At 61.3% G+C, this 113,849-nt stretch carries 103 protein-coding genes, 1 other RNA gene and 1 pseudogene (1 of these 105 running past the window's edge); 63 read left to right on the top strand and 42 right to left on the bottom strand.

Going from position 1 to position 113,849, the window contains the following annotated elements; genetic code table 11:
- Positions 1-86: 86 nt before the first annotated feature.
- Positions 87-719 carry a homoserine/homoserine lactone efflux protein gene (gene rhtB / locus M0808_RS01830; RefSeq protein ID WP_194936443.1) on the top strand — a complete coding sequence of 211 codons (633 nt, stop codon included), beginning with the start codon at positions 87-89 and terminating at the stop codon, positions 717-719.
- A 199-nt stretch (positions 720-918) separates the two neighbouring features.
- Here the strand turns inward: rhtB and M0808_RS01835 are convergent, their stop codons facing one another.
- The 5 genes from M0808_RS01835 to M0808_RS01855 all read right to left on the bottom strand — a co-directional run bounded on the left by M0808_RS01835 (position 919) and on the right by M0808_RS01855 (position 5,695).
- A complete protein-coding gene (locus tag M0808_RS01835; protein ID WP_027610462.1) occupies positions 919-1,662 on the bottom strand; it encodes a hypothetical protein in 744 nt (247 codons plus the stop codon).
- 3 nt (positions 1,663-1,665) lie between these two features.
- The gene (gene lpoB, locus M0808_RS01840; RefSeq protein WP_003229365.1) at positions 1,666-2,253 is read right to left on the bottom strand and encodes a penicillin-binding protein activator LpoB; all 588 of its coding nucleotides are present in this window, start codon (positions 2,251-2,253) and stop codon (positions 1,666-1,668) included.
- Between the two features lie 36 nt (positions 2,254-2,289).
- Positions 2,290-2,664: a YcfL family protein gene (locus M0808_RS01845; protein WP_247839677.1), complete on the bottom strand. Its 375-nt coding sequence runs from the start codon at positions 2,662-2,664 to the stop codon at positions 2,290-2,292.
- A gap of 15 nt (positions 2,665-2,679) precedes the next feature.
- Positions 2,680-4,074 carry a hypothetical protein gene (locus M0808_RS01850; protein WP_247839678.1) on the bottom strand — a complete coding sequence of 465 codons (1,395 nt, stop codon included), beginning with the start codon at positions 4,072-4,074 and terminating at the stop codon, positions 2,680-2,682.
- 241 nt (positions 4,075-4,315) lie between these two features.
- On the bottom strand, positions 4,316-5,695 hold the full coding sequence (locus M0808_RS01855) for a hypothetical protein (RefSeq protein ID WP_134784938.1): 1,380 nt from the start codon (positions 5,693-5,695) through the stop codon (positions 4,316-4,318).
- 128 nt (positions 5,696-5,823) lie between these two features.
- Here M0808_RS01855 and M0808_RS01860 point away from each other — a divergent pair, with 128 nt between their 5' ends.
- The 3 genes from M0808_RS01860 to M0808_RS01870 all read left to right on the top strand — a co-directional run bounded on the left by M0808_RS01860 (position 5,824) and on the right by M0808_RS01870 (position 9,270).
- On the top strand, positions 5,824-6,723 hold the full coding sequence (locus M0808_RS01860) for a LysR family transcriptional regulator (RefSeq protein WP_247839679.1): 900 nt from the start codon (positions 5,824-5,826) through the stop codon (positions 6,721-6,723).
- Between the two features lie 86 nt (positions 6,724-6,809).
- A complete protein-coding gene (locus M0808_RS01865) occupies positions 6,810-8,705 on the top strand; it encodes an FTR1 family protein (RefSeq protein ID WP_247839680.1) in 1,896 nt (631 codons plus the stop codon).
- A 109-nt stretch (positions 8,706-8,814) separates the two neighbouring features.
- The gene (locus tag M0808_RS01870) at positions 8,815-9,270 is read left to right on the top strand and encodes a YaiI/YqxD family protein (RefSeq protein WP_098966204.1); all 456 of its coding nucleotides are present in this window, start codon (positions 8,815-8,817) and stop codon (positions 9,268-9,270) included.
- 130 nt (positions 9,271-9,400) lie between these two features.
- Here the strand turns inward: M0808_RS01870 and elbB are convergent, their stop codons facing one another.
- The gene (elbB, locus tag M0808_RS01875; protein ID WP_247839681.1) at positions 9,401-10,069 is read right to left on the bottom strand and encodes an isoprenoid biosynthesis glyoxalase ElbB; all 669 of its coding nucleotides are present in this window, start codon (positions 10,067-10,069) and stop codon (positions 9,401-9,403) included.
- Between the two features lie 279 nt (positions 10,070-10,348).
- A complete protein-coding gene (locus M0808_RS01880) occupies positions 10,349-10,999 on the bottom strand; it encodes a DedA family protein (RefSeq protein ID WP_027610469.1) in 651 nt (216 codons plus the stop codon).
- Positions 11,000-11,206: 207 nt separating this feature from the next.
- On the opposite strand from M0808_RS01880, the gene hemB reads away from it, so the two are divergent.
- A complete protein-coding gene (gene hemB, locus M0808_RS01885; RefSeq protein WP_247839682.1) occupies positions 11,207-12,220 on the top strand; it encodes a porphobilinogen synthase in 1,014 nt (337 codons plus the stop codon).
- An 18-nt stretch (positions 12,221-12,238) separates the two neighbouring features.
- Positions 12,239-14,464 (top strand): polyphosphate kinase 1, encoded by a 2,226-nt coding sequence (gene ppk1 / locus M0808_RS01890; protein WP_204894057.1) that lies wholly within the window; start codon positions 12,239-12,241, stop codon positions 14,462-14,464.
- Positions 14,465-14,712: 248 nt separating this feature from the next.
- On the opposite strand, the gene ppx is transcribed toward ppk1, so the two are convergent.
- From ppx to M0808_RS01915, 5 genes are all read right to left on the bottom strand, one after another.
- Positions 14,713-16,215 (bottom strand): exopolyphosphatase, encoded by a 1,503-nt coding sequence (gene ppx, locus M0808_RS01895; RefSeq protein WP_027610472.1) that lies wholly within the window; start codon positions 16,213-16,215, stop codon positions 14,713-14,715.
- Positions 16,216-16,423: 208 nt separating this feature from the next.
- Entirely contained in the window at positions 16,424-17,161 is a 738-nt protein-coding gene (locus M0808_RS01900) for an amino acid ABC transporter ATP-binding protein (RefSeq protein ID WP_247839683.1), read from the bottom strand.
- The gene (locus M0808_RS01905) at positions 17,148-17,798 is read right to left on the bottom strand and encodes an amino acid ABC transporter permease (protein ID WP_095137639.1); all 651 of its coding nucleotides are present in this window, start codon (positions 17,796-17,798) and stop codon (positions 17,148-17,150) included. The genes M0808_RS01900 and M0808_RS01905 overlap by 14 nt, the downstream gene beginning before the upstream one ends.
- Positions 17,795-18,463 (bottom strand): amino acid ABC transporter permease, encoded by a 669-nt coding sequence (locus M0808_RS01910; protein ID WP_202369147.1) that lies wholly within the window; start codon positions 18,461-18,463, stop codon positions 17,795-17,797. The genes M0808_RS01905 and M0808_RS01910 overlap by 4 nt, the downstream gene beginning before the upstream one ends.
- Positions 18,464-18,485: 22 nt before the next feature.
- Positions 18,486-19,271, bottom strand: a complete 786-nt coding sequence (locus M0808_RS01915; protein ID WP_096796124.1) for a transporter substrate-binding domain-containing protein — start codon at positions 19,269-19,271, stop codon at positions 18,486-18,488.
- A gap of 256 nt (positions 19,272-19,527) precedes the next feature.
- Here M0808_RS01915 and M0808_RS01920 point away from each other — a divergent pair, with 256 nt between their 5' ends.
- From M0808_RS01920 to M0808_RS01945, 6 genes are all read left to right on the top strand, one after another.
- A complete protein-coding gene (locus M0808_RS01920) occupies positions 19,528-20,235 on the top strand; it encodes an FCD domain-containing protein (RefSeq protein WP_247839684.1) in 708 nt (235 codons plus the stop codon).
- Between the two features lie 120 nt (positions 20,236-20,355).
- Positions 20,356-20,685, top strand: a complete 330-nt coding sequence (gene trxA, locus M0808_RS01925; protein WP_003177349.1) for a thioredoxin TrxA — start codon at positions 20,356-20,358, stop codon at positions 20,683-20,685.
- Positions 20,686-20,932: 247 nt separating this feature from the next.
- Positions 20,933-22,192, top strand: coding sequence for a transcription termination factor Rho (gene rho / locus M0808_RS01930; protein WP_003229334.1), 1,260 nt, complete (start codon positions 20,933-20,935; stop codon positions 22,190-22,192).
- A gap of 195 nt (positions 22,193-22,387) precedes the next feature.
- Positions 22,388-24,388: an acyltransferase family protein gene (locus tag M0808_RS01935; RefSeq protein WP_247839686.1), complete on the top strand. Its 2,001-nt coding sequence runs from the start codon at positions 22,388-22,390 to the stop codon at positions 24,386-24,388.
- Between the two features lie 69 nt (positions 24,389-24,457).
- Positions 24,458-25,924, top strand: a complete 1,467-nt coding sequence (gene ubiD, locus M0808_RS01940) for a 4-hydroxy-3-polyprenylbenzoate decarboxylase (protein WP_003229330.1) — start codon at positions 24,458-24,460, stop codon at positions 25,922-25,924.
- Positions 25,924-26,892 carry a CDP-6-deoxy-delta-3,4-glucoseen reductase gene (locus tag M0808_RS01945; RefSeq protein WP_047596694.1) on the top strand — a complete coding sequence of 323 codons (969 nt, stop codon included), beginning with the start codon at positions 25,924-25,926 and terminating at the stop codon, positions 26,890-26,892. The genes ubiD and M0808_RS01945 overlap by 1 nt, the downstream gene beginning before the upstream one ends.
- A gap of 49 nt (positions 26,893-26,941) precedes the next feature.
- Here the strand turns inward: M0808_RS01945 and M0808_RS01950 are convergent, their stop codons facing one another.
- Entirely contained in the window at positions 26,942-27,415 is a 474-nt protein-coding gene (locus tag M0808_RS01950; protein ID WP_282188190.1) for a sn-glycerol-3-phosphate transporter, read from the bottom strand.
- 354 nt (positions 27,416-27,769) lie between these two features.
- Between M0808_RS01950 and M0808_RS01955 the strand changes: the two genes are divergently transcribed.
- Complete coding sequence (locus tag M0808_RS01955) at positions 27,770-28,438, top strand: gamma-glutamylcyclotransferase (RefSeq protein WP_047596692.1); 669 nt, start codon at positions 27,770-27,772, stop codon at positions 28,436-28,438.
- On the opposite strand, the gene glpT is transcribed toward M0808_RS01955, so the two are convergent.
- Positions 28,414-29,763 (bottom strand): glycerol-3-phosphate transporter, encoded by a 1,350-nt coding sequence (gene glpT / locus M0808_RS01960; protein ID WP_027610481.1) that lies wholly within the window; start codon positions 29,761-29,763, stop codon positions 28,414-28,416. The genes M0808_RS01955 and glpT overlap by 25 nt on opposite strands.
- A gap of 226 nt (positions 29,764-29,989) precedes the next feature.
- On the opposite strand from glpT, the gene M0808_RS01965 reads away from it, so the two are divergent.
- Complete coding sequence (locus M0808_RS01965) at positions 29,990-30,619, top strand: flagellar basal body-associated protein FliL (RefSeq protein WP_247839688.1); 630 nt, start codon at positions 29,990-29,992, stop codon at positions 30,617-30,619.
- 14 nt (positions 30,620-30,633) lie between these two features.
- On the opposite strand, the gene M0808_RS01970 is transcribed toward M0808_RS01965, so the two are convergent.
- Positions 30,634-31,611, bottom strand: coding sequence for an NADPH:quinone oxidoreductase family protein (locus M0808_RS01970; protein ID WP_225136730.1), 978 nt, complete (start codon positions 31,609-31,611; stop codon positions 30,634-30,636).
- A 150-nt stretch (positions 31,612-31,761) separates the two neighbouring features.
- Between M0808_RS01970 and M0808_RS01975 the strand changes: the two genes are divergently transcribed.
- Entirely contained in the window at positions 31,762-32,169 is a 408-nt protein-coding gene (locus M0808_RS01975) for a flagellar basal body-associated protein FliL (protein WP_027610485.1), read from the top strand.
- A gap of 16 nt (positions 32,170-32,185) precedes the next feature.
- Here the strand turns inward: M0808_RS01975 and M0808_RS01980 are convergent, their stop codons facing one another.
- The 4 genes from M0808_RS01980 to M0808_RS01995 form a co-directional block, all read right to left on the bottom strand.
- Positions 32,186-33,304 (bottom strand): ABC transporter permease, encoded by a 1,119-nt coding sequence (locus M0808_RS01980; protein WP_247839690.1) that lies wholly within the window; start codon positions 33,302-33,304, stop codon positions 32,186-32,188.
- Positions 33,304-36,030, bottom strand: coding sequence for a ribosome-associated ATPase/putative transporter RbbA (gene rbbA / locus M0808_RS01985; RefSeq protein WP_247839692.1), 2,727 nt, complete (start codon positions 36,028-36,030; stop codon positions 33,304-33,306). Before rbbA ends, M0808_RS01980 begins: the two co-directional genes overlap by 1 nt.
- On the bottom strand, positions 36,027-36,992 hold the full coding sequence (locus M0808_RS01990) for a biotin/lipoyl-binding protein (RefSeq protein WP_247839694.1): 966 nt from the start codon (positions 36,990-36,992) through the stop codon (positions 36,027-36,029). The genes rbbA and M0808_RS01990 overlap by 4 nt, the downstream gene beginning before the upstream one ends.
- A 121-nt stretch (positions 36,993-37,113) precedes the next feature.
- On the bottom strand, positions 37,114-37,563 hold the full coding sequence (locus tag M0808_RS01995) for an EVE domain-containing protein (RefSeq protein WP_247839696.1): 450 nt from the start codon (positions 37,561-37,563) through the stop codon (positions 37,114-37,116).
- 196 nt (positions 37,564-37,759) lie between these two features.
- On the opposite strand from M0808_RS01995, the gene M0808_RS02000 reads away from it, so the two are divergent.
- Positions 37,760-37,915, top strand: a complete 156-nt coding sequence (locus M0808_RS02000) for a hypothetical protein (protein ID WP_003229308.1) — start codon at positions 37,760-37,762, stop codon at positions 37,913-37,915.
- Positions 37,916-37,950: 35 nt separating this feature from the next.
- On the opposite strand, the gene M0808_RS02005 is transcribed toward M0808_RS02000, so the two are convergent.
- The 4 genes from M0808_RS02005 to M0808_RS02020 all read right to left on the bottom strand — a co-directional run bounded on the left by M0808_RS02005 (position 37,951) and on the right by M0808_RS02020 (position 39,369).
- Positions 37,951-38,556 (bottom strand): 5-formyltetrahydrofolate cyclo-ligase, encoded by a 606-nt coding sequence (locus M0808_RS02005; RefSeq protein ID WP_247839698.1) that lies wholly within the window; start codon positions 38,554-38,556, stop codon positions 37,951-37,953.
- 80 nt (positions 38,557-38,636) lie between these two features.
- Positions 38,637-38,815, bottom strand: a non-coding RNA gene (gene ssrS, locus M0808_RS02010) — 6S RNA.
- Between the two features lie 30 nt (positions 38,816-38,845).
- Complete coding sequence (locus M0808_RS02015) at positions 38,846-39,163, bottom strand: cell division protein ZapA (protein WP_007967943.1); 318 nt, start codon at positions 39,161-39,163, stop codon at positions 38,846-38,848.
- Positions 39,160-39,369 carry a TIGR02449 family protein gene (locus M0808_RS02020; protein WP_047597101.1) on the bottom strand — a complete coding sequence of 70 codons (210 nt, stop codon included), beginning with the start codon at positions 39,367-39,369 and terminating at the stop codon, positions 39,160-39,162. Before M0808_RS02020 ends, M0808_RS02015 begins: the two co-directional genes overlap by 4 nt.
- A gap of 134 nt (positions 39,370-39,503) precedes the next feature.
- Between M0808_RS02020 and M0808_RS02025 the strand changes: the two genes are divergently transcribed.
- The 8 genes from M0808_RS02025 (at position 39,504) to gcvH (ending at position 48,696) form a co-directional block, all read left to right on the top strand.
- On the top strand, positions 39,504-40,064 hold the full coding sequence (locus M0808_RS02025) for a YecA family protein (RefSeq protein ID WP_247839700.1): 561 nt from the start codon (positions 39,504-39,506) through the stop codon (positions 40,062-40,064).
- Positions 40,065-40,091: 27 nt separating this feature from the next.
- The gene (gene pepP / locus M0808_RS02030) at positions 40,092-41,426 is read left to right on the top strand and encodes a Xaa-Pro aminopeptidase (protein ID WP_135296803.1); all 1,335 of its coding nucleotides are present in this window, start codon (positions 40,092-40,094) and stop codon (positions 41,424-41,426) included.
- The gene (gene ubiH / locus M0808_RS02035; RefSeq protein WP_247839702.1) at positions 41,423-42,610 is read left to right on the top strand and encodes a 2-octaprenyl-6-methoxyphenyl hydroxylase; all 1,188 of its coding nucleotides are present in this window, start codon (positions 41,423-41,425) and stop codon (positions 42,608-42,610) included. Before pepP ends, ubiH begins: the two co-directional genes overlap by 4 nt.
- A gap of 109 nt (positions 42,611-42,719) precedes the next feature.
- Positions 42,720-43,937 carry a 2-octaprenyl-3-methyl-6-methoxy-1,4-benzoquinol hydroxylase gene (locus M0808_RS02040; protein WP_247839955.1) on the top strand — a complete coding sequence of 406 codons (1,218 nt, stop codon included), beginning with the start codon at positions 42,720-42,722 and terminating at the stop codon, positions 43,935-43,937.
- 220 nt (positions 43,938-44,157) lie between these two features.
- On the top strand, positions 44,158-45,162 hold the full coding sequence (locus tag M0808_RS02045; protein WP_247839704.1) for an extracellular solute-binding protein: 1,005 nt from the start codon (positions 44,158-44,160) through the stop codon (positions 45,160-45,162).
- A 245-nt stretch (positions 45,163-45,407) separates the two neighbouring features.
- On the top strand, positions 45,408-47,024 hold the full coding sequence (locus tag M0808_RS02050; RefSeq protein WP_247839706.1) for an iron ABC transporter permease: 1,617 nt from the start codon (positions 45,408-45,410) through the stop codon (positions 47,022-47,024).
- Positions 47,025-47,180: 156 nt separating this feature from the next.
- Positions 47,181-48,263: a glycine cleavage system aminomethyltransferase GcvT gene (gene gcvT, locus M0808_RS02055; RefSeq protein WP_247839708.1), complete on the top strand. Its 1,083-nt coding sequence runs from the start codon at positions 47,181-47,183 to the stop codon at positions 48,261-48,263.
- 49 nt (positions 48,264-48,312) lie between these two features.
- A complete protein-coding gene (gcvH, locus tag M0808_RS02060) occupies positions 48,313-48,696 on the top strand; it encodes a glycine cleavage system protein GcvH (RefSeq protein WP_098966169.1) in 384 nt (127 codons plus the stop codon).
- Positions 48,697-48,752: 56 nt separating this feature from the next.
- On the opposite strand, the gene M0808_RS02065 is transcribed toward gcvH, so the two are convergent.
- On the bottom strand, positions 48,753-49,895 hold the full coding sequence (locus M0808_RS02065) for a DegT/DnrJ/EryC1/StrS aminotransferase family protein (protein WP_103519705.1): 1,143 nt from the start codon (positions 49,893-49,895) through the stop codon (positions 48,753-48,755).
- 156 nt (positions 49,896-50,051) lie between these two features.
- Here M0808_RS02065 and gcvP point away from each other — a divergent pair, with 156 nt between their 5' ends.
- Positions 50,052-52,925 (top strand): aminomethyl-transferring glycine dehydrogenase, encoded by a 2,874-nt coding sequence (gcvP, locus tag M0808_RS02070; RefSeq protein ID WP_247839710.1) that lies wholly within the window; start codon positions 50,052-50,054, stop codon positions 52,923-52,925.
- 187 nt (positions 52,926-53,112) lie between these two features.
- On the opposite strand, the gene M0808_RS02075 is transcribed toward gcvP, so the two are convergent.
- The 3 genes from M0808_RS02075 to M0808_RS02085 all read right to left on the bottom strand — a co-directional run bounded on the left by M0808_RS02075 (position 53,113) and on the right by M0808_RS02085 (position 55,712).
- Complete coding sequence (locus M0808_RS02075) at positions 53,113-53,433, bottom strand: DUF2388 domain-containing protein (RefSeq protein ID WP_169857239.1); 321 nt, start codon at positions 53,431-53,433, stop codon at positions 53,113-53,115.
- Between the two features lie 65 nt (positions 53,434-53,498).
- Positions 53,499-55,283, bottom strand: coding sequence for a type II/IV secretion system protein (locus tag M0808_RS02080; protein ID WP_247839712.1), 1,785 nt, complete (start codon positions 55,281-55,283; stop codon positions 53,499-53,501).
- A 90-nt stretch (positions 55,284-55,373) separates the two neighbouring features.
- The gene (locus tag M0808_RS02085; RefSeq protein WP_096796142.1) at positions 55,374-55,712 is read right to left on the bottom strand and encodes a hypothetical protein; all 339 of its coding nucleotides are present in this window, start codon (positions 55,710-55,712) and stop codon (positions 55,374-55,376) included.
- A 126-nt stretch (positions 55,713-55,838) separates the two neighbouring features.
- On the opposite strand from M0808_RS02085, the gene M0808_RS02090 reads away from it, so the two are divergent.
- Positions 55,839-56,309 (top strand): Lrp/AsnC family transcriptional regulator, encoded by a 471-nt coding sequence (locus M0808_RS02090; RefSeq protein WP_007951785.1) that lies wholly within the window; start codon positions 55,839-55,841, stop codon positions 56,307-56,309.
- Between the two features lie 135 nt (positions 56,310-56,444).
- On the opposite strand, the gene M0808_RS02095 is transcribed toward M0808_RS02090, so the two are convergent.
- The gene (locus M0808_RS02095) at positions 56,445-57,815 is read right to left on the bottom strand and encodes a CYTH domain-containing protein (protein WP_096796143.1); all 1,371 of its coding nucleotides are present in this window, start codon (positions 57,813-57,815) and stop codon (positions 56,445-56,447) included.
- Positions 57,816-57,971: 156 nt separating this feature from the next.
- Between M0808_RS02095 and argE the strand changes: the two genes are divergently transcribed.
- Complete coding sequence (gene argE / locus M0808_RS02100; RefSeq protein WP_134784915.1) at positions 57,972-59,126, top strand: acetylornithine deacetylase; 1,155 nt, start codon at positions 57,972-57,974, stop codon at positions 59,124-59,126.
- A 268-nt stretch (positions 59,127-59,394) separates the two neighbouring features.
- Positions 59,395-60,693 (top strand): amino-acid N-acetyltransferase, encoded by a 1,299-nt coding sequence (gene argA / locus M0808_RS02105; protein WP_007967974.1) that lies wholly within the window; start codon positions 59,395-59,397, stop codon positions 60,691-60,693.
- A gap of 122 nt (positions 60,694-60,815) precedes the next feature.
- Here the strand turns inward: argA and tauA are convergent, their stop codons facing one another.
- Positions 60,816-61,811, bottom strand: a complete 996-nt coding sequence (gene tauA / locus M0808_RS02110; protein ID WP_247839714.1) for a taurine ABC transporter substrate-binding protein — start codon at positions 61,809-61,811, stop codon at positions 60,816-60,818.
- A 364-nt stretch (positions 61,812-62,175) separates the two neighbouring features.
- Between tauA and M0808_RS02115 the strand changes: the two genes are divergently transcribed.
- The 8 genes from M0808_RS02115 to M0808_RS02150 all read left to right on the top strand — a co-directional run bounded on the left by M0808_RS02115 (position 62,176) and on the right by M0808_RS02150 (position 69,466).
- Positions 62,176-63,525 carry an OprD family porin gene (locus M0808_RS02115; RefSeq protein ID WP_096797605.1) on the top strand — a complete coding sequence of 450 codons (1,350 nt, stop codon included), beginning with the start codon at positions 62,176-62,178 and terminating at the stop codon, positions 63,523-63,525.
- Between the two features lie 297 nt (positions 63,526-63,822).
- Positions 63,823-64,461: a peroxiredoxin gene (locus tag M0808_RS02120; RefSeq protein WP_247839715.1), complete on the top strand. Its 639-nt coding sequence runs from the start codon at positions 63,823-63,825 to the stop codon at positions 64,459-64,461.
- Between the two features lie 324 nt (positions 64,462-64,785).
- The gene (gene ssuE / locus M0808_RS02125) at positions 64,786-65,379 is read left to right on the top strand and encodes an NADPH-dependent FMN reductase (protein ID WP_096797603.1); all 594 of its coding nucleotides are present in this window, start codon (positions 64,786-64,788) and stop codon (positions 65,377-65,379) included.
- Between the two features lie 89 nt (positions 65,380-65,468).
- A complete protein-coding gene (locus M0808_RS02130; RefSeq protein WP_098966156.1) occupies positions 65,469-66,449 on the top strand; it encodes a sulfonate ABC transporter substrate-binding protein in 981 nt (326 codons plus the stop codon).
- Between the two features lie 25 nt (positions 66,450-66,474).
- Positions 66,475-67,623 (top strand): FMNH2-dependent alkanesulfonate monooxygenase, encoded by a 1,149-nt coding sequence (gene ssuD, locus M0808_RS02135; protein WP_247839717.1) that lies wholly within the window; start codon positions 66,475-66,477, stop codon positions 67,621-67,623.
- Between the two features lie 8 nt (positions 67,624-67,631).
- A complete protein-coding gene (ssuC, locus tag M0808_RS02140; RefSeq protein WP_247839719.1) occupies positions 67,632-68,414 on the top strand; it encodes an aliphatic sulfonate ABC transporter permease SsuC in 783 nt (260 codons plus the stop codon).
- Positions 68,411-69,217: an aliphatic sulfonates ABC transporter ATP-binding protein gene (gene ssuB, locus M0808_RS02145; RefSeq protein WP_135296795.1), complete on the top strand. Its 807-nt coding sequence runs from the start codon at positions 68,411-68,413 to the stop codon at positions 69,215-69,217. Before ssuC ends, ssuB begins: the two co-directional genes overlap by 4 nt.
- A 33-nt stretch (positions 69,218-69,250) precedes the next feature.
- Positions 69,251-69,466: a TOBE domain-containing protein gene (locus tag M0808_RS02150; protein ID WP_007967989.1), complete on the top strand. Its 216-nt coding sequence runs from the start codon at positions 69,251-69,253 to the stop codon at positions 69,464-69,466.
- A gap of 166 nt (positions 69,467-69,632) precedes the next feature.
- Here the strand turns inward: M0808_RS02150 and M0808_RS02155 are convergent, their stop codons facing one another.
- Entirely contained in the window at positions 69,633-70,265 is a 633-nt protein-coding gene (locus M0808_RS02155; protein WP_103521766.1) for a TetR/AcrR family transcriptional regulator, read from the bottom strand.
- Positions 70,266-70,513: 248 nt separating this feature from the next.
- Complete coding sequence (locus M0808_RS02160; RefSeq protein ID WP_003229254.1) at positions 70,514-71,890, bottom strand: glutamine synthetase family protein; 1,377 nt, start codon at positions 71,888-71,890, stop codon at positions 70,514-70,516.
- A gap of 730 nt (positions 71,891-72,620) precedes the next feature.
- Between M0808_RS02160 and M0808_RS02165 the strand changes: the two genes are divergently transcribed.
- The 7 genes from M0808_RS02165 to M0808_RS02195 all read left to right on the top strand — a co-directional run bounded on the left by M0808_RS02165 (position 72,621) and on the right by M0808_RS02195 (position 80,980).
- Positions 72,621-73,979, top strand: a complete 1,359-nt coding sequence (locus M0808_RS02165; RefSeq protein ID WP_247839721.1) for a glutamine synthetase family protein — start codon at positions 72,621-72,623, stop codon at positions 73,977-73,979.
- Between the two features lie 56 nt (positions 73,980-74,035).
- On the top strand, positions 74,036-75,400 hold the full coding sequence (locus M0808_RS02170; protein ID WP_247839723.1) for an aspartate aminotransferase family protein: 1,365 nt from the start codon (positions 74,036-74,038) through the stop codon (positions 75,398-75,400).
- Positions 75,401-75,571: 171 nt separating this feature from the next.
- The gene (locus tag M0808_RS02175; RefSeq protein ID WP_027610515.1) at positions 75,572-76,681 is read left to right on the top strand and encodes a polyamine ABC transporter substrate-binding protein; all 1,110 of its coding nucleotides are present in this window, start codon (positions 75,572-75,574) and stop codon (positions 76,679-76,681) included.
- Between the two features lie 187 nt (positions 76,682-76,868).
- On the top strand, positions 76,869-77,966 hold the full coding sequence (locus M0808_RS02180; RefSeq protein WP_098966145.1) for a polyamine ABC transporter substrate-binding protein: 1,098 nt from the start codon (positions 76,869-76,871) through the stop codon (positions 77,964-77,966).
- A gap of 67 nt (positions 77,967-78,033) precedes the next feature.
- On the top strand, positions 78,034-79,176 hold the full coding sequence (potA, locus tag M0808_RS02185) for a polyamine ABC transporter ATP-binding protein (RefSeq protein ID WP_003229245.1): 1,143 nt from the start codon (positions 78,034-78,036) through the stop codon (positions 79,174-79,176).
- Between the two features lie 35 nt (positions 79,177-79,211).
- Positions 79,212-80,093, top strand: a complete 882-nt coding sequence (locus M0808_RS02190) for an ABC transporter permease subunit (protein ID WP_171061891.1) — start codon at positions 79,212-79,214, stop codon at positions 80,091-80,093.
- Complete coding sequence (locus M0808_RS02195) at positions 80,090-80,980, top strand: ABC transporter permease subunit (RefSeq protein ID WP_027610518.1); 891 nt, start codon at positions 80,090-80,092, stop codon at positions 80,978-80,980. Before M0808_RS02190 ends, M0808_RS02195 begins: the two co-directional genes overlap by 4 nt.
- Positions 80,981-81,171: 191 nt before the next feature.
- On the opposite strand, the gene M0808_RS02200 is transcribed toward M0808_RS02195, so the two are convergent.
- Entirely contained in the window at positions 81,172-81,813 is a 642-nt protein-coding gene (locus M0808_RS02200) for an HD domain-containing protein (RefSeq protein ID WP_027610519.1), read from the bottom strand.
- Between the two features lie 304 nt (positions 81,814-82,117).
- Between M0808_RS02200 and M0808_RS02205 the strand changes: the two genes are divergently transcribed.
- Positions 82,118-83,083, top strand: coding sequence for a GlxA family transcriptional regulator (locus tag M0808_RS02205; RefSeq protein ID WP_247839725.1), 966 nt, complete (start codon positions 82,118-82,120; stop codon positions 83,081-83,083).
- 115 nt (positions 83,084-83,198) lie between these two features.
- Here M0808_RS02205 and M0808_RS02210 read toward each other — a convergent pair whose 3' ends face one another.
- Complete coding sequence (locus M0808_RS02210; protein WP_247839727.1) at positions 83,199-85,610, bottom strand: penicillin acylase family protein; 2,412 nt, start codon at positions 85,608-85,610, stop codon at positions 83,199-83,201.
- Positions 85,611-85,712: 102 nt separating this feature from the next.
- Complete coding sequence (locus M0808_RS02215; RefSeq protein WP_097088900.1) at positions 85,713-86,291, bottom strand: DUF6436 domain-containing protein; 579 nt, start codon at positions 86,289-86,291, stop codon at positions 85,713-85,715.
- A 99-nt stretch (positions 86,292-86,390) separates the two neighbouring features.
- Between M0808_RS02215 and M0808_RS02220 the strand changes: the two genes are divergently transcribed.
- Positions 86,391-87,338 (top strand): alpha/beta hydrolase, encoded by a 948-nt coding sequence (locus M0808_RS02220; protein ID WP_210556390.1) that lies wholly within the window; start codon positions 86,391-86,393, stop codon positions 87,336-87,338.
- A 103-nt stretch (positions 87,339-87,441) separates the two neighbouring features.
- Here M0808_RS02220 and M0808_RS02225 read toward each other — a convergent pair whose 3' ends face one another.
- The gene (locus tag M0808_RS02225; protein ID WP_097088904.1) at positions 87,442-88,194 is read right to left on the bottom strand and encodes a DUF2059 domain-containing protein; all 753 of its coding nucleotides are present in this window, start codon (positions 88,192-88,194) and stop codon (positions 87,442-87,444) included.
- Positions 88,195-88,302: 108 nt separating this feature from the next.
- Here M0808_RS02225 and M0808_RS02230 point away from each other — a divergent pair, with 108 nt between their 5' ends.
- Both M0808_RS02230 and M0808_RS02235 read left to right on the top strand, forming a co-directional pair.
- Positions 88,303-88,935, top strand: coding sequence for a 2OG-Fe(II) oxygenase (locus tag M0808_RS02230; RefSeq protein WP_247839729.1), 633 nt, complete (start codon positions 88,303-88,305; stop codon positions 88,933-88,935).
- Between the two features lies 1 nt (position 88,936).
- Positions 88,937-89,422 (top strand): DUF523 domain-containing protein, encoded by a 486-nt coding sequence (locus M0808_RS02235; protein ID WP_247839731.1) that lies wholly within the window; start codon positions 88,937-88,939, stop codon positions 89,420-89,422.
- Positions 89,423-89,645: 223 nt separating this feature from the next.
- On the opposite strand, the gene M0808_RS02240 is transcribed toward M0808_RS02235, so the two are convergent.
- Positions 89,646-90,206, bottom strand: coding sequence for a transporter substrate-binding domain-containing protein (locus M0808_RS02240; RefSeq protein WP_247839733.1), 561 nt, complete (start codon positions 90,204-90,206; stop codon positions 89,646-89,648).
- 135 nt (positions 90,207-90,341) lie between these two features.
- Between M0808_RS02240 and M0808_RS02245 the strand changes: the two genes are divergently transcribed.
- On the top strand, positions 90,342-90,767 hold the full coding sequence (locus M0808_RS02245; RefSeq protein ID WP_247839734.1) for a DUF4399 domain-containing protein: 426 nt from the start codon (positions 90,342-90,344) through the stop codon (positions 90,765-90,767).
- 62 nt (positions 90,768-90,829) lie between these two features.
- Here the strand turns inward: M0808_RS02245 and serA are convergent, their stop codons facing one another.
- Complete coding sequence (gene serA, locus M0808_RS02250) at positions 90,830-92,059, bottom strand: phosphoglycerate dehydrogenase (RefSeq protein ID WP_003229219.1); 1,230 nt, start codon at positions 92,057-92,059, stop codon at positions 90,830-90,832.
- Positions 92,060-92,263: 204 nt separating this feature from the next.
- Here serA and M0808_RS02255 point away from each other — a divergent pair, with 204 nt between their 5' ends.
- The 4 genes from M0808_RS02255 (at position 92,264) to M0808_RS02270 (ending at position 96,697) form a co-directional block, all read left to right on the top strand.
- Positions 92,264-93,658: an FAD-binding oxidoreductase gene (locus tag M0808_RS02255; protein WP_247839737.1), complete on the top strand. Its 1,395-nt coding sequence runs from the start codon at positions 92,264-92,266 to the stop codon at positions 93,656-93,658.
- A 41-nt stretch (positions 93,659-93,699) separates the two neighbouring features.
- Positions 93,700-94,365, top strand: coding sequence for a fumarylacetoacetate hydrolase family protein (locus tag M0808_RS02260; protein ID WP_027610530.1), 666 nt, complete (start codon positions 93,700-93,702; stop codon positions 94,363-94,365).
- Positions 94,366-94,660: 295 nt separating this feature from the next.
- On the top strand, positions 94,661-95,584 hold the full coding sequence (locus M0808_RS02265; RefSeq protein WP_098966129.1) for an SdiA-regulated domain-containing protein: 924 nt from the start codon (positions 94,661-94,663) through the stop codon (positions 95,582-95,584).
- 195 nt (positions 95,585-95,779) lie between these two features.
- The gene (locus M0808_RS02270) at positions 95,780-96,697 is read left to right on the top strand and encodes an SdiA-regulated domain-containing protein (RefSeq protein WP_247839738.1); all 918 of its coding nucleotides are present in this window, start codon (positions 95,780-95,782) and stop codon (positions 96,695-96,697) included.
- 148 nt (positions 96,698-96,845) lie between these two features.
- Here M0808_RS02270 and rpiA read toward each other — a convergent pair whose 3' ends face one another.
- Complete coding sequence (gene rpiA, locus M0808_RS02275; protein ID WP_247839739.1) at positions 96,846-97,520, bottom strand: ribose-5-phosphate isomerase RpiA; 675 nt, start codon at positions 97,518-97,520, stop codon at positions 96,846-96,848.
- Between the two features lie 316 nt (positions 97,521-97,836).
- Here rpiA and ilvA point away from each other — a divergent pair, with 316 nt between their 5' ends.
- A complete protein-coding gene (ilvA, locus tag M0808_RS02280) occupies positions 97,837-99,351 on the top strand; it encodes a threonine ammonia-lyase, biosynthetic (protein WP_027610533.1) in 1,515 nt (504 codons plus the stop codon).
- A gap of 39 nt (positions 99,352-99,390) precedes the next feature.
- Positions 99,391-99,816, top strand: a complete 426-nt coding sequence (locus M0808_RS02285) for a DUF2269 domain-containing protein (protein WP_134784900.1) — start codon at positions 99,391-99,393, stop codon at positions 99,814-99,816.
- Positions 99,817-99,921: 105 nt separating this feature from the next.
- Here M0808_RS02285 and M0808_RS02290 read toward each other — a convergent pair whose 3' ends face one another.
- Positions 99,922-100,578, bottom strand: a complete 657-nt coding sequence (locus M0808_RS02290; protein WP_098966125.1) for an HAD family hydrolase — start codon at positions 100,576-100,578, stop codon at positions 99,922-99,924.
- A gap of 143 nt (positions 100,579-100,721) precedes the next feature.
- On the opposite strand from M0808_RS02290, the gene M0808_RS02295 reads away from it, so the two are divergent.
- Together M0808_RS02295 and ptsP are read left to right on the top strand one after the other, a co-directional pair.
- Positions 100,722-101,201 (top strand): RNA pyrophosphohydrolase, encoded by a 480-nt coding sequence (locus M0808_RS02295; RefSeq protein WP_003229203.1) that lies wholly within the window; start codon positions 100,722-100,724, stop codon positions 101,199-101,201.
- 22 nt (positions 101,202-101,223) lie between these two features.
- Positions 101,224-103,503 carry a phosphoenolpyruvate--protein phosphotransferase gene (gene ptsP, locus M0808_RS02300; RefSeq protein WP_047596633.1) on the top strand — a complete coding sequence of 760 codons (2,280 nt, stop codon included), beginning with the start codon at positions 101,224-101,226 and terminating at the stop codon, positions 103,501-103,503.
- A 116-nt stretch (positions 103,504-103,619) separates the two neighbouring features.
- Here ptsP and M0808_RS02305 read toward each other — a convergent pair whose 3' ends face one another.
- Positions 103,620-104,366, bottom strand: a complete 747-nt coding sequence (locus M0808_RS02305) for an NRDE family protein (RefSeq protein WP_247839740.1) — start codon at positions 104,364-104,366, stop codon at positions 103,620-103,622.
- Positions 104,367-104,496: 130 nt separating this feature from the next.
- On the opposite strand from M0808_RS02305, the gene M0808_RS02310 reads away from it, so the two are divergent.
- From M0808_RS02310 to M0808_RS02320, 3 genes are all read left to right on the top strand, one after another.
- Positions 104,497-105,279 carry a sulfite exporter TauE/SafE family protein gene (locus M0808_RS02310; RefSeq protein ID WP_027610537.1) on the top strand — a complete coding sequence of 261 codons (783 nt, stop codon included), beginning with the start codon at positions 104,497-104,499 and terminating at the stop codon, positions 105,277-105,279.
- Between the two features lie 93 nt (positions 105,280-105,372).
- Positions 105,373-106,188: a prolipoprotein diacylglyceryl transferase gene (lgt, locus tag M0808_RS02315; protein ID WP_007965581.1), complete on the top strand. Its 816-nt coding sequence runs from the start codon at positions 105,373-105,375 to the stop codon at positions 106,186-106,188.
- Between the two features lie 50 nt (positions 106,189-106,238).
- Positions 106,239-107,210 (top strand): thymidylate synthase, encoded by a 972-nt coding sequence (locus M0808_RS02320; protein WP_247839741.1) that lies wholly within the window; start codon positions 106,239-106,241, stop codon positions 107,208-107,210.
- A 17-nt stretch (positions 107,211-107,227) separates the two neighbouring features.
- Here the strand turns inward: M0808_RS02320 and M0808_RS02325 are convergent.
- Positions 107,228-107,317, bottom strand: a pseudogene (locus tag M0808_RS02325) (metal ABC transporter ATP-binding protein); the annotation flags it as partial.
- Positions 107,318-107,336: 19 nt separating this feature from the next.
- Entirely contained in the window at positions 107,337-107,786 is a 450-nt protein-coding gene (cadR, locus tag M0808_RS02330) for a Cd(II)/Pb(II)-responsive transcriptional regulator (protein WP_007964189.1), read from the bottom strand.
- Between the two features lie 84 nt (positions 107,787-107,870).
- On the opposite strand from cadR, the gene M0808_RS02335 reads away from it, so the two are divergent.
- From M0808_RS02335 to M0808_RS02350, 4 genes are all read left to right on the top strand, one after another.
- Positions 107,871-110,186, top strand: a complete 2,316-nt coding sequence (locus tag M0808_RS02335; protein ID WP_247839743.1) for a heavy metal translocating P-type ATPase — start codon at positions 107,871-107,873, stop codon at positions 110,184-110,186.
- 16 nt (positions 110,187-110,202) lie between these two features.
- Entirely contained in the window at positions 110,203-111,066 is an 864-nt protein-coding gene (locus M0808_RS02340) for a LysR family transcriptional regulator (RefSeq protein ID WP_041072184.1), read from the top strand.
- 242 nt (positions 111,067-111,308) lie between these two features.
- A complete protein-coding gene (locus tag M0808_RS02345) occupies positions 111,309-112,385 on the top strand; it encodes a putative 2-aminoethylphosphonate ABC transporter ATP-binding protein (protein ID WP_247839745.1) in 1,077 nt (358 codons plus the stop codon).
- Positions 112,385-113,849, top strand: partial view of a putative 2-aminoethylphosphonate ABC transporter permease subunit gene (locus tag M0808_RS02350; RefSeq protein ID WP_247839747.1) — the 5' portion only. It continues 260 nt past the right edge of the window; the window shows 1,465 of its 1,725 coding nt (coding positions 1-1,465); the start codon lies at positions 112,385-112,387; its stop codon lies beyond the right edge, outside the window. The genes M0808_RS02345 and M0808_RS02350 overlap by 1 nt, the downstream gene beginning before the upstream one ends.

Genomic DNA, 113,849 nt, shown 5'->3' on the forward strand with positions numbered 1-113,849 from the left:
CCGAACCCTCCAGCAAAAATCGGTAGTCATCCGCGCCAAAGCGCATTAGCTTTGACGTCTGTCACGATTCAGTATCGAGGTGTGCGATGGAGCTTCAAACATGGCTGGCATTCTTTGCCGCCTGCTGGGTGATCAGTCTGTCCCCGGGTGCTGGCGCCATTGCGTCGATGTCCAGCGGTCTGCAATACGGTTTCTGGCGCGGTTACTGGAACGCCCTCGGCCTGCAGATCGGCCTGGCGGTGCAGATCGCGATTGTCGGCGCCGGTGTCGGCGCGATCCTCACCGCATCGGCCACCGCATTCCACGCGATCAAATGGTTCGGTGTGGCGTATCTGGTCTATCTGGCGATCAAGCAGTGGCGCGCGCTGCCCATGGACATGAGCGATGACGCGGCGGTACGGCCGATCGGCAAGCCGCTGGCGCTGGTGTTCCGTGGGTTTCTGGTGAACATCAGTAACCCCAAGGCGCTGGTGTTCATGCTCGCAGTGTTGCCGCAGTTCATCAATCCGCACGCACCGCTGCTGATTCAGTATGTGGTGATCGGCGTGACCATGATCTGCGTGGATCTGATTGTCATGGCCGGTTACACCGGGCTGGCGTCCAAGGTGCTGCGCCTGTTGCGTACACCGCAGCAGCAGAAACGCATGAACCGCACCTTTGCCGGGCTGTTCATCGGTGCGGCGGCGTTCATGGCGACGTTGCGTAAAGCGGCGGTGTAAAAGCTTCGGCCACAAAAAAGGCGACCTCTTGAGGTCGCCTTTTTATTCCTACGGATTTCTCCAGTGAACTCCGTTGTAGCGAGGGGATTCATCCCCGATGGGGCGCGAAGCGGCCCCGCTCTTGACCTGACAAGAAGGGGCCTGCTGCGCAGTCCATCGGGGATGAATCCCCTCACCACAGAGTTATTCACTCAGCCGGTCAGTGCAAAATCACCGGCGCGGTATCGCGCGGCAGATTGTTGCGTTGCTGCGCCTCACGCGGCTGCTCGTAACCGCCACCACCGAGCTGCATGCTCAGTTGCCCGGCCACGTCCTCACCCAGCGCTTTCGACACTTCACGTACCACGCGAGGGCGGTTCAGCGAGATCTTGATGTCGCGGCCGTTCACCAGTTTGGTGTCCTGCGCTTCGCCCATCGCCGTGAAGGCCGAGGTGATCTCGTAGGTCTTGGTGTTGATCAGGCTGAAATCCGCCACCAGCGTCAGGCCCAGCACCGCCGAATAGCTGTCGGTGTGCGCCAGCTCGTTCATGTCCTGGGTGAAGTCGATGTCCGACACGGTGCCGAACAGCACGTAGTCGGCACCCTTGAAGTTGCCGGCCTTGATCCGCTTGATCACATCGTAGACGTCACCCTTGGACGACGCGGTGTACGGCGTGCCCTGCACCAGCTGGAACATGCCGGTGCGGAGGATTTCACCTTTGATGTCGCCGGTGAATTTACGCAGTTCACCCTGCTCGATGTAGCTGGTGGTCGCTTCCAGCTCGTTGTAGTTCGAGGAACCACTGGAGCTGTAGTAACCCTCGCGGTAATTGTTCTGCGCCGAAACGATGTGAATGTACTGCTCCACACGCTCCTGATACGCCAGATCCGTTACCGCGACTTTCGGGGCCGCTTGCACGCTGAACGCGCAAGCCAGGGCCATCATGCCAATCCATGCGCGCATCAATTAACGCTCCGTGGTTTTGCGGATCTCTTTTTCGTCCATCCACTCGGCCAGACCGCTTTCGACGTCGATCAGTTGCAGGCTGAATTTGTAGAAGACGTCCTTGTAGTCGCTGCTGCGCTTGACGATCGAGCTGATCGAGCCTTCCAGACGGTATTTGGCGGCGATCATGTTGCCGGTCTTGGCCACGGTGCTCTTCTTGTACAGGCCGCTCTGGTTCTGCAGCTTGAGTTGGTCGACCTGGCTCTGCATCGCGGTGTTGTCGCTGGCGAAGCGGGCGGTGCCGGACTTCATCAACTGAGTCTTGATGCTGGTGGTGATTTCGCGGGTATCGATGTACTCGCTGGTCTTGTTCTTCACGTCGTAGACCTGCACCACCGGGCGGCCCTGCAGGATGCCGGACTGGGCCAGCGAGCGGGTCATCGATTCGGCGATCATTTGCAGGTCGGTCGAGCCGAATTCGTTGGTAACGGTTTCAACCGCTTTGGTGTCGCCGTAGCTGATGTTCTTGCTGCCCAGGGTCGGCGAGGTGTTGGCGCAACCGGAAGCCAGCAGGGCGAGGACGGCGATCAAGGAAAAGCGTGCAAACATGGGAATGCTCTCTAAAACAGGAATAGGGTGGCGGACTTAAGGCGTCTTGAGTTCGAGACGGAAATCCACGGCTTTCGGGGTCGGGGCGATGCCCTGGATGAAGCTGGTCTGAGCGCCGTACATCATCTGGCTCTTCCAGACTTCTTCCTCGGCGATCGGGAAACCTTCCGCACCGAGCCAGGCGAAACGGTAGTAGAACGTCTTGTTGCTGTTGAGGGTGTTGGTCAACTGCACATTGACGGTCATGAAGCCGTTCTCTCGGGCGACGCGCATGGCGCCGACCGCGATGTGTTTCTGCGGACCCATGGCCACGACCTTGCTCGCGGCGCTGCCCGGCTCAGGAGGTGGCGGGGTGGCGCAGCCGCTGGCCAGCACGGCGAGGGCGGCGATGGCGATGAGTTTGAAGCGCATGCAAAGACTCCGTTCTTAAGGTTGTTTGAGGCTGGCGACGTTGGTCGCGCCGGCGCTCGGAATGACGTGGGCGGCGACGCCACCGGCAAATACCTGATTGCCCACGGCACGCAGGCTGATCACTTGATAACGCTGATCGACGGTGACCTTGACCAGCGAACCGCCGACAGCGCTCGGCAGACTGACTTGATGCTCGCCTTTCTTCAAGCGCAGACGCACCACTTGGGTGTTGTCCGGCAGGGTGCGCCACGTACGGGTATCGGCACCTTCCAGCACAGCTGAAGAAATACCCACGGCCAGACCGGCCAGCGGGTTGGTTTCATTGATCTTCTTCTGCGCCACACCTTTGGTGATTGCGCGCACGGTGGTGCGCACAATGATCCCCGGCATGTCATCGCGCAGGGCGCGGCGCGACATGGCGGTGGTGCTGTTGAGGGCGGTCAGGTTGACCTGCTGGCCATCGACGCCAATCTGCGTGAATGGTGCGGTAGAGGTGTCAGGCTTGATGATCGGGAACGACAGCGGGGTGATCACCACGTTGTTGGAGATCGGCAATGGCAGCGGCACGCGGATAGAATCACGCGAGGGCGCCAGACCACTTTGCACCACGATCAGGATGTCGCTATCGTCGGACTTGGTCGGCTTGTCGAGGTTGACCAGTGCCTGCTCCAGCAGCGGGGTGTTCGGGCGCAGTTCGGCCGCCTTGCGGTAGCCCGGTGCAGCCAGGTCTTTCTCGCCCAGGGCTTCGTAGACGAAACCGGCCAGGTAATGGCTGAACGCACTCTGGTAGCTGTTTTTCAGACTGACCACTTCTGGCGCATCGAGGCTGGCGACCGGGTAGCCTTGCAGATCCTTGTACTGAGTCTTGATGCCTTCTTTCTCGGCCTCTTCCTCACTCTTGAGGTATTCCTTGTCGCGCAGGTCGGCGATCACCGCTTCACGTTCGTGAGTTTTCTTGATCGCGGTGCGGGCGCCATCGAAGTCATTGACTGCCAGCAGGTTGAGGGCCATCTGCGTGGTCAACATGACTTTTTCGTAGTCGTAGCCTTCGTAGCGACGCACCTTGTCGTTGACCAGGAAGCTGCCGAACTGAGCCAGGTATTTACCGGTGTCGAGCTTGACCGAATCTTCCCACTGGCCAACCACCTGATCGGCGCTGGTCCAGGCGTTCTGGCTGCCGGACAGGTCGCCCTTGGCGCGCAGCAACTCACCTTTCTCGAAGTAATAGAGCAGGTCTTTGTCCGGACCGGTGTTGTTCTTTTCCAGCAGGCTCAGCGCGGCGTCGACGTTGCCGGTGGCCAGTTGCTGGTTGGTCTGGGCCAGTTCCGAATCGTAGTTGCGAAACGCCGAACAGCCGGACAGCATGGTGACAGCGCTGAGCGCGATCAAGGTGGGAGTGCGCAATGCCATGGGGGTACTTCTTCCCTGAGCTAGAAACTGCATCAGCCGCCGGTGCTGGTCGGGCTGGTGTGACCCATCGACAGTGGCGCTGGCCTCCTGCCAATTCCTCATAACCAGAGGAGCTTTTATGCCGCGTCGCTATAGCGCGGGCGCGGCATTATAAGCGGGCGATGCTGGCCATGTAATAGCTTTTTAATCGCACTTGTTAGTTTGGTGCCATTACTCCTCTGCATTATCTGACACCTTTCGTTCATGGCGTTTCGGGCAGGACCAATGCCGATCCGATGTAATAGTTCTGGCCCATGAATACCCGCAGGTTGAACACTTGATGGCTGCGGTCGACGCGTACCGTGAATCCGTCTTCTGCACGAAAATACGGAAAGCGCACGCGGTGCAGGCCTTTTTTCAGGCGCAGACGGGCGACCAGGGTTTTGTCCGGCAGCGTGCGCCAGGTTCTAGTGTCAGCCTCTTCAAAAGGATCAGGATCGGTCACCACCAACGACGCCTTGGACGGATCGCGCTCGTTCTTTTGCGCCTGGCTGATGGCGGCCATGTTGGCGCGGAACATGGCGCGAGAGATGATCGCCGGCATGTCATCGCGCAAGGTGCGGATGGCCATGTCCGACACGCTGTTAATCATGGTCAATGGGTGCTTTTTACCGTCGACGAGGATCTGGGTCACGCCAGGTGTGAGGGTGTCGGGCACCATCACCGGGAACGAGATCGGTGCAACAATCGTCAGGTTTTCGTTCAGCCGCACCGGGATCGGCACTTGCACCGAACTGCGTGCCGGGGCGAAACCGGCCTGGACCACGATCAGAATCTCGCTTTCATCGGCTGCCGGTCCGGGTTTGTCCAGGTTGCGCAAAGCGTTTTCGAGCAGCGGCACGCCCGGGCGCAATTCGATCGCCTGTCGATACCCCGGCGCTGCGAGCGCGCGTTCGCCCAGCGCTTCATAAGTGAAGCCGGCCAGATAATGGCTGAATGCACTCTGGTAGCCGTTCTTCAGCTCAAGCACTTGCGGGGCATCGAGGATGGCCACCGGATAGCCTTCCAGATCCTTGTAGTGCAGGGTGATGCCCTGTTGCGTAGCTTGCTCTTGCGCTTCTTCGTATTGCCGCTCCCGCTGGCGGGCGATCAGAGTTTCGCGCTCGTGGGTTTTCTTGATGTCGGCGCGGGCCCCGTCGAAATCGTTTTCCGCCAGTTGGTTGAGGGCCATTTCGGTGGTCAGCATGACTTTTTCGTAGTCGTAGCCTTCGTAACGCTGCAGCTTGTCATTGACCAGCATGGTGCCCATTTCATTACCGAAACGGGTCAGCAACTTCATGCCTGCGGAGGGCACGGCTTCTTCGCGCTGAAAAATCATCCGGTCAGCACTGCGCCACGCTTCCTGGCTTTTTGGCAGGTTGGTGCCGGCGCTGAGGATCGCGCCGCGTTCCATGAAATACAGCAGATCCTTGTCTTCCCAAGGATTGTGCAGCTCCATCAGATAAAGCGCTTCGTTGAGATTGCCCTGCGCCATCTGATCGATGGTCTGCTGCATTTCCTGATCGTAATTGCGGTAAGCGGCGCACCCACTCAGTTGCATGATGAGGCTGAGCAGCAGGTAGAGCGGCAGGCAATGGCGCATGGAGACGGGTTCTTCCTTGAACGGCAAAAGCACGGAGGTGACGCATTATAGGGGCGCTTTGCTGCTGCCGGGTGGACAAGGATTGCGCTAGGCTTGCGCGCTCAGCGCTCAACAGATCCGGGGCTTTAATGAATCAACTGCAAGCCATGCGCGCGTTTCGTTGCATCGTCGAGTGTCGCGGGTTCAGCGCCGCTGCCGAGCGCCTCGACACCACTCACTCGACCATCTCCCGGCAGTTGCAGCAGCTGGAACGCGAGCTGGGCACGCGGCTGATCAATCGCAACACCCGAGGTTTCAGCCTGACCACGGCAGGGCAGCAGTATTACGCGGCGTGCGTGGACATTCTCGAACGCCTCGATCAAGCCGCACTGGCGGTGGGGCAGGCCCATGAAAGCCCCAGCGGTGTGCTGCGCATCAGTGCACCGATGGTGATCGGTACGCTGGAACTGGCGAGCTGGTTGCCGGCGTTTCAGCAGCGCTATCCCGAGATTGAAGTGGACTTGGCCTGCGATGACCGTTTCGTCGATCTGATCGCCGAGGGTTTCGATGTGGCCCTGCGCATCTGCGGACCCTTGGCCGATTCATCCATGGTGGCGCGGTTGCTGACTGTCTCGGACATGTTGCTGGTGGCTTCGCCTGTGTATGTGGCGCGCAATGGTTTGGTGCGCCAGGTGCGCGAACTCGCCGAGCAGCAGTTGCTGGCGTTTGCCGGTGGCAGCGACTGGGTGCTGACCGATACGCGTGGACTCACCACCAGCGTGCGCGTGCAGGGCCGGTTCAAGGCCGATTCGATCAGTTCGCTGCACGCCGCCGCGTTGGCCGGGGTTGGCATCGCCGCGTTCACTCGGGCCACAGTGCAGGACGATCTGTTCAGCGGTCGGCTGGTGCAAATCCTGCCCAACTACAGCCTTGGGCGGCGCCACTATTACGCGCTCTATCCGCATGCCCGGCACGTCGCACTAAAGGTGCAAGTGTTCGTCGAATTCATGCTTGAGCACTACCGCAACACCGCCGCAGCGCTGCGTTAAAACGCCACGAGACGTCGACAAAGCTTGAGTGAAAGGCGTTCGAAGTGAACAATATGTAACTTCGCATTTCCATTTGAGACTCATTCATGACTGCCGCGTCCCGATTCCTGGCCTGGCTGGTGTTCCCGCTGTTTGCCCTGAGCAGTTTCAACCTGCTGGCCGACACCGTGGAAGGCGCCCCGCAGGCGCTGCACCTGCTCGATTACATCAGCGCCGACTATCCGCCGACGGTCGAGGCGGGCAAGGTCGTCGACGACGGCGAATACCGCGAGCAACTGGAATTCACCCAGGTGCTGCAAGGGCTGATCGGCGATCTGCCGGCCAAACCGGAGAAGGCTGCGCTGGAGCAGGGTGTCGAGGCTCTGCACGCCGCCATCACCGCGAAACAGGACGGCGCCGACGTCGCGCGTCAGGCCCGACAACTGGGGGCGAAACTGGCGGTGGCATATGAAGTCAGCCAAGCGCCGATCATCACTCCCGATCCGACCCGGGGCGCGCCGCTCTATGCGCAAAACTGCTCGGTGTGTCACGGCGCCAGCGGTGCCGGCGACGGCCCGGCGGGGCTCGGCATGACGCCGCCGCCAGCCAATCTGCGCGATGCCGCACGCATCGATCACCTGAGCCTGTACGCGATCTACAGCACCCTCGGCCAAGGCGTCGAAGGCACTGACATGCCGGCGTTCGCCGATCAACTGGACGACCGTCAGCGTTGGGATCTGGCGACCTACATTGCCGGTTTCAGTGCCGACCCGGCTGCGGCCAAGTCCGACAAGACCTTCAACATCGCTGATCTGGCGCGCCAGACGCCGGCCGAAGTGCAGGCCGCCGAAGGCCCGCAGGTCGCCGCAAGCTTCCGTGCCCAACGCGCGCAGCCGCCGCAGGTCAAGCGTGGCCCGGCGCAGTTGCTCGATTACACTGCCGCCACGCTGGACAAGAGCCTGGCGGCGTACCGCGCCGGCGAGCACGATGAGGCCTACGACCTGTCGGTGGCGGCGTATCTGGAAGGTTTCGAGCTGGTCGAAAGCTCGCTGGACAACGTCGACGCCAACGTGCGCAAGGACACCGAAAAATCGCTGATGGCCTACCGTCAGTCGTTGCAGGACGGCTTGCCGGTGGCGCAGGCCGAACAGCGTCTGGATGTAGCCAAGGGCAAGTTGAAAGAGTCTGCCGAACTGCTCGGCAGCGATGGTCTGAGCTGGTCGCTGAGCTTTATCTCCGGCCTGCTGATTCTGCTGCGCGAAGGCCTCGAAGCGATTCTGGTGCTGGCGGCGATCCTCGCGTTTCTGCGCAACACCGGCCAGCAGTCGGCGGTGCGCAGCGTCAACATCGGTTGGGGCTTGGCGCTGCTCGCCGGTCTTGGCACCTGGGCGCTGGCGGCGTATGTGATCGACGTCAGCGGCTCGCAGCGTGAACTGCTCGAGGGCGCCACGGCGCTGTTCGCCAGCGTCATGGTGCTGTGGCTCGGCGTGTGGATGCACGACCGGCGGCACGCCGCGGCTTGGCAGGATTACATCAAGCAGAGTCTGGTCGGCGGCGGCGGGCGCTTTGGTTTTGCGATCCTCGCGTTCTTCTCGGTGTACCGCGAGTTGTTCGAAGTGATCCTGTTCTACGAAACCCTGTGGCTGCAGGCCGGCCCCGCCGGGCATGACGCGGTGCTGGCCGGTGGTGCGACGGCGCTGGTGCTGCTGATCGGTCTGGCCTGGGTGATCCTGCGCGGCTCGGCGAAACTGCCGCTGGCGCTGTTCTTCAGCATCAATGCCGGTCTGCTCTGTGCCTTGTCGGTGGTGTTCGCCGGGCATGGCGTGAAAGCGCTGCAGGAAGCCGGGATCTTCGGCACGCGACCGGTGGCGTTCTTTGAATTCGACTGGCTGGGGATTCACGCCGACGCCTATTCGCTGACGGCTCAGGCCGTGGCGATTCTGGCGATTGTTGTGCTGTACGGGCGGAGTCGGATGGCCGAGAAGCGGCGGGTCGTCGCTTAAAAAGCATTCGCTGGCGCTCACATTCGCGGGCAAGCCCGCTCCCACAGGTTTAGCGTTAACCTTGTGGGAGCGGGCTTGCCCGCGATGCTTTTTTGAAGAGGAAAAAATCATGCGTGTATGGATCGATGCCGACGCTTGCCCCCGGGCCGCCAAGGATCTGGTGGTGAAGTTCGCCCTCAAGCGCCAGTTCGAAGTGGTGCTGGTGGCCGGGCAGCCGCAGACCAAGCCGGGGCTGGCCATCGTCAAACTGATCGTGGTGCCCAGCGGCCCGGATGCGGCGGACGATTATCTGGTCGAGCACGCTGTGCCTGGTGAGCTGGTGATCTGCAGCGATATCCCGCTGGCCGACCGGCTGGTGAAGAAGGGGGTGGCAGCGCTGGACCCGCGCGGCAAGGAGTTCGATGCGCAGAACATGGGCGAGCGGCTGGCGGTGCGCAACCTGTTCACCGACCTGCGTGAGCAGGGCCAGATCAGCGGCGGCCCGGCACCGTTCGGCGAGCGCGAGAAGCAGGCGTTTGCCAATGCGCTGGACCGCATCCTCACCCGCCTGACACGCAAACCTTGAAATAATCACCATTCCCCTGTGGGAGCGGGCTTGCTCGCGAAGGCGTCGAATCAGACAACATTGATTTGAATGACACACCGCTTTCGCGAGCAAGCCCGCTCCCACATTTCGCTCTGCATGCAGTCAGAGATCAAACATCATTTTCGTGGGTCAGTTCGAGCACCCGGTCGACCAGTTTGTTGATCCCCGAAGCCGCCTCACTGATGTTCTGCGCCAGCATGTAAGCCGGGGTCGTCACCAGTTTGCGTGCCTTGTCTTCGACAATGTCGGTCACCGCGCAGTCTTCGTGGCTGGCGCCCATCTTGTTCATCGCGGTAGCAGTGTCGGCATCGTTGCCGATGGTGCAGGTCACGCCCGGGCCGTAGATCTTCGCTGCCAGCGCCGGCGAGATGCACATCAGGCCCACCGGTTTGCCCGCTTCGGCAAATGCTTCCGCCAAGGCCAGCACCTCAGGCTGTACTGCGCAACCGGCGCCTTCAACGGCGAAGTTCGAGAGGTTTTTCGCGGCGCCAAAACCACCAGGTACGATCAGCGCATCGAAGTCATCGACGTCGGCTTCGCGGATGTCCTTGATGTTGCCGCGGGCAATGCGCGCCGACTCCACCAGCACGTTGCGCGTCTCGGGCATTTCTTCACCGGTCAGGTGATTGATCACATGCAATTGCGCGATGTTCGGCGCGAAGCACTGTACCTGTGCGCCGCGTTGATCCAGGCGCAGCAGGGTGATGACGCTTTCATGGATTTCGGCGCCGTCGTACACGCCGCTGCCGGACAGGATCACTGCAACTTTTTTGCTCATGGGTTTCTCTCCAGATTCATGGCGCTAAATGTCCACTAATTTATCGCGCGTTGCCATAGGCTAAAGTGGCGGCGGCACCTGCATGGAGCGCTTTCTAAATGGATCGCAACAACGGCGGGGTGTTCATTATTTGCGGTTGCCTGCCTCGTGACGAGCAGGAGATTTTTCGCGTGAGAACGCCGCTGGCGAACGGGAGTCCGCTGGCGCAGAGGGGATAAATGACTAAAAGAGCCGGCCAGCCCGGGCTTTGCGCAGGGCTGTGCGCCAGGCGCCAGCGCGTTATTCGGCTGGCGTCTTCGGTTCGGCAGGTTTGGCCACTTCGGCTTGATTCAGCAGTGCCGCTTTTGCGGCTTGCTCGTCGGCGTAAACCTGCTTGGCCAGACGCGCATTCTTGAAGCGGCGGCGCAGCCACAGACCAACGCCAAGAATCAGCAGCGCACCGAGCACCCACAGCTCGTACTTCTTGATGCTGCCGAGCATGCCTTCGAGCACCGCGCCGAAGTGGTAGGCGGCGGCTGCCAGGGCGGTGGCCCAGATCGCTGCGCCGATGCCGTTCAGCAGCAGATAACGTCCCGGCGGATAACCCGACAGGCCGATCGCCACCGGCATCACCGTGCGCAGGCCGTAAACGAAGCGGAAGCTCAGAACCCAGATGTCCGGATGCTTGCGAATATGTTCCAGCGCGCGGTCGCCCATCATCTGCCAGCGCGGTTTGCGCGCGAGCAATTTGCGCCCGTGCTTGCGCCCCAGGAAGTACCACAGCTGATCGCCGGCATAGCTGCCGAAGAACGCCACGACCACCACCAGGTTGATGTCCATGTATCCACGGAACGCGAGGAAGCCTGCGAGCACCAGGATGGTTTCGCCTTCGAAGAACGTGCCGAGGAACAAGGCAAAGTAGCCAAAGTCATGCAGAAATTGTTGGAGCATTGTCTGGGTGCTGGCGAAATGAACGCGCAGCCTAACCCTTCGGACACATTCATGAAAGTGTCCAAATGTGTCTCGACGTGAACAATTCCTACGCTAACAATGGAATGCGGCTACATGTCACGGGGTACGCACAACTGTAATCTGTTGGTCATAATGCCCGTCTATAACTGTCACGCTCGCCCGTTTGCGCGGGCTCAGGAGTCCGCCGTGAGCTTTACCCCTGCCAATCGTCTGTTTCCCGCCACTCGCCTGCGTCGCAATCGTCGTGATGATTTTTCGCGTCGGCTGGTGCGGGAAAACGTGCTGACGGTCGATGACCTGATCCTGCCGGTGTTCGTGCTTGAGGGTGAAAACCGTCGCGAAGCCGTGGCCTCGATGCCCGGTGTCGAACGCCTGACCATCGACCTGCTGCTTGAAGAGGCGGCGCAATGGGTCGAGCTGGGTATTCCGGCGCTGGCGCTGTTCCCGGTCACACCAACCGAATTGAAATCCCTCGACGCTGCCGAAGCCTGGAACCCGCAGGGCATTGCCCAGCGCGCCACCCGCGCCTTACGTGAACGCTTTCCGGAATTGGGCGTGATCACTGACGTCGCCCTCGATCCGTTCACCACCCACGGTCAGGACGGCATTCTCGATGAAGAAGGCTACGTGCAGAACGACATCACCGTCGACGCACTGGTCAAACAGGCACTGTCCCACGCTGAAGCCGGCGCTCAGGTCGTGGCCCCATCGGACATGATGGACGGCCGCATCCAGGCGATCCGCGAGGCGCTGGAGATTGCCGGTTACGTCAACGTGCGGATCATGGCCTACTCGGCCAAGTACGCCAGCGCCTATTACGGGCCGTTCCGTGATGCCGTGGGGTCGGCGGCGAATCTGGGCAAGGCCAACAAGGCCTCCTATCAGATGGACCCGGCCAACAGCGACGAAGCGCTGCACGAAGTCGGTGCGGACTTGTCTGAAGGCGCGGACATGGTCATGGTCAAACCCGGCATGCCGTACCTGGACATTCTTTTCCGGGTAAAAGATGCCTTCAAAGTGCCGACCTTCGTCTATCAGGTTAGCGGCGAATACGCCATGCACATGGCGGCGATCCAGAATGGCTGGTTGAGCGAGGCGGTAATTCTTGAATCACTGACCGCCTTTAAACGTGCCGGCGCTGATGGCATCCTGACTTACTTTGCTGTCCGTGCCGCTCAATTGTTACGAGAGCAGAAATAGCCCTCCCAGGAACATTCGATGAATACCGAAGGACTCACTGAAGTTGCAGTAAAAGAAGCTCAACCGGTGGTGGAGCAGATCACCGAAACCCCGCCGGAACTCGAGCCTGCGCCACCCGCGCCGGTTACCGAAGCCGTCGCGGCGGCGCCAGTGATTGCGATCCCGGGCCTGGATGACAGCAGCCTGTATATCCATCGCGAGCTCTCGCAACTGCAGTTCAACATCCGCGTGCTGGAACAGGCGCTGGACGAGTCCTATCCGTTGCTGGAGCGGCTGAAATTCCTGCTGATTTTCTCCAGCAACCTCGACGAATTCTTTGAAATCCGCGTCGCTGGTCTGAAAAAGCAGATCACCTTCGCTCGCGAACAGGCCGGTGCCGACGGTCTGCAACCGCATCAGGCGCTGGCGCGGATCAGCGAGCTGGTGCACGGTCACGTCGACCGCCAGTACGCGATCCTCAACGACATCCTGCTGCCGGAGCTGGAAAAGCATCAGGTGCGCTTCATCCGTCGCCGGCACTGGACGACCAAGATCAAGACCTGGGTGCGCCGCTACTTCCGCGACGAGATCGCGCCGATCATCACCCCGATCGGCCTCGACCCGACACACCCGTTCCCGTTGCTGGTGAACAAGAGCCTGAACTTCATCGTCGAACTGGAAGGCATCGACGCCTTCGGTCGCGATTCCGGTCTGGCAATCATCCCGGCACCGCGCCTGCTGCCACGGATCATCAAGGTTCCGGAAGAAGTCGGCGGCCCGGGCGACAACTATGTGTTCCTGTCGTCGATGATCCACGCCCACGCCGATGACCTGTTCCAGGGCATGAAGGTGAAGGGTTGCTACCAGTTCCGCCTGACCCGAAACGCCGACCTGGCGCTCGACTCCGAAGACGTCGAAGACCTTGCGCGCGCCCTGCGTGGCGAGCTGTTCTCGCGGCGCTACGGTGATGCGGTACGTCTGGAAGTCGCCGACACTTGCCCGAAACACCTCTCGGACTATCTGCTCAAGCAGTTCAACCTGAGCGAGACCGAGCTGTATCAGGTCAACGGCCCGGTCAACCTGACCCGTCTGTTCAGCATCACCGGTCTGGACAGCCACCCGGAGCTGCAATACACGCCGTTCACCCCGCAGATCCCTAAGCTGCTGCAGAACAGCGAGAACATTTTCAGTGTGGTGAGCAAGCAGGACATCCTGTTGCTGCACCCGTTCGAGTCGTTCACTCCGGTGGTCGACCTGCTGCGCCAAGCGGCGAAAGACCCGCACGTTCTGGCCGTGCGCCAGACCCTGTACCGCTCCGGCGCCAACTCGGAAATCGTCGATGCGCTGGTGGACGCCGCGCGTAACGGCAAGGAAGTGACCGCGGTCATCGAACTGCGCGCCCGCTTCGACGAAGAGTCCAACCTGCAACTGGCCAGCCGTCTGCAAGCGGCCGGTGCGGTGGTGATTTACGGTGTGGTCGGCTTCAAGACCCATGCCAAGATGATGCTGATCCTGCGGCGTGAGGCCGGCGAGATCGTGCGTTACGCGCACCTCGGCACCGGTAACTACCACGCTGGCAACGCCCGTCTGTACACCGACTACAGCCTGCTGACGTCCGACGACGCGTTGTGCGAAGACGTCGGCAAACTGTTCAGCCAGTTGATCGGCATGGGTAAAACCCTGCGCATGAAGAAACTGCTGCATGCGCCGTTCACCCTGAAGAAGGGCATGCTCGACATGATTGCCCGGGAAACCCAGTTCGCCCTCGACGGCAAACCGGCGCACATCATTGCCAAGTTCAACTCGCTGACCGATCCGAAGATCATTCGCGCGCTGTACAAGGCCAGCCAGTCCGGCGTGCGCATCGATCTGGTGGTGCGTGGCATGTGCTGCCTGCGTCCGGGGATTGCCGGGGTTTCGCACAACATCCATGTGCGCTCGATCATCGGTCGCTTCCTTGAACACACCCGAGTGTTCTACTTCCTCAACGGCGGCGAGGAGCAGATGTTCCTCTCCAGCGCCGACTGGATGGAGCGTAATCTCGACAAGCGCGTCGAGACTTGCTTCCCGGTGGAAGGCAAGAAGCTGCTGACCCGCGTCAAGAAAGAGCTGGAGCTGTACCTGACCGACAACACCCACAGCTGGAGCCTGCAGTCGGATGGCCGTTACATCCGTAACACGCCAACCGGCAACCAGAACCCGCGCAGCGCGCAGGCGACGTTGCTGGAACGCCTGGGCAGCCCGATTCTGCCGGTGAGCAGCTGAGGCCTTGAAGGTCAAAAACCCCTCACCCTAACCCTCTCCCCGAGGGAGAGGGGGCTGACCGAGATGAATGGTCGAGTTACGCCGACCTGAAATATCGGGTCGAAGTCAGGCTTTGAAAACAACACGGATCGGCTCCCTCTCCCTCGGGAGAGGGCTGGGGTGAGGGGCAGGTCCACACCCGCACTCAAGTCGAACCCAATAAAAAAGGCGATCCAGAAGGATCGCCTTTTTTGCACCTGAAATTTAACTCAGTGAACAGTGAGGACAATCCCCACCCGCGTCAGCCAGTCGGCTTCGAGGCCAAAGTCGGCCTGAGTCAGCTGGTTTTCATCCAGCCAGTTCTCCGGGAATTCCACGTCGAGGGTGTTGCCTTTGGCATGCAGCGTCACTTGTGGCATCGCCTGGGTGCCACGGATGTGGTGGAACAGGATCGCGAAGCGCAGCAGCACGCACAGGCGGATCAGCTTGTCGCCGTCGTCACCGAACTCGGCGAACTTGTCCTTGGGGATGTTGCGGCGATGGCCGCGCACCAGCAGGGCGAGCATTTGCTGGTCTTCGCGGGAGAAACCGGCGAGGTCAGAGTGTTCGATCAGGTAGGCGCCGTGCTTGTGGTAGTGGTAGTGCGCGATGTCGAGGCCGACTTCGTGGACTTTCGCTGCCCAACCGAGCAGTTCGCGCCAGATACCGTCATCCAGCTCCCAGTCTGCGGCGACCTGATCGAAGGCGTGCAGGGCTTTGCGCTCAACTCGCGCGGCTTGTTCCAGATCGACGTGATAGCGCTCCATCAGCGAAGTCAGGGTGCGTTCGCGCACGTCTTCGTGGTGATGGCGCCCGAGCAGGTCGTAGAGTACGCCTTCACGCAGCGCGCCTTCGCAGTGATCCATGCGTTGCAGTTCGAGGGCGTCGAAGATCGCTTCAAGAATCGCCAGGCCCGCCGGGAAGATCGCCCGACGGTCAGGCTTGATGCCTTCGAAGTCGATCTTGTCGACGTCACCCAGTTTGAACAGACGACGCTTGAGCCACGCCAGGCCTTCGGCATTCACTTCGCCGGTGCCATGCCCGCCGGCCTTCAGCGCCAGGCCGATGGCGCGGATGGTGCCCGAGGAGCCGATGGCTTCATCCCAGGTCAGGCGGTGCAGGGCGTGCTCGATGCTCATGATCTCCAGCCGTGCCGCCGTGTACGCCTGGGCGTAACGGGCCGGGGTGATCTTGCCGTCCTTGAAATAACGCTGGGTGAAGCTGACGCAGCCCATTTGCAGGCTTTCGCGCAGCAGCGGTTCAAAACGCTGCCCGATGATGAATTCAGTACTGCCGCCGCCGATGTCGGCCACCAGACGCTTGCCCGGGGTGTCGGCGAGGGTGTGCGAAACGCCCAGATAAATCAGCCGCGCTTCTTCACGGCCGGAGATGACTTCCACCGGGTGACCGAGGATTTCTTCGGCGCGGTGGATGAATTCCAAGCGGTTGCGCGCTTCGCGCAGGGCGTTGGTGCCGACGATCCGCACGGCGCCCAGTGGCATGCCGTTGATCAGTTGGGCAAAGCGCTTGAGGCAGTCGAGGCCACGCTGCATCGATTCTTCGTTGAGATGGCGCTCATCGTCGATACCGGCGGCGAGCTGCACTTTCTCTCCGAGGCGCTCCAGGATGCGGATTTCACCGTTCTGGGCCTTGGCCACGACCATGTGGAAGCTGTTGGAGCCCAGGTCGATTGCGGCGATCAGGGACAGATTCTTGGCTTTGGATTGCGGCATGGTCAGGGGGTCTCGGTCGATAACCCCGCCATCGTGCCACGATCAAACGCTGACGCCAACGCGCATGGCTCAAACCGTTGATCCTGCGCATAAAAGCTTGAGACCGCTGCGCGGCCATTCGCGAGCAAGCCCGCTCCCACAGGTGACCGCGTTCCAATGTGGGAGCGGGCTTGCTCGCGAAGAGGCTATTACAGCCACTGCAAATCCTTCAGGCTGTCGTTTCGACCGTCCCAATGAAATTCGCCAGCTCCGCCGTCTGCGGATTGGCAAACAACACCTTCGGATCCCCCACTTCATGCACCTTGCCATGGTGCATGAACACCAGTTTGTCGCCGACTTCCCGGGCAAAGCGCATTTCGTGGGTCACCATGATCAGCGTCATGCCTTCCCTGGCCAGTTGGCGCACCACGGCGAGCACTTCGTTGACCAGTTCCGGGTCCAGCGCCGAGGTGATTTCGTCGCACAGCAGCACTTTCGGCGACATCGCCAGTGCCCGGGCAATCGCTACGCGCTGTTGCTGTCCGCCAGACAACCGATCCGGGAAGGCGTCGAACTTCTCCCCCAGCCCGACGCGTTCGAGCATCTTGCGCGCCAGTTCGGCCGCCTTGGCCTTCGGTACTTTCTGCACCACTTGCGGGGCGAGCATCACGTTTTCGCCGACGGTCAGGTGCGGGAACAGGTTGAACTGCTGGAACACCATGCCGACTTTCTGCCGCAGGCTGCGCAGGTCGGCGCGGGCGGCGTCGAGGTATTCGCCGTCGACTTCGATCACTCCGTCGTTGATTGACTCCAGGCCGTTGAGAGTGCGCAGCAGGGTCGATTTGCCCGAGCCGCTGCGGCCGATGATCGCCACCACCTGGCCTTCCTCGACGCTCAGGTCGATGCCTTTGAGCACGTGGTGATCGCCGTAGTATTTATGCAGGGCGGAAATTCTAAGCAGAGGCATGCAGTCTCCTTTCCAGGTAGCGCGCACTGAGCGACAAGGGGTAGCAGAGCAGGAAGTAGCCGAGGGCGACGAGGCCGTAGACCATGAACGGTTCGAAGGTGGCGTTGGCGAGCATGCCGCCGGTCTTGGTCAGCTCGGTGAAACCGATGATCGAGGTCACCGCAGTGCCTTTGACCACTTGCACCGAGAAGCCCACAGTCGGCGCCACCGCGATGCGTAGCGCCTGCGGCAGGATCACGTAACGCAATTGCTCCAGCGGATTCAGCGCCAGGCTCGACGAGGCTTCCCACTGGCCATTGGGGATCGCTTCGACGCAACCGCGCCAGATCTCCGCCAGATAGGCGCTGGTGAACAATGTCAGGGCAATCGCCGCCGCCATCCACGGCGAGATCTCGATCCCGGCCAGCGCCACGCCGAAGAACACCAGAAACAGCTGCATCAGCAGCGGTGTGCCCTGGAACAGCTCGATCCAGGTGCGGGCGATATTGCTCGGCAACGGGTTTTTCGAGATGCGCATGATCAGAATCAGCAGTCCGACGATCCCGCCGCCAATGAACGCCACCAGCGACAGTGCCAGCGTCCATTGCAGGCCGGTGAGCAGGTTGCGCAGGATGTCCCAGAAGGTGAAATCGCTCATCGGCTGCTCCTCGCGATATAGCGGCGGCCGATCCAGTTCAGCAACTGGCGGATCAGCAGCGCCATGCACAGGTAGATCAGCGTGGTCAGCGCATAGGTTTCAAAGGCGCGGAAGTTGCGCGACTGAATGAAGTTGGCGGCGAAGCTCAGCTCCTCGGTGGCGATCTGCGAACACACCGCCGAACCGAGCATGACGATGATGATCTGGCTGCTCAGGGCCGGCCAGACCTTGCCCAGCGCCGGCAGCAGGACCACATGGCGGAACGCTTCGAAACGGCTCATCGCCAGTGCGGCAGCGGCTTCCAGTTGTCCGCGCGGAATCGCCTGGATGCCGGCGCGGATGATCTCGGTCGAATACGCGCCGAGGTTGATCACCATCGCCAGCACCGCCGCCTGCCACTCGGAAATCTGCACCCCGAGCGAGGGCAGGCCGAAGAAGATGAAGAACAGTTGCACCAGAAATGGCGTGTTGCGGATCAACTCGACGTAGACGCCGAAGAGTGCCGAGAACGGGCGGATGTTCCACGCCCGCACCAGTGCGCCGACGATGCCCACGCCGACCCCGAACAGCGCGCCAATCGCCGTCAGCTCCAGGGTGAACAGCGCGCCGCGCAGCAGCAGGTCGGTGTTTTGCACCACCGGCATGAAATCGAACTGATAAGCCATCGATTGTCTCCCGCGCGACCGATCAGAGATCGGCCGGCAGCGGCTCTTTGAGCCAGGTCTGCGAGTTTTTCTCCAGCGCGCCGTCAGCCTTGGCGGTGGCGAGGATCTCGTTGACCTTGCCCAGCAGCGCGGGCTCGTTTTTGTTCACGCCGACGTAGACCGGCGAATCCTTGAGCTTCACTTTCAGCGCCGGCACGCGTTTCGGGTTCTTCTCGCTGATCGCCACCATCACCACGTTGCCGCTGGCGATCAGATCGACCTGGCCGGCGAGGTAGGCGGCGATGGTCGAGTTGTTGTCTTCGAAGCGCTTGATGGTCACGCCTTCGGGGGCGACCTTGGTCAGCTCGATGTCTTCGATCGCGCCACGGGTGACGCTGATGGTTTTGCCCTTGAGGTCGTCGAGCGTAGTGACGGCGGCATCAGGCGGGCCGAACACCGCGAGGTAGAAAGGCGCGTAGGCGTGGGAGAAGTCGATGACTTTCTCGCGCTCCGGGTTCTTGCCGAGGCTGGAGATCACCAGGTCGACCTTGCCGGTGGTGAGGAACGGGATGCGGTTGGTGCTGTTGACCGGGGTCAGTTCGAGTTTGACCTTAAGTTGATCAGCCAGCAGCTTCGCCGTGTCGATATCCAGGCCACGGGGTTTCATGTCCGGGCCGACCGAGCCGAATGGCGGGAAGTCCTGAGGCACGGCAACTTTCAGTGTGCCGCGTTTGACCACGTCTTCCAGGCCATCGGCGTGGGCGGGGATCTGGCTCAGCATCAGGCTGGAAAACAGAGCGGCGAGGAGGGCTCGGTAACGCAGGGTCATGGCAAATCTCCGGATCGACGGGAAGTGATTTCTGCGATCGGACAGAGCACGGGCCGTGCCAATACCCGGATTTATCCCCGGCAGGCCGCGGGTTTGCCGGGTTTGTTCGGTCTTACTGGTCTGAACAGTCAGGTTGTTTTTCGCACTCCGATGGCGCACCGGCAGCGGGCGCCGAACCCCGCTGGGGCACGACTTGCCGGATCCGGCGAATAGCTTTACAACTAGCCGCACCTTGGCCTGGCTCGTCTGAAAAACCATGAACTCGATCTCCCGCGCCGTACCCGAAGTGGCGCTGCAAGCCATTCGCAAACTGATCACCGAGCAGGGTTTCGGTGCGGGCGATGCGTTGCCGTCGCAACGGGATCTGGCGGTGCAACTGGGGGTCAGTCGGGCGTCGTTGCGCGAGGCGCTGTCGTCACTCAGTGCGCTGGGCGTGGTCAGCATCCAGCCGGGCAAAGGCGTGTTCGTGCAGGCACCGGTGGACATTGCGCAGGGTGACAATGCGCCGGGCTGGCCGTTCGCAGCGCAGGCCTCGCCGCTCGATATCTTTCAGTTGCGCTATGCGCTGGAGGGGTTTGCCGCCGGGCTGGCGGCGGTGACCTTGAGCACGCTTGACCTGGATGCGCTGGAGGACAACGTTGCGGCGATGCGCGAGCAATTGAAGGCCGGCGACTTCGAGGCCGCGGCGAAACTCGACTTCGAATTCCATCGGCGTATTCTGCTGGCCAGCGGCAATCAGGCGATGCTGAGCATCCTCACCGCCAGCGCCGAGATCTTTCTGGAGAGCCAGAAGCTACCGTTCATCCGCGCCGAACGGGCGATGGAAACCTGGCATGAGCACCGCAAGATCCTTCGTGCACTGGCGCGCCGGGCCTCCGCTGCGGCCCAGAAGGCCATGCAGGAACACGTGCGCAACGCCGCCCTGCGCACCGGAATTTCCTTCATTGCCCCCGCCACGGCGTGACTTGGGCTATACCCAAACTCATCGAGTGCCATAGCAAGACTCAATCAACTGCGGCTTCCTGAACAAGGGAAGGGCGGCTATGATGGGCCACGTTTTTTTGCTTACAACCTGGAGAATTCCATGAGCAGCGATCTTATCAAACACGTTAGCGACGCCAGCTTCGAAGCCGACGTACTCAAGGCCGAAGGCGCTGTACTGGTCGACTACTGGGCTGAATGGTGCGGCCCTTGCAAAATGATCGCTCCGGTTCTGGACGAGATTGCCGAGACTTACAAAGGCAAGCTGACCATCGCCAAACTGAACATTGACGAAAACCAGGAAACCCCGGCCAAGCACGGCGTGCGTGGTATCCCGACGCTGATGCTGTTCAAGAACGGCAACGTTGAAGCGACCAAAGTCGGCGCCCTGTCGAAGTCGCAACTGGCTGCTTTCCTCGACGCCAACATCTAAGCGTCGCAGTAAATCGCCGAAAAAAAGCCTCGCAATTTGCGGGGCTTTTTGCGTATTCAGGGCTAGACGCTCCGAAACTCAGGTGGTACATTCGGCCCCGCACTGGTTTCTCCACTGCCCCCTGCTAGCCGTCGCCGACGCACTCCTTTTCGAACAAGTTCGCGATCCTGTCGCCTTCTCCGCGGCGCGGCCTCATTAAGCCAAAAGCTTAATTTCCCCCCTCCATAAATGATTACGTCATTCCTATATGAATCTGACTGAACTCAAGCAAAAGCCGATTACCGAACTGCTCGAATTGGCCGAACAGATGGGCATAGAAAATATGGCCCGTTCGCGCAAGCAGGACGTGATTTTCTCCCTGCTGAAAAAGCACGCGAAAAGCGGCGAGGAAATCTCCGGTGATGGCGTGCTGGAGATTCTCCAGGACGGCTTCGGCTTCCTGCGCTCCGCTGACGCTTCCTACCTCGCCGGCCCGGACGATATCTACGTCTCGCCGAGCCAGATCCGTCGTTTCAACTTGCGCACCGGTGACACCATCGTTGGCAAGATCCGCCCTCCGAAGGAAGGCGAGCGTTACTTCGCTCTGCTCAAGGTCGACACGATCAACTTCGATCGTCCGGAGAACGCGAAGAACAAGATTCTCTTCGAGAACCTGACCCCGCTGTTCCCGACCGTGCGCATGAAGATGGAAGCCGGCAACGGTTCCACCGAAGACTTGACCGGTCGTGTGATCGACCTGTGCGCCCCGATCGGCAAAGGCCAGCGTGGTCTGATCGTTGCACCGCCGAAAGCCGGTAAGACGATCATGCTGCAGAACATCGCGGCGAACATCGCCCGTAACAACCCTGAAGTTCACCTGATCGTGCTGTTGATCGATGAACGTCCGGAAGAAGTGACCGAAATGCAGCGCACCGTGCGCGGCGAAGTGGTTGCCTCGACCTTCGACGAACCGCCGACCCGTCACGTGCAGGTTGCCGAAATGGTGATCGAGAAGGCCAAGCGCCTGGTCGAACACAAGAAGGACGTGGTGATCCTGCTCGACTCCATCACCCGTCTGGCCCGTGCCTACAACACCGTGATCCCGAGCTCCGGCAAGGTGCTGACCGGTGGTGTCGATGCTCACGCCCTGGAGAAACCGAAGCGTTTCTTCGGTGCTGCGCGCAACATCGAAGAAGGCGGCTCGCTGACCATTATCGCCACCGCGCTGGTTGAAACCGGCTCGAAGATGGACGAAGTGATCTACGAAGAGTTCAAGGGTACCGGCAACATGGAACTGCCTCTGGATCGCAAGATCGCCGAGAAGCGTGTGTTCCCGGCCATCAACATCAACCGTTCCGGCACCCGCCGCGAAGAGTTGCTGACCGCCGACGACGAACTGCAGCGCATGTGGATCCTGCGCAAGCTGCTGCACCCGATGGACGAAGTGGCTGCCATCGAGTTCCTGGTCGACAAGCTGAAAACGACCAAGACCAACGACGAGTTCTTCCTGTCGATGAAGCGCAAGTAACATCGCCGGTTGAACCGATAAAAAGGGCGCCCCTTTGGGGGGCGCCTTTTTTTTGCATGAAATTTACCCCGGCAATGGGAGGTTCCTGATCTGGTAAGGTCTGTGATCGGGCAACCCACAAACAGCGCTCGGAGCCTCTGTGATTAAGGCTCATGCTGTACAAAAAACAACCACCTGATTGGCATTAAAGATTTTATGAGCACACTCGCTTATCGAAGGGATATCGACGGCCTGCGAGCAGTCGCGGTGATCGCCGTGGTGCTGTTCCATTTTGGCGTCCCGGGGTTTACCGGCGGTTTTGTCGGCGTGGACGTGTTCTTCGTGATTTCCGGCTACCTCATCACCTCGATCATCTGGAATCAGCGTCAGGCTGGCCGTTTCAGCTTCGTCGAGTTCTGGGCGCGGCGTGCGCGGCGGATTCTGCCGGCGCTGTTCGCGATGATCATTGCGGTGCTGGCGGTGGGCTGGTTCCTGCTGGCGCCCAAGGACTACGAAGAGCTGGGGCGTTCGGTGCGCTATCAGGTGACGTTCGTCTCGAACATCCTGTTCATGCGTCAGGACGGCTACTTCGACGTTGCCTCTGACCTGAAACCGCTGTTGCACACGTGGTCACTGGCGGTGGAGGAGCAGTTCTATATCTTCTTCCCGCTGCTGCTGACGTTGCTCTCGAGCCGCCTGAAACACTGGCGGCTGACGCTGTTCGGCGTGCTGCTGGTGTCGTTCGGGCTGAGTGTGTGGGCGATCCAGCATCATCCGGAGAAAGCCTTCTTCCTGCTGCCGATGCGCGCCTGGGAGTTGCTGGCCGGGGCGATGCTGGCGGTTGCGCCGAAACACGCCTGGCGCTTGAAGCCGCTGGCCGCCCAGGCCTTGAGCCTGCTCGGCATGGGGTTGATCCTGCTGGCGGTGTTTGCCTATGACAAGTCGACGCCGTTCCCGGGTGTCACCGCGTTGCTGCCGGTGCTGGGCGTGGTGCTGCTGATTCTGGCCAACGGTCATCGCGAAACGCTGGTTGGTCAATTGTTGAGCAGTCGGGTGATGGTCGGCCTCGGGCTGATCTCCTATTCCTGGTATTTGTGGCACTGGCCGGTATTCGTGTTTTCCAGCTACGCCAGTGTCGATGAGCCGGGCGCGCTCGACACGGCCGGGTTGATTCTGCTGACCCTGGTGCTGGGTTATCTGTCGTGGAAGTTCGTCGAAACGCCGTTCCGTGAACGGCGCTTGCTCGCCGGTCGTCGGCAGATTCTGCTGGCCGGTTTCTGCGGGATCCTGGTGCTCGGTCTGGCCGGGCAATCACTGCGCTGGACCGATGGCTTGCCATGGCGCCTGTCCGAGCAGGCGCTGCAATATGCCAAGGGCCGCGAGTGGCGGCCGGAGCTGATGGCATGTCTGGCGGACGACAAGACCCCGGACGACAAGCTGTTCTGCCATTACGGCGTGGCGGATCTGCCGACCCGCGCGATGGTCTGGGGCGACAGCCATGCCACGGCGCTGATCCCGGTGTTCGATGACGGTGCCAAAGCTCACGGTGTCAGCGTGATTCTGGCCAGTTCTCCGGGTTGCATTCCGGTCGATGGGCTGGAGCATGACGGGGTTTGTGCACGCTTCAACAAGCGGGTCGAGCAGGGGCTGAAAACCCAGGCGATCAGCGATGTGGTGCTGGTCGCCCGCTGGAGCCTGTACCTGTACGGCGATGCCAAGGGTGATCTCGGGCATGTCTTGAGAACGCCAGATGGTCGTTACGATCGCGCCGAGGCCGAGCAGCGTTTTGCCGAAGGCCTGCGCACTCGCGTCGCACAATTGCGGGCAGCCGGGCATCGCGTATGGCTGGTGAAAGAGGCGCCGTTGCAGGCATTCAGCCCGCCGTATCGGCTGACGCGACTGGCGATGCTCGATCGTCCGGTGGATGACGTCGGCCTGGACGTCGAGGCGCACCACAAGCGTCAGGTGTTCATCAGTCAGTTGTTCGCGCAGTTGGCGCAGAATGATCCGGCGGTGCGCGTGGTCGATCCGGCGCCGCGACTGTGTGATGAAAACGGCCTGTGCCACGCCGAGCTCGGCGGCTACTCGCTGTACACCGATGACAATCACCTGTCCGAAGTCGGTGCGCGGTTTGTGGCGCCGATCCTCGAGCCGCTGTTTATCGGCCTGCAAGGCCGGGAAAACCTTGGCAAAGCGCAGACGAATGCAGCCAAGTAAGCAGCGACAGGCTGCCACAGGGCTGCATAGCAGGTAGGATGTACGCCTATTTTGAGGGTGCCATCGTCAATGAAATTCAAGGATCTTCGGGATTTCGTGCAGCAGCTTGAGCAGCGCGGAGAGTTGAAACGCATCCAGATTCCCGTCTCGCCGGTGCTGGAGATGACCGAGGTGTGCGACCGCACACTGCGGGCCAAGGGCCCGGCGCTGCTGTTCGAGAAGCCGACCGGCTACGACATCCCGGTGCTCGGCAACCTGTTTGGCACCCCGGAGCGGGTGGCCATGGGCATGGGCGCCGAGTCGGTCAGCGAACTGCGCGAGATCGGCAAGCTGCTGGCTTTCCTCAAGGAGCCGGAGCCACCGAAGGGCTTGAAGGATGCGTGGTCGAAACTGCCGATCTTCCGCAAGATCATCTCGATGGCGCCGAAAGTCGTCAAAGACGCGGTGTGCCAGGAAGTGGTCATCGAAGGCGACGACGTCGACCTGGCGATGCTGCCGGTGCAGACCTGCTGGCCCGGCGACGTCGGCCCGCTGATCACTTGGGGCCTGACCGTCACCAAAGGCCCGAACAAGGATCGCCAGAACCTCGGCATCTACCGTCAGCAAGTGATCGGCCGCAACAAGGTGATCATGCGCTGGCTCAGCCACCGTGGCGGTGCGCTGGACTTCCGTGAGTGGTGCGAGAAGCACCCGGGCCAGCCGTTCCCGGTCTCCGTGGCGCTGGGCGCCGACCCTGCGACCATCCTCGGCGCCGTGACGCCGGTGCCGGACAGTCTCTCCGAATACGCTTTCGCCGGCCTGTTGCGCGGTAACCGCACCGAGCTCGTCAAGTGCCGTGGCAACGACCTGCAAGTGCCGGCCACTGCCGAGATCATCCTCGAAGGGGTGATTCATCCGGGCGAAATGGCCGACGAAGGCCCGTACGGCGACCACACCGGTTACTACAACGAAGTCGACAGCTTCCCGGTGTTCACCGTCGAGCGCATTACCCACCGGATCAAGCCGATCTATCACAGCACCTACACCGGCCGTCCACCGGATGAGCCGGCGATCCTCGGCGTGGCGCTGAACGAAGTGTTCGTGCCGATCCTGCAGAAGCAGTTCCCGGAAATCACCGATTTCTACCTGCCGCCGGAAGGCTGCTCGTACCGCATGGCCGTGGTGACGATGAAGAAGTCGTATCCGGGGCATGCCAAGCGCGTGATGCTCGGTGTCTGGTCGTTTTTGCGACAGTTCATGTACACCAAGTTCGTTATCGTCACTGACGACGATATCAACGCCCGGGACTGGAACGACGTGATCTGGGCCATCACCACGCGCATGGACCCCAAGCGCGACACGGTGATGATCGACAACACGCCGATCGACTACCTCGACTTCGCCTCGCCGGTGTCCGGCCTGGGCTCGAAAATGGGCCTGGATGCCACCCACAAGTGGCCGGGCGAAACCACTCGCGAGTGGGGCCGCGTAATCGTCAAGGACGACGCCGTCACCCAGCGGATCGATGCCATCTGGAATCAGTTAGGAATAGATTGATGCGTGTAACCCTGCAGCCCTCCGGAGCGGTGCTTGAGATACGGCCCGGCGAGCGGATTCTCGATGGTGCGCGGCGCCTGGGCTATGAATGCCCGCAAAGCTGCCGCAACGGCAATTGCCACGTATGTGCGGCGCTGCTGGTGGAAGGCCGGGTCGAGCAGGCCGGCAAGGTGCACGACCACGGCGAGTTCTACACTTGCATAGCCGAGCCGCTGGAAGACTGCGTCCTGCTGTGGGATGGCGTGCTCGCGCTGGGAGAACTGCCGGTGCGCAGCCTGTCGTGTCAGGTCATCGAATGCCGGGATGTCGGTGGCGACACCTGGCGCGTGCGCCTGCGTGCGCCGGCCGGCAAGCCGCCGCGTTATCACGCCGGGCAGTACCTGATGATCGAGCGTGAAAACGGCGAGAAGTCGGCGTTCTCCATGGCCTCGGCGCCGCACGGCGGGCGCGATCTGGAAATCCACGTGCTGGCCCGTGAGGCCAGTGCACTAAGTCTGATCGAGCAGTTGCAACGCAACGCGATGGTGCGCGTCGAGCTGCCATTCGGTGACACTCACCTCGCCGAGTTGCCTGACGGGCCACTGGTGTTGATCGCCGCCGGCACCGGCATGGGCCAGATCCACAGCCTGATCGAACACTGCCGCGCCAACGGCTTCAAACACCCGGTGCATCTGTACTGGGGCGTACGCCGTCCGGAAGATTTCTACGACATCGAGCATTGGGACGAATGGCTGAAGCTGCCCAATCTGTTCCTGCACAAAGTCGTCAGCGACCAGTGCGGTTGGGAAGGGCGCTGCGGGATGTTGCACCAGGCCGTGTGTGAAGACTTCGCCGATCTGAAGTCCCTGCACGTCTACGCCAGCGGCTCGCCGGCGATGGTCTACGGCACGCTGGATGCGCTGGTGGAAGCCGGGATGGATGCGCACCAGATGCGCGCCGATGTATTTGCGTATGCGCCGCGCTCTTGAGCCGCGCGAATTGAGCCGAGCTCTTGCGTCCCGCGCCTGAGCCGCGCTTCTAGAAACGTACGCCGCCAGTCACCATCGCCGCATTGGCGCCGAGAAATACCAGCTCGGCGGCCAATGGGCCGTAGTGAGTCCCGACGGACGGAATGATCACCGGCGCAACGCCGTAGCGGTTCAAAGGAATCTTGTCCTTGTAATCACCGTGATAACCCTGCAACAGTCCACCCGTGAGTTTCAGATACAGCGGATATTCGCTGCTGTCATAGCGCTTGCCGACATAGGCGTAGTTCGAGCGCTGGCGGAACGAGTTACGGAAAGTTGCCCCGCCAAATACCCAGCCGGAAGCCTGATTGCGTTCGATGCCGATCAAGTCCTGATGATTATTGTGTTCGGGGTCGGGCGAGTAATGTCGGGTGTAGACACTGGTCTGGGCATACCAGAAGCCTTTGCCTTGCGCATTGTCCTCGGCCAATGCATGGCCGGCCTGAGCCATCAGCAACGCGGCCAGAAGTCTTGGGATTTTCATAGTGCAGCCTCAGTTAAACGGGATGGCTTGCGCCAGAGGAAGGCCGTTATACGTAGGCGTTCAGCGACGGAGAAGAAAGAAAGTCCGACATTTTAGTAGGAAGTTTCCCGCGCCTTCATGAACGAAACCTGAACAAGCGAAGGCTTATGCATATTTCATTCGGGTATTTAAGATATTTCTGCAATGGTATTAGGCTATATAAAGCCGCATAGCCGGGGCTGATAACCCCCAGTTAGCGCTATCGGGCAGGCCATACATCCTTTAGCACTTTTCGTTTTACAGTTACTGCTATATGTTCTATCCAGCGAATTGTGCTTACATCTTGTAATACTTGCGGGGCCGAACACTTCCGTCATGACAGCCATTGAATCTGCTTTTGTGAATCTGGCTTACCCTCCGCGGCTCGATCTGGGGCCGCAGCTGACCCACGAACAACTTCTCGTCTCGATGCAATCGACCATGGCGCGCCACAAGGGCGGCCCGGTGTGGCTGTTCGCCTACGGGTCGCTGATCTGGCGCCCGGAATGTACGGCGGTGGAGCGGGTGCGCGGGCGCGTCCATGGCTACCACCGCGGCCTGTATTTGTGGTCGCACGAGCATCGGGGGACGCCGGAAATGCCCGGGCTGGTATTTGGTCTGGATCGCGGCGGTTCATGCAGCGGCTTCGCCTATCGGCTGCCGGAAGAGAACCTCGACGCTGCGCTGTACGCGCTGTGGAAACGCGAGATGCCGTTCCCGTCCTATCGCCCGCACTGGCTCAACTGCCGTCTTGAGGATGGTAGCCAGGTTCAGGCGTTGGGGTTTGTTTTGGAGCGACACCTGCCCAGCTATGCCGGCAACTTGCCGGATCATGTGCTGAGTCAGGTGTTCGAAAGCGCTTGCGGGCGTTACGGCACCACTCGCGATTATGTCGAGCAGACCGCCCACGCCCTGCGCAGCCACGCCATGCCGGATCGAAATCTGGAGGCGCGGCTCAAGCGCTGTCAGTCAAAAGCCGATCAGGCGACGGCTTCGCGGCTCTGACTGGCGACTTGCTTGTGCCATAGGGTCGGGGCCAGGAAGGCCATCGACAGCAGGCAAGCGCCCACCAGCAGGACAAAACCACCGTTCCAGCCGAAGTGGTCAACGGTGTAGCCCATCGCCGCACTCGCCGCGACCGAACCACCCAGGTAACCGAACAGACCGGTGAAGCCCGCAGCCGTGCCGGCGGCTTTCTTCGGTGCCAGTTCCAGCGCCTGCAGGCCGATCAGCATCACCGGGCCATAGATCAGGAAGCCGATCGAGAACAGCGCGATCATGTCCACCGTCGGGTTGCCGGCCGGGTTCAGCCAGTACACCAGCGTCGCCACGGTCACCAGCGCCATGAACACCATGCCGGTCAGGCCACGATTGCCACGGAAGATCTTGTCCGACATCCAGCCGCACAGCAGCGTGCCCGGAATGCCCGCCCACTCGTAGAAGAAATAGGCCCACGAGGTTTTATCCACGGTGAAACCTTTGGCTTCTTTCAGGTAGGTCGGCGCCCAATCCAGTACGCCGTAGCGCAGCAGGTAAACGAACACGTTGGCCATGGCGATGTACCAGAGCATTTTGTTGCGCAGCACGTATTTGACGAAAATTTCCTTGGCGCTGAATTCGTCTTCGTGGCTGGCGTCGTAGCCTTCCGGGTAATCGTTCTTGTACTTCTCGATCGGCGGCAGGCCGACCGATTGCGGGGTGTCACGCATGGTGATGAAGGCAAACACCGCCACGCCCAGCGCCACCGCTGCCGGAACGTAGAAGGCTGCGTGCCAGTCATTGAACAGGCCCATGCCGATCAGGAACAGCGGGCCGATCAGACCGCCACCGACGTTATGCGCCACGTTCCACACCGAAACCACGCCGCCGCGTTCCTTCTGCGACCACCAGTGCACCATGGTGCGTCCGCTCGGCGGCCAGCCCATGCCCTGGGCCCAGCCGTTGATGAACAGCAGGATGAACATCATGGTCACGCTGGAAGTCGCCCAAGGCGCGAAACCGAAAATGAACATCACCCCGGCGGACACCAGCAGGCCGAACGGCAGGAAATAACGTGGGTTGGAACGGTCGGACACCAGCCCCATCAGGAACTTCGACAGGCCGTAGGCAATGGCGATGGCCGACATCGCCAGACCCAGATCGCCACGGCTGTAGCCTTCGTCGATCAGGTACGGCATGGCCAGCGAGAAGTTTTTGCGCAGCAGGTAGTAACCCGCGTAGCCAAAGAAGATACCGGCGAAGATCTGCCAGCGCAGGCGTCGGTAAGTACTGTCTATTTTTTCTTCAGGCAATGGAGCCTGATGTGCGGCAGGACGAAAGAAAGCAAACATTCAAGAGCTCCAGATTTCTTGTTTTGACTGCGGATGCGAATGTTACAGTTTCGTTACCGAAAATAGCACCGGTTCGCATCGGCAAAACAGCGGAAAATGTTGGAAGTCGCACGTTCTTTTACGAACCTGTCGCTCAGCTGTAAGAACAGGGCGTTTTCACCACTTATCTACATGGAGTGACTTAGACTCGCGGCCCGTTCAGCCGATTGATCAGCCGAGATAAGCAATGTCACTGAAGGTTCGCATGTTGATGCCGAGATTTTTGGTGGCAGCGGGACTTGCCGTCGTGTTGCTGACATTGATCGTCACCGATCATCCTTCGCATTCCGGCCTGCGCAACGCCACGGTGCTGATCATTCGGCATGCGGAAAAACCGGATACAGGATCGGTGCTCAATGCCCGAGGCGAGCAACGCGCCGCCGCCTACGTCGACTATTTCAATCCGCTGAAACTCGACGGCCAGACACTCACGCCCCAGCGTTTGATCGCTGCCGGCGATACCCCGGAAAGTTCGCGCTCACGCCTGACCCTGACCCCGCTGGCCCAGCGCCTGAACCTTGCGATCGAGCAGCCCTTCGTCAATGGCGATCTGCATCAACTGGTCAAACTGTTGCGCAAGAGCAATCAGGCGCAGACGGTGCTGATCGCCTGGCATCACGGCCATATCAATAAACTGCTCAAAGCCTTTGGCGGCGACCCCACAGCCCTGATGGGTCAGGAAAAATGGCCGGATGAGGTCTTCGACTGGCTGATCGTCCTGCGCTTCGATGACAAGGGACGGTTGATTCCGTCGCGCAGCCTGAAGGTGCAGGAGCACCTGTTGTCGGGCGACGCGGCACCATCGCCCGGCGGCTGAAACAGACTACGGTTTCAGCGCACCTGCACCACCACCTTGCCCACCGCCTTGCGCTGGCCCAGATCATTAATCGCCTGCGCCGCATTACTCAGCGGATACACCTGCGACACCAGCGGTTTCAACTTGCCCTCGGCGAACCAGCTGAACAGTTGCTGGAAGTTCGCCGCGTTGTCCTGCGGCTGGCGCTGGGCGAAGGAGCCCCAGAACACGCCGAGTACCGCGGCGCCCTTGAGCAGGGCGAGGTTGACCGGCAGCTCGGGGATGCGTCCGCTGGCGAAGCCGACCACCAGCAGGCGGCCGTTCCAGGCGATGGCGCGGATGGCCTGGTCGAACAGGTCGCCGCCGACCGGGTCGTAGATCACGTCGGCGCCCTGGCCATCGGTGAGGCGTTTGATTTCGTCCTTGAGGCTGGTTTCGCTGTAGTTGATCAGTTCATCGGCGCCAGCGGCCTTGGCCACGGCAAGTTTTTCCGCGCTGCTGGCGGCGGCGATGACCCGGGCGCCCATGGCTTTACCGATTTCCACTGCCGCCAGGCCCACGCCACCGGAAGCGCCGAGCACCAGCAGGGTCTCGCCCGGTTGCAGGTTGGCCCGTTGCTTGAGGGCGTGCATCGAAGTGCCGTAGGTCATGCTGAACGCGGCGGCGGTGTTGAAATCCATCGACGGCGGGATCGGCAGCACGTTGTAACCCGGCACCGCGACCTGTTCGGCGAAGCTGCCCCAGCCGGTCAGGGCCATGACCCGGTCGCCGACTTTCAGGTGGCTGACTTTCTCACCGACGGCGCTGACCACGCCGGCCGCTTCGCCCCCCGGCGAAAACGGGAAGGGCGGCTTGAACTGATACTTGCCCTCGATGATCAGCGTGTCCGGGAAGTTGACCCCGGCGGCGTGCACCTCCAGCAGGATTTCGTTCTTCTTCGCGACAGGACTGGCGACGTCTTCCAGCACCAGCGATTCGGCAGGGCCGAAGGCTTTGCACAGCACGGCTTTCATCAGGGCTATTCCTTTGGGAGTGATGGCCGATAAGTGTAGGTGTGTCAGTCAACGGGTCAACGAGCATGCCCGGCCCTGATAGTCAGCCATAAGCTTGTGCTTGCGCGGCGGGTCGTTATGCTAGGCCGCAAACCGGATAAGGAGCGAATTGTGAAAGCGTGGATCATGTTGTTGCTGGCCCTGTCTCTGCCTGTGGCAGCGCTGGCCGAAGAAGCCAAAGAAGGCGAGGCGCCGAAGGTCAACTACATCACCCTGAGCCCGCCGTTCGTGGGCAACTACGGGCTGGACGGCACGCCCAAGCTGAAGGTCTACAAGGCCGACGTGGCGCTGCGTGTGACCGGCGAAGAGGCGACCAAACTGGTCAAGGCCAACGAGCCGCTGATTCGCAATCAACTGGTGGCGCTGTTCACTCAGCAGACCACCGAGGCGATGGGCAGCATCGAAGGCAAGGAAAAGCTGCGTCAGGAAGCCCTGAAGCAGACCCAGCAAGTGATGAATGACGAGACCGGCAAACCGGTGGTTGAAGATCTGTTGTTCAACAACCTGATCATTCAGTAACCACGCTGGCCGCTGTTCAGGACGCCAGGCTCTTGCGAAAGCGCGCCAACGCGATGACGAAGAACAGCAGGCCGATAGCCGTCAGCGCCAGCAAGTCCGGCCAGACCACGCTCAGCCCGGCGTCGCGAAACAGAATCGCGGCGCTGAGGCTGACAAAGTGTGTGGACGGCGAGCCCTGCATGACCCATTGCAGCCACTGCGGCATGCTGTCCAATGGCGTGCTGCCGCCGGACAGCAGCAACATCGGGATGATCACCGGAATCGCCAGCAGACCGAACTGCGGCGTCGAGCGCGCCAGCGTCGCCAGAAAGATACCCAGCGCGGTACTGGCAAACAGATAAACCGCAGTCACCAGCAAAAACAGACTCATCGAGCCGGCCAACGGCACACCCAACAGGCCTTTGACCACCACCTCCAGCGACAGCCAGGTGCACAACACCACCACCAGCAGGTTGCTCCAGATTTTCGCCAGCATGATTTCCAGCGCCGTCAGCGGCAGCACCAGCAAATGGTCGAGCGTGCCGTGTTCGCGTTCGCGCAGCAGCGCCGTGCCGGTGAGGATGATCGCCAGAATGGTGATGTTGTTGACGATCTGAATCACCGCCAGAAACCAGCCGCCCTCCAGATTGGTGTTGAACAGGGCGCGAGTAGTCAGTTGCACGGGTGCCTTGGCCGCTGCACCGCCCTGACCGGCATAGTCGAGCAATTCGCGCTGGAAGATCCGGCCGATGTAGCCGGCGCCCATGAACGCTTGGCTCATGGCTGTGGCATCGACGTTGACCTGAATCGCCGGTTGCCGCGCCGCCAGCAGGTCGGTTTGAAAGCCCGCCGGAATATTGATCACGAAGGTGTACTGGCCGCTGTCCATCACTTGGTCCAGCTGCGCATAAGGCAACAACACCGGCGTCTGGAATTCCGGCGGCTGCAGGGCCTGGGCCAATTGGCGTGAGAGGGCGCTGTGGTCTTCGTCGACGATGGCCACGCTGGCGTTGTGCACGCCGATCACCGAACCGGCGGCGGGCATGTAGATCGCCACGGTGAAAGCGTAGAACAGGAACAGCAGCAACACGCTGTCATGGCGCAGGCTGGTCAGCTCCTTGAGTCCCAGGCGCAGGATGTGCGCGAACTTGTGCATCAGGCCTCCTGCTTTTTCAGCATGATCAGGCTCAGCCCGGTGAACCCGACAAAGAACCCGAATAGCGCCAGGCACTGCGGCCACAGCTGACGCAAGTCCAGCGCTTTGGTGAACGTACCCACCGCGATGTCGAGGAAGTGCCCCGCCGGAAACAGCATGCCCATCACTGCTGCCGCACCTTCCAGCGACGAGCGCGGCACGATCAGCCCGGAGAACTGGATGGTCGGCAGGCTGGTGATGATCATGGTGCCGAGGATCGCGGCGATTTGTGTGCGGGTGAATGCCGAGATCAGCAGGCCCATGCTGGTGGTCGCCAGCACGTACAGCAGGCCGCCGAACGCCAGCGTCAGCAGGCTGCCCTTGAACGGCACGCCGAACAGCCAGCGATTCATCGCTACCAGCAGCGCGAGATTGACCAGACTGACCAGCAGGTACGGCGCCTGTTTGCCCAGCAGAAACTCCAGACGGGTCAGGGGTGTGGCGTAGAAATTGGTGATCGAGCCCAACTCCTTTTCGCGCACGATGCCGAGCGCCGTGAGCATCGCCGGAATGAAGGCGAGGATCAGCGCCATGACCCCGGGGCCGATGGCGTTGACGCTGACCACGTCCTGGTTGTAGCGAAAGCGGGTTTCCAGACTAGCGGCCGCCGGGTGGGCCAGCGCCGGGCTACTTTGTTCGGCCAGCTGTTGCAGATTGCCCAGGTGCACGGCTTCAACATAGTTACGGCTGGTTTCGGCGCGAAACGGCATGCCGCCATCCAGCCACGCCGCCACGGCGGGTTGGCGCCCGGCGTACAGATCGCGGCCGAATCCGGGGGGAATCTCCAGCGCCAGTTTGATTTCCGAGCGTTGCAGGCGCCGGTGCAGTTCCTGCGGATCATGAATGGCCGGCTGTTCGTCGAAGTACCGGGAGCCGCGAAACGCCTCCAGATAAGCTCGGCTCTGCGGCGTCTGATCCTGGTCGTACACGGCAAACGCGAGGTTTTCCACGTCCAGCGAGATGCCGTAACCGAAGATCACCATCATGAAAATCGCCCCGGCCAATGCGAACGCCATGCGCACTTTGTCGCGCAACAGCTCCTTGCCTTCGCGACTGGCCACGGCCAACAGGCGACCGAGGCTGAAACCGTGACGGGGCAGCGGTGTTGTCGCTGCGCTCGGTGGCGCCATTTGCGGTTCGGCCACAGGCGCTGATGGCTGAGCGCCCTGAGCCTGTTCCAGGCAAGTGACGAAGGCCGCTTCCAGCGTCTCTCCGGCAAACTGGCGTTGCAGCGCCGCCGGGGTGTCGCAGGCGAGGACCTTGCCCGCGTGCATCAGCGAGATGCGGTCGCAGCGCTGCGCTTCGTTCATGAAGTGCGTGGAGAGGAAGATCGTCACGCCCTGTTCGCGGGACAACTCGATCAACAGTCGCCAGAAATCATCACGGGCTGCCGGATCGACGCCGGAAGTCGGCTCGTCGAGAATCAGCACCTCCGGGCGGTGCAGCACCGCCACCGCCAGTGACAGACGCTGGCGCAGCCCCAATGGCAATGCTCCGGATGGCTGGTCGGCGACCGCGAGCAGATTGAAGCGCTGAATCAACGCCTCGATGCGTTGTGCGCTCTCGGTTTTGGGCAGGTCGAACAGCCGCGCGTGCAGTTCGAGGTTCTGCCGCACACTGAGTTCGCCATACAACGAAAAACTCTGCGACATGAAGCCAACCCGCTTGCGCGTGGCCAGATCCTTGGCGTTCACCGGGTTACCGAGCAGCGTCGCACTGCCTTCGCTGGCCGGCATCAGCCCGGTCAGGACTTTCATGGTGGTGGTCTTGCCGCAGCCGTTGGAGCCAAGAAAGCCGAAAATCTCGCCACGCCCAATGGCAAAACTGACGTGATCCACAGCGGTGAAGTCGCCGAAGCGCAGCGTCAGGTCGTGGGCTTCGATGGCGATGTCGCTGCTGTTGCCGGTGCGCGGTGGAATCACCAGCGGTTGAGCGTCATGCTGGCTGTCGCCCTGGAAGTGGGTGAAGGCGTCATCGAGTTTGCCGCTGGGGGTGACGGTCGCCAGCTCACGACTCAGGCCGGTGGCGATCAACTTGCCGGCATCGAGCATCAGGCAATGCTCGAACTGCTCGGCTTCTTCCATATAGGCCGTGGCGACCAGCAGCGTCAGTTGCGGGCGCTGGCGTCGCACATCGTCGACCAACTCCCAGAAGCGCCGGCGCGAGAGTGGGTCGACGCCGGTGGTCGGCTCATCGAGGATCAGCAGATCCGGTTCATGGATCAGCGCGCAGCACAGCCCGAGTTTCTGCTTCATACCGCCGGACAACTTGCCGGCGGGGCGCTCGGCGAACTTCAGCAGATCCGTGGCGAGCAACAGGCTGTGCATGCGCTGCTCGCTTTCAGCCTTGGACAGGCCGAACAGCGTCGAGAAGAACTGGATGTTCTCGCGGATCGACAGCTCCGGGTACAAGTTGCCGCCCAGCCCCTGCGGCATGAAGGCGATGCGCGCATAGAGTGTGTCGCGATGCCGGCGATCCTCGATCGCGCCACCGAGCACCTCCAGTTGCCCTTGCTGCAGGGTCTTCACGCCGGCAATCAATCCCAGCAGACTGGACTTGCCCGCACCATCGGGGCCGATCAGCCCGCAGCGCGTACCGGCGGGCAGGCTGAAGGCGATGTCGCTCAGCGCTTGCTGTTTACCGTAGCGGTGGGCGATACCGGTTGCTTGCACCGCAAGGCCGCTCATTGCAGATTGGCCGGCCATTCGACGGGCGCGATCCGCACGTAGCCGGCCCCCGGCATGCCGGGTTTGGCCTGCGGCACGGCGCTGGGTTGAACCAGGCGCAGCTTGACGCGGAACACCAGTTTTTGCCGCTCGTCGCGGGTCTCGACCTCTTTGGGGGTGAACTGCGATTTGGCCGCGACGAAGCTGATTTTTGCCGGCAGCGGGTTATCGGGCAAGGCATCGAGCAGCACGCGCGCCTCATCGCCCACCGCCAGGCGCCCGGCCACCGCGGCTGACAGATAGAGGTTCATGTACTGGTCGTTGGGATCGATCAGCAGCAAGACCCGGCCACCGGCCCCCAGCACTTCGCCGGGTTCGGCCATGCGCAGCTGGATCACGCCATCAATCGGCGCGCGCAGACTGCTGTCGTCAATTTCACTGGTCAACTGTGCGACTTGAGCCTGTGCCGCGCCAATCGCCGCACTGACAGCAGACACCTGGGCCCGGGCGGCGACAACGGCAGCGTTGCCAGTGCCGATGCGTGACTGCAACTGATCGATGATCTGCGCGCTGACGTAACCGTGCTTGAACAGTGATTGCGAGCGGCCGAGTTCTTGCTGGGCCAGCAGCAGTTCACTCTGGCGCAATTGCACGTTGGCCTGAGCAGCGTTGAGATTTTCCCGAGCGCGCAACACTTCGGCTTCGGCCTGATTGCGCTGGGCTTCGAGGGTGCGGGTGTCCATACGCGCCAGCAGTTGGCCCTTGCTGACCTTGTCGCCTTCGTCGACCAGCACCTCGGCGAGGCGCCCGGGGGTCTTGCTGGCGATCTGCACTTCAGTGGCTTCCAGCCGCCCGTTGCCCATCGACAGTCCTTCGACCAGGCGGCTGCTGATTGACATCCAGTAACCTAATCCGCCAGCGGCGGCGAGTAACACCAGGAGCAAACCGGCGTATAGAAGTGAAGAACGGCTGTGCGTCGACATGGGGGCATCCTGCGGCAGTGGCTTGCAGTCTGACTGTTCAAGCGTTCCATTCGCTTGATGTCAGTCAAATGAGCGCCAAGCCTAGCCCCTTTTGTCGGTAAAAACCGTGACCGGCGAGTTCTCAGCGCAAACCAAGCACCGCGACCCACTGTTCGGCCGTCACCGGCATCACCGACAGGCGACTGCCTTTTTGCACCAGCGGCATTTCGGCCAGCGCAGTCTGCTGTTTCAGGTAATCGAGCTTCAGCACCCGGGCAAACGTCTCGACATGCGCAACATCAATCGCAGTCCAGGCGTTTTTATCGGGTGTGGCCTTCGGGTCGAAGTAATGGCTCTCGGGTTCCAGTGCGGTGGGATCCGGGTACGCCGCCTCGATTATTTTGCCGATTCCGGCGATACCCGGCTCCGGGCAACTGGAGTGGTAGAAAAAGAACTCATCGCCCACCGCCATCGCCCGCAGGAAATTGCGCGCCTGATAGTTGCGAACCCCGTCCCAGCGCGCTTTGCCGAGTTTCTCCAGATCTTTGATCGAGAGTTCGTCGGGCTCGGATTTCATCAGCCAATAGGCCATGTCTTTTGCTCCTCAGCGGTGATTGGGCAGGTTGTCGGGCAATTTTATGACAAACCGACGGTCGGTTGACGTCAGCGTTTGCGCCCGGGTTCACGTTGTCGCAAAATGCCGGCCTTTAAAGCTTGACGCTGCTGCACGGCCTACGAACGGAAACCGCTGCTGTCATCGTGATGATGTGCCTTGAGGGGGGCAATCGATGAAACGCAAACCGGATTTGCTATGGACTTTGGTTATTTTGTTCGGCCTTGGTGTCGTGACCACCGGTTACGCGCAAAGTCTGTGGACGAGCAAGACCGATGCTCCGGTTGAAGTCGCGCAACAGGTCCAACAGTCGACCGCCTTCAAGCGCTGAAACTGCCTTCCCGACGCCGCTGATCTGCGCGGCGTCTATCCCGCGAAATACCACGCCTTATCGGTGACCGTGCCCTGCAACGGTACATCCCAGCTGGCCTGTGCCAGGCGTTCGACCTTCTGACATTCATGGGCCAAGCCCAGCAACGTCGGCTTGCGCCAGTTCTTGCGCCGGCCCAGGTACGCCAGACTGCGATCGTAGAATCCGCCGCCCATCCCCAGACGTCCGCCAACATCGTCAAACCCCACCAGTGGCAACAGCACCAGATCCAGGGTCCAGATCTTGCGCTGATGGGCCAGATTGGCTCGTGGTTCGAGAATGCGGAAGCGGTTGGGCTTGAGCTTGTCGCCGGGGCGAATCCGCTGGAACACCATTTTGGTTCGCGGCCAGGCGCTGAGCACCGGCAGGTAGGTGGCTTTGCCGCGCCGCTGGGCTTCGCGCAGCAGCAGGCGCGGGTCGATTTCACCGTCGGTGGGCAGATACAGAGAGATGTGTTTCGCCCGGCGAAAGTGCGGGTCTTGCGCCAGTTGGCGGAACAGGCCTTTGGCGGCCTGCCGCTGTTCACCGGGAGTCAGTGAACGACGCGCCTTGCGCAGCAGGCGGCGGAGTTGCGGGCGGGGCAGCAGCGCAGGTTCGGTCATGGTTCGGCTTCGGCAGGTGAGGGCGAAAACGCACGCATAAAAAATCCGATGCCGGCAAAAACCGGCATCGGATTCGAATCAGGCTCCCCGGATGAACCGCTGTCAACTTAGCCCTTGAACCCGAAAGTTCAAGGTGGAAGATGCAGTAGACTTTAAGGCTTTCCGTCTGGCGGACATGCACACCAGCCCAACGTGCAACTTCCAGGGTAGTGCGAATCGGCTCAGGGACATCGTCAACTGGCAAGCACCCCAGGGAGTGCGGCGAGTATACCTCAAGCGGCCTGGCGAATCAGCCCTTGCTGATGTCCGGATCGTCGGCCAGCACCAGATCGACACGATCGAGCAAGTCGCGCACCTGTTCACGGGTCGAGCCGCTGGCCTGGATGTCCGGGCGCTCTTCTTTGTGCAAGAGGTCGTGGGTGATGTTTAGCGCGGCCATTACCGCAATACGGTCGGCGCCGATGACTTTGCCGCTGCTGCGGATCTCGCGCATCTTGCCGTCCAGGTAGCGGGCGGCGCTGACCAGATTGCTGCGTTCTTCCTGGGGGCAGATGATCGAATATTCTTTGTCGAGGATCTGCACGGTAACGCTATTGCTTGAACTCATGAGTCTTGCTCCAGGGCCTTGAGGCGCGAAATCATCGATTCGACCTTACGCCGGGCGATTTCGTTTTTTTCAATGAGGTGAGCGCGTTCCTCGCGCCAGGTCTTTTCCTGAGCTAGTAAGAGTGCGTTTTGACTCTTTAGTTGCTCGACTCGGCTAATCAGCTTTTCGAGTCTGGCCATCAGCGCTTGCAGGTCGGTGTCTTCCATTGTGTCCACTGAATTCATCTGATGGGCGGCAGGCGCCTGGCTGGCGGACAGCCTTTAATAGTCTTGGCGAGTCTGTCGATGTAGGATACAAGGCCTTCATTCTAGACATAGCGCCGTCTGGCGCCTAGCTGCCCATGACCATTGCGAATTCCCCGTACCAAGCCTTTGCCACCCTGCTGACTGCCAGCGGCCACAACGTCTCGCCTGCCGAACTGCATGGCCTGCTGCTCGGCCGCAGCTGCGCCGGTGCCGGCTTCAACGCCGACGAGTGGCTGATCGATGCCGCCGAACTTCTGGAAAACGAGCCACAGGACAACGTCCGCAACGCCCTGATCGGCCTGCAAGAGATGGTCAAGGGTGAGTTGACCGGTGACGACGTCACCGTCGTTCTGCTGCTGCCGACCGATGACGCGCCGCTGGCCGACCGCGCCGCCGCACTGGGCCAATGGTGCCAGGGCTTCCTCAGCGGTTTCGGCCTGAACTGCCGCGACAGCAGCATGCTCAGCACCGAAGCCACCGAAGTGCTGCAGGATCTGGCGGCGATCTCCCAGGTGCAAGACGCCCTGGAAGAGTCCGACGACGGCGAAAACGATTACATGGAAGTCATGGAATACCTGCGCGTCGCGCCGCTGCTGCTGTTCTCGGAAACCAAGAAAGCCGACGCGCCGCCAGCCGCCAAGCCGTCGTTGCATTAATCGCGTGCCAGGGAAAGCCATCTGCCCATGATCCATATCCCCAAAGCGGAATACAGCCGTCGCCGCAAGGCCCTGATGGCGCAGATGGAACCCAACAGCATCGCGATCCTGCCCGCCGCCGCGGTCGCGATCCGCAACCGCGACGTCGAGCACGTCTACCGCCAGGACAGCGACTTCCAGTACCTCAGCGGTTTCCCCGAGCCACAGGCGGTCATCGTCCTGATGCCCGGCCGCGAGCACGGCGAGTACGTGCTGTTCTGCCGCGAGCGCAATGCCGAACGCGAGTTATGGGACGGCCTGCGCGCCGGCCAGGAAGGCGCAATCCGTGATTACGGCGCTGACGACGCGTTCCCGATTACCGACATCGACGACATCCTCCCGGGCCTGATCGAAGGCCGCGACCGGGTGTATTCGGCGATGGGCAGCAATCCGGAGTTCGACCGCCATCTGATGGACTGGATCAACGTGATCCGCTCCAAGGCGCACCTCGGCGCCCAGCCACCGAACGAATTCGTTGCCCTGGATCATCTGCTGCACGACATGCGCCTGTATAAATCGGCGGCAGAAGTGAAGGTGATGCGCGAAGCCGCACGGATTTCCGCTCAGGCGCATATCCGCGCGATGCAGGCCAGCCGGCCGGGACTGTACGAATACAGCCTCGAAGCCGAACTCGATTACGAATTCCGCAAGGGCGGGGCGAAGATGCCGGCCTACGGTTCCATCGTCGCCGCCGGGCGCAACAGTTGCATCCTGCATTACCAGCAGAATGACGCGCTGCTCAAGGACGGCGACCTGGTGTTGATCGACGCCGGTTGCGAGATCGACTGCTATGCCAGCGACATCACCCGCACCTGGCCGGTCAACGGCAAGTTTTCCGCCGAGCAGAAAGCGATCTACGAATTGGTGCTGGCCTCGCAGGAAGCCGCATTCGCTGAAATCGCTCCGAACAAAAACTGGAACCAGGCGCACGAAGCCACGGTCAGGGTGATTACCGCAGGTCTGGTCAAGCTCGGAATCCTGCAAGGCGAGGTCGATGAGTTGATCGCGACCGAAGCCTATAAAGCGTTTTACATGCACCGTGCCGGCCATTGGCTGGGCATGGATGTACATGACGTTGGCGAGTACAAGGTCGGCGGCGAATGGCGGGTGCTGGAGGTCGGCATGGCGCTGACGGTCGAGCCGGGCATCTACATCGCCCCGGACAACCAGAACGTGGCAAAGAAATGGCGCGGCATTGGCGTGCGCATCGAGGATGACGTGGTAGTGACCAAGACCGGTTGTGAAATATTGACCAGCGGCGTACCGAAAACCGTCGCCGAAATCGAAGCGCTGATGGCGCAAGCACGGACACACGCGGCATGAGTCGAGTCAATCTGGCAATCATCGGTGGCGGCCTGGTCGGCGCCAGCCTGGCGTTGGCCTTGCAGGCCGGGGCCAAGGCGCGTGGCTGGAAAATCGTCCTGATCGAACCGTTCGCCCCCGGCGACAGCTGGCAGCCGAGCTACGACGCACGTTCGTCGGCGCTGTCCTTCGGTTCCCGGCAGATCTATCAACGGCTGGGCGTATGGCAGGAAATTTCCCGCCGCGCCGAGCCGATCAAACAGATTCACGTGTCCGACCGTGGTCGCTTCTCCACCGCCCGTCTGTCGGCGATGGAAGAGGGCGTGCCGGCCTTGGGCTACGTGGTGGAAAACGCCTGGCTCGGCCAGTGCCTGTGGCAGCACCTGGACAAAGACGTGATCAGCTGGCGCTGCCCGGCGGAAGTCACGCGCATGGAGCCGCTGCCCGACGGCTATCGCCTGACCCTCAACGATGAAACCACCGTCGAGTGCGATCTGGCGGTGCTCGCCGATGGTGGTCGCTCCGGTCTGCGCGAACAACTGGGCATCAACGTGCGCAAGCGTCCGTACAACCAGAGCGCGCTGATCGCCAACATCACCCCGAGCGAATCACACAACGGCATGGCCTTCGAGCGCTTCACCGACGAAGGGCCGATGGCCTTGCTGCCGCTGCCGGACAACCGTTGCGCACTGGTCTGGACCCGCCTGGGCATGGATGCGCAACGCCTGGCAGACCTCAGCGAGCGCGATTTCCTCAGCGAACTGCAAGGCGTGTTCGGCTACCGCCTCGGCACCTTGAAACAGGTCGGTGCGCGGCATCTGTATCCGTTGTCGCTGGTCGAGGCCGAGGAGCAGGTGCGCTCGCATCTGGCCGTGCTGGGCAATGCCGCGCACAGCCTGCACCCGATTGCCGGACAGGGTTTCAACCTGTCGCTGCGTGATGCCGATGCCTTGGCCGCTGCGCTGCTGGCCAGCGACAAACCGCTGGGCGACTTCCCTACATTGCAGGCGTATCGCGAGCGGCAGCGTCTGGATCAGGAGCTCACCGTGGGCTTCTCCGATCAGGTCACCCGACTGTTCGGCAGCACCCAGCCGCTGATCTCGCTGGGCCGCAACATCGGCCTGCTCGGTCTCGATCTGTTGCCACCGGCCAAGCGCTGGTTTGCTCGTCAGGCCATGGGGCTGGGGACGCGGCCGGATGCTTGAGCGGCGGGTCGGCACTTTCACTTTCAGCAGCGCGCCGCCAACTGGCGCGCTCGCTAAAACCCTTTACGGGCGGCGCATGCCGCCAGCGAGACAGGCTTAAAGCATGGAAATGCGCGCAGATCTGCTGATTGTCGGAGCCGGAATGGTCGGCAGCGCCCTCGCGTTGGCGTTGCAGGACAGCGGCCTGGAAGTGTTGCTGCTTGACGGCAGCCCGCTGAGCGTCAAACCGTTCGACGCCGCCGCGCCGTTCGAGCCGCGAGTGAGCGCCTTGTCGGCGGCCAGCCAGCGGATACTCGAACGCCTTGGCGTCTGGGACGGCATCGCCAAGCGCCGCAGCAGCCCCTACACCGACATGCACGTGTGGGACGGCAGCGGCACCGGGCAGATTCACTTCTCGGCGAGCAGTGTGCATGCCGAAATGCTCGGTCATATCGTCGAAAACCGCGTGGTGCAGGATGCCTTGCTCGATCGCTTGCACGATTGCGATCTGGGCATGCTGGCCAACGCACGGCTGGAACAGATGCGCCGCTCCGGTGACGACTGGCTGCTGACCCTGGCCGATGGTCGGCAGTTGCGTGCGCCGCTGGTGATTGCGGCGGACGGCGCCAATTCGGCGGTACGCCGTCTGACGGGCGTCGCCACCCGCGAGTGGGATTACTTGCACCACGCCATCGTTACCAGCGTGCGCAGCAGCAAGCCGCACCGGATGACCGCGTGGCAGCGTTTCACCGATCACGGGCCGCTGGCGTTTCTGCCGCTGGAACGTGACGGGCAGCAGGACTGGTGCTCGATCGTCTGGTCGACCACGCCAAGTGAAGCCGAGCGCCTGATGGCGCTGGATGAAGCGGCATTCTGTCGTGAGCTGGAGCGAGCCTTTGAAGGTTGCCTGGGCGAAGTCGTCAGTGCTGATCCACGGCTGTGCGTGCCGTTGCGTCAACGCCACGCCAAACGCTACGTGGCCGAAGGCCTGGCACTGATCGGCGACGCCGCGCACACCATTCACCCGTTGGCCGGGCAGGGTGTAAACCTGGGTTTCCTCGATGCGGCGGTGCTGGCTGAAGTGCTGTTGCAGGCGGCGGAACGCGGCGAACGGCTGGCGGGTGTGAAGGTGCTGAGCCGCTACGAGCGCCGGCGCATGCCGCACAACCTGGCATTGATGGCGGCGATGGAGGGCTTCGAGCGCTTGTTCCAGGCTGACCCGTTGCCGGTGCGCTGGTTGCGTAATGCCGGGTTGAAGCTGGTGGAGCAGATGCCGGAGGCCAAGGCGTTGTTTGTGCGTGAGGCGCTGGGGTTGACCGGGGATCTGCCGGTACTGGCCAAACCCTGAGGTCTGTTTGAGGCTGATGGCCCCTTCGCGAGCAAGTCCGCTCCCACATTGGAATGCATTTCAAGGGTGGGAGCGGGCTTGCTCGCGAAGGGGCCAGAACCGACGCCATGAATTTCAGCTTGTGCAACATCTGGTAACTCCTTGCCCAAGTGTTCGATTGAGCTGGTAAATGTGAGTCCTTATCATTTGGCCCACATTTTCCGACCGAGAGATCACTCCCATGTTGGCACCCAAGCGTCTCCTGACCGCACTGGCCCTGACCCTGATCGGCAGCACTGCCGCCCAGGCCGCCGACGAGGTGGTGGTCTACTCCTCGCGTATCGATGAGTTGATCAAACCGGTGTTCGACGCCTACACCGCGAAAACCGGGGTGAAGATCAAGTTCATCACCGACAAGGAAGCGCCGCTGATGCAGCGGATCAAGGCCGAAGGCGAAAACGCCACCGCCGACCTGCTGCTCACCGTCGATGCCGGCAACCTCTGGCAAGCCGAGCAGATGGGCATCCTGCAGCCGTTCACCTCGAAGACCATCGACAGCAACATTCCCGCGCAATACCGCTCCTCCAGCCACGCCTGGACTGGCCTGAGCCTGCGCGCGCGAACCATCGCCTATTCCACCGAGCGGGTGAAACCGGGCGAGTTGACCACCTACGAAGCGCTGGCCGACAAGAATTGGGAAGGGCGCCTGTGCCTGCGCACGGCGAAGAAGGTCTACAACCAGTCGCTGACCGCGACCATGATCGAAACGCACGGCGCCGAGAAGACCGAGAAGATCCTCAAGGGCTGGGTCAACAACCTGTCCACCGATGTGTTCTCCGACGACGTTGCGGTGCTGGAAGCGATCAACGCCGGGCAGTGCGATGTCGGCATCGTCAACACCTACTACTACGGTCGTTTGCACAAGCAGAAGCCCGACCTGCCGGTGAAACTGTTCTGGCCGAATCAGGCCGATCGCGGCGTGCATGTAAACCTGTCCGGTATCGGCCTGACCCAACATGCACCGCACCCGGAAGCAGCCAAGGCGCTGGTCGAATGGATGACCACACCTGAAGCGCAGAAGATCTTCGCCGACGTCAACCAGGAGTTCCCGGCCAACCCGGCAGTGAAACCTTCGGAAGAAGTGGCGGCGTGGGGCAAGTTCGTCGCTGACACCTTGCCGGTGGAAGTGGCGGGCAAGCGTCAGGCGGAAGCGATCCGGATGATGGATCGGGCGGGCTGGAACTGAGTATTTGCCGGTCGCTGTGTTCGCTCAAGATCGCTGCCCTCACCCCAGCCCTCTCCCGGGGGGAGAGGGAGCCGATCTCCATGGCTTTCAAGACCGGAGCTCGGCTCGATGTATCAGGTCGGCGTAAATCGAAAGATCACCACGCTCAGTCCCCTCTCCCTCCGGGAGAGGGTTAGGGTGAGGGCAGCAATCTCGAGCTGAAACACCTGAATCAGAACCACCAACCACCCCTCAGAGTCCCAAAAGTGGCCCACCCCGCCCAACGCCGCTGGTACCCCATCGTCCTCGCCATCGCTGCGCTGGTGCTGCTACCCCTGAGTGTCCTGCTGCTGTCGTGGCAGACCATCGATCAGCAGATCTGGTCGCACCTGTGGGAAACCCAGATGCCGCGCCTGCTCGGCAACACCCTGACGCTGGTGCTCGGCGTTGGCGTCGGTGTGACGCTGCTCGGTGTCAGTCTGGCGTGGCTCACCAGCCTCTGCGAATTCCCCGGACGGCGCTGGCTCGACTGGGCGCTGATGCTGCCGTTCGCCATCCCGGCCTACGTGCTGGCGTTCGTCTTCGTCGGCCTGCTGGACTTCGCCGGCCCGGTGCAGACCCTGCTGCGTGAGTGGTTCGGCAGCGGCCTGCGCCTGCCGCGCGTGCGCTCCACCGGCGGGGTGATTGTGGTGCTGGTGCTGGTGTTTTATCCCTACGTCTACCTGCTGGCGCGCACCGCGTTTCTCGCGCAGGGCAAGGGCCTGATGGAAGCGGCGCGGGTACTCGGGCAATCGCCATGGCAGGCGTTCTGGCGGGTGGCGTTGCCGATGGCGCGTCCGGCGATTGGCGCCGGTGTGGCGCTGGCGCTGATGGAGACGCTGGCGGATTTCGGCGCGGTGTCGGTGTTCAACTTCGACACCTTCACCACCGCCATCTACAAGACCTGGTACGGCTTCTTCAGCCTGCCGAGCGCGGCACAACTGGCGAGCCTGTTGTTGCTGGTGGTGATGCTGGTGCTGTACGGAGAGCGACGCGCGCGTGGCGCCAACCGGGCGAGCAACGAGCGCCCCAGGGTCAAGGCGTTGTATCAGCTGCACGGGCTCAAGGCGTTCGCGGCGACCGGCTGGTGCACGTTGGTGTTTGCCTGCGCGTTCGTGATTCCGTTGCTGCAACTGCTCGTATGGTTCTGGCAGCGCGGGCGCTTCGATCTCGATGAGCGTTATGCCGGGCTGATCCTGCACACCCTGTATCTGGGCGGCATGGCGGCGTTGATCACCGTCAGCGTCGCGCTGCTGCTGGCGTTTGCCCGACGTCTGGCGCCGACCCGGGCAATCCGTTCCGGGGTCAGTCTGGCCAATCTTGGTTATGCGCTGCCGGGTTCGGTGCTGGCGGTGTCGATCATGCTGGCGTTCAGTTATCTCGACCGCGAACTGGTGATTCCGCTGTCGGGCTGGCTCGGCGGCGCCGGCAAACCATTGCTGCTGGGCAGTCTGGCGGCGTTGCTGATGGCCTATCTGGTGCGCTTTATCGCGGTGGCCTACGGACCACTGGAAAACAGTCTGGCGCGTATACGGCCTTCATTGCCCGAAGCGGCACGTAGTCTGGGTGTCAGTGGGCCGCGACTGTTTTTCAAAGTGTATCTGCCGCTGTTGCTGCCCGGCATACTGAGCGCGGCGTTGCTGGTGTTCGTCGATGTGCTCAAGGAAATGCCCGCGACCCTGCTGATGCGGCCGTTTGGCTGGGACACGCTGGCGGTGCGGATCTTCGAAATGACCAGTGAAGGGGAATGGGCGCGGGCATCGCTGCCGGCGCTGACCCTGGTGTTGGTCGGCCTGTTACCGGTCATCGGCCTGATCCGCCGCTCGGCGCACCGAAACACTTAGTCGTCAGTCCTGAATCATGCGGCTACAATGCGCGGCATTCGGTGCGGTTCGTCTGACAGACCCGTTCGCTGAAATCGGCTGAAAGCCTTCTATTGCGCGGCTTTCATCCCGTACAGCGGCTGTCCGCACCTTCGCCACGCCCGGAAGGAGAAACCCATGGGACAGCGTACGCCTCTGTATGACCTGCATCTCGCCCTCGGCGCGAAGATGGTCGATTTTGGCGGTTGGGACATGCCACTGCATTACGGCTCGCAGGTCGAGGAACACCACGAGGTGCGCCGCGATTGCGGGGTGTTCGATGTTTCCCATATGACCGTTATCGACATTGACGCCCCCCTGGCCAAGGCCTGGCTGCAGCATTTGCTGGCCAATGACGTCGAACGCCTGCATCGCCCCGGCCGCGCGCTCTACAGCACGATGCTCAACGAACGTGGCGGCATCGTCGACGACATGATCGTCTATCGCCTCGAAGACCGTTATCGTCTGGTGTTCAACGCCTCCACTCGCGACCAGGATCTGGCGTGGATGCAGGCGCAGGTCGCCGGTTACGACGTGCATCTGCACGAGCGTCAGGATCTGGCGATGCTCGCCATTCAAGGTCCGCAGGCCCGGCAGAAGATTGCCGAACTGGTGACCCAGTCCCGCGCCGCACTGATCCAGCACCTCAAACCGTTCGAAGCCGAAGTCGATGGCGACTGGTTCATTGCGCGCACCGGTTATACCGGTGAAGACGGCCTGGAAATCGCCTTGCCGGCCGAGCAGGCGCCGGGATTTTTCAACGATCTGGTCGGTGCCGGCATTTCTCCCATCGGCCTCGGCGCCCGCGACACGTTGCGGGTCGAAGCCGGGATGAACCTCTACGGCCAGGACATTCACCAGGATGTCTCGCCGCTGGCGTCCAATATGGCTTGGAGCATCGCTTGGGAACCGGCTTCGCGGCAGTTCATCGGTCGCTCGGCGCTGGAAGCGGAAAAAGCCGCCGGCGTTGCGCACAAACTGGTGGGTCTGGTGCTTGAGGAGCGCGGTGTTTTGCGCGCCCATCAAGTGGTTCGTATCGCCGATGTTGGCGAAGGAGAGATCACCAGTGGTAGTTTCTCTCCTACGCTAAGCAAATCGATTGCCCTGGCGCGTGTACCGATGGCTACCGCCGACCGCGCCGAAGTGGAAATCCGTGGCAAGTGGTATCCGGTACGAGTGGTCAAACCGACCTTCGTGCGCCATGGTAAAACCTTGATCTGACCTTTTCCGGCGGGCCTGACCGCTGACAATTTTCTTGAGGACACCGAGCATGAGCAATATCCCCGCTGAACTGCGTTTTGCCGAAAGTCATGAATGGGCACGCCTGGAAGCCGACGGCACCGTTACCGTGGGCATCAGCGATCACGCGCAGGAAGCGCTGGGCGATGTGGTGTTCGTTGAACTGGCCGAAGTCGGCAAGGTGTTTGCTGCCGGTGAGGCTGCCGGTGTTGTCGAGTCGGTGAAGGCCGCGTCCGACATCTACTCCCCGATCGGCGGTGAAGTGATCGCGGTCAACGAAACGCTGGCTGACTCGCCGGAAGAGCTGAACAACGATCCGTACGCCGCATGGATCTTCAAGCTCCAGCCAAGCGACAAGGCCGAGCTGGACAAGCTGCTGGACGCTGCTGCCTACAAGGCTGCCATCGGCGAATAAGCAGACTGTAATACTGCAAAAGCCCCGATCTCTCGGGGCTTTTTTGTAGGCGTCGATCAGGCGTCGCGCAATACCGCTTTCACTGCAGCCACCGAACGCTCGACGTCGTCCTTGGTCATGGTGGTGAACATCGGCAATGACACGATCAAGCGTCCAACGCGCTCGGCAACTGGCAACATGCCTTCCTTGAACCCGCGCTCGCGGTACAGGCTCAGCAAGTGGATCGGCGGGTAGTGATAGCCGATGCCGATGCCTTTGGCCTGCATCTGCTCCATGAACGTGGCGCGGGCCGGCAAGCCGTCCTTGCGCTCCGGCAGGACCAGCTGGAACAGGTGCCAGTTGCTCTGGGTGAAATCCGCTGGCGGCAGTTGCGCGCCATAGGTCGCTTCAAAGTCATCGCCAAAACATTTGAAGTAGTGCCGGGCCAGTTCCTGACGATGGGCGGTCAGCGCCTCGATATGGGCGAACTGCCCGAGGCCGATGGTGGCGGCGATGTCGGTCATGTTGAACTTGCCACCGAGCACATCGACGTCCAGACCATCAAAGCCGTTGCGGGTCACGCCCTGCAAGCGGTACTTCTCCGCCAGCCGTGCCTCTTCCGGGGTGTTCAGCACCAGGCAGCCGCCCTCGGAGCAGGTGACGTTCTTGTTCGCCTGAAAGCTGAACGACACGAAATCGCCAGTGGCGCCGATGCGCTGGCCGTTCCAGCTCGACCCCAGGGCCTGAGCGGCGTCTTCGACAATGCGCAAGTTGTGTTTGCGGGCGATGGCGTACAAGCGTTCCATGTCCACCGGCAGGCCGGCGAGGTACACCGGAATCACCGCTTTGGTGCGCGGGGTGATGGCCGCTTCCAACTGGTCCAGATCGATGTTGCGGGTCACCGGATCGATGTCGGCAAACACTGGTGTGGCGCCGACTTCGAGGATCACGTTGGCGGTGGCGACCCAGGAAATCGGCGTGGTGATCACTTCGTCACCCGGCCCGATGCCGGCGATGCGCAAGGCGATTTCCATGGTGCAGGTGCCGGAGTTGAAGGTACGCACCGGGCGCCCGCCGAAGTATTCCGACAGTTGTGCTTCAAAGGCCTGGACCTTCGGCCCGCTGGTGATCCAGCCGGAGCGCAGCACATCGCCGACGGCGGCAATCGTGGCTTCATCAATGACAGGTTTGGAAAACGGCAGGAACGGCAGTTGGCTCATGAGGATTCGATCATCCGAAAGTTGGACGCCTGATGCAGGCGCTACAGCATGCCCCGGAACCCCCTCTGCCGCCAAGCCGTGCGCGTCGGGATCGGCTGCTATGCTGGTTTGACCGTGTTGCATTGACGCCGAGCGCCAGCCAAGAGAGAGCCCGTCATGTCCCAGTTGCCATCCTTGAGCCAGTTACGCGACCCCGAAGCATTCCTGCGTCGCCATTTGGGCCCCGACGCCGCCGAACAGCAGGCGATGCTCGACAGCCTCGGTCTGGGCAGCCGGGTCGAACTGATCGAGCAGACGGTGCCACCGGGCATTCGCCTGAATCGGGCGCTGGACTTGCCGCCGGCCCTTGATGAGCAGGCGGCGCTGGCCAAGCTGCGCGGTTACGCCGAGCAGAATCAGGTGTGGACCAGCCTGATCGGCATGGGCTACCACGGCACGCTCACGCCGACGGTCATCCTGCGCAATGTGCTGGAAAATCCTGGCTGGTACACCGCCTATACACCGTATCAACCGGAGATCGCCCAGGGCCGTCTCGAAGCGTTGCTGAATTTTCAGCAACTGACCATCGACCTCACCGGTCTTGAACTGGCCAACGCCTCGTTGCTCGACGAAGCCACGGCCGCAGCGGAAGCCATGGCCCTGGCCAAGCGTGTGGCGAAGTCGAAGAGCAATCTGTTTTTCGTCGATGAGAACTGTCATCCGCAAACCATCTCCGTGGTGCAGACCCGCGCCGAAGGTTTCGGCTTCGAGCTGATCATCGACGCTGTGGATAACCTCAACCAGCATCAGGTGTTCGGCGCGTTGCTGCAGTATCCCGACACTCACGGCGAGATCCGTGATCTGCGTCCGGTCATCGATCAGTTGCACGCGCAGCAGGCGTTAGCGTGTGTCGCCACCGATCTGCTGAGCCTGTTGCTGCTGACACCGCCGGGTGAACTGGGTGCGGATGTGGTGTTCGGTTCGTCCCAGCGCTTTGGCGTACCGATGGGCTACGGTGGCCCGCATGCGGCGTTTTTTGCCAGCCGCGAGGAGTACAAACGGGCGATTCCGGGGCGGATCATCGGCGTGTCGAAAGACGGTCGTGGCAACGTCGCGTTGCGCATGGCCCTGCAAACCCGTGAGCAACATATTCGCCGCGAGAAAGCCAACTCGAACATCTGCACCGCGCAGGTGCTGCTGGCCAACATCGCCAGTTGCTACGCGGTGTATCACGGGCCGCAAGGCTTGAAACGCATCGCCCAGCGCGTGCACCGCTTGACCTGCATCCTGGCGGCGGGCCTTGAGCGCCATGGTATTGCGCGGGTCAACGCACAGTTTTTCGACACCCTCACGCTGGAGGTTGGCGGCGCGCAGAGCGCGATCATCGATAGCGCCAAGGCTGCGCAGATCAACCTGCGGATTCTCGGCCGTGGCCGAGTCGGCTTGAGCCTCGACGAGACTTGCGATGAAAACACGGTGGCCAAACTGTTCGACGTGCTGCTCGGTGCCGATCATGGTTTGAACGTCGACGACATTGACGCAGAAGCACTGGTTTCCGGCATTCCCGACCACCTGCAGCGCAACACGCCGTACCTGCGCCACCCGGTGTTCAACGCGCATCACAGCGAAACCGAGATGCTGCGCTACCTCAAGCAACTGGAGAACAAGGATCTGGCGCTCAACCAGTCGATGATCCCGTTGGGCTCCTGCACCATGAAACTCAACGCCACCAGCGAGATGATCCCGATCACCTGGCCGCAGTTCGCCAATCTGCACCCGTTCGCGCCACGGGAACAGGCGCTCGGTTACACCTTGATGATCGAAGAACTGGAGCGTTGGTTGTGCGCGATCACCGGGTTCGATGCGATTTGCATGCAGCCCAACTCCGGCGCTCAGGGCGAGTACGCCGGGCTGCTGGCGATTCGCAAATATCACGAGAGCCGGCAGCAGGGCGGGCGGGACATTTGCCTGATCCCGTCCTCGGCTCACGGCACCAACCCGGCCTCGGCGCAGATGGCCGGGATGCGCGTGGTGATCGTCGAGTGCGACGAGGCCGGCAACGTCGATCTGGACGACCTGAAAACCAAGGCTGCCGAGGCGGGGGACAAGTTGTCGTGCCTGATGGCGACCTATCCGTCGACCCATGGTGTGTACGAGGAGGGCATCAGCGAAATCTGCGAAGTTATCCACAAGCATGGTGGTCAGGTGTACATGGATGGCGCGAACCTCAATGCGCAGGTCGGGCTGGCGCGGCCGGCGGACATCGGCGCCGACGTGTCGCACATGAACCTGCACAAGACTTTCTGCATTCCCCACGGCGGTGGCGGGCCGGGCATGGGGCCGATCGGTATTCGCGCGCATCTGGCGCCGTTCGTTGCCAATCACCCGGTGGTGCCGATTGACGGCCCTTTGCCACAGAACGGCGCAGTCAGCGCGGCGCCGTGGGGCAGTGCGAGCATTTTGCCGATCAGCTGGATGTACATCGCGATGATGGGGCCGCAACTGGCGGATGCCAGCGAAGTGGCGATCCTCGCGGCGAACTATCTGGCGCAGCATTTATCCGGCGCATTCCCGGTGCTCTACACCGGGCGCAACGGGCGGGTGGCCCATGAGTGCATTCTTGATCTGCGGCCGTTGAAGGCACAGACCGGGATCAGCGAAGAAGATGTCGCCAAGCGTCTGATGGACTACGGCTTCCATGCGCCGACCATGTCCTTCCCGGTGCCAGGGACGTTGATGGTCGAGCCGACCGAGAGCGAGTCCAAGGCCGAACTCGATCGTTTCATCGGCGCGATGCTGAGCATCCGCGCGGAAATCACCGAAGTGCAGAACGGCAACTGGCCGGCGGAGGACAACCCGCTCAAGCGCGCGCCGCATACCCTGGCGGATGTCACCGGAGTGTGGGAGCGGCCTTACAGCATCGAGCAGGGGATCACCCCGGATGCGCACACCAAGGCGCACAAGTATTGGCCGGCGGTGAATCGGGTGGATAACGTTTATGGGGATCGCAATCTGTTTTGTGCCTGCGTCCCGGTAGACGATTACCGCTGATCTTCAGGCAACACGCAGAGCCATAGTGGGAGCGGGCTTGCTCGCGAAGGCGTCGTGTCAGAAAAATGGATGCGTCTGACCCACCGCCTTCGCGAGCAAGCCCGCTCCCACAGGGGGTCGTGGTGAATTCGACATTACGGGCAAAAAAATGCCGCTCGATCGAGCGGCATTTTTGTTGGCGCCTGGCTTACTCGGAGGCCACTGCGTTCTTCGCCAGAATCGCATTCGCCAGTTCCATGTCCGTGGCCTGCAGGCCCGGATTGTCGGCGCGGACTTTCTGCATCGCTGCTTCCAGGTACGGCCCACGGATGCCGCCATCGCTGGCAACGAAGCTGCCGGCATCGTCCTGTGCGGCAACGATCAGCTTGTGATCCTTGAAGGTCAGGTAGGTCGAACCGGTGGTGGCGCCGGACGAAATGACGTTACGCCAAAAGCTGTCGGCCATCGCTGAACCAACGGGAAGGGACAGCAAGGCAATGGTGGCGACAGCAAGTTTGAGACGCATGATTGAGTGACTCCTGGGGGTTAACTACGGCGTTGGATAACGATTCGCCAATCCGGTTCCGTAGTGGCCTATTTCTGCTCGCTCTGCGGTGTCACCCGCAGCACTTCTTCGAGGGTGGTCAGCCCCGCCGCGACCTTCTGCGCACCCGACAGGCGCAGGCTGCGCATGCCTTCCTTGAAGGCTTGCCGGCGGATGGCGGTGAGGTCGGTGTCCGGGGTGATGAGCGCTTTGAGGCTATCGCTCAACTGCATGATTTCGTAGACCCCGGCGCGTCCGCGATAACCGGTGTCGCGACACTCCAGGCAACCGATAGCGCGTTGCGCATTGCCCGGCAGCGGCGCCTGCCAGGGCCGGGTCAGGGTTTGCCAGTCTTCCTCTTCCAGCGTCAGCGGCGCCTTGCAGTGCGGGCACAGGGTGCGCACCAGACGCTGGGCCATGACCCCGAGCACCGTGGCTTTAATCAGATAGTGCGGCACGCCGAGTTCCAATAGCCGACTGATCGCGCTGGGGGCATCGTTGGTGTGCAGGGTCGACAGCACCAGGTGGCCGGTGAGTGCCGCCTGAATTGCCATTTCTGCGGTTTCCAGGTCACGGATCTCGCCGATCATGATAATGTCCGGGTCTTGCCGCATCAGCGCGCGCACGCCTGCGGCGAAGCTCAGGTCGATGTTGTGCTGCACCTGCATCTGGTTGAACGCCGGCTCGACCATTTCGATCGGGTCTTCGATGGTGCAGAGGTTGATCTCCGGCGTCGCCAGTTTCTTCAGCGTGGTGTAGAGCGTGGTGGTCTTGCCCGAACCGGTCGGCCCGGTGACCAGAATGATGCCGTTAGGCTGGCGGGTCATGTCCTGCCAGCGGCGCAGGTCGTCGGCGGAAAAGCCCAACTGATCGAAGTCCTTGAGCAGCACTTCCGGGTCAAAAATGCGCATGACCATTTTTTCGCCAAACGCGGTGGGCAACGTCGAGAGCCGCAGCTCCACCTCGCCACCGTCCGGGGTCTTGGTCTTGACACGGCCGTCCTGGGGTTTGCGCTTCTCGGCGACGTTCATCCGCCCGAGGCTTTTCAGGCGACTGACGATCGCCATGGTCACCTGCGGCGGGAATTGATAGACGTTGTGCAGCACGCCATCAATGCGGAAACGCACGGTGCCCTGTTCGCGGCGCGGTTCGATGTGGATATCGCTGGCGCGTTGCTGGAAGGCGTACTGGAACAGCCAGTCGACGATGTTGACGATGTGCGCGTCGTTGGCGTCCGGTTCCTGATCACTGGCGCCGAGGTTGAGCAGTTGTTCGAAGTTGCTGAGGTTGCCGTTTTGCTGATCGGCGTTGTTGGCGCCGCTGACCGATTTGGCGAGGCGGAAGAACTCGACGCTGAAGCGCTGGATATCCACCGGGTTGGCGACGACCCGTTTGATCGGCAGCTTCAGCACATGGGTCAGGTCAGCCTCCCAACCGGTGACGTAGGGCTGGGCGCTGGCCACGACCACCGCATCGCGGTCGACCGCCACCGCAAGAATCTTGTGCCGTTGGGCAAAGGCGTAGGACATCAGCGGGGTGATCGCCGCAACGTTGATCTTCAACGGGTCGATGCGCATGTACGGCTGGCCGGCCTGCTGCGCCAGCCACAGGGTCAGGCTTTCCAGGTCCAGATGTTTGCCTGGACGGCTGAGGTCATCCAGTTGCTGGCTGGCGATGAACTCCAGCGGATGTTGCTGGCCGTGGGTCGCGTGGCGGCGCCGGGCGTTGAGCGCCTGCTCCGCCGAGTCCTGGCTGATAAAGCCTTGGGCGACCAGCTCACGCAACACATCGTTGAGATCCAGCCAGCGGTCCTGAGTGGCGAGTTGAACGGACATGCGGGCTCCTTTTGAACGACTGTGCGCAAAGGATAGTCGTGGCCCCGCCGACCGTTGGGCCACTACCCGACAAAGCCGTTGCCGGATTTGTCAGCCGGACGCCTGGGCCGGCGCAGCCCACGCCGTGTCGGCGTCTTGCAGGTTCACCGAGCAGACGCTGATCAGGTTACGAAGTTTTTCCGCAATCACCTGCGCGCGATGCCAGCTCAGACCATCAATGACGATATCGATCGACAGCAGATCGTCGAGCCGCTCGACGTGGACCTGTTGCGGCGTGAGGAATTGCAGCGCAAATAGATTCAGCACCCGCACCAGCAGATCCGGCTCGGCCTCGGCAAGCAACTGATAACGCGCGCAGCAGTGGGCATTGTTGACGTTCCACACATCGGCGCGGGGCGCGGGGGTATTCACGGCTTCGAGGTGAGGCATGTCCGGTCTCCAGAGTCAGTGGAGGAATTTTTACATTCGATGCCGGGCATTTCTTGTCTAAGATGAGCGAATTCGCGGATTGCTCGGCATGAGTAATTCGGAAAATTATCATTTTGAGGATTGATTATGCACAGCGAGCTGGACAGCTACGACCGGCGGATTCTCGCCTTGCTGCAAGAGGACGCGTCACTGTCCAGCGCGCAGATCGCCGAGCAGGTGGGACTGTCGCAGTCGCCGTGCTGGCGGCGGATTCAGCGGATGAAGGAGGAGGGGATCATTCGCGGTCAGGTGACCTTGCTTGATCGCAAGAAGATCGGCCTGAACACGCAGATCTTCGCCGAGATCAAACTCAACGCCCACGGGCGTTCGAACTTCACCGAATTCACCGAGGCGATTCGCGGCTTTCCGGAAGTGCTGGAGTGTTATGTGCTGATGGGTGCGGTGGATTTTTTGTTGCGGATTGTCGCGGCGGACATCGAGGCGTATGAGCGGTTCTTCTTCGAAAAGCTGTCGCTGGTGCCAGGGATTCAGGAGGTGAACTCGATTGTGGCGCTGTCGGAGATCAAGTCGACAACCAGTTTGCCAGTCTTGCGCTGATCCTTTTGTGGCGAGGGGATTTATCCCCGATGGGCCGCGAAGCGGCACCAAAATCTGCAATTGCAGGAATTGGGAGTCCTTCGGCCTCCAGCGGGAGCAAGCTCCCTCGCCACAGTTTTCAGGTGTTGCTGAGCATCACATGCGCAGCAGCATTTTCCACGCACGATTCTGATAAACCGCAATCGCCTGCTGCTTGCGCGCATCGAGCAGTTCGTCAGTGATCGTCGGCTCGTTGGCCAGTTGCGCCAGTTTGTTCAGCTCGCCGTACAGGCGATCCATTTCCGCGATCTCCAGCACGTTACGCGCGTGGTGCAGCCAGACCTGGATGCGTTCGATGCGCGGCAGTTGCTCGGCCAGATCTTCCGGCTGCTGCTGATAGCGCTGCAGTTGCAGGGACGTGGCTTCTTCGCCGAGCATGCGCGGCAGCCAGCTGTGCAGTTGCGCGGCGCCCTGACGATTGCCGCGAGTGTTGCGCTCGGCGGCCCAGGTGCGGGCCAGCAGCCAGCGCGAAACAGTCAGCGAAAACAGGCCCCAGCGCGGGTCTTCCAGTTCTTCAAGGAATTGCTCCGGCGCCGCCTTGCGTACGTCTTCGTCTTCGATACCGACCTGAACCAGTGGGCGCCAGTCTTCCAGCAGTGCATCCAGCGCCACGCGCAGGTCGTGGGTGGCCGGACGCGGTGCGGCCTGGCCGAGGCTGCTGAGCAGGGCGCGCATTTCCGCGAGGTTCTCGACCCAGTCCTGCAGCAGGCGCCAGTGGCCGTTGAAGCGATATTGTTCGGCCAGTCGCTGGCTGCTGCCGAGCAAGTGCCAGGCCAGTGCGGCGAAGGCGTCGTCGAGTTGGGTTTCCGGCGTCAATTGCGGCGCCGGCAGGCTCAGCGAGTAGCTGTTGGCGTCGTACAGACGGTAGCCGCGCTCGGCCTTGCTGATGTCGCACGGCATCAGGGCCAGGGTTTCGGCCAGTTCGGCGGCCAGTTCCAGCAACGCGGCAGGCTCACCTTCGCGCAGTTCCAGTTCCAGCTCGCAGATTTCTTCTTTCTGTTTGCCGACCACCACGTGACCGAGGTCCAGCGCGGCTTCGATCACCACTTTGGCCTTGCCGCGGCCCCAGGCGATTTCCGCGCGCTCGCGGACGAAATCGGTGGTGAAGATCGGCTTCAGGGTTTTCTTGTCCAGCTCGGCCAGCGACTCGGGCCAGCATTCGCCGTCGAGTTTCTTCACGTCGAGCTTGGCTTTGGGCAATTTCCAGTCGTACTCGTTACGCTCGGACAGACCGGCCACGCTCTGGCCGCGGGTCTTGAGGGTCTGAATCACTTCGTCACCGTCCTTGCGCAGGCGCAGGGCGACTTTGGCCTGAGCCAGATCGCGCTCGGGGGTGTCGAAGTACTGGTTCATCAACTCACGGCGTTCCCAGCCATTTTTGTTGCGTTTTTTCAGTAGCGGGTGCTCGCGCAGGGCAGCGAGGGTTTCGCGGCTGACGCGGAGTTTGATTTCGGTTTCTTTCTGCATGGCCGGAAAATCCAGGATCGGGAGCGCAGCCGGGGGAATGTGTGGCTGCCAAGGCCGTGCAGTGTACAGGACTGATCCGTCCTACGCCCTGCGGCGGTTTATTCCGAGCGCCGGATGGCTCTATGATGGACTTCAAATCGGGAGTTGGAGTCAGCGATGCCTTTGCCATCCATGCAAGACCAGTTCGCTGCACTGATCGCCGCACCGTCGGTCAGTTGCACCCAACCGAGCCTGGATCAGTCCAACCGGGCGGTGATCGACTTGCTTGCCGGCTGGCTGGGGGATCTGGGCTTCAGCTGCGATATCCAGCAGGTCAGCCCCGGCAAATTCAACCTGCTCGCCAGTTTTGGCAGCGGGCCCGGCGGTCTGGTGCTGGCCGGGCACAGCGACACGGTGCCGTACGACGATGCGCTGTGGCAGACCGATCCGCTGAAACTCACCGAAGTCGATGGCCGCTGGGTCGGGCTGGGCAGTTGCGACATGAAGGGTTTTTTCGCGCTGATCATCGAGGCCGTGCAGCCGCTGCTCGACCAGCCGTTCAAGCAACCGCTGCTGATCCTCGCCACCTGCGATGAAGAGAGCTCGATGTCCGGTGCCCGCGCGCTGGCCGAGGCCGGCAAGCCACTGGGCCGTGCGGCGGTGATCGGCGAGCCGACCGGGCTCAAACCGATCCGCATGCACAAGGGCATCATGATGGAGCGCATCGATATCCTCGGGCAGAGCGGCCATTCGTCGGATCCGCGCCTGGGCCACAGCGCCCTCGAAGCGATGCACGATGCCATTGGCGAGCTGCGCGGTTTGCGTCTGCTATGGCAGCGTGAATTCAACAACCCGCAGTTCAGCGTTCCACAGCCGACTATGAACTTCGGCTGTATTCATGGCGGCGACAATCCGAATCGCATCTGCGGCCAGTGTTCGCTGGAGTTCGATCTGCGCCCGTTGCCGGGCATGGACCCGAAAGTCCTGCGTGCGGAGATTCTGCGCAAGCTCAATCCGGTTGCGGAACGTCATCAGGTGAAGATCGACTATCAGCCGTTGTTCCCGGAAGTGCCGCCATTCGAGCAGGCCGAAGACGCCGAATTGGTGCGCATTGCTGAAAAGCTCACCGGCCACAGTGCCGAAGCAGTAGCGTTCGGCACCGAAGCGCCTTATCTTCAGCGCCTTGGCTGCGAAACCATCGTGCTCGGCCCTGGCGACATCGCCTGTGCACACCAGCCCGGCGAATACCTTGAAATGTCACGTTTGCAGCCTACCGTGCAGCTATTGCGGCAGTTGATTGAACATTACTGCCTGAACCCGGACAAACGATGATGTCCACCTGTGGGAGCGGGCTTGCTCGCGAAAGCGCTGTATCAGGTACATCGATGTCGACTGACTCACCGCTTTCGCGAGCAAGCCCGCTCCCACAGGGGGGACGGTGTTTTGTCAGACCAAACGCTGTAAATTGCCAGCACCCCAACCCGTATTCATGAGGAGAGCGCGCGTGTCGCCAAGCCTGTTCCGACGATAACCATCAGCCCGCTGTGCGTTTTCCGTTTCGCCCTTATTTCCGGCTGCTATTTATTACAGGCCCAGGTTCATGCCCGAATACGTCAATTGGCTTCGTCACGCGTCCCCTTACATCAATGCCCACCGCGACTGCACCTTCGTCGTCATGCTGCCCGGCGACGGCGTGGAGCATCCGAACTTCGGCAACATCGTCCACGACCTGGTGCTGTTGCACAGCCTCGGCGTGCGCCTGGTGCTGGTCCACGGTTCGCGCCCGCAGATTGAAACCCGCCTCGCTGCGCGCGGCCTGACCCCGCACTACCACCACGGCATGCGCATCACTGATGCGGCGACGCTGGAGTGCGTGATCGACGCGGTCGGTCAGCTGCGTATCGCTATCGAAGCGCGGCTGTCGATGGACATGGCCTCGTCGCCGATGCAGGGCTCGCGCCTGCGGGTGGCCAGCGGCAACCTCGTTACCGCCCGGCCGATCGGTGTGCTTGAAGGTGTCGACTATCACCACACCGGTGAAGTGCGCCGGGTCGATCGCAAAGGCATCAATCGTCTGCTCGACGAGCGTTCGATCGTGTTGCTGTCGCCGCTGGGCTACTCGCCGACCGGGGAAATCTTCAACCTAGCCTGCGAAGACGTCGCCACCCGCGCCGCCATCGACCTCGGTGCCGACAAGCTGCTGCTGTTCGGCGCCGACCTCGGTCTGATCGACGAGAACGGCAAACTGGTGCGCGAACTGCGTCCGCAACAGGTGCCTGCGCATCTGGCGCGTCTGGGCAACAACTATCAGGCGGAACTGCTGGATGCTGCTGCCGAGGCTTGCCGTGGCGGTGTCGCGCGCAGCCATATCGTCAGCTACGCCGAAGACGGCGCGCTGCTGACCGAACTGTTCACCCGCGACGGTGGCGGTACGCTGGTCGCTCAGGAGCAATTCGAGCTGGTGCGCGAGGCGGCGATTGAAGACGTCGGTGGTTTGCTCGATTTGATCAGTCCGCTGGAAGAGCAGGGGATTCTGGTACGTCGTTCGCGCGAGGTGCTGGAGCGCGAGATCGAGCAGTTCAGCGTGGTCGAGCGTGAAGGCATGATCATCGCCTGTGCGGCGTTGTACCAGATTGCCGATTCGGATGCCGGTGAGCTGGCGTGCCTGGCGGTGAATCCGGAGTATCGCCACGGTGGTCGCGGCGATGAGCTGCTGGAGCGCATCGAGACCCGTGCCCGGGCGCAAGGGTTGAAAACCCTGTTCGTCCTCACCACCCGCACGGCGCACTGGTTCCGCGAGCGCGGGTTCGAACCTAGCAGTGTCGAGCGTCTACCGGCGGCGCGGGCGTCGCTGTACAACTATCAGCGTAACTCGAAGATCTTCGAAAAGACCCTCTGAAGATACCGAGGGATTCTTGTGGTGAGGGGATTCATCCCCGATGGGCCGCGCAGCGGCCCCGCTTCACCAAAAGCAGGGGACTGCTGCGCAGTCCATCGGGGATGAATCCCCTCGCCACCTATTCAATTGTTTTCGGTTACAAACTTCGCACTGACGTACGGCGAGTAGTCCGGCAGCACCGTCTCGACCTTGCCTTGTTCCTTCAAAAACTTCGCCGTCTCACCAATCGCCTTCGCCGTACCGCCTTCCAGCAGTGCAGTTGATTGCTGCGCCTTGGCATCAGGGAACGCCGAACCGGCGAGCAATTCCGGCACGTCGGCGGCGTTGGCACCGGTCAATTTGGCGATTTTCTGTACCGGCGCCGAGTCGGCCGTCCAGCTGTCTTTATGGCTGGCGTAATCGGCAAACGCGTCTAGAGTGACCTTGGCAAATTTGGCTACCACCTCAGGATGTTTCTCGGCGTAGTCCTTGCGCGCGACCCAGACTTCGAAGGTCGGTGCGCCCCACTGGCCGACTTGAGCGGCATCGGTCAGGGTCTTGCCGGTCTTGCGGATTTCACCCAGTGCTGGCGACCAGACAAACGCGCCATCGATATCCCCACGCTTCCAGGCTGCGGCGATTTCCGCCGGTTGCAGGTTCACCACTTTGACTTTCGAGGTGTCCAGGCCCCAGTGCTTGAGTGCGCCGAGCAGGCTGTAATGGGACGTGGAAACGAAGGGCGTGGCGATGGTCTTGCCGACCAGATCCTGCGGGCTATTGATGCCGCTGCCATTACGCACCACCAAGGCCTCGGCGGCATTGATCTGCGCTGAAACAATGAAGGCGACGATCGGCAGATTGCGTGAAGCGGCCGCGGCCAGAGGGCTGGAGCCGAGGTTGCCGATCTGCACATCGCCGGAGGCAATGGCTGTCACAACTTCCGGGCCACTATTGAAGCGTCGCCAGTCGATCTTCTGGCCGATGGTTGTTTCGTAAGTGCCGTCGGCCTGGGGGACTTTGCTGGGGTCGATCCCGGTTTGATAACCGATGGTGAGGTTGGCAGCCTGCGCGGAAAAACAAATCAGCGTCGACACACAAACTGTAACAAATTGACTAGATAGTGCGCGTTTAGCCATCATGGCGTCGCCTTTTCGATAGGGTTTGACGAATTGGGGTTGCGCCAAAGCTAATCGATATAAAAAAAGGCTAACAAATACCATTTAGGAATGAGCTTAGTCGCCGATACGTTGTATCCGGGCGAAGATGGCTAGATAGTGGCCATATTCCCGAATGATATGAAAAAGAATGAATAAATTCTTTTTGGGTTTATCAGGAAATCTTTACTCTGCACGGACCAAATCACTGCGATTAGACCTTGGTCGTAGACACACAAGGTTACGATTGACTTGTCAGTCACGGTCTGGCGCTAATCGCGCATCTTAGGATCCAGGGCATCAGACCCCGGGCCAGGAACACAAGAATTAGAAACGAGAGGAGCTTTACATGAACAAGTCCACCTTGGCCCTGGCTGTGGCCGTAGGGGTTATGGCGCAGCAGGCAGGCGCCGCCGGTTTCATCGAAGACAGCAAGGCCACTCTGGGCTTGCGCAACTTCTACATCAACACTGACAACCGTGACTCCGGCACCAAAGCGGCTGGCGCGCAGAACAAGAACGAAGAATGGGGCCAAGGCTTCGATCTGCGTTTCATCTCCGGTTACACCCAAGGCACCGTAGGCTTCGGTATCGACGCCATCGGCCTGCTGGGCGTGCGCCTGGATTCGGGCGGCGGCACCAACGGTGCAACCTCGACTTCCTACGGTGGCACTGTGTTCCCGAGCAAGTCCAACGGCGAAGCTGTTGATAACTTTTCGAGCCTGGGCCTGACCGCCAAGGCCAAGATCTCCCAGACCGAACTGAAGCTGGGTACCCTGCAGCCGAAGAACCCGGTCATCGTGACAAACGACGGTCGTCTGCTGCCACAAACCTGGCAGGGTGGCCAGATCACTTCCGGCGAGATCAAGGACCTGACCCTGGTCGCTGGTCAGATCGAAGCAGTGAAAGGTCGTAACTCCAGCAACAACGAGAACCTGTCCGTTGGTGGTGCGAACGCTCGCGTTGCCAACAGCAACAAGTTCTACTACGCCGGTGGTGACTACAAAATCACCAAGGACCTGACTGCCCAGTACTACTACGGCAACCTGGAAGACTTCTACAAGCAACACTTCCTGGGTCTGGTTCACAACTGGGCAATCGGCCCGGGCGTGCTGAAGTCTGACTTCCGCTACTTCCACAGCAGCGACGACGGCGCCAATGGCAACACCGCAGCCTACTTCGGCAACGGTAACTACGTCGGCAACGTCAGCGGCAAAGGTCCGATCGACAACAATCTGTACAGCGGCCTGTTCCTGTACACCGTTGAAGGCCACACCTTCGGTGGCGGCTACCAGGTTTCCAACGGCAGCTCCGACTTCCCTTGGCTGAACCAGGGCGACGGTTCGTCGAACTACACCATCACCGACATGCAGATCCAGAAGTTCGGTCGTGCCGGCGAGAAAACCTGGCAAGCACGCTACTCGTATGACTTCGCCAAAGTCGGCCTGCCTGGCTTGACCGCCGGTTTGGTCTACCTGCGTGGCGATGATATCGACACCGTTGGCTCCAACCGTCGTGAGAACGGTACCGGTGCTTCCGAGTGGGAACGCGATCTGACCATCGGTTACGTTATTCCTGAAGGCCCGGCCAAGAACCTGGGCTTCATGTGGAAAAACGCTACCTGGCGCAACGACATCCCAGGTCAACGCGACCAGGACGAAAACCGCCTGATCGTCAGCTACTCGATCCCGCTGCTGTAATAGCGCGTTCAAGCTGTTGATGTAAAAAAAGCCCCGTCCGGCATCGCGCCGGACGGGGCTTTTGCATTTTCGGGTCAGGGCTCACCCCCGTAAGCCTGGCCCGAAATTCCCCTCTTTTGCAGCTACTCAAGGCCTTCTCGAACCTTGAGGGCGATGTTCGTCGCGATGCCGGTGAGCGTCCAGTGAACGATATTTAATATTCCTTTAGATTCTAGATATCTATTTATTTATTCTTTTTCATGATGTCGAATCCCGAGCTACAGTTGAGTTCTCCAATAACTCATCAGGAGCAGCACCATGAGCCTCAGACTCGGCGACATCGCCCCCGACTTCGAACAGGATTCCAGCGCCGGCAAGATTCGTTTCCACGAGTGGCTGGGCGATAGCTGGGGCGTGCTCTTCTCCCACCCGGCCGACTTCACCCCGGTATGCACCACCGAGCTGGGCTTCACCGCCAAGCTAAAGGATGAGTTCGCCAAGCGCGGCGTGAAAGCCATCGCGCTGTCGGTCGACCCGGTGGACTCGCACCACAGGTGGATCGAAGACATCAACGAAACCCAGAACACGATCGTCAACTTCCCGATCCTGGCCGATGCCGACCGCAAGGTTTCCGACCTTTACGACCTGATCCACCCCAACGCCAACGACACGCTGACCGTGCGTTCGCTGTTCGTCATCGATCCGAACAAGAAGATCCGCCTGACCATCACCTACCCGGCGAGCACCGGGCGCAACTTCCACGAGATCCTGCGGGTGATCGATTCGCTGCAGCTCACCGACAACTACAAGGTGGCAACTCCGGCCAACTGGCAGGACGGTGAAGAGGTGGTGATCGTGCCGTCGCTCAAGGACGTGGAAGAGATCAAGCGGCGCTTCCCCAAAGGCTATCGCGCGGTGAAACCATACCTGCGCCTGACGCCGCAGCCGAACAAGTGAATCAGTGAAATTTGGGCTGTAGCTACCGCCGCCTTCGCGAGCAAGCCCGCTCCCACATTTGGAATGCGTTCCCCTGTGGGAGCGGGCTTGCTCGCGAAGGCGTCGGCCAAGCCGACACAAAATCCAGAACCACAAAGCAGGGGATTTCAGGCCGTTTTCACGGCCTGTTTTTTTGCCCGGAACAAAGCAAATCGCATATCTCTTAAACGCATAACCAAATGAATAAATATGATTTATGGATATATAAATCAGCTGGTAAGGTCACTCCCATCGAAGCGAGATCGCAACCCGCGAATCGCCTGTAACGCTTAAGGAATTGTCTCAATGCTGGTCGTCTCACTCGGTGGCAGTCCTAGCCAGCGCTCCCGCTCAGGAGTGTTGCTTGAGCGCTCGCAACGCTGGTTGCAGGCGCAAGGGGTGGAAGTGGTGAGTTATCAGGTGCGGGACTTCCCGGCCGAAGATTTGCTCCACGCCCGCTTCGACAGCCCGAAGGTGCTCGACCTGCTGGCGCAGATTGAAAACGCTGACGGTCTGCTGATCGCCACGCCGGTGTACAAGGCGTCGTTTTCCGGGGCGCTGAAGACCGTACTCGATCTGCTGCCCGAACGCGCCTTGAACCACAAGATTGTTCTGCCGATGGCCACCGGCGGCAGCATCGCCCACATGCTGGTGGTCGATTACGCGCTCAAGCCTGTGCTGTCGGCATTGAAGGCCCAGGAAATGCTTCAAGGGATTTTTGCCGAGGACAGCCAGATCGCTTACGGCGAAGGCAGCGCCCAGGCGCAACTGGCGCCAGCGCTGGAACAGCGGCTGCATGAAGCGCTGGATCAGTTTGTCAGTGCCATGGCTCGCCGGCCGAAACCGCTGGAGCCGGGCCTGTTGAATGAACGTTTATTGAGTGCTCGCTGGAGCATTTGAGCCTTACCCGAATTTGCTCCACTCACCTTACTCAGCCGCTAACGGCCAAGCAGGTGCAGCCAAAACCCAACAGCAAAAAGGAGAGCGCTATGCGCACTGTATTTTTGCGTCGCGGTCTGGTCGCTCTGTTTGCTGCGGCTGTGTCCTTCGGCGCCATTACTCAAGCTCAGGCCGAGACCTTGCGGATCGGTTATCAGAAGTACGGCACGCTGGTGCTGCTCAAGGCCAAAGGCACTCTGGAAAAGCGTCTGGCCGCACAAGGCGTGGACGTGCAATGGACTGAATTCCCCGGCGGCCCGCAACTGCTCGAAGGCCTGAACGTCGGCTCGATCGACTTCGGCGTGACCGGTGAGACTCCGCCAGTGTTTGCCCAGGCTGCCGGCGCTGATCTGCTCTACGTCGCTTACGAACCGCCAGCGCCGAACAGCGAAGCGATCCTCGTACCGAAGGATTCGCCAATCAAATCGGTAGCGGATCTGAAGGGCAAGAAAGTCGCCCTGAACAAAGGCTCCAACGTGCACTACCTGCTGGTGCGCGCACTGGAAGATGCCGGTCTCAAATACTCCGATATCCAGACCGTGTTCCTGCCGCCGGCCGATGCCCGCGCTGCGTTCGAGCGTGGCAGCGTCGATGCCTGGGTAATCTGGGATCCGTACCAGGCCGCTGCCGAGAAACAGCTGCAAGCGCACACCCTGCGTGACGGCAAAGGCATCGTCGACAACCATCAGTTCTACCTCGCGACCAAACCTTACGCGCAGAAAAATCCCGAGGTGATCAAGACCCTCGTCGAAGAAGTGCGCGCCGTCGGCGAGTGGTCCAAAGCCAACCCTGAAGACGTGACCCAGCAGGTCGCGCCGCTGCTCGGCCTGCCGGCGGACATCACCCTGACCTCGGTGAAACGCCAGGGCTACGGTGCGCTGTTCCTGACCCCGGACGTGGTCGCCGCGCAACAGAAAATCGCCGACACCTTCTACCAGCTCAAGCTGATTCCCAAGCCGTTGAGCATCAAGGATGTGATCTGGACACCACCGGCCGCTGTGGCCCAAAGCTCGGTTACCCAAGCCCAGTAAATCGAATCCCCAAGGAGACCACTCCATGAGCCTCAACATCTTCTGGTTCCTGCCTACCCACGGCGACGGCCATTACCTTGGCACCGCCGAAGGCGCACGCGCCGTTGATCACGGTTATCTGCAACAGGTCGCACAAGCGGCGGATCGTCTGGGCTTTGGCGGCGTGCTGATTCCCACCGGCCGTTCCTGCGAGGACTCGTGGCTGGTCGCCGCGTCGCTGATCCCGGTAACTCAGCGTCTGAAATTCCTTGTCGCCCTGCGCCCCGGGATCATTTCCCCGACGGTCGCGGCGCGGCAGGCAGCGACCCTGGATCGTCTGTCCGGCGGTCGCGCACTGTTCAACCTGGTGACCGGTGGCGACCCGGAAGAGTTGGCTGGTGATGGTCTGTTTCTCAACCATGAAGAGCGTTATCAGGCCTCGGTGGAGTTCACCCGGATCTGGCGTCGGGTGCTGGAAGGCGAAACCGTCGATTACGACGGCGAACACATCAGCGTGAAGGGCGCCAAACTGCTCTATCCGCCGATCCAGCAACCGCGTCCGCCGCTGTTCTTCGGCGGCTCGTCGGAAGCGGCGCAGGATCTGGCTGCCGAACAGGTCGAAATGGTACTGACCTGGGGCGAGCCGCCAGCCGCGGTGGCCGAGAAGATCGAACAAGTGCGCGCCAAAGCCGCCAAGCTCGGGCGTACTGTGCGCTTCGGCATTCGTCTGCATGTGATTGTGCGCGAAACCAACGCCGAAGCCTGGCAAGCGGCAGACCGGCTGATCTCGCATCTGGACGATGACACCATCAAACGTGCGCAAGCATCGCTGGCGCGCTTCGACTCGGTCGGTCAACAACGCATGGCCGCGCTGCACGGCGGCAGTCGTGACAACCTCGAAGTCAGCCCCAACCTGTGGGCCGGCGTCGGTCTGGTGCGTGGCGGTGCCGGTACCGCGCTGGTCGGCGATGGTCCAACCGTGGCGGCCCGCGTGAAGGAATACGCTGATCTGGGTATCGATACTTTCATCTTCTCCGGTTATCCACACCTCGAAGAGTCGTACCGCGTCGCTGAACTGCTGTTCCCGCACCTCGACATCGAGCGCCCGGAACTGCCGAAAAGCGCCGGTTATGTCAGCCCGTTCGGCGAGATGGTGGCCAACGACATTCTTCCCAAAGCCGCGTCGCAGAGCTGAGGCGCGCCATGAAGAAAATTATCCACAGCCTCGCGCCCTGGGCGTTGCCGGTGCTCCTGCTGGCGGTGTGGCAGTTGTCGGTGTCGGCCGGTTGGTTGTCGACGCGGATCCTGCCGGCACCGGTGGCGGTGATCGAGGCCGGTGTCAGCCTGGTGCGCAGCGGCGAGATCTGGACGCACCTGGCAATCAGCGGCTGGCGCGCGGCGCTGGGCTTCACCATCGGCGGCAGCATTGGCCTGGTGCTGGGCTTCATCACCGGCCTGTCGAAGTGGGGCGAACGCCTGCTCGACAGCTCGGTGCAGATGATCCGCAACGTGCCGCACCTGGCGCTGATTCCGTTGGTAATTCTGTGGTTCGGCATCGACGAGTCGGCAAAGATTTTCCTGGTCGCGTTGGGCACGTTGTTCCCGATCTACCTCAACACCTATCACGGCATCCGTAACGTCGATCCGGCGTTGGTGGAGATGGCGCGCAGTTATGGCTTGAGCGGTTTCAGCCTGTTCTGGCAGGTGATCCTGCCGGGCGCGCTGCCTTCGATTCTGGTCGGTGTGCGCTTCGCGCTGGGCTTCATGTGGCTGACGCTGATCGTTGCCGAAACCATTTCCGCCAGCTCCGGCATCGGCTATCTGGCGATGAATGCCCGCGAGTTTTTGCAGACCGATGTGGTGGTGCTGGCGATCCTGCTTTACGCGGTACTCGGCAAGCTTGCTGATCTCGCCGCCCGTGCTCTTGAGCGTGTGTGGTTGCGCTGGCATCCGGCTTATCAGGTTGCCAAGGGAGGTGCGGCATGACCGCTCAACAACCTCCACGCCTGCTGCGCGGGATTCCGCTGGTGGTGCGCAACCTGCAGAAAACCTTTGGTGCGCGGCAAGTGCTGCGCGACATCGACCTGCACATTCCGGCGGGGCAATTCGTCGCCGTGGTCGGACGCAGCGGGTGCGGCAAGAGCACCTTCCTGCGCTTGCTCGCCGGCCTCGACCACCCGACTGGCGGCGACCTGCTGGCCGGCGCCGCGCCGCTGAGCGATGCGCGGGAAGACACCCGGCTGATGTTCCAGGAAGCACGGCTGCTGCCATGGAAAAAGATCATCGACAACGTCGGCCTCGGCCTTAAAGGCAACTGGCGCTCGCAAGCTCTGGAGGCGCTGGAAGCGGTGGGTCTGGCCGATCGCGCCAACGAGTGGCCGGCCGCCTTGTCCGGCGGGCAGAAGCAGCGTGTGGCGCTGGCCCGGGCGCTGATTCACCAGCCGCGCCTGTTGCTGCTCGACGAGCCGCTGGGTGCGCTGGATGCGCTGACCCGCATCGAGATGCAGCAACTGATCGAACGACTCTGGCAGAAGCATGGCTTCACCGTGCTGCTGGTGACCCATGACGTCAGCGAAGCGGTGGCGATTGCCGACCGGGTGATTCTGATCGAGGACGGCGAAGTCGGCCTCGACCTGCAAGTGGAGCTGCCACGCCCGCGAGTGCGCGGATCGCATCGACTGGCGGCGCTGGAAACCGAAGTGCTCAACCGTGTTCTGTCCCTGCCCGGCGAGCCGCCGGAGCCGGAGCCTGTTTCACCACTGCCTACGCAATTGCGTTGGGCTCAATAACTCAAGTTACATCCAACGACAGGAATCAAAGCCATGACTATCAAAGCCATCAACGTGCGCAACCAGTTCAAAGGCTCGATCAAGGAGATCGTTCTCGGCGACGTGCTGTCGGAAATCGACGTGCAAACCGCTTCCGGCATCGTCACTTCAGTGATCACCACCCGCTCGGTCAAGGAGCTGGAACTGGCGGTGGGCAGCGAAGTGATCGCCTTCGTGAAATCCACCGAGGTGTCGATCGCCAAGTTGTAAGCCAGTGAGTAAAAAACAACCCCGAAAGGCGTGAGCCCTTCGGGGTTTTTCTTTTTGTGCACGGATTTGAATCGGCGGCGCTGCCATCGCGAGCAGGCTCACTCCTACATTTGGAATGCGTTCCCCTGTGGGAGCGGGCTTGCTCGCGAAGGGGCCGGTGAACTCGCTAGAGAACTCTTTTGGGTAGATACGGCGGCAGATACAGGCCGATATAGGCATCAAACACCCGCATCCCTTCCTCGGCCATGCGCGGTGTGATCTGCCCGTGCTGCTGCACCGAGCGCGCATACACGCGGTCGCCCAGTTCCATCGCCAGCGCGAACACATCGACATCGCTTGGCAGGCGCGGCAATTCGAAGTGATGGTCGAACAGCTTGTGCATCAGGTCGCCGAGTTCGATGTCGTGCTGGCGGTCCGCCTGGGTCACTTCGGTGAGGCCGTGCTGGGCGAGGATCAGCTGGCGAGCGGCGGCGTCTTCGTCGTAGATCTCCAGCATGCGCTGCTCGACCAGTCGCGACAGGTCACGCCAGTCGCGCAGCGCCTCGTGGTCGATCGGCGCTTGCAGGCAGGCGCGAAACGCCGCATGCACGTCGGCGGTCAGCGCTTCGAGCAGTGCCGGGACGCTGGCGAAGAAGTGGTACACGGAGGAGGGCGGAATCTGCGCGCGTTCGGCGACGCTGTAGATCGACAGGCTGGCCACACCCTCGGCGGCCAGCAGCGTACGCGCGGCGTCGAGTATCGAATCGATCCGCGCCTGGCTGCGGGCACGGGGTTTGCGAACGGGGGCGGGACGCGTCATGGAAGTCTCCTGCGGGGCAGCGGGCATTGTACGAGCCGAGCCGTGTGTTGTCTGCCAGGACGCCTTCGGGAGCAAGCCCCCTCTCACAGTTGATCTTCTGCGTACAAACGATCCCCATTCGCTGAGGCCCCCTGTGGGAGGGGGCTTGCTCCCGAACCGCCGCAGGCGGCCATTCAGATCAAAATCGGGCCATAAAAAAACGCCGCGGGCTACGACAGCCGACGGCGTTTTATCTGATTGCAATCCGCTTACACGGTATGCAGATACCAGTTGTACTCAAGGTCGGAGATGGAGTGTTCGAACTCCTCCAGCTCGCTTTCCTTGCAGGCGACGAAGATATCGATGTATTTCGGATCGATGTACTTGGCCATCACCTCGCTGTCGTCCAGCTCGCGCAGGGCATCGCGCAAGTTGTTCGGCAGGCTTTGTTCGTTCTGCTCGTAGCTGTTGCCTTCGACCGGAGCGCCCGGTTCGATCTTGTTCACCAGACCGTGATGCACACCGGCCAGGACCGAAGCCATCAGCAGGTACGGGTTGGCGTCGGCACCGGCCACGCGGTGTTCGATACGCACGGCATCGGCAGAACCGGTCGGTACGCGGATCGCCACGGTGCGGTTGTCCAAGCCCCAGCACGGCGAGTTCGGCACATAGAACTGCGCGCCGAAGCGACGGTACGAGTTGACGTTCGGGCAGAGGAAAGCCATCTGCGCCGGCAGGGTCTCGAGCACACCGCCGATCGCGTGACGCAGCGCGGCGTTCTGCTCGGGATCCTCGCTTGCAAAGATGTTCTTGCCATCTTTGTCGAGCACCGAGATGTGGACATGCAGACCGTTACCCGCCTGGCCCGGATACGGCTTGGCCATGAAGGTGGTGTCCATTTCATGGTCGTAGGCGATGTTCTTGATCAGACGCTTGAGCAGGACTGCGTAGTCGCAGGCCTTGATCGGGTCGGCGACGTGGTGCAGGTTCACTTCGAACTGCGCCGGGGCACTTTCCTTGACGATGGCGTCGGCCGGGATGCCTTGCTCTTTGGCGCCTTCCAGAATGTCCTGGAGGCAGTCGACGTATTCGTCGAGGTCGTCGATCAGGTAGACCTGAGTCGAGTGTGGGCGTTTGCCGGAGATCGGCGAGCGTGGCGGCTGTGGACGGCCGTTCACGTTTTCCTGGTCGATCAGGTAGAACTCCAGTTCGAACGCGGCGCAGATGGTCAAGCCCAGCTCGTCAAACTTTGCAACAACTTGACGGAGCACTTCGCGTGGATCGGCGAAGAACGGGTCACCCTCGAGTTCGTGCATGGTCATCAACAGTTGCGCGGTAGGGCGCTTCTGCCATGGCTCGTTGCACAGGGTATCGGGGATTGGATAGCAGATCCGGTCGGCGTCGCCGATGTCCAGACCCAGGCCGGTGCTTTCCACCGTAGAGCCATTGATATCCAGAGCAAATAGGGAGGCCGGCAGGTTGATGCCTTTCTCGTAAACCTTGTGGAGGCTGGTGCGTTCGATGCGCTTGCCGCGCACCACACCATTCATATCCGCAATCAGAAGGTCAACGTACAGAACCTCAGGATGTTCCTTAAGGAACGCGTTCGCTTCGTTAAGCTGAACGGCACGCGGGGGTACCGACATGATGCAACACCTTTGTTGTTAAAAATATCAATCATTGATCTTTTCTGGTTTCAGTCAACCCGAACGGCCTGCCGAAGTCAAGCGAGGCCTTTTTTGCCCTAAAAAAGCGCTGCAAGGGCATTTATGGGGCACTTTGGGGCAGTTTTCTGTCCTTGGGACGCTTGGCACCCGCGGGCTTGAGCAGGCCGTGTTGTATTTTTTACGGGGGTGTTGTGTAAAAAAATGAACAAGGCTAAGCTCCGACCAAACCCATAACAGCAATAATACCGGGGTGCTTCATGTCTCGCCTGCCGTTAATCGGCATCACCGACTGCTCGCAACAGTCCGGTCTGCATGCTCATCACATCAGTGGCGACAAATCCGTCCGTGACGCGGCCAGCATGGCTCGTGGCGGGTCGACGAGGTTCTCGTGCGCATCAGGCCCAACGGCAACGTCCGATATTCTGGACGCACGGGACAGCATCCTGTTTATGGCGTCTCCTTCCAATATAGATCCCTTTGAGTCCCAAAGCCTGTGCCGCTCCCAAAGCCGTGCTCATGATTCTGCACGCCTTGAATGTGCACAGGAAATGCAACGCCAGCGTAAAGGGCAGGTAAGCTCCTCTTTCATTGTCTATGCGCGGTGCCAGGCGTAAGCCGGTACTGCGCGCAAGCAAGCTCCCTTTAACGCGACGCCACGGCGTCAAACTTTGCCTGACACGATGTCAGGAGACTCAGCCCAGAGGCATTTATGAGTAACAACCTCGACCAGCTCACCGATTGGTTGAAAGACCACAAGATCACAGAAGTCGAATGCATGATCGGCGACTTGACCGGTATTACCCGGGGCAAGATCTCGCCGACCAACAAGTTCATCGCCGAAAAGGGCATGCGCCTGCCAGAAAGCGTTCTGTTGCAGACCGTGACCGGCGACTACGTCGAAGACGACATCTATTACGAACTGCTCGACCCGGCCGACATCGATATGATCTGCCGTCCCGACCAGAACGCCGTGTACCTGGTGCCATGGGCGATAGAGCCGACCGCTCAGGTGATCCACGACACCTACGACAAGCAAGGCAACCCGATCGAGCTGTCGCCGCGCAACGTCCTCAAGAAAGTCCTGAAGCTCTATACCGATAAGGGCTGGCAGCCAATCGTGGCGCCGGAGATGGAGTTCTACCTGACCAAGCGCAGTGACGACCCCGACTATCCGCTGCAGCCGCCGATCGGCCGCTCGGGCCGTCCGGAAATCGGTCGTCAGTCGTTCTCCATCGAAGCGGCGAACGAATTCGACCCGCTGTTCGAAGACGTCTACGACTGGTGCGAACTGCAGGAACTGGACCTCGATACGCTGATCCACGAAGACGGTACGGCGCAGATGGAAATCAACTTCCGTCACGGCGACGCGCTGTCGCTGGCCGATCAGATTCTGGTGTTCAAACGCACCATGCGCGAAGCCGCGCTCAAACACGACGTGGCCGCGACCTTCATGGCCAAGCCGATGACCGGCGAGCCGGGCAGTGCCATGCACCTGCACCAGAGCATCATCGACATCGAGACCGGCAAGAACGTGTTCTCCAATGAAGACGGGACCATGAGCCAGCTGTTCCTGCACCACATCGGTGGTCTGCAGAAACTGATCCCGGAATTGCTCCCGCTGTTCGCACCGAACGTCAACTCGTTCCGCCGCTTCCTGCCGGACACCTCGGCGCCGGTAAACGTGGAGTGGGGCGAAGAGAACCGCACCGTGGGCCTGCGCGTTCCGGATGCCGGCCCACAGAACCGTCGCGTGGAAAACCGCCTGCCGGGCGCCGACGCCAACCCGTACCTGGCGATTGCCGCGAGCCTGCTCTGCGGTTACATCGGCATGGTCGAGGGCCTCAACCCGAGCGCGCCAGTGGTCGGTCGTGGCTATGAACGCCGCAACCTGCGCCTGCCGCTGACCATCGAGGACGCGCTGGAGCGTATGGAAAACAGCGCGACCATCGAGAAATACCTGGGCAAGACCTTCATCACCGGCTACGTCGCGGTCAAGCGGGCCGAGCATGAAAACTTCAAGCGCGTGATCAGTTCCTGGGAGCGTGAGTACCTGCTCTTCGCCGTCTGATACGCCGGGCGCGGCTGGCAGCAGCCGCGCCTTCACCGATAACAAGGAGAATTGGCATGACCAGCAACAACCCGCAAACCCGTGAGTGGCAAGCCCTGAGCAGCGATCACCACCTGGCCCCGTTCAGCGATTTCAAGCAGCTGAAAGAGAAGGGTCCACGGATCATCACCAACGCCAAGGGCGTGTACCTGTGGGACAGCGAGGGCAACAAGATCCTCGATGGCATGGCGGGTCTGTGGTGCGTGGCGATCGGTTATGGCCGCGATGAGCTGGCTGACGCCGCCGCGAAGCAGATGCGCGAACTGCCTTACTACAACCTGTTCTTCCAGACCGCGCACCCACCGGCGCTGGAACTGGCCAAGGCCATTGCCGACGTGGCGCCGGAAGGCATGAACCACGTGTTCTTCACCGGTTCCGGCTCCGAAGGCAACGACACCATGCTGCGCATGGTTCGCCATTACTGGGCAATCAAGGGCCAGCCGAACAAGAAAGTCATCATCAGCCGCAAGAACGGCTATCACGGTTCCACCGTGGCCGGCGCGAGCCTCGGTGGCATGACCTATATGCACGAGCAGGGCGATTTGCCGATTCCGGGCATCGTCCATATCGCGCAGCCGTACTGGTTCGCCGAGGGCGGCGACATGTCGCCGGAAGAGTTCGGCATCTGGGCGGCCAATCAGCTGGAAGAGAAGATTCTCGAAGTCGGCGTGGACAACGTCGGTGCGTTCATTGCCGAGCCGATTCAGGGCGCCGGCGGCGTGATCATTCCGCCAGAGACTTACTGGCCGCGCATCAAGGAAATCCTCGCCAAGTACGACATTCTGTTCGTCGCCGACGAAGTGATCTGCGGTTTCGGCCGTACCGGCGAGTGGTTCGGTTCGGATTTCTACGACCTGAAGCCGGACATGATGACCATCGCCAAAGGCCTGACCTCCGGCTACATCCCGATGGGTGGCCTGATCGTTCGTGATGAAGTGGTGAAGGTGCTCAACGAGGGCGGCGATTTCAACCACGGCTTCACCTACTCCGGGCACCCGGTGGCGGCGGCGGTGGGGCTGGAAAACATCCGGATTCTGCGCGACGAGAAAATTATCGAGAACGCGCACAACGAAACGGCACCGTATTTGCAGAAACGTCTGCGCGAACTCAACGATCACCCGTTGGTGGGTGAAGTGCGCGGCGTCGGTTTGCTGGGGGCGATCGAACTGGTGCAGGACAAGGCCACTCGCAAGCGTTACGAAGGTCGGGGCGTGGGCATGATCTGCCGGCAGTTCTGCTTCGATAACGGCCTGATCATGCGCGCCGTGGGCGACACCATGATCATTGCGCCGCCGCTGGTGATCAGCAAGGCGGAGATCGATGAGCTGGTGACCAAGGCACGTAAATGCCTGGACCTGACCCTCAGTGCGTTGCAGGCCTAAGTGCTAGGCTTCGAGCGGGGGAGCTGCGGCGCTCTCGCTCGAAGGTGTCAGAAAGGTTGGCCTTTTCTTGAAAGACCGCCTCCGATCTTGCCAGACTAGCCGCGGTTCCAGTTGTCCGGGTTCGGCCGCTGAACAAAGTGGTTCAAAAAAGAAAAATTTGGAGCATGACGCATGAAGGCATTAGGTAAAAAGCTTGCTGGCAAGACTCTTCTCGCTTTGTCCGTTGCGGGCATGATGGCGGGCGCGGTCCACGCGGACGACAAGGTATTGCACGTCTACAACTGGTCCGACTACATCGCTCCGGACACCATTGCCAACTTCGAGAAAGAGTCCGGGATCAAAGTCGTCTACGACGTATTCGACAGCAACGAAACCCTGGAAGCCAAACTGCTGGCGGGCAAATCCGGTTACGACGTCGTTGTGCCGTCGAACAACTTCCTGGCCAAGCAGATCAAGGCGGGCGTTTATCAGGAGCTGGACAAGTCCAAGCTGTCCAACTACGGCAACCTGAACAAATCGCTGCTCAAGGCCGTTTCGGTCAGTGACCCGGACAACAAGCACGCCTTCCCGTACATGTGGGGCTCGATCGGCATCGGCTACAACCCGGAGAAGGTCAAGGCTGCACTGGGCGTCGACACCATCGATTCCTGGGACACTCTGCTCAAGCCGGAGAACATCGCCAAGCTCAAGAGCTGCGGTGTGAGCTTCCTCGACTCGCCGACCGAAATGCTCCCGGTCGCGCTGCACTACTTGGGCCTGCCAACCGACAGCCAGAAGAAAGAAGACATCAAGAAAGCCGAGGAACTGTTCCTCAAGATTCGTCCTTCGATCACCTACTTCCACTCCTCCAAGTACATCTCGGACCTGGCCAACGGCAACATCTGCGTAGCGGTCGGCTACTCGGGTGACGTGCAGCAGGCCAAGTCCCGTGCCGCCGAGGCCGGTGACAAGGTCAAGGTCAGCTACGCCATTCCGAAGGAAGGTGCCGGCAGCTTCTATGACATGGTCGCGATTCCGAAAGATGCGGAAAACATCGACGGCGCCTACAAGTTCATGAACTACCTGCTGCAACCGAAAGTGATGGCCGAGATCACCAACGCTGTGCGCTTCCCTAACGGTAACGCCGAAGCGACCCAGTACGTGAACAAGGACATCACCGCCGATCCAGGCATCTACCCGCCAGCCGACGTGCAGGCCAAGCTGTATGCGATCGCCGACTTGCCGGCCGCTACCCAGCGTGAACTGACCCGCAGCTGGACCAAGATCAAATCCGGTAAATAAGCCGGTTTGACGCAGCAACCGCTGGCCGTCGTCGCCGCGACGGCGGCCAGCGGATCAATTAAATGACAGGAAGTTTTGCAGGAACGGTTTTTCGAGGGTAAGTTGCGCGCCGGTTTGGTTGCCGGGCAGCCATGGCTGTCATGTAACGCGGGGCAACTTGGGCCCAACTAATTTAGAGGACCTCCACTTGCCTATTTTTTCTTCTTTGCGCAAAGCCCTGCTGGCCACTGCCGGCCTGACGATCGCTGTCGGAGCCCAGGCCGCCGGTACGGTGCATATTTATAACTGGTCGGATTACATCGGCGAGACCACCCTGGCCGACTTCGAGAAAGCCACCGGGATCAAACCGGTGTACGACGTGTTCGACTCCAACGAGACCCTGGAAGGCAAGCTGCTGGCCGGGCGTACCGGTTACGACGTGGTCGTGCCGTCGAACCATTTCCTCGGCAAGCAGATCAAGGCGGGCGCGTTCCAGAAGCTCGACAAGTCGCAGTTGCCGAACTACTCGAACCTCGATCCGGTGCTGCTCAAGCGCCTGGAACAGAACGACCCGGGCAACCAGTACGCCGTGCCGTACCTGTGGGGCACCAACGGCATCGGCTACAACGTCGAGAAAGTCAAAGCGGTGCTCGGCATCGACAAGATCGACTCCTGGAGCGTGCTGTTCGAGCCGGAGAACATCAAGAAGCTGCACAGCTGTGGCGTCGCGTTCCTCGACTCGGCCGATGAAATGATGCCGACCGTGCTCAACTACATGGGCCTGAACGCCAACAGCACCAATCCGAAGGACTACGCCAAGGCCACCGACAAACTGCTGGCCGTGCGTCCCTACGTGACCTACTTCCACTCGTCGAAATACATCGGTGATCTGGCCAATGGCGACATCTGCGTGGCCATCGGTTTCTCCGGCGATATCTTCCAGGCCAAACACCGTGCCGAAGAAGCCAAGAAGGGCGTGAACATCGCCTATTCGATTCCGAAAGAGGGCGGCGCGTTGTGGTTCGACATGCTGGCGATTCCGAAGGATTCGTCCAACGTCAAAGAGGCCCACGCCTTCATCAACTATTTGCTGAAACCTGAGGTGATCGCCCAGGTCAGTGATTACGTCGGTTACGCCAACCCCAACCCGGGGTCGGACAAGCTGATGGAGCAGTCCATTCGCACCGATGAAGCGGTTTATCCACCGCAAGCAGTCCTCGACAAGACTTACGTGTCGGTCGAGTTGCCACCCAATATTCAGCGTTTGATGACCCGTAGCTGGACCAAGGTCAAGTCGGGCAAGTAAGGCACAAACTATCCTGGGTTCGTCCGCATGGGGCGAACTGCACTGTTTTTTTCTGGGAGTTTCGTAAATGGCAGTTGCCTCCGGCGCCTATAAGAAAGCCCTCGAGGGCGACCAGACACCTAAGCAGGTGTTGGTCAAAATCGACCGGGTCACGAAGAAGTTCGACGAGACGATTGCCGTGGACGATGTGTCCCTGGAAATCAAGAAAGGCGAGATCTTCGCCCTGCTCGGCGGCTCGGGATCGGGCAAATCCACGCTGCTGCGGATGCTGGCAGGGTTCGAACGGCCCACGGAGGGGCGCATTTTCCTCGACGGCGTCGACATCACCGACATGCCGCCGTACGAGCGACCGATCAACATGATGTTCCAGTCGTATGCCTTGTTCCCGCACATGACTGTGGCGCAGAACATCGCCTTCGGCCTCAAGCAGGACAAGATCCCCAACGCCGAGATCGACGCTCGCGTGGCCGAGATGCTCAAGCTGGTGCAGATGAGCCAGTACGCCAAGCGCAAGCCGCATCAACTGTCCGGCGGTCAGCGCCAGCGTGTGGCACTGGCGCGCTCGCTGGCCAAGCGGCCGAAACTGCTGCTGCTCGACGAGCCGATGGGCGCACTGGACAAGAAACTGCGTTCGCAGATGCAGCTGGAGCTGGTGGAAATCATCGAGCGCGTGGGTGTGACCTGCGTGATGGTGACCCACGACCAGGAAGAAGCCATGACCATGGCCGAGCGCATCGCGATCATGCACCTGGGGTGGATCGCCCAGATCGGCAGCCCGATCGACATCTACGAAACCCCGACCAGCCGTCTGGTCTGTGAATTCATCGGCAACGTGAACATCTTCGAAGGCGAAGTGATCGACGACGCCGAAGGCCACGCGACCATCACCTGCAAAGACCTCGACCGGCAGATCTACGTCGGCCACGGCATCAGCACTTCGGTACAGGACAAATCCGTGACCTACGCGATTCGTCCGGAGAAGCTGCTGGTCACCGCCGAAATGCCGACCTGCGAATACAACTGGTCCAGCGGCAAGGTGCATGACATCGCCTACCTCGGCGGCCACTCGGTGTTCTACGTCGAATTGCCGAGCGGCAAGCTGGTGCAGTCGTTTGTCGCCAACGCCGAACGTCGCGGCCAGCGTCCGACCTGGGGCGATCAGGTTTACGTGTGGTGGGAAGACGACAGCGGCGTGGTACTTCGCTCATGAACATGCGCAAGTTCAAACGACGGCTCAACCGAATAATTCCCAATGGCCGGCAACTGGTCATCGGGGTTCCGTTCATCTGGCTGTTCCTGTTCTTCATGCTGCCGTTCTTCATCGTCCTGAAGATCAGCTTCGCTGAAGCCGACGTGGCCATCCCGCCGTATACCGAGATCTACACCTTCGCCGAGCAGAAGCTGCAACTGCTGCTGAACCTGGGCAACTACGCGATGCTCGGCGACGACGAGTTGTACATCGCCGCCTACCTCGGCTCGCTGAAGATGGCGTTCTTCAGCACGCTGCTGTGCCTGCTGATCGGCTACCCGATGGCCTACGCCATCGCCAGTGCGCGCAAAGAGCTGCAGACGGTGCTGGTGCTGCTGATCATGATGCCGACCTGGACTGCGATCCTGATCCGTGTGTATGCGTGGATGGGCATTCTCAGCAACAACGGCCTGCTCAACGGTTTCCTGATGAGCATGGGCTTTATCGACGAGCCGCTGCAGATCCTCAACACCAACCTCGCGGTGTACATCGGCGTGGTTTATTCGTACCTGCCGTTCATGATCCTGCCGCTGTACGCCAACCTGGTGAAGCATGATCAGAGCCTGCTGGAAGCGGCGTCCGACCTCGGTTCGAGCACCTTCAACAGCTTCTGGAAAATCACCATTCCGCTGTCCAAGAACGGGATCATCGCCGGCTGCATGCTGGTGTTCATCCCGGTGGTCGGCGAGTTCGTGATCCCGGAACTGCTTGGCGGCCCGGAAACCCTGATGATCGGTAAAGTGCTCTGGCAAGAGTTCTTCAACAACCGTGACTGGCCGGTGGCGTCCGCCCTGGCGGTGGTGATGCTGGCGATCCTGATTGTGCCGATCATCCTGTTCAACCGCAGTCAGGCCAAGGAAATGGAGGGCAAAGAATGAAACGCATCCGTTTCTCCAGCCTGATGCTGGTTCTGGGTTTGTTGTTCATCTACCTGCCGATGCTGATCCTGGTGATCTACTCGTTCAACGCCTCGAAACTGGTGACGGTGTGGGGTGGCTGGTCGATCAAGTGGTACGTCGGCCTGCTCGACAACACGCAACTGATGGGCTCGGTGGTGCGCTCGCTGGAAATCGCCTGCTATACCGCCGTTGCGGCGGTGGCGCTGGGTACGCTGGCAGCGTTCGTGCTGACCCGCATCACCCACTTCAAGGGCCGCACGCTGTTCGGTGGCCTGGTGACGGCGCCGTTGGTAATGCCTGAGGTGATCACCGGTCTGTCGCTGTTGCTGCTGTTCGTGGCCATGGCGCAGATGATCGGCTGGCCGCAGGAACGTGGCATCGTCACCATCTGGATCGCCCACACGACGTTCTGTGCGGCGTATGTGGCGGTGGTGGTGTCGGCGCGTCTGCGTGAGCTGGACCTGTCGATTGAAGAAGCGGCGATGGATCTGGGGGCGCGGCCGTGGAAGGTGTTCTTCCTGATCACCATCCCGATGATCGCGCCGTCCTTGGCAGCGGGCGGCATGATGTCGTTCGCCCTGTCGCTGGACGATCTGGTACTGGCGAGCTTCGTTTCCGGCCCGGGTTCGACCACGCTGCCGATGGAAGTGTTCTCGGCGGTGCGTCTGGGCGTGAAGCCTGAGATCAACGCCGTGGCCAGTCTGATTCTGCTGGCGGTTTCGATCGTGACGTTCATGGTGTGGTTCTTCAGCCGCCGCGCCGAAGAAGCGCGCAAGAAAGCCATCCAGCAAGCCATCGAAGAAGGCGCCGCCGATTCGTGGAAGCAACCGGACGTGCGCCGCGCGCCTGCGCCGGAAGCGGCTTAAAGCAAAATCGGGTTGGCCCCTTTATCAAGGCCAACCCAAATCCAACTGTGGGAGCGGGCTTTTGTGGTGAGGGGATTTATCCCCGATGGGTTGCGAAGCGGCCCCCTCTCTTGATTCAAAAAGAAAGGGACTGCTACGCAGTCCATCGGGGATAAATCCCCTCACCACAGGGCACACCCCCACAGTTGGTATTAGGCAGTCCAGGGAGATTGGCGGATGACTTCAACAAAGTTCATCGGCTTGAACCCCGGCTCCTGATCCACCAGCACATCGGTCTTCACGTTGCCGAACGTGGTCTGCGGACGATGGCGCAAGCCGTCGGCAAACGCGCAGATGATGCACTCCTTGAAACCTTCCCCGCGTGGATGCGCATGCACCACCGCCTCGCGCTGGGTGCTGCTGAACGCCGCGTAATCCATGCCCAACACGTCCATCTCGACACCTGCCGTCACCAGCGCCACGGTCGGCCGCAGATGTTTGGGCACGCCCGGCGTGGTGTGCAGGGCAATCGACAGCCAGACTTGCTCGATGTCGTCATCGCTCAGTCCGTACGGTTTGAGAAACGCCGCGGCCGCGTTGGCGCCATCCACTTCGAAGCGCTCGTCGGCACTGCGATAGCCCTCGACCAGACCGAGGTCGTGGAACATCGCGCCGACGTACAGCAGCTCCGGGTTGTAGGCCAGTTGCTGGCGCTCGCCGCTCAATGCGCCGAACAGAAACACCCGGCGCGAGTGGTGGTAGAGCAGGTCGGATTCGATGTCGCGAATGTACTCGGTGGTGGCCCGGGCGAGGGCGCTGTCGGGGATCTTGATGCCGGCAATGGTCGTGCTCATGAAGGTATCCTCATCGAAAACGCCGTCGTGGCGCTGATGGGCAAAGTCTGTTCCCCGAGGCACTAAACGGACAATCAACGCATGGCTGCGATCCTTGCCAATCGACCTGCAAATCGTGCCAACTCACGGCTTGAGCGCTTATCGCGCTCCTCTGTGGTGAGGGGATTTATCCCCGATGGACTGCGCAGCAGTCCCAAAACCTGCTGTTTCGGTGTATCAGGTAAACCGCGCAGTGAGGATCTACGACTGCTGCGCAGCCGATCGGGGATGAATCCCCTCGCCACAAAGATTCCCCAGGAGGCTTATGAACAAAACCATCGCCATCGTGGTATTTCCCGGCGTGCAGGCGCTGGATGTCAGCGGGCCGATGGATGTGTTCGCCGAGGCCAACCGGTTTCTGCCGCCCGAGGATCACTACCAGCTGGAGGTGATCGGCCTCGAACGTGGGCCGATGGCTTGCTCCAATGGCCTGAACCTCAGCGCTCACCGACACTTCAGCGAAGCGCACGATGCTTATGACCTGCTGCTGGTGGCCGGCGGGCCGCAGTTACCGTTCATGGATTTCGGCAAGCCTTTCGACACCTGGCTGCGCGAGGCCTGCACCCGTGCCCGGCGCTTTGGCTCGATCTGCAACGGCGCGTTCATGCTGGCGCGGGCGGGACTGCTGGAAGGGCGCACCGTGACCACCCACTGGAACGATGCCGAAGCCTTGGCACAGTTGTGTCCATCGACTCAAGTCGAGGCCGATCGCCTGTACGTCGAGGACGGTGCGCTCTACACCTCGGCCGGGGTCACCGCCGGGATCGATCTGTCGCTGTACCTGCTGGCCCGTGATTGCGGCGCTGAAGTGGCGCTGAGCGTGGCCAAGCGGCTGGTGGTGTTCACTCAGCGCTCGGGCGGGCAATCGCAGTTCAGCCCGTTCCTCACACCGCATGCGGAGTCGACGTCAGCGGTGGCGATGGTGCAGTTGTATGTGCTGGCCAACCTCACCGGCGATCTGACGATTGCCGATCTGGCGAACGCGGCGAACATGAGTGCGCGCAATTTCTCCCGGGTGTTCGCCCGCGAGGCTCGGGTCACCCCGGCGGAGTTCGTCGAAAGTGCGCGAGTGGATGCGGCGCGGGTGCTGCTGGAAAGCACTACGGCACCGCTGAAGACCGTGGCCTATCAGTGCGGGTTTCGCGATGCGCAGCACATGCGCAGTGTGTTCAACCGTCGATTGGGCGTGACGCCGCAGCAGTTTCGGCTGAATTTTGCCGGGCTGGTTTGAGTTCCAGTGTTGTTCTTGAGGGCCCCTTCGCGAGCAAGCTCGCTCCCACAGTTGAAATACACTCCCCTGTGGGAGCGAGCTTGCTCGCGAAGGGGTCAGCGCAGAAAGTACAAAACTATCGCGCAGCCCGCGCCGGCAACAGCTTCAAGGTACTACGGGTATTGGCCGTCACCTCTTCCTCGCTGAAGTGCGCCTGCACATACATCCCCTCGACGTACTCCTCGGCCTGATCGTCATAGTGGCTGTCGAACGGCACACCGCTCTGGCCGACCGGGTTGATGGTCAGGCTGTGCGCCGGGTCGGCGAAGTCGACCAGCCGCCGCGTCGAAGGCCCGTAGGTCACCGGCCATGGCGCCGGGCCGAGCTTGGCCGAGAGATTGTTCGGCACTTCATGACTGCCGGGCGCAGCGAACGGCCCGACATTGAAGATGTGATCCAGCGGCTTCTGCTGACCCAACGGATGACCGTGGGTCAGGGTGTGCGCCGTGCCCCATTGCCAGTCGGACGGATTGTCGCCGAGGGTCTGTTTCAGGTGCGCCATGCTCGCCTGCCACGCCGCTTTGACGACGTCGGCGCGAGTCTCCCTGTTCGGCGTGTTGCGGTTGTCCCACCACAGTGAATCGGCATTCGCCGCCAGGCGCGGCAGGGCGGCATCGATCACCCGGGTCGACAGCAGCGTCTCGAAGAAGTCGTTGCCCAGCTCATCGCGCATTGCCGCATCGGCGAGGTCGTAGAGGAACTGGTTGAACACTGTGGCGTTGACCGAATCCAGCGGATAGTCGCCTTGCCACTGCGCCAGTTGCTCGACCAGTTTCAGCTGCGCCGGATCGCTCACCACTTCCCGCAACACCGGCAGCAATGGCGCCAGGGTACGCGGGCCGTAGGCGGTGGTGGTGCCCAGTTGCAGCTTCTGGTTGGCCTCGTTGCTCCATTTCACGCTCTTGTCGCTGAGCTGGCGGTTGAGCTGCTGGCCGCGATCGGCGAGGTTGTAGTAACCGGGGATTTCCATTCCGGTCGGCGACAGCGGCTGGAAGTTGGCCGAGACGATGTAGCCGCGCGCCGGGTTTTCTTCCTGCGGGTTGGCGCTGAACGGGTAGTAGCCGTCCTTGTCCGCCTGATTGCTGCTGCCGTCGAGGATGAACTCGGGCTTCACCCCGGCCGGGCGTTTCGGCAACAGCGCCGAGGCCCACCAGGCGATGTCACCCTTGGCGTTGGCGTAGACGATGTTCAGCCCCGGCGCCTGCACCTTGGTCGCAGCGGCCCGGGCCTTGGCCAGGGTGTCGGCGCGGTTGAGCTGGTAGAAACCTTCGAGAATCGGATTCGGCGTTTCGAGGAACGCCCACCACATGGCGATCGGTGTCTTGCCGGCGGCAGTGCCGAGCGCATCATTGACGATCGGACCATGGGGCGACTGGCGCAAGGTCAGCGTCACCGGCGTCTGGCCCTTCACGGCGATCTGCTGCTCGGAGCTGACCAGATCGGTCCACTGGCCGTGGTACCAGACCTGATTCGGGTTGTCCGGGTTGACCTTCTCGGCGATCAGATCCAGATCGTCGTTCTGGAACATGGTCAGGCTCCAGCCGAAATCGAGGTTGTGCCCCAGGAACGCGAACGGCACCAGCGCCTGATGATGGCCGTACAACTCAAACCCCGGTGCCGACAGTTGCGCCTCGTACCACACCGACGGCACCGAGAAGCGAATATGCGGATCACCGGCCAGCAGCGGTTTGCCGCTCTGGCTACGGCTGCCGGCGATCACCCAGGCGTTGCTGCCTTCGAATTGCGGCAGGCCGTTTTCAATCAGCGCCTGCTCGCTGAGACGGGCGAGGGCATTGAGGTCTTTCCAGTCGCCGGCGGCGAGGGCCGGGGTCTTGTTGGCGTGACCTTTGGCGAGTACGCCTTTGGGCTGCCAGTCGAGGTCGAAGACGTTGAGGTAATCGGCGCCGAGTTGATCGCGCACGTAGGTCAGCAGTGGCTCGGTGCGAAACGCGGCGGCAAAACTGTAGGCCATGTAACCGGCGACGCTGATGCTGTCTTCGGCGGTGAACGGCCGCTTGGGGATGCCTAGCACGTCGAACTCGACCGGTGCGGCGTGGCTGTCCTGATATTGATTGATGCCGTCCAGATAGGCTTGCAGGGCCTTCCACGCCGGTGACTGCTTATCGAGACTGGCGACATAACTGGCGGCGCGTTCGCGGATGCGCAGGCTGCGGAACAGTTTGTCGGTGTCGAGCAGCTTCGGCCCCAGCACTTCGGCCAGTTCGCCACGAGCGAGGCGGCGCATGGCTTCCATCTGGAACAACCGGTCTTGAGCGTGCACGTAGCCGAGGGCGCGATACAGATCGGATTCGTTCTCGGCACGAATATGCGGCACCCCGCGTTCGTCATAGCGCACGGTCACCGAACCTTGCAGATTGCGCAGCTCTACCTGGCCCTGACGCGTCGGTTGCTTGCTATAGACGTACCCGCCGACTCCGGCGAGCAGGACAACGATGAGCAAGGCAAGAACGGTGAAGACGCGTTTCATGGTGACTCCTTGTGCATGCGGGATTGCCGCCCGTCGGGCTGCAAACAATTAGCACAGACCTTCCGTGCCGTGCATCGCTGTCCTCGAAAAGTCCGGAATGCCTTACTGCGCCAGCACCGGCCACGGGCAATAACACCCGACCGCCAAAGTGTGCGTGGCGTTGACCGGGCGATCTTCGGTCAGGGCATTGAGGATCGGTTCGATAAAACTGTTGCTGGAATTGCAGGTCAGCCCTTCACTGTACGGCCCGAAGTACGCCAGTTTGCCGCTGCGATCCCAGATCGCCACGGCGGGGCTGGCCGGGATCTGCTCGGAACCGGGCAATACCGCGATGGTTTTCAGATTGCTCAGGGTGGCGGGTAACTGGCCGTGGGAGCCGGCGCGCTGCACGGCGAAGAATTCCACACCGCGCGCGCCGTACTGCTCGACCATCTCGGTCAGGTGCTGTTGATTGCCGACGTTGCATGGGCAGGCCGGGTCCCAGAAATGCACGAGACGGATTTTGCCGGGGCCGGCCAGTTCATCCGGCAGGCGCAACGGATCACCGGAAAACACCGCGGTGTGCTGACTGAACGCGCGCAGATAGCGCCCCTGAAACCAGTCGTACGCCGCCCACAGCACCCCGGCACACACAAGCGCGAGCAGGCTGGCAAACAGTGCGGTGCGGTAGGGCGAGCGCATGGTTTTTCGATCCTCGAAGGGGGGCTAGCTTGCCATGCTTGCCGCAACAGATGAATATCGCAGGCCGATAAAGTCTGTTTACCGCTTTGGAATACCCGCATGCCTGACACTTTCGATGCCGATCATTTACGCGCCAGCCTCAAGCCTTTGGCCCAGTGGCAGCCGTTGTCGGACGAGGCGAAGGCGTATCAGCGGTTCTATCAGACCGACTTTCCCGAGCGCGATGTCTGGCGGGGCATGGGCCGTTTCGAAGTCGATGGTTATGAACTGGTCAGCCATTGCTGGTGGCCGGAAAAGGTCAAGGGCACGCTGTTTCTGCTGCACGGTTTTTACGATCACACCGGGCTGTATCGGCATGTGATCGAGTGGGCGCTGGATCAGGATTTTGCCGTCATCGCCTGCGACTTGCCGGGTCATGGTCTGTCGAGTGGGCCGCGAGCGAGCATCCGTGATTTCTCCGAATATCAGGACACCTTGCAGGCGTTGTTCGCTGAAGCCAGTTCGATTGCCCTGCCGCAACCCTGGCATCTGTGCGGACAAAGCACTGGCGGCGCGATCGTCGTCGATCATGTGCTCAACCATGGCGAGAACAGTCCGGCGCAGGGTCAGTTGATTCTGCTAGCGCCGCTGGTGCGTCCGCGCGCCTGGGGCTGGTCGCAGCTCAGTTATTACTTGCTGAGGCCTTTCGTGCGGGGCGTCACCCGGCGCTTCAGCGAGAACTCCAACGACCCGGATTTTCTGCCGTTTCTGCAGGCCGACCCGCTACAGCCCAAGCGCTTGCCGACGGCGTGGGTCGGTGCGCTGTCGCGCTGGATCATCCGTGTGGAACACGCGAAAAAAAGTCCGCGACGGCCGCTGATCATTCAGGGGCAGGCGGACATGACCGTGGACTGGCAGCACAACTTGCAGGTGCTGAAGTGGAAGTTCGACCGGCCGCAGATTCTGCTGCTGCCGGAGGCGCGGCATCATCTGGCGAACGAGACGCTGGAAATGCGCGAAGAGTATTTCGAGTTTCTGAACAAGCGAATCAGGGGCAGAAATTTATAGTGTTTGTAAGGGCCTCTTCGCGAGCAAGCCCGCTCCCACATGAAACCGCGATCAACTGTGGGAGCGGGCTTGCTCGCGAAGGCGGCCGGTCAGGCAATAAAGATCACTGACCAAGGTTCGAGGAGCTTTGCCCCACCGCCAACCCCGCCCGAATCGCCGCCAGCGCCGCCTGGTAATACGCCTTGCCCTCGCTGGATTCGGCAAATGTCGCGAACTGCTCCAGTTCGTCATCCGACAGATCGCGATAAACGTAAAGCAGCGTGTTGTTCAAATCGGCACCGATCTGCTCCATCAGGCGCTGGCGCTGGCCGTTCAACATGCCTTGCGCCTGACCGCCGCCGAGCAGGCCGGGGATCATCGAACTCAGACTGTCCGCCGCCACCCCGGCAATCGCCAGGCTGACCTCGGCACCGGCCTCGCGCGCCGGCAGCGCTTGCGCCAGATGGCCGATGATCAGCAGGCGGCTGTCGCTGGCCTGCATCTTCGGCAGGCCCTTGGCGTTCTTCGCCAGTTGATCGCGACGGGTGGCGAGCAATTCAGCGGCGACGATTTTCTTGCCCAGCGGCGATTGAAAGAAGGTCAGTGCCGGTTGTGGATCGGCAAGGTGCTGGCGCAGTTGCGCTTCGGCACGCTGATCCATGGCCTGGGGAGCGAAGCGCTGGTTGCTGTTGTTGACCAGGGCTTGAAAAACCGCCGGCGGCAGGTTGTTCTGGTAGCGCTGCTGCGCGGCACTCAGGGCATCATTGAAATGCGCACGTTGATCTGGCCAGCCGGCGATCTTGTACAGCTGATCGTGGCCGTCCGCCCAGGCGGGCAAAACGCAGAACATCAACAGTGAAAAAAGCAAACGGCGCATAGGGACTCCTGTCAGCAGCGGACTATTCTCCGTGCGGTGCCGGGACTTGTCGAGAATTCGTAGCAAGCCGCTGCGTGGCTCTGTCGGATTTCTTGCCGCCGGCATACTATGCGCGCCATGCAAATATCCTCTGAACACCCGCTGCTGTTACGCATCGTCGACGACCTGGCCGAACACGGCTGGTCGCAGCAGAACATTTTCCTGCCCGCAGGTTTGACCCGCGAGCTGGCGGCCGAGTGCCGCAAACGTGAGGCCGAGGGTGAACTGGCGCCGGCGGGGGTAGGCCGTGGGCCGTTTTCGGAGATTCGCGAGGGCATTCGTGGCGACCACATCCAGTGGATCGACCCGGGCCAGGCCGAAGCCAGCGACAGTTATCTGAACCTGATGGAAAGCCTGCGCGAGGCGCTCAATCGCGGGCTGTTCCTCGGGCTCGAGGATTTCGAGTGCCACTTCGCCCTGTATCCGCCGGGCGCGTTTTACCGCAAGCACGTCGACCGTTTTCGCGACGATGACCGGCGCATGGTTTCGGCGGTGGTCTATCTCAATGACGCGTGGTTGCCGGAAGACGGCGGTCAGCTGCGCATGTACCTGGACGATGAGCGCGTCCACGACGTGCAACCCACCGGCGGCTGTCTGGTGGTGTTCCTCTCCGGCGAGGTGCCGCATGAAGTGCTGCCGGCGCACCGCGAACGCCTGTCGCTGACCGGCTGGTTCCGTCGCCGTGGCAACGAGCCGTTCTGATATGCAGAAGATTCTGGTCAGCCGCTGCCTGTTGGGCCACCGCGTGCGTTACGACGGCGGGGCCAGCGGGCCGTTCGATCTGCTCGAACAGTGGATCGCCGAGGGTCGCGTGGTACCGCTGTGTCCGGAAGTAGCTGGCGGTTTGCCAACCCCGCGGGCAGCGGCGGAGATCCCGGGTGGGCAGGGCGCGGAAGTGCTCGATGGCCAGGCGGCGGTGATCACCAGCGAGGGCGAGGACGTCAGCGCGCAGTTTCTCGATGGTGCGCGGCAAGCGCTGGAGCTGGTGCAAAAGCACGGCATCCGCGTCGCGGTGCTCAAGGCCAACAGTCCTTCCTGCGGAAACTTGCTGACCTATGACGGGACGTTCAGTGGGGTGAAGGTCTCGGGAGAAGGCGTGACGGCGGCGCTGCTTAAACGCCATGGGGTTGAAGTCTTCAGTGAACTCGAACTGCCACAAGCCGCGCTGGCCCTGGCTGCTTTGGACTGATCCGCAATTGTTGCCCTCACCCCAGCCCTCTCCCAAGGGGAGAGGGGGCCGACCGAGGTGTCTGGCGCTGTCCATCGACCTGAAAGACCTTGGCGATTGTGGATTCGGCAAAGCAATGGCCAGTCGATTTCGGATCGATACATCCATTTCAGGTCGGCGTATTTCTGCAACATTCCCCATTCAGTCCCCTCTCCCTCCGGGAGAGGGCTAGGGTGAGGGGCTTTTAAGGTTTAAACCACTTCTCGGACAACGCCGCCAATCGCCCATCCGCCTTGATCCGCTCCATCGCGCTCGCAAGACTGGCCTGAAACGCCGGATTACCCTTCTGAAACGGAATCGCCAGCTCCACCGGGGTCGCCTTCGGCTTCTCCTCGGTCAGCGCCTGTACCAGCACCATCGGTCGCGGCTGCTCATCCTTCTTCGCCAGCAGCTGCGAATCGACCTTGCCGTAAGGCTCGCTGACGTCGAAACGATCCTTGAGTTCAGGTGTCAGTGCTATGTGGTTGAGCGCGACGTCGTACTTGCCGCTTTCAACGCCCTGGAGCAGGTCGGCTTCGTCGGTGACGATGAAGTCGGCGCGCACATCCAGCTCGTTGGCCAGCAGTTGCCCAAGCTCGACCTCGAACCCCGTGAGTGTGTCGCCATCCTTGAAATTGAAGGGCGGTGTATTAGCCTCAAGGGCAATGCGCAACTCGCCACGGTCGTTGACGTCATCAATCAGTTCGGCGTGAGCCAGCGGGCTCAGAAGGGGTAGCAGGCAGATCAGGCCAGGCAGAAAACGCATGGTCACTCCTTTGAAATCATTATCGCGATGCTCTGAGTCAGGCTCGCTTTGCTATGGTTGTCGAGTGCCTTCGACAACGAATGGTCATGAAGTTGTCATGACCGCGCGGATTTTACGAAAAAACTGGAGAAGAGAATGAAAACGTTTATGTCACGAGCAGCCTTGGCTGGCCTGTTGATGGGTGTTTCAGTGCTGGCCAGTGCAGCGACCCCGGCACCCAAGGGCGCCGAAGTGTTCATCGTTTCTCCCGAAGACGGGGCCACGGTTTCTCAGGAGTTCAAGGTCAAGTTCGGGGTCAAGGACGTTGCGCTGGCACCGGCCGGTGACGTCACCAAGAACACCGGGCACCATCACCTGCTGATTGATGCCAAGGAAATCGTTCCGGCCGGTTCCATCGTGCCGACCGACGCCAACCACATGCACTTCGGCAAGGCACAGACCGAGGCCACGATCAAACTGGCCCCGGGCAAGCACACCTTGCAACTGGAGCTGGGCGACAGCGGCCACATGGCGTTCGATCCGCCGATCGTGTCGAAAAAGATCACCGTCAACGTCGAATGACGTTTTCGCACGCATGAAAAAGGGAGCCCGAAGGCTCCCTTTTTTTGTCGCTCAGCGTCGGATCAGAACAGCACGCGGCTACGGATAGTACCGTTGACGTGTTGCAGCTTCTCTTGCGCCAGCTCCGAGTACTCGGCGTCGACGTCGATCACCACGTAACCGACTTTCTCGTTGGTCTGCAGGAACTGACCAGAGATGTTGATGCCGTTTTCGGCGAAGACCTTGTTGATCTCGCTCATCACACCCGGGATGTTCTCGTGGATGTGCAGCAGGCGGTGCTTGCCAGGGTGAGCCGGCAGGGCCACTTCCGGGAAGTTCACCGACGACACCGAAGTACCGTTGTCGCTGTACTTGACCAGTTTCTCCGCCACTTCCAGACCGATGTTGGCTTGCGCTTCGGCAGTCGAACCACCGATGTGCGGGGTCAGGATCACGTTGTCCAGGCCACGCAGCGGGCTTTCGAACTCTTCGTCGTTGGAGCGTGGCTCCACCGGGAACACGTCGATGGCCGCGCCGATCAGGTGCTTGTCCTTGATCGCGTCCGCCAGGGCGTCCAGCTCGACCACGGTGCCGCGCGCGGCGTTGATCAGGATGCCGCCCTTTTTGATGGCGCGGATTTCCTTCTCGCCGATCATCCACTGGGTCGCAGCGGTTTCCGGAACGTGCAGGGTGACGATGTCGGACATGCCCAGCAGTTCGTGCAGGTTGCCGACCTGAGTGGCGTTGCCCAGCGGCAGCTTGGTCACGGTGTCGTAGAAGAACACCTGCATGCCCAGACCTTCAGCCAGAACCGACAGCTGCGTACCGATCGAACCGTAGCCGACGATGCCGAGTTTCTTGCCACGGATCTCGAAGGAGTTGGCTGCGGACTTGATCCAGCCGCCACGGTGGCAGGAAGCGTTTTTCTCAGGGATGCCGCGCAGCAGCAGGATCGCTTCGGCCAGCACCAGTTCCGCGACGGAGCGGGTGTTAGAGTACGGCGCGTTGAACACGGCGATGCCGCGCTCGCGGGCAGCACTCAGGTCAACCTGGTTGGTGCCGATGCAGAAACAGCCGACCGCGACCAGCTTCTTCGCGTGATCGAAGATCTCTTCGGTCAGTTGGGTGCGCGAACGAATGCCGATGAAGTGAGCGTCAGCGATCTTTTCCTTGAGCTCGGCTTCCGGCAAGGAGCCTGTCAGGTATTCGATGCTGGTGTAGCCCGCCGCCTTGAGGACGTCGACAGCCGATTGGTGGACGCCTTCGAGAAGAAGGAACTTGATCTTGCTCTTATCGAGAGAAGTCTTGCTCATCTGCGTAAACCTGTATCCCGGAGAAAAATGGCAGGAAATGGTCAACAGACATTGACCTGGACGACAAGAAAGCCGTCACCGCAGAACTGGCCTTGGGCACTGGCCTGCGGGGTCGGTATGCTAGCATAGCCACCCCGCTAAACACTCATTCCTGCGACGTGAAGCGTCTTCAGGATGACCATGAATTGTTCGAGAGTTCTGTCGATGACCAATCCTGCCCTGATTGATGAACTGAAGACCCTGGTCGAGCCTGGCAAGGTCCTGACCGACGCCGACTCCCTGAACGCGTACGGCAAGGATTGGACCAAGCACTTCGCGCCCGCCCCGAGCGCCATCGTGTTTCCCAAGACCATCGAACAGGTGCAGGCCATTGTCCGTTGGGCCAATACCCACAAAGTGGCGCTGGTGCCGTCGGGCGGGCGCACCGGGCTGTCCGCCGCCGCCGTTGCCGCGAATGGCGAAGTGGTGGTGTCGTTCGACTACATGAACCAGATTCTCGACGTGAACCTCACTGACCGCACCGCCGTGTGTCAGCCGGGCGTGGTCACCGAGCACTTGCAGAACGTCGCCGAAGAAAACGGCCTGTATTACCCGGTGGACTTCGCGTCGGCCGGTTCCAGTCAGATTGGCGGCAATATCGGCACCAATGCCGGCGGGATCAAGGTGATTCGCTACGGCATGACCCGTAACTGGGTCGCCGGCCTGAAAGTGGTTACCGGCAAGGGCGATGTGCTGGAGCTGAACAAGGACCTGATCAAGAACGCTACCGGTTACGACCTGCGCCAGTTGTTCATCGGCGCCGAAGGCACCCTCGGCTTTGTGGTCGAAGCGACCATGCGTCTGGATCGCGCACCGAAAAACCTGACCGCCATGGTCCTCGGCACCGCCGACTTCGACTCGATCATGCCGGTGCTGCACGCCTTCCAGGGCAAGCTTGATCTGACCGCGTTCGAATTCTTCTCCGACAAGGCCCTGGCCAAAGTACTGGGCCGTGGCGATGTGCCGACGCCGTTCGAGACCGAGTGCCCGTTCTACGCATTGCTGGAATTCGAGGCGACCAGCGAAGCAGTGGCCAACACGGCGCTGGAAACCTTCGAACACTGCGTCGAGCAGGGCTGGGTGCTGGACGGTGTGATGAGCCAGAGCGAAACCCAGCTGCAGAACCTGTGGAAGCTGCGCGAGTACATCTCCGAGACGATCTCGCACTGGACGCCGTACAAGAACGACATCTCGGTCACCGTGTCGAAAGTCCCGGCATTCCTGCAGGAAATCGACGCGATCGTCGGCGAATACTACCCGGACTTCGAAATCGTCTGGTTCGGCCACATCGGCGACGGCAACCTGCACCTGAACATTCTCAAGCCGGATAATCTGAGCAAGGACGAGTTCTTCGCCAAGTGCGCGACCGTCAACAAGTGGGTGTTCGAAACCGTCGAGAAGTACAACGGTTCGATTTCCGCCGAGCACGGCGTGGGCATGACCAAGCGCGACTACTTGACCTACAGCCGTTCTCCGGTCGAAATCGAGTACATGAAAGCGGTCAAAGCGGTGTTCGACCCGAACGGCATCATGAACCCGGGCAAGATCTTCGCGGTTTGATTGGCAATCCCTGATGAATCAATGAAGGCAGGAGTCGGTAAATGAGCTATCAGCACCAGTACGTCGACGGCACGCGCATTCACTTCCCGATCGGGAAGGTGGTGTGCATTGGCCGCAATTACGCCGAACACGCCAAGGAACTGGACAACCCGGTGCCTACCGAGCCGTTGCTATTCATCAAGCCAGGCAGTTGCGTGGTGCCACTGGAAGGCGGTTTCAGCATTCCGACCGAGCGCGGTTCGGTGCACTACGAAGCGGAAATCGCCGTGTTGATCGGCAAGCCGCTGTCGACTAAGCCGAGCCGTGAAGAAGTGCTCGACGCGATCTCCGGGTTCGCCCCGGCGCTGGACCTGACCCTGCGTGACAAGCAGGCCGAGCTCAAGTCCAAGGGCCTGCCGTGGGAAATCGCCAAGTCGTTCGACGGCGCGGCGGTGATCGCGCCGTTCGTGGTCGGCAGCACTTTCCCTGACCTGACCGACATCGGCATTCGCCTGACCATCAACGGCGAAGTACGCCAGGACGGCAACAGCAGCGCGATGCTCAACCCGATCGTGCCGATGATCCAGCACATGGCCGGCTGCTTCTCGCTGCAGGCCGGCGACGTGATCCTCACCGGCACGCCAGTGGGCGTCGGCCCGCTGAATGTCGGCGACGACATCGTGCTGGAACTGGTTGGCGCGAGCAGCTTCAGCAGCAGCGTGCGCTGACCGCGAAACTGCAACACCCTGTGGGAGATAGCCTGTTGTGGTGAGGGGATTTATCCCCGATGGCCTGCGCAGCAGTCCCAGCTTTGGGGCCGCTTCGCAGCCCATCGGGGATAAATCCCCTCACCACAGGGCTCACTCCTACATTGGCTCTGTGTCGCGGCTCGCAAAGCCGCACGACAATCCCGTCATTTGCCGTTTTTTTCACATTCTGTCCGGATAATTCCTCTCATTCTGGCGTCTGAGCCGGCCTCTTTGTGCTATTACCCATAGCCTGAATATTCGGAACGCGTCCCTGATGTCCGCTCAAACTCAGCTCAAAACTTCCCGTCGTTCACGTTTTGCCCTGCGCTGGTATGTCTGGCTGTTGCTGGTGCTCGCTGTCGTTTATGGCGTGGCGCATATCATGCATTGGGACGACCGTGGTCTGCTGTGGCTGCGCGAGCGACTCGAGACTCAGGCCGAGCAGAAGGCAAGCATCTGGTTGCCGGATTATCGGGCGGTGATCGACGGCAAACTGCTGCCGGGCATGGAAAAGGACGAGGCCTCGGACCTATCCTACAACCCGCAGACCAAAACCCTGTTTTCGGTGATGGGCAAGAATCCGTTTCTGGTCGAACTGACCCTGCAGGGTGATGTGCTGCGCAAGATGCCGCTGGTGGGCTGGAGCAATCCGGAGGGCGTGACCGTGATGGAAAACGGCCTGATGGCGATCGTCGATGAGCGCGAGCACCTGCTGACCATCGTCAAGGTCGATGCCAACACCCGCGAGCTGAATATCGCCGACTTTCCGAAATACGACCTCGGCCCGTCGAAAAACCAGAACAAAGCGTTCGAGGCAATCACCTGGGATCCGCGCAACCAGCAGTTGCTGCTGGGCGAAGAGCGGCCGCCGGCGCTGTTCACCTGGAAAAGCGACGGCAGCCAGATCCTCAAAGGCGACAAGCAGAAGCTGGCCAATGATGAACTGGACATTCGCAACCTCTCGGCACTGGCCATCGACCCACGTACCGGCCACACCCTGGTGCTGTCCGCCGATTCGCACCTGTTGCTGGAACTGGACGAGAAGGGCGAGCAAGTCAGCTTCATGACCCTGCTTGGCGGTTTCAACGGATTGAAGAACACCATTCCCCGTGCCGAAGGCGTGACCATGGACGACGCCGGTACGCTGTACATGGTCAGCGAGCCGAACCTGTTCTATCGCTTCGAAAAGCAGAAATAACCACCTTTCACTAATCCTCATGTAGGAGCTGCCGCAGGCTGCGATCTTTTGCTTTTGTTTTTCAAGATCAAAAGATCGCAGCCTGCGGCAGCTCCTACACAGGGTCGTCTTGTGGCCTGAGGCAAGTGGCCATTAAGCTTCAGTTCAGACAGGCGTGATATTTCATCCGCCTGTTTTGATCCCGAGCCTGCCTGAATGCGTCGACTTGCCCGCCCCAAGCCTCTGTTTATCATCCTGTCGGTTGTTGTCCTGATCGTGTTGATCGCGATCGGCCAATACCTGCGCCTGTTCGAGCGCGCCTGGTTCAATCTGCATACCTTGTGGCAGCCGTTGAGCAGCGAGGCCATTGGTCTGGATCAATACCGGGTCGAGGTCGAGGCCAGGATCATCGACGGCCTGAACGACGATGTCTCGGCGCTGACCTACGATCCGGTGCGCAAAAGCCTGTTCACCGTGACCAACAAGAATGCCGAGTTGGTCGAGTTGTCCCTCGACGGCAAAATCCTGCGGCGCATCGCGCTGATCGGCTTCGGCGATCCTGAAGCGGTGGAGTTCATCAGCGCCGACACCTATGTGATCACCGACGAGCGCCAGCAACGCCTGATCAAAGTCCATTTGGAGCAGGGCACCACGTTCCTCGATGCGGCGGACGCTGAACAGATGACCCTGGGCGTGCACATGAGCGGTAACAAGGGCTTCGAAGGCCTGGCCTATGACTCGGTGGGCAAGCGCCTGTTCGTCGCCAAGGAGCGTGACCCCATGCTGATTTATGAGGTGCACGGTTTTCCGCACTTCAATCCGGAAAAGTCCTACGCGGTACACGTGATCAACAACCCCAAGCGCGATGCCGGGATGTTCGTGCGCGATCTGTCGAGCCTGCAATACGACGAGCGCAGCGGCCATTTGCTGGCGCTGTCCGACGAGTCGGGGCTGATTCTGGAACTGGACGTGGACGGGCGGCCGTTGAGCACACTGTCACTGAACAAGGGGCGGCAGGGTTTGCAGAAGAGGGTGCCGCAGGCCGAGGGCATCGCGATGGATGACGATGGGACGTTGTATCTGGTGAGTGAACCGAACTTGTTTTACGTCTTCAAGAAACCTGCGCAAAACTGACTGACACCCCAAAAAACCAAATGTGGGAGCGGGCTTGCTCGCGAATGCGGTGTATCAGACAAAATAATGTATCTGACACACCGCATTCGCGAGCAAGCCCGCTCCCACAGGGGGTGATGCAATTACTCTAAGAATGGGGCGGCCGGGCTTACTCAGCCTTCAGGGTTTTCACACCTTCGCTGGTGCCCAGCAACAGCAGATCCGCCGGACGCGCCGCGAACAGGCCATTGGTGACCACGCCGACGATCGCGTTGATCTGCGCTTCCAGCTCCACCGGGTTGGTGATCTGCAGGTTGAACACGTCGAGGATGATGTTGCCGTTGTCTGTCAGCACGCCTTCGCGGTACACCGGGTCGCCGCCCAGTTTCACCAGTTGGCGGGCGACGTGGCTGCGAGCCATCGGGATCACTTCGACCGGCAGCGGGAACTCGCCCAGTACCGGCACCAGTTTGCTGGCGTCGGCGATGCAGATGAAGGTCTTGGCCACGGCCGCGACGATCTTCTCGCGAGTCAGGGCGGCGCCGCCGCCCTTGATCAAGTTCAGGTACGCGTCGCTCTCGTCGGCGCCGTCGACGTAGAACTCCAGGTCGCTCACGGTGTTCAGTTCATACACCGGAATCCCGTGGCCCTTGAGACGCGCGGCGGTGGCTTCGGAGCTGGCGACCGCGCCATCGAACGCGCCCTTGTGTTGGGCCAGCGCATCGATGAAGCAGTTGGCGGTGGAGCCGGTGCCGACCCCGACGATGCTCTTGTCGTCGAGTTTCGGAAGGATGAAGTCGACGGCGGCCTGAGCCACTGCCTGTTTGAGTTGATCCTGGGTCATGCGGGCTCCGGAAGCGGGCAAGGTGAGAACGGAAAGGCCGGCATTATAGGCCCCGCGACAAGGCAGGGGGAAACACTCCTGTGGTGAGGGGATTTATCCCCGATGGAGGGCGAAGCGCTCCCCAGCACTCCTCCCAAATATTGCGCTCTCAGGTTGACGACGGTTGCGCCGCCGATCGGGGATAAATCCCCTCACCACAATGAGGTTTACATCACAAACTGTTCGCCCCAGCTAAAACCCCCTGTTCAGTGTGGTCGTGCGCCCAAAAGCCGGGTTAGACTCGTCGGTCCCGCCCAATCGCCAGTGATGCTTTCCGATGCTCGAACAGTACGTCAAAAAGATCCTCACCTCGCGCGTTTATGACGTTGCCGTAGAAACCCCGCTGCAGAACGCTCGCCAGCTCTCCGAGCGGCTGGGCAATGACATTTGGCTCAAGCGCGAAGACTTGCAGCCGGTGTTCTCGTTCAAGATTCGCGGGGCGTACAACAAGTTGACCCAACTGACCGACGAAGAGCGCGCCCGTGGCGTGGTCACCGCGTCGGCGGGCAACCATGCGCAGGGTCTGGCGCTGGCGGCGAAAGTGCTGGGCGTGAAAGCGACCATCGTGATGCCCAAGACCACTCCCGAGATCAAGGTCGAAGGCGTGCGTTCGCGCGGCGGCAAAGTGGTGCTGCACGGCGATTCCTTCCCGGAAGCACTGGCCTACTCGCTGAAACTGGTCGATGAAAAGGGCTACGTCTACATCCACCCGTACGACGATCCACACACCATTGCCGGGCAGGGCACCGTGGCGATGGAAATTCTGCGTCAGCACCCGCAACCGCTGGACGCGATTTTCGTGCCGGTCGGCGGTGGCGGTCTGATTGCCGGTATTGCGGCGTACGTGAAATACCTGCGTCCGGACATCAAGGTCATCGGCGTCGAGCCGGACGACTCCAACTGCCTGCAAGCGGCCATGGCCGCCGGTGAGCGCGTGGTACTGCCGACCGTGGGCATCTTCGCCGACGGCGTGGCGGTGGCGCAGATCGGCCAGCACACATTTGATATCTGCAAAGACTATGTCGACGAAGTGATCACCGTCAGCACCGACGAGATCTGCGCGGCAATCAAGGATATCTACGACGATACCCGCTCGATCACCGAACCTGCCGGCGCCTTGGGCGTGGCCGGGATCAAGAAGTACGTCGAGTTGCGCGGCGTCAGTGGCCAGACCTTCGTCGCCATCGACTCCGGGGCCAACGTCAACTTCGATCGCCTGCGCCACGTCGCCGAGCGCGCCGAGCTGGGCGAGGGTCGCGAAGCGATCATCGCCGTGACCATCCCGGAGCAGGCCGGCAGCTTCAAGGCGTTTTGCGAAGCGATCGGCAAGCGCCAGATCACCGAATTCAACTACCGCTACAACACCGGCAGCGAAGCGCACATCTTCGTCGGCGTGCAGACTCACCCGGAAAACGACCCACGCAGCGCACTGCTGGCGAGCCTGACCGAGCAGGGCTTCCCGGTACTCGACCTGACCGACAACGAACTGGCCAAGTTGCACATCCGCCACATGGTCGGCGGCCACGCGGCGCACGTGATCGACGAAGTGGTGTTCCGCTTCGAATTCCCGGAACGTCCGGGCGCGCTGTTCAACTTCCTCAACAAACTCGGCGGGCGCTGGAACATCTCGATGTTCCACTACCGCAACCATGGTGCGGCAGACGGGCGGGTGGTCGCGGGCCTGCAAGTACCGCATGACGAGCGTCATCTGGTGCCGGCTGCGCTTGAAGAAATCGGTTACCCGTACTGGGATGAAAGCGAAAACCCGGCCTATCAGCTGTTTCTTGGCTGAGCGGCTACGCTGATGGGCAGGCCATAAGGAAATCGAACAATGGAAACGTTAACTGCCCTGAAAACCGCGCACATGGTCGCCACCGTGGTGTTGCTGGCCAGTGCGCTGGGTTTGGGAGTCTGGGTTTTTCTGGCGCGCCGCAAAGGTGATGCAACGGCTGGCAGCCGCACCTTGCAACGGCCACGGGTGTTCATCTGGCTGTTGATGGGCCTGGCGCTGTTGAGCATGCCGTTTACCGGCTGGGGCATGGTGCATCTGGTCGGCTGGCCGCTGGGGCAGACCTGGCTGCTGGCTTCCAGCGTGCTGTACACCGTGGCGGCGCTGGCGTGGTTCTGGTTGCTGGTGCGGTTGAATCGCTTGCGCAAGGCGCCGGGCGGGGTTGGCAAGTTCACCTTTGCCTTGGCGTTGTTCAGTTTCGTCTGCTTTATCGCCATTGCCGGGTTGATGGGCGCCAAGCCTGTTTAAGGCTTCACACCGCGTTGGCCCATTCGGGAGCAAGCCCCCTCCCACATTGGATTGGTGTTGTGAACACCATCTCCTGTGGGAGCGGGCTTGCTCGCGAAGGCGTAATCAGTCGCGCAACGAAATCACTGGCCACCCGCGCTTCTCGGCCTCGGCCCGCAGATTCGGATCCGGATCCACCGCCACCGGGTTCGCCACCTGCTCCAGCAGCGGCAAATCATTCATCGAATCGCTATAGAAATAGCTGTCATCCAACGAATACCCAGTCTCCTCCAGCCAGCGATTCAGGCGCGTCACCTTGCCTTCGCGGAAGCACGGAATGTCGGTGCTGCGCCCGGTGTAGCGGCCATCGACCATCTCGCACTCGGTGGCGATCAGGGTTTCAACGCCCAGGCGCACGGCAATCGGGGCGGTGACGAAGCGGTTGGTGGCGGTGATGATCACCAGTTTGTCGCCGGCGTCGCGGTGCTGTTTGAGCAGTTCCAGCGCCTTGGGCAGCACGATCGGCTCGATGCAGTCGCGCATGTAGTCGTTGTGCCACTGTTCAAGCACGGCCATTTCGGTGCGGCCGAGGATTTCCAGGCAGAAGTTCAGGTACGCGGCGTTATCCAGTTGGCCGGCCAGGTAATCCTGGTAGAACTCGTCGTTGCGCTGCTTGTATGCAACCGGGTCGAGGAAGCCGCGTTCGCACAGATAGTCGCCCCAGGCGTGATCGCTGTCGCCGCCCAGAAGGGTGTTGTCCAAATCGAATAGAGCCAGGCGCATTGCAGTTACCCGCTGAAAAGTCAGTAAAAAGGCGACAAGAATACGGTCTTTTCACAAGAGTGCACATAAGGTAGGAACCTTCGTTGCCGCCTTATCAAGCTTTGTGGAACAATGCGGCGACATGCGTTTGCGAGGTTGTTGCCGTGATCGACCCCGATGGTTTCCGCCCCAATGTCGGGATCATTCTGACGAATGACGCCGGCCAGGTGCTATGGGCTCGCCGTATCAATCAAGATGCCTGGCAGTTTCCACAAGGGGGAATCAACCCCGAGGAGACGCCGGAGGACGCCTTGTACCGCGAGCTGAACGAAGAAGTTGGCCTGGAACGTGAAGATGTTGAAATACTGGCCTGTACTCGTGGCTGGTTGCGCTATCGTTTGCCGCAACGTCTGGTGCGTACCCACAGCCAACCGCTGTGCATCGGCCAGAAGCAGAAATGGTTTCTCCTGCGCCTGATCTCCAACGAGCAGCGGGTGCGGATGGATTTGACCGGTAAACCGGAGTTCGATGGCTGGCGCTGGGTCAGTTATTGGTATCCGTTGGGCCAGGTGGTGACATTCAAGCGCGAGGTGTATCGACGCGCCCTCAAAGAGCTTGCCCCGCGCCTTTTAGCGCGCGACTGACGACGGAGTTCGACCCCGAGCCATGCTCAATACGCTGCGCAAGATCGTCCAGGAAGTTAACTCCGCCAAGGATCTCAAGGCGGCGTTGGGGATTATTGTGTTGCGCGTCAAAGAGGCCATGGGCAGCCAGGTCTGCTCGGTCTACCTGCTTGATCCCGAGACCAACCGCTTCGTCCTGATGGCCACCGAGGGCTTGAACAAGCGCTCGATCGGCAAAGTCAGCATGGCACCCAACGAAGGTCTGGTGGGTCTGGTCGGCACGCGTGAAGAACCCCTGAACCTCGAAAACGCCGCGGATCACCCGCGCTACCGCTACTTCGCCGAGACCGGCGAGGAGCGCTACGCCTCCTTCCTCGGGGCGCCGATCATTCACCACCGCCGCGTCGTCGGCGTGTTGGTCATCCAGCAGAAAGAACGCCGCCAGTTCGATGAAGGTGAGGAAGCCTTCCTCGTGACCATGAGCGCGCAGCTCGCCGGCGTTATCGCCCACGCCGAGGCCACCGGCTCGATCCGTGGTCTGGGCAGACAGGGCAAGGGCATTCAGGAAGCCAAGTTCGTCGGCGTACCGGGCTCGCCGGGTGCGGCGGTCGGTACCGCGGTGGTCATGCTGCCGCCGGCGGACCTGGACGTTGTGCCAGATAAAACCATCACCGACATCGACGCCGAGCTGGCGCTGTTCAAGACCGCCATCGAAGGTGTGCGCGCCGACATGCGCGCGTTGTCCGCCAAGCTCGCGACCCAGCTGCGCCCGGAAGAGCGTGCGCTGTTCGACGTCTACCTGATGATGCTCGACGATGCCTCGCTGGGCAGCGAAATCACCACCGTGATCAAGACCGGCCAGTGGGCCCAGGGCGCGCTGCGTCAGGTGGTCACTGAGCACGTCAATCGTTTCGAACTGATGGACGACGCCTACCTGCGCGAGCGTGCGTCGGACGTCAAAGACCTCGGCCGCCGCCTCCTGGCCTACCTGCAGGAAGAGCGTCAGCAGAACCTGGTCTACCCGGAAAAAACCATTCTGGTCAGCGAAGAGCTGACGCCGGCGATGCTCGGCGAGGTGCCGGAAGGCACGCTGGTCGGTCTGGTGTCGGTCCTCGGTTCGGGTAACTCCCACGTCGCGATCCTGGCCCGGGCCATGGGCATTCCGACGGTGATGGGTCTGGTCGACCTGCCGTACGCCAAGGTCGACGGCATCGAGGTGATCGTCGATGGCACCCGCGGCGAGGTCTACACCAACCCCAGCGATGTGCTGCGCAAGCAGTTCGCCGAGGTGGTCGAAGAAGAGAAACAACTGGCGCTGGGCCTCGACACCCTGCGTGATCTGCCATGCGTGACCCTCGATGGCCACCGCATGCCGCTGTGGGTCAACACCGGGCTGCTGGCCGATGTGGCGCGGGCGCAGAAGCGCGGCGCCGAAGGTGTCGGCCTGTACCGCACCGAAGTGCCGTTCATGATCAACCAGCGTTTCCCGAGCGAAAAGGAACAACTGGCGATCTACCGCGAGCAACTCGCCGCGTTCCACCCGCAACCGGTGACCATGCGCAGCCTGGACATCGGCGGTGACAAGTCGCTGTCGTACTTCCCGATCAAGGAAGACAACCCGTTCCTCGGCTGGCGCGGGATTCGCGTGACCCTCGACCACCCGGAAATCTTCCTGGTGCAGACCCGCGCGATGCTCAAGGCCAGCGAAGGCCTGAACAACCTGCGGATCCTGCTGCCGATGATCTCCGGCACCCACGAACTCGAAGAAGCCCTGCACCTGATCCACCGGGCCTGGGGTGAAGTGCGTGACGAAGGCACCGACGTGCCGATGCCGCCGATCGGGGTGATGATTGAAATTCCGGCTGCGGTGTACCAGACCAAGGAGCTGGCGCGGCAGGTGGACTTCCTGTCGGTCGGCTCCAACGACCTGACCCAGTACCTGCTGGCCGTCGACCGCAACAACCCGCGAGTGGCCGACCTCTACGACTACCTGCACCCGGCGGTGCTGCAAGCCCTGCAAACCGTGGTGCGCGACGCGCATGCCGAAGGCAAACCGGTGAGCATCTGCGGCGAAATGGCCGGTGATCCGGCAGCGGCGGTGCTGTTGATGGCGATGGGCTTCGACAGCCTGTCGATGAACGCCACCAACTTGCCGAAAGTGAAGTGGATGCTGCGCCAGATCAACCTGAGCAAGGCCAAGGATCTGCTGGCGGAACTGATGAAGATCGATAACCCGCAAGTGATCCACAGCTCGCTGCAACTGGCGCTGAAGAATCTCGGGTTGTCGAAGATGAATCCGCCGGCGGTCAACAAGGCCCTCTAAAACCTTGTGGGCCTCTTCGCGAGCAAGCCCGCTCCCACATTTGACCGAGTTCTACCTTTGGAATGTGGTCGAATGTGGGAGCGGGCTTGCTCGCGAAGGCGTCAGTTCAAACGCTGCTAAACAGCAATCTCCACCTCGCCCAAATGCCCGCCATACGGCCCAAAGCTGCGCTCGACCATTCGCCGCGTGCCGTCCGCCTGCACAATCAACGCCGTACTCGCCCGCGTCCCGTAACTCTGGCTGGCAATGAACACGCTCGACAGCAGTGATTCGGTCGCCAGCCCGACCCCGGTATCTGGCAGTTCGGCAAACGGTGCGGTCTGCGCATCGCTCAATAACTCGAGCAGTCGCGCAGGCTGCGGATCATCCAGCACCGCACTCAGTGCAGCCTTGGCCTTGAGCAACTTCGGCCACGGTGTATCCAGCCCGGCATTCGACAGCCCGTAAACCCCGGGTTGGAGCATCACCGGTTCGGACGTCCGCGCATTGAAGTGCCACAGCTCGTGGGCATTGCCCAGCAGCAGGTTGAACCCGGCGTACTCCGGCGAGCGCGCGACCACATCGCTTAAATAATCATCAATCGACGCATCGCCCGTGAGAAACCGCGCCACCAGCTCGCCCCTTGATTTACGCGGCGGAGGCTGGTGCGGATCGCGGATATTGGTCAGCGCGGCGAAGCGCCCATTGGCGCCGATCCCCAGCCAGGTGCCGCCAGCCTCAAGATCGCGCCCGGCATGCACGTGCGGCGCGTCGGCCCATGGCGCCAGCGGCAGGCTCGGGCGGGCATAGAACTCGTCACGGTTGGCCGCGACGATCAGCGGCTGGGCATGGCCCGGGCGCCAGGCGAAAACAATCAGGCACATAAGGTGGTCCTTGTGTGTTTTTTGCTCACTCTACGCAGTCAGCGTCCGTGCATCCATCGCCAGTTCCGCCAGAGGGTGTGCATCCGTTACCATGCCGCTCCGGTTTTGGGGATGCGTCTGGGAGACGGCCGTGGAATTTCTGCTCTATCTGGCGTTGGGCGCCTGTGCGGGCGTGCTGGCCGGGCTGTTCGGGGTGGGCGGCGGGATCATTATTGTCCCGGTGCTGGTGTTCAGTTTTACCTTGCAGGGTTTCGATCAGTCGATCCTCACGCACTTGGCGGTAGGGACATCGCTGGCGACCATCATCTTCACTTCGGTCAATGCCGTGCGTGAACACCATCGACGTGGTGCGGTGCGCTGGCCGATCTTCATGTGGATGACCGTGGGCATTCTGCTCGGCGCCGGTTTTGGGGCGCTGACGGCCGAGGCGATTTCCGGGCCGAACCTGCAAAAGATCATCGGCGTGTTCGCCTTGGTCATTGCCGTGCAACTGGCGCTGGAGGTCAAACCCAAGGCCAGTCGAACGGTGCCGGGCAAACTCGGTCTGACCGTGGCCGGCAGTGTGATCGGCTGGGCCTCGGCGATTTTCGGGATCGGCGGCGGTTCGCTGACCGTGCCGTTCCTGACCTGGCGCAGCGTGCCGATGCAGCAGGCGGTGGCAACGTCGTCGGCCTGTGGCTTGCCGATTGCTGTGGCGAGTGCATTAAGTTTCATGATTCTGGGCTGGCATGATCCGCTGTTGCCGCCGCATAGTCTCGGTTTTGTGTATTTGCCGGCGCTGCTGGGCATTGCCCTGACAAGCATGGTTTTCGCCCGTCTCGGCGCACGCCTGGCACACAGATTGTCGCCGCGCTTGCTGAAACGGCTGTTCGCCGCTTTGCTGTTCTGCGTGGGCCTGAATTTCCTGCTCTGACCCGCTGGGTCAGAGCGGGCCGCAATCCTGGCTTAATCCTGAGGTGGCAGCGTCGCCCGGGAATTTTGGTTTCAACTCTAACGAGGAGTCGCAATGCTGCCTTACCCGCAGATCGACCCGGTGGCCCTGGCCATCGGTCCGCTGAAAATCCACTGGTACGGCCTGATGTACCTCGTCGGCATCGGCGGCGCATGGCTGCTGGCGTCGAGCCGGCTCAACCGTTTCGACCCGACCTGGACCAAGGAGAAGCTCTCCGATCTGGTGTTCTGGCTGTCGATGGGGGTGATTGTCGGTGGACGTCTGGGTTACGTGCTGTTCTATGACCTGAGCGCCTACATCGCCAACCCGACGCTGATTTTCGAAGTGTGGAAGGGCGGCATGTCGTTCCACGGCGGATTCATCGGGGTGATGCTCGCCGCACTGTGGTTCGGCAAGCGTAACGGCAAGACCTTCTTCCAATTGATGGACTTCGTTGCGCCGATGGTGCCGATCGGTCTGGGTGCCGGGCGTATCGGCAACTTCATCAACGCCGAGCTGTGGGGCAAGCCGACCGACGTGCCGTGGGCGATGATCTTCCCGCCGTTCAGCGATCCGGCGCAGCTGCCGCGTCACCCGTCGCAGCTGTATCAGTTCGCGCTCGAAGGCGTGGCGCTGTTCCTGATCCTGTGGTTGTTCTCGCGCAAGCCGCGTCCGACCATGGCGGTATCGGGCATGTTTGCGCTGTTCTACGGCATCTTCCGGTTTATCGTCGAGTTCGTCCGCGTACCGGACGCGCAACTGGGCTACCTGGCCTGGAACTGGCTGACCATGGGTCAGGTGCTGTGCGTACCGATGATCGTCGGCGGGCTGTTCCTGATCTGGCTGGCCTATCGTCGTGCGCCGGCAGCGCCGCTCGCGCCGACCGCTTAAACTACGAACCCCGGCGCGCGACGCCGGGGCTCAAAGGACACAGGTAACTCATGAAGCAATATCTCGAACTGGTCTCGCACGTCATTGCGAACGGCACCAAACAGGCCAACCGCACCGGCATCAACACCATCAGCTTCCCGGGTGCGATGCTGCGTTTCGATCTGCAGGAAGGTTTCCCGGCGATCACCACCCGCAAGATGGCCTTCAAATCGGCCATCGGCGAGATGTGCGGTTTTCTGCGCGGTGTGAACAATGCTGCTGAATTCCGTGCGCTGGGCTGCAAGGTCTGGGATCAGAACGCCAACGAAAATGCGCAATGGCTGGCCAACCCGTTCCGTCAGGGCGACGACGACCTCGGCGAAATCTACGGCGTGCAATGGCGCAAATGGCCGGCGTACAAGCAAATCCCGCTGAGCAACACCGCCGCCATCGAACAGACCCTGAGCAACGGCTACAAGCAGATCGCCCAGGGCGAAGAAGACGGCCAGGCCTATGTGGTGCTGTACAAAGCCATCGACCAGGTGCGCCAGTGCGTCGACACGATCATCAAGGACCCGGGCAGCCGCCGCATCCTGTTTCACGGCTGGAACGTCGCCCAGCTCGATGAAATGGCCCTGCCGCCATGCCATCTGCTGTACCAGTTCCACCCGAACGTCGAGACCAAAGAGATCTCCCTGACCCTGTACATCCGCTCCAACGACCTGGGCCTGGGCACGCCGTTCAACCTCACCGAAGGCGCTGCGCTGCTGAGCCTGATCGGGCGCCTGACCGGCTACACGCCGCGCTGGTTCACCTATTTCATCGGTGATGCGCACGTCTACGAGAACCACCTGGACATGCTCAACGAACAGCTCAAGCGCGAGCCGTTCGCCATGCCGAAACTGAAAATCTCCGACCGCGTGCCGGAGTTTGCCAAGACCGGTGTGTATCAGCCGGAGTGGCTGGAGCTGGTCGAGCCGAGCGATTTCTCGCTGGAAGGCTATGAGCACCATGCGCCGATGACCGCGCCGATGGCGGTCTAGAAACTTCACGCAATACCCTGTGGGAGCGGGCTTGCTCGCGAATGCGGTGTATCAGTTAACGATGATGTCGACTGACACTCCGTCTTCGCGAGCAAGCCCGCTCCCACATTGGGTTCTGTGTAGGCCTCAGTGGCCGTGGCTGCGGCCTACATGGGAGTGTTCGACTTCGGTAGCGACGACTCCGCCACTCACCTCCAGCCGCTGCAAGATCCCGCACTGATCCGCCCCCGGCCCTTCGCCACAGCGTTGGCGCAGGTCGAGCAGTTGTGTCTGCAACGCCAGCAACCCGTCAATCCGCGCTTTCACATGCTGGATGTGCTCGTCGATCAGCGTATTGACGCTTGCACACTGATCCTGCGGGCTGTCGCGCATGGCCAGCAGGCTGCGGATTTCTTCGAGGGTCATGTCGAGGGTGCGGCAGTTGCGGATGAAGGTCAGGCGTTCGGCGTGGGCCTGGGTGTAAACGCGGTAGTTACCGTCGCTGCGCGCCGGCTCCGGCAGCAGGTTTTCGCGCTCGTAATAGCGGATGGTTTCCACGGCGCAGTCGGTGAGTTTGGCCAGTTCTCCGATCTTCATGACGGCAATCTCCAAAAGGGTGCTTGACCCTATAGTGGCTACAGGGTCTTTACTTGGCAACAGGCACCTTCATGGACGCGACCAATGAGCGATTCCCAGCACACTCACAAGCCCGGCGACGGGCACGATCATAGCCACAGCCATAAATTGCAGCCTGTGCATAAGCATGACCACGGTGGCGATTCCTGCTGCGGGTCGAAAGCCGCAGCACCGGCACCGGTTCATTCGCACGAAGATTCTTGCTGCTCGTCGACAGCTGGCGCGCCTGCGTTGGTGCAACTGAGCGAGAAAACCAGCGCTGACGCCCGACTGAGCAGTTTCCGCATTGAAGCGATGGACTGCCCGACCGAGCAGACGCTGATCCAGAACAAACTCGGCAAACTGGCCGGCGTGCAGCAGTTGGAATTCAACCTGATCAACCGCGTGCTCGGCGTGACCCACAATCTGCCGGACACCGCGCCGATCACCGAGGCGATCACCTCGCTGGGCATGCACGCCGAGCCATTGGAGGCGGGCGTCGAAGCCCCGACCCCGGCGCCGGTAAAAAAACACTGGTGGCCCCTGGCGCTGTCCGGCGTCGGTGCGCTCGCCGCCGAGGTGATCCACTTCACCAACGCTGCACCGACCTGGGTGGTGGCGATCATTGCGTTGGTGTCGATCCTCAGCGGCGGCCTGACCACCTATAAAAAGGGCTGGATCGCCCTGAAAAACCGCAACCTCAACATCAACGCGCTGATGAGTATCGCGGTGACCGGTGCGGTGCTGATCGGGCAGTGGCCGGAAGCGGCGATGGTGATGTTCCTGTTCACCGTGGCCGAGCTGATCGAGGCGCGCTCGCTGGATCGTGCGCGCAATGCCATCAGCGGCCTGATGCAGATGACCCCGGAACAGGCCACGGTGCAGCAAGCCGACGGCAACTGGCTCGAACAAGAGGTTAAAAGCGTCGAACTCGGCGCCCGCGTGCGGGTAAAACCCGGCGAGCGCATTGCGCTGGACGGCGAGGTCGTCAGCGGCAGTTCGACCATCGATCAGGCGCCGATCACCGGTGAAAGCCTGCCGGTGGAGAAAACCGTGGGCGACAAAGTCTTCGCCGGCACCATCAACCAGGCCGGTTCGCTGGAATACTCGGTGACTGCGGCGGCGAACAACTCGACCCTGGCGCGGATCATCCACGCCGTCGAGCAGGCTCAGGGTGCGCGGGCGCCGACGCAGCGCTTCGTCGATCAGTTCTCGAAAATCTACACCCCGGTGGTGTTCGTGCTGGCGCTGGCGGTGGCGATCATCCCGCCGCTGTTTATGGGCGCGTTGTGGTTCGACTGGATCTACCGTGCGCTGGTGCTGCTGGTGGTGGCGTGTCCCTGTGCACTGGTGATTTCCACCCCGGTGACCATCGTCAGCGGCCTCGCGGCAGCGGCGCGCAAAGGCATTCTGGTCAAGGGTGGCGTGTACCTGGAGGGCGGCTTCAAGCTCGACTATCTGGCGCTGGATAAGACCGGCACGATCACCCACGGCAAACCGGTGCAGACCGATTACCTGTCGCTCGACCCGACCGCCGACGCCACAGCCCCGGCGATTGCCGCCGCGCTGGCCGGGCGTTCCGATCACCCGGTGTCGCTGGCCATCGCCAATGCGGCTGTGGATAAAAACCTCGCCGTGCTGACTGTGGATAACTTCGAAGCGCTGGCCGGTCGTGGCGTGAAGGGACAGGTCAACGGCCAGACCTATCACTTGGGCAACCATCGTCTGGTCGAGGAGCTGGGCCTGTGCTCGCCGCAACTCGAAGAGAAGCTGTTTGCGCTGGAGAAACAGGGCAAATCCGTGGTGTTGCTGCTCGACAGTTCTGGTCCGCTGGCGCTGTTCGCCGTAGCCGACACGGTCAAGGAGTCCAGCCGCGAAGCGATCCGCCAGTTGCACGCGCTGGGCGTGAAAACCATGATGCTCACCGGTGACAACGTGCACACCGCGCAGGCGATTGCCGCGCAGGTCGGCATCGATCAGGCCAAGGGCGACTTGCTGCCAACCGACAAGCTGCAAGCCATCGAAGCGCTTTATGCACAGGGTCATCGGGTGGGCATGGTTGGCGACGGCATCAACGACGCCCCGGCACTGGCCCGCGCCGAGATCGGTTTCGCCATGGCGGCCGCCGGCACCGACACCGCGATTGAAACCGCCGATGTCGCCCTGATGGACGACGATCTGCGCAAAATTCCCGCGTTCATCAGCCTGTCGCGTGACACCGCGAGCATCCTGAAACAGAACATCGCCTTGGCACTGGTGATCAAGGCTATCTTTCTTGGGGTAACCTTCGCCGGACTCGCCACCATGTGGATGGCGGTGTTCGCCGACATGGGCGTGAGCCTGCTGGTGGTGTTCAACGGTTTGCGCCTGCTGCGCAAATAAACGATGAGGGATGGTTGTGCTGAGTGCCGAGCTGAAAGCGTTTTATATGGTCGCCCGCCTGGGCAGCATTACGCTGGCGGCGAAAAAGCTCGGCCTCAGCCAACCCACCGTGACCACGCAGATCCGTAATCTGGAAAGTCAGTATTCGGTGGAGCTGTTCTACCGTGGCGGCCGACGCTTGAGTGTCAGCGACGAAGGCGCGCGGTTGCTGCCGATGGTCAAGGCGCTGTTGCAGCAGGAGGCCGACATCGAGTTCTTCCTGCGCAACAGCGGTCAGGTGCAGGGCACGTTGCGCATCGCTGCCACTGCGCCGTATTACATCCTCGATCTGGTGAAGACCTTCCGCGAGCGTCTGCCGCAGGTGGAAGTATCGGTGGAGATCGGCAACTCGCAGCAGGTGCTCGAAGCGCTGGAGGATTACCGGGTCGATGTCGCCGCGTCGTCGCAGTTGCTTGAGGATGCGCGCTTGATTCGCCGGGTATTGGGCAGCGATCCACTGGTGCTGGCGGTGCATCGCAATCATCCGCTGGCGGCGCAGGAGCATGTGGCGTTGAGTGCGCTGGCCGGGCATACGTTGTTGATGCGCGAGTCGGGTTCGACCACCCGCCGTTTGACCGAGGAGTTGCTGGAAAGCGCCGGGGTCAGTTTCGGGCCGCTGCTGGAAATTGGCAGCCGCGAGTCGATCCGTGAGGCGGTGCTGCGCAATATCGGCATCAGCATCATTGCTCGTCAGGAAGTGCCGCACGATCCGCAGTTGCGGGTGCTGACCATCGAGAATGCGCCGCAGATTCCCGAGTACCTGTATTGCCTCAAGGAGCGCAAGGGTGCGCGGTTGCCGGCGGCGTTTCTTGGCTTGGCTCAGGAAATGTCTCCGGCCTGATTTCTTCAGTGCCCATGCCGGCCTCTTCGCGAGCAAGCCCGCTCCCACATTGGATGTGTGTTGTGAACACTGTCCCCGTGTGGGAGCGGGCTTGCTCGCGAAGGCGTCAGACCAGGCAACCCATGACTTGAAACCTGAACCAAAATCCCCGAATACCACTATCAGCCGTTTTTGCCTCACTGCCACATGACGGACGCATTACAACTCTAGGATTGGCCCCATCAGCTTGATGAGGTCTGTCCATGAATCCTGCAATCGCAACTGCCCTGACCAACCCCGGTGCGCCGATGAAAGTGCGCGGCGTGCAGAAGCGCTTCGGCGCCTTCACCGCACTGGACAATGTCTCGCTCGATGTCGCGGCCGGTGAGCTGGTGTGCCTGCTCGGCCCGTCGGGCTGCGGCAAGACCACCCTGCTGCGCTGCATCGCCGGTCTGGAAAAACAGGACAGCGGCGAGTTGTACCTCGGTGATCGCGACGTTTCCCACCTCGCACCGCAAGCCCGGGACTACGGCATCCTGTTCCAGTCCTACGCGCTGTTCCCCAATCTGACCGTCGAAGCGAACATTGCCTACGGCCTCGCCGGCAGTGGTCGCGACGAAGTACGCCGTCGCGTCGGGCAGATGCTGGAACTGGTCGGCCTCACCGGCAGTGAGAAAAAGTACCCGGGTCAATTGTCCGGCGGTCAGCAACAAAGGGTCGCACTGGCTCGCGCCCTGGCCCCGGCGCCGTCGCTGCTGTTGCTTGATGAACCGATGTCGGCCCTGGACGCCCGAGTGCGCGAGCATCTGTGCACCGAACTGCGCCAACTGCAGCGCAACCTCGGCATCACCACCCTGATGGTCACGCACAATCAGGACGAAGCCATGCTGATGGCCGACCGCATCGCCGTGATGAACAACGGCCGCGTCGAGCAGTACGCCTCCCCGCAGGAAATCTACAACCGCCCGGCCACGCAGTTCGTGGCCGAGTTCGTCGGGCAGGGCAACTGGCTGCCGTTCCAGCGCAGCAGCGCCAGTCACGCCCGGGTTGGCGGGATGGATGTGCGTCTGGCCGATGGTAGCGTCAGCGGCGCCTCGGGCCGACTGTTCTGCCGTCCGGAAGCAATCAGCGTCAATCCGTTGGTGCACGAAGAAAACCTGTTCCCGGCCAAGGTTCGCGAGATCACTTTCCTCGGCAACCGCTGCCGCATGAGTTTCGAACTCGATCAACTGCCGGGCCACGCGCTGCTCGCTGAACTGGCGCCGGAAGCCATGCCACGCCTTGGCGCCCAGCAGATCATGGTCGCCTTGCCACCGCGCAGCCTGCAGGTGTTTGCCTGATGAGCGCGAACATCGCACTGCCGCTACCGCACAAGCAGGCGCGGCGAGTGTCCGGGGCCGAGGTCGGTGACCGGATCTTCGTCCTCGGCGGCAAACTCCTGCTGCTATTGCTACTCGGTGTCGCTGTGCTGCTGCCGTTGCTGGCGATCTTCTGGCGCGGCTTCAGCAGCGAGGCCGGGCAGGGCGGTGGCTGGCTCGCCGCCAAGGAACTGGTGAGCAGCGCGAATTTCCACTGGCTGCTCGGCAACAGCCTGAAAGTTTCCCTCAGCGTCGCGGCCATCGTCGTACCGCTGGCCTACCTGTTTGCCTACGCCCTGCAACGTACATTGATTCCAGCCAAGGGCATCTGGCGCGGGATTTCCCTGCTGCCATTGATGGCGCCGTCGATGCTGCCGGGGATTGCGCTGGTGTATCTGTTCGGCAATCAGGGCATGTTGCGTGGGCTGCTCTCGGACAATATCTACGGGTTCTGGGGGATTGTGCTGGGCGAGGTGATCTACACCTTCCCCCATGCGCTGATGATTTTGCTCTCGGCGCTGTCGCTGGCGGATGCGCGGCTGTTTGATGCCGCGTCGAGCATGGGCGCCAGTCCGGCGAAAGCCTTTCGCAGCATCACCTGGCCGGCGACCCGGCAAGCGGTATTCGCTGCGTTCTGTCTGGTGTTCACCCTGACCATCACCGATTTTGGTGTGCCCGTGGTGGTTGGTGGCGACTATCAAGTGCTGGCACTGGAAGCCTACAAAGCGGTGGTCGGCCAGCAACAATTCGGGCGCGGCGCGTTGATCGGCATGGTGCTGTTGCTGCCGGCGCTGTTCAGCTTCGGCGTCGATGCCTGGTTGCGCCGCCGTCACGGCGATTCCATGTGCGGCCGCGCCCAGGTGTTCAAACCGGCGCCGTCGAAGCGGCGCGATGCCTGCTATCTGGCGATTGTTTTGTTGATCAGTGCGGCGTTGCTGCTGGTGTTCGGCATGGCGGTGTTTTCGTCGCTGGTGAAGTTCTGGCCTTACAACCTGTCGCTGTCGCTCAACCACTACCAGTTCAACGAGACCGCCGGCGGTGGCTGGCTGGCTTACGGCAACAGCTTGAAGATGGCGCTGGGCACGGCACTGATCGGCAGCTTGCTGATTTTCACTGGCGCTTACCTGATGGAGAAAACCCGCAGCCAACGCGGCCTCAACCTGACGTTGCGCATGCTCAGTTTCGTGCCGATGGCGGTGCCGGGGCTGGTGCTCGGCCTGGGTTACGTCTTCTTCTTCAACCTCAGCGGCAACCCGCTGCACGTGCTGTACGGCACGATGACGCTGCTGATCGTCTGCACCATTGCGCACTATTTGACCACCGCACAAATGACCGCGACCACTGCGCTGCGCCAGCTCGACGCCGAATTCGAAGCCGCCGCGCTGTCGCTCAAGGCGCCGCTGTACCGCCACTTCCTGCGCGTCACCGTGCCGATCTGCCTGCCGG

The organism is Pseudomonas sp. MWU12-3103b, assembly GCF_023100615.1.
GTDB lineage: Bacteria > Pseudomonadota > Gammaproteobacteria > Pseudomonadales > Pseudomonadaceae > Aquipseudomonas > Aquipseudomonas putida_A.

Coding starts and splice junctions, on each gene's coding strand:
- M0808_RS02160 (WP_003229254.1), bottom strand. CDS start 71,890: ATGTCGGTACCCCCGCGTGCCGTTCAGCTTAACGAAGCGAACGCGTTC.
- M0808_RS02270 (WP_247839738.1), top strand. CDS start 95,780: ATGCGTCGACTTGCCCGCCCCAAGCCTCTGTTTATCATCCTGTCGGTT.
- M0808_RS02215 (WP_097088900.1), bottom strand. CDS start 86,291: ATGCGCTCGCCCTACCGCACCGCACTGTTTGCCAGCCTGCTCGCGCTT.
- M0808_RS01980 (WP_247839690.1), bottom strand. CDS start 33,304: ATGCACAAGTTCGCGCACATCCTGCGCCTGGGACTCAAGGAGCTGACC.
- ssuC (WP_247839719.1), top strand. CDS start 67,632: ATGAAGAAAATTATCCACAGCCTCGCGCCCTGGGCGTTGCCGGTGCTC.
- M0808_RS02015 (WP_007967943.1), bottom strand. CDS start 39,163: ATGAGTTCAAGCAATAGCGTTACCGTGCAGATCCTCGACAAAGAATAT.
- rhtB (WP_194936443.1), top strand. CDS start 87: ATGGAGCTTCAAACATGGCTGGCATTCTTTGCCGCCTGCTGGGTGATC.
- M0808_RS02155 (WP_103521766.1), bottom strand. CDS start 70,265: ATGACGCGTCCCGCCCCCGTTCGCAAACCCCGTGCCCGCAGCCAGGCG.
- M0808_RS02120 (WP_247839715.1), top strand. CDS start 63,823: ATGAGCCTCAGACTCGGCGACATCGCCCCCGACTTCGAACAGGATTCC.
- M0808_RS01915 (WP_096796124.1), bottom strand. CDS start 19,271: ATGACCCTGCGTTACCGAGCCCTCCTCGCCGCTCTGTTTTCCAGCCTG.
- ssuD (WP_247839717.1), top strand. CDS start 66,475: ATGAGCCTCAACATCTTCTGGTTCCTGCCTACCCACGGCGACGGCCAT.
- M0808_RS02240 (WP_247839733.1), bottom strand. CDS start 90,206: ATGCGTTTTCTGCCTGGCCTGATCTGCCTGCTACCCCTTCTGAGCCCG.
- M0808_RS02170 (WP_247839723.1), top strand. CDS start 74,036: ATGACCAGCAACAACCCGCAAACCCGTGAGTGGCAAGCCCTGAGCAGC.
- gcvT (WP_247839708.1), top strand. CDS start 47,181: ATGGGACAGCGTACGCCTCTGTATGACCTGCATCTCGCCCTCGGCGCG.
- trxA (WP_003177349.1), top strand. CDS start 20,356: ATGAGCAGCGATCTTATCAAACACGTTAGCGACGCCAGCTTCGAAGCC.
- gcvH (WP_098966169.1), top strand. CDS start 48,313: ATGAGCAATATCCCCGCTGAACTGCGTTTTGCCGAAAGTCATGAATGG.
- argA (WP_007967974.1), top strand. CDS start 59,395: ATGCCCGAATACGTCAATTGGCTTCGTCACGCGTCCCCTTACATCAAT.
- M0808_RS02345 (WP_247839745.1), top strand. CDS start 111,309: ATGAATCCTGCAATCGCAACTGCCCTGACCAACCCCGGTGCGCCGATG.
- ubiD (WP_003229330.1), top strand. CDS start 24,458: ATGAAATTCAAGGATCTTCGGGATTTCGTGCAGCAGCTTGAGCAGCGC.
- M0808_RS02115 (WP_096797605.1), top strand. CDS start 62,176: ATGAACAAGTCCACCTTGGCCCTGGCTGTGGCCGTAGGGGTTATGGCG.
- cadR (WP_007964189.1), bottom strand. CDS start 107,786: ATGAAGATCGGAGAACTGGCCAAACTCACCGACTGCGCCGTGGAAACC.
- M0808_RS02205 (WP_247839725.1), top strand. CDS start 82,118: ATGAACAAAACCATCGCCATCGTGGTATTTCCCGGCGTGCAGGCGCTG.
- M0808_RS01920 (WP_247839684.1), top strand. CDS start 19,528: ATGAACTCGATCTCCCGCGCCGTACCCGAAGTGGCGCTGCAAGCCATT.
- pepP (WP_135296803.1), top strand. CDS start 40,092: ATGATCCATATCCCCAAAGCGGAATACAGCCGTCGCCGCAAGGCCCTG.
- M0808_RS02200 (WP_027610519.1), bottom strand. CDS start 81,813: ATGAGCACGACCATTGCCGGCATCAAGATCCCCGACAGCGCCCTCGCC.
- M0808_RS01850 (WP_247839678.1), bottom strand. CDS start 4,074: ATGGCATTGCGCACTCCCACCTTGATCGCGCTCAGCGCTGTCACCATG.
- M0808_RS01855 (WP_134784938.1), bottom strand. CDS start 5,695: ATGCGCCATTGCCTGCCGCTCTACCTGCTGCTCAGCCTCATCATGCAA.
- ilvA (WP_027610533.1), top strand. CDS start 97,837: ATGCTCGAACAGTACGTCAAAAAGATCCTCACCTCGCGCGTTTATGAC.
- M0808_RS02225 (WP_097088904.1), bottom strand. CDS start 88,194: ATGCGCCGTTTGCTTTTTTCACTGTTGATGTTCTGCGTTTTGCCCGCC.
- ppx (WP_027610472.1), bottom strand. CDS start 16,215: ATGCCGCAATCCAAAGCCAAGAATCTGTCCCTGATCGCCGCAATCGAC.
- gcvP (WP_247839710.1), top strand. CDS start 50,052: ATGTCCCAGTTGCCATCCTTGAGCCAGTTACGCGACCCCGAAGCATTC.
- M0808_RS02130 (WP_098966156.1), top strand. CDS start 65,469: ATGCGCACTGTATTTTTGCGTCGCGGTCTGGTCGCTCTGTTTGCTGCG.
- lpoB (WP_003229365.1), bottom strand. CDS start 2,253: ATGTTTGCACGCTTTTCCTTGATCGCCGTCCTCGCCCTGCTGGCTTCC.
- M0808_RS02005 (WP_247839698.1), bottom strand. CDS start 38,556: ATGACCGAACCTGCGCTGCTGCCCCGCCCGCAACTCCGCCGCCTGCTG.
- M0808_RS01990 (WP_247839694.1), bottom strand. CDS start 36,992: ATGTCGACGCACAGCCGTTCTTCACTTCTATACGCCGGTTTGCTCCTG.
- M0808_RS01970 (WP_225136730.1), bottom strand. CDS start 31,611: ATGAAAGCCGTGCTGTGCAAAGCCTTCGGCCCTGCCGAATCGCTGGTG.
- ssuE (WP_096797603.1), top strand. CDS start 64,786: ATGCTGGTCGTCTCACTCGGTGGCAGTCCTAGCCAGCGCTCCCGCTCA.
- M0808_RS02065 (WP_103519705.1), bottom strand. CDS start 49,895: ATGAGCCAACTGCCGTTCCTGCCGTTTTCCAAACCTGTCATTGATGAA.
- M0808_RS02210 (WP_247839727.1), bottom strand. CDS start 85,610: ATGAAACGCGTCTTCACCGTTCTTGCCTTGCTCATCGTTGTCCTGCTC.
- M0808_RS02150 (WP_007967989.1), top strand. CDS start 69,251: ATGACTATCAAAGCCATCAACGTGCGCAACCAGTTCAAAGGCTCGATC.
- M0808_RS02235 (WP_247839731.1), top strand. CDS start 88,937: ATGCAGAAGATTCTGGTCAGCCGCTGCCTGTTGGGCCACCGCGTGCGT.
- M0808_RS02290 (WP_098966125.1), bottom strand. CDS start 100,578: ATGCGCCTGGCTCTATTCGATTTGGACAACACCCTTCTGGGCGGCGAC.
- argE (WP_134784915.1), top strand. CDS start 57,972: ATGCCTTTGCCATCCATGCAAGACCAGTTCGCTGCACTGATCGCCGCA.
- M0808_RS02220 (WP_210556390.1), top strand. CDS start 86,391: ATGCCTGACACTTTCGATGCCGATCATTTACGCGCCAGCCTCAAGCCT.
- M0808_RS01995 (WP_247839696.1), bottom strand. CDS start 37,563: ATGGCCTATTGGCTGATGAAATCCGAGCCCGACGAACTCTCGATCAAA.
- M0808_RS02335 (WP_247839743.1), top strand. CDS start 107,871: ATGAGCGATTCCCAGCACACTCACAAGCCCGGCGACGGGCACGATCAT.
- M0808_RS02230 (WP_247839729.1), top strand. CDS start 88,303: ATGCGCGCCATGCAAATATCCTCTGAACACCCGCTGCTGTTACGCATC.
- M0808_RS02090 (WP_007951785.1), top strand. CDS start 55,839: ATGCACAGCGAGCTGGACAGCTACGACCGGCGGATTCTCGCCTTGCTG.
- M0808_RS01835 (WP_027610462.1), bottom strand. CDS start 1,662: ATGCGCGCATGGATTGGCATGATGGCCCTGGCTTGCGCGTTCAGCGTG.
- tauA (WP_247839714.1), bottom strand. CDS start 61,811: ATGATGGCTAAACGCGCACTATCTAGTCAATTTGTTACAGTTTGTGTG.
- ppk1 (WP_204894057.1), top strand. CDS start 12,239: ATGAATACCGAAGGACTCACTGAAGTTGCAGTAAAAGAAGCTCAACCG.
- M0808_RS02260 (WP_027610530.1), top strand. CDS start 93,700: ATGAGCTATCAGCACCAGTACGTCGACGGCACGCGCATTCACTTCCCG.
- M0808_RS02175 (WP_027610515.1), top strand. CDS start 75,572: ATGAAGGCATTAGGTAAAAAGCTTGCTGGCAAGACTCTTCTCGCTTTG.
- M0808_RS01845 (WP_247839677.1), bottom strand. CDS start 2,664: ATGCGCTTCAAACTCATCGCCATCGCCGCCCTCGCCGTGCTGGCCAGC.
- M0808_RS01945 (WP_047596694.1), top strand. CDS start 25,924: ATGCGTGTAACCCTGCAGCCCTCCGGAGCGGTGCTTGAGATACGGCCC.
- M0808_RS01935 (WP_247839686.1), top strand. CDS start 22,388: ATGAGCACACTCGCTTATCGAAGGGATATCGACGGCCTGCGAGCAGTC.
- M0808_RS01950 (WP_282188190.1), bottom strand. CDS start 27,415: ATGAAAATCCCAAGACTTCTGGCCGCGTTGCTGATGGCTCAGGCCGGC.
- M0808_RS01955 (WP_047596692.1), top strand. CDS start 27,770: ATGACAGCCATTGAATCTGCTTTTGTGAATCTGGCTTACCCTCCGCGG.
- M0808_RS02305 (WP_247839740.1), bottom strand. CDS start 104,366: ATGTGCCTGATTGTTTTCGCCTGGCGCCCGGGCCATGCCCAGCCGCTG.
- M0808_RS01860 (WP_247839679.1), top strand. CDS start 5,824: ATGAATCAACTGCAAGCCATGCGCGCGTTTCGTTGCATCGTCGAGTGT.
- M0808_RS02095 (WP_096796143.1), bottom strand. CDS start 57,815: ATGCAGAAAGAAACCGAAATCAAACTCCGCGTCAGCCGCGAAACCCTC.
- ptsP (WP_047596633.1), top strand. CDS start 101,224: ATGCTCAATACGCTGCGCAAGATCGTCCAGGAAGTTAACTCCGCCAAG.
- M0808_RS02020 (WP_047597101.1), bottom strand. CDS start 39,369: ATGGAAGACACCGACCTGCAAGCGCTGATGGCCAGACTCGAAAAGCTG.
- M0808_RS02285 (WP_134784900.1), top strand. CDS start 99,391: ATGGAAACGTTAACTGCCCTGAAAACCGCGCACATGGTCGCCACCGTG.
- M0808_RS02245 (WP_247839734.1), top strand. CDS start 90,342: ATGAAAACGTTTATGTCACGAGCAGCCTTGGCTGGCCTGTTGATGGGT.
- glpT (WP_027610481.1), bottom strand. CDS start 29,763: ATGTTTGCTTTCTTTCGTCCTGCCGCACATCAGGCTCCATTGCCTGAA.
- M0808_RS02085 (WP_096796142.1), bottom strand. CDS start 55,712: ATGCCTCACCTCGAAGCCGTGAATACCCCCGCGCCCCGCGCCGATGTG.
- M0808_RS02025 (WP_247839700.1), top strand. CDS start 39,504: ATGACCATTGCGAATTCCCCGTACCAAGCCTTTGCCACCCTGCTGACT.
- rpiA (WP_247839739.1), bottom strand. CDS start 97,520: ATGACCCAGGATCAACTCAAACAGGCAGTGGCTCAGGCCGCCGTCGAC.
- M0808_RS02040 (WP_247839955.1), top strand. CDS start 42,720: ATGCGCGCAGATCTGCTGATTGTCGGAGCCGGAATGGTCGGCAGCGCC.
- M0808_RS01870 (WP_098966204.1), top strand. CDS start 8,815: ATGCGTGTATGGATCGATGCCGACGCTTGCCCCCGGGCCGCCAAGGAT.
- M0808_RS01900 (WP_247839683.1), bottom strand. CDS start 17,161: ATGCCTCTGCTTAGAATTTCCGCCCTGCATAAATACTACGGCGATCAC.
- rho (WP_003229334.1), top strand. CDS start 20,933: ATGAATCTGACTGAACTCAAGCAAAAGCCGATTACCGAACTGCTCGAA.
- M0808_RS01905 (WP_095137639.1), bottom strand. CDS start 17,798: ATGAGCGATTTCACCTTCTGGGACATCCTGCGCAACCTGCTCACCGGC.
- rbbA (WP_247839692.1), bottom strand. CDS start 36,030: ATGAGCGGCCTTGCGGTGCAAGCAACCGGTATCGCCCACCGCTACGGT.
- M0808_RS01865 (WP_247839680.1), top strand. CDS start 6,810: ATGACTGCCGCGTCCCGATTCCTGGCCTGGCTGGTGTTCCCGCTGTTT.
- M0808_RS01880 (WP_027610469.1), bottom strand. CDS start 10,999: ATGCTCCAACAATTTCTGCATGACTTTGGCTACTTTGCCTTGTTCCTC.
- lgt (WP_007965581.1), top strand. CDS start 105,373: ATGCTGCCTTACCCGCAGATCGACCCGGTGGCCCTGGCCATCGGTCCG.
- ssuB (WP_135296795.1), top strand. CDS start 68,411: ATGACCGCTCAACAACCTCCACGCCTGCTGCGCGGGATTCCGCTGGTG.
- M0808_RS02265 (WP_098966129.1), top strand. CDS start 94,661: ATGTCCGCTCAAACTCAGCTCAAAACTTCCCGTCGTTCACGTTTTGCC.
- elbB (WP_247839681.1), bottom strand. CDS start 10,069: ATGAGCAAAAAAGTTGCAGTGATCCTGTCCGGCAGCGGCGTGTACGAC.
- M0808_RS02080 (WP_247839712.1), bottom strand. CDS start 55,283: ATGTCCGTTCAACTCGCCACTCAGGACCGCTGGCTGGATCTCAACGAT.
- M0808_RS02320 (WP_247839741.1), top strand. CDS start 106,239: ATGAAGCAATATCTCGAACTGGTCTCGCACGTCATTGCGAACGGCACC.
- M0808_RS01965 (WP_247839688.1), top strand. CDS start 29,990: ATGTCACTGAAGGTTCGCATGTTGATGCCGAGATTTTTGGTGGCAGCG.
- M0808_RS02195 (WP_027610518.1), top strand. CDS start 80,090: ATGAAACGCATCCGTTTCTCCAGCCTGATGCTGGTTCTGGGTTTGTTG.
- M0808_RS01910 (WP_202369147.1), bottom strand. CDS start 18,463: ATGGCTTATCAGTTCGATTTCATGCCGGTGGTGCAAAACACCGACCTG.
- serA (WP_003229219.1), bottom strand. CDS start 92,059: ATGAGCAAGACTTCTCTCGATAAGAGCAAGATCAAGTTCCTTCTTCTC.
- M0808_RS02045 (WP_247839704.1), top strand. CDS start 44,158: ATGTTGGCACCCAAGCGTCTCCTGACCGCACTGGCCCTGACCCTGATC.
- M0808_RS02000 (WP_003229308.1), top strand. CDS start 37,760: ATGAAACGCAAACCGGATTTGCTATGGACTTTGGTTATTTTGTTCGGC.
- ubiH (WP_247839702.1), top strand. CDS start 41,423: ATGAGTCGAGTCAATCTGGCAATCATCGGTGGCGGCCTGGTCGGCGCC.
- M0808_RS02165 (WP_247839721.1), top strand. CDS start 72,621: ATGAGTAACAACCTCGACCAGCTCACCGATTGGTTGAAAGACCACAAG.
- M0808_RS02255 (WP_247839737.1), top strand. CDS start 92,264: ATGACCAATCCTGCCCTGATTGATGAACTGAAGACCCTGGTCGAGCCT.
- potA (WP_003229245.1), top strand. CDS start 78,034: ATGGCAGTTGCCTCCGGCGCCTATAAGAAAGCCCTCGAGGGCGACCAG.